Here is a 112,804-nt window from a genome sequence, read left to right as displayed (position 1 = left end):
GTGCGCGAGGCGTACGTCGAGGCACTCGGGCTGGTGGGCAACCCCTCGTCGATCCACACGCACGGGCAGGCGGCGCGCGACCTGCTTGAAACCGGGCGGGAACGGGTAGCGGAATCCCTGGGAGTGGATGCGGTTGAGGTCGTGTTCACCGGGGGCGGCACCGAGGCGGTGAACCTCGCCATCAAGGGAACCTTCTGGTCTCGCAACCTCGGTGGTCGAGTAGCGCCCGACGGGCGCGTGTCGAGACCCCGCATCCTCACCACCCGCGCCGAGCACCACGCCACCCTCGACGCGGTCGACTGGCTGGTGCGGCACGAAGGCGCGATCGTCGACTGGATCGAGGTGGATGCCGTGGGCCGGCTGTCGCTGGAATCTCTCAAGCAGGCGCTCGCCCGGGAGCCGGAGAGCATCGCGCTGGTGACGGCCCTGTGGGCGAACAACGAGGTCGGCACGCTTCAGCCGGTCGCCGACATCGTGCGACTCGCCCATGCTGCGGGAGTGCCCGTGCACCTCGACGCGATCGCCGCCTACGGCTCCGTGCCGATCGACGTGCCCGCGGTCGGGGCCGACCTGGTGTCGGTGTCGGCGCACAAGATCGGCGGGCCCGTCGGCATCGGCGCCCTCGTCGTCGCCCGCACCGCCACGGTCGAGCCGCTCATCCACGGCGGCAACCAGCAGCGCGCCCGCTCCGGCACCCAGGATGCCGCCGGCGCCGCCGCGTTCGGGGTGGCGGCCGGGGTGGTGCATGACACCGCGGCGCTCGCCGCCTTGCGCGACCGCCTCATCGCGGGGCTGGTCGGGCTGCCCGGCGTGGTGTTGCGCGGAGACCCCGACCCGGCCGGACGGCTGCCGGGCAACGTGCACGCGACCTTCGCGGGGTGCGACGGCGACGCGCTGCTCTACCTACTCGACCGCGAAGGCTTCTCGGTGTCGACCGGTTCCGCGTGCCAAGCGGGCGTCGCCGAGGTGTCGCACGTGCTCGCCGCGATGGGGGTGCCGGTCGACGAGGCGCGGGGCGCGCTGCGGTTCACGCTCGGCGCCGACACGACACCCGCGGCGATCGAGGCGCTGCTTGCGACTCTGCCGCGAGTCCTCGACCAAGCCCGCACCGCGTCCGCTCGACGCTGAAGGCTACTGGCGCGCAGCGCGGCGGGCGGCCTGCTCGACGGGATCCGGAATCGGAAGGGCCGCGATGAGGCGCTGCGTGTAGGGATCCTGCGGCGAGCCCAGCACCTGGGAGGTCGGGCCATGTTCGGCGATCTCGCCGCGATGCAGCACGACGACGCGGTGCGCGAGCAAGTCGACCACCGCGAGGTCGTGCGTGATGAACAGGCAGGCGAACCCGAAGCGTTCCTGCAGTTCGGCGAACAGCTCGAGCACCCGGGCCTGCACCGACACGTCGAGCGCACTCGTCGGTTCGTCGGCGATCAGCAGCTTCGGGTCGAGGGCGATGGCCCGAGCCAGGGAGGCCCGCTGTCGTTGTCCGCCGGAGAGTTCGTGGGGAAAGCGGTCGCCGTAGTCGCCGGGCAACTGCACGGCGTCGAGCAACTCGTCCACCTTGCCGCGCGCCGCCGCCGGGTTCGACGCCTCGCCGTGCACGACGAGCGGCTCGGCGATGCAGTCGGCGATCGTCAGCAACGGGTTGAAGCTCGAGGCCGGGTCTTGGAAGACGAACCCGAGTTCGCGGCGCTTGGGCCGGAAGTCGCGCTCTCGTCCGCCGGCGAGTTCGGTGCCGAGCACCTGCAGCGACCCGCCGGTGACCCGGGTGAGGCCGGCGATCGCGCGCCCGATCGTCGTCTTGCCCGATCCCGACTCGCCGACGAGGCCCACCACCTCGCCGGGCCGGATGTCGAAACTCACCGCCGAAACGGCCCGGAACGCCTTGCGGCCCAGGCGCCCGGCGTAGTCGATCGAGAGGTCGAGAGCGACCACGACGGGCACTGCGGCGGCATCCCCCGTGAACGCCCGGTCGACGATTTCAAGCCGCGGCACGGCCGCGAGCAGGCGCTGCGTGTACGGGTCGCGGGGGTGAGCGAACAGCTCCCGAACCGGCGCGGTTTCGACGATTTCGCCCTCGTACATCACCGCGACGCGATCCGCGAGATCGGCGACGACGCCCATGTTGTGGGTGATCAGCACGATCGCGGTGCCGAACTCGTCGCGCAGGGTGCGCAGCAGGTCGAGGATCTCGGCCTGCACCGTGACGTCGAGAGCAGTCGTCGGCTCGTCGGCGACGATCACGGCGGGTCGCAGCGCAAGTGCCATCGCGATGACGATGCGCTGCTTCTGGCCGCCCGAGAACTGGTGCGGGTAATCGTCGACGCGGCGCTCAGGGTCGGGAATGCCGACTCGGCCGAGCACGTCGATCGCCGTCGCGCGGGCGTCGGCCTTCGAGACCTTGCCGTGGGCGCGCAGCCCTTCCGCCAACTGCCAGCCGACCGTATAGACGGGATTGAGCGACGTCGAGGGCTCCTGGAAGATCATCGCCGCGGCGGGGCCGCGGAGGGCCCGCATCCGGTCGGGGGAGAGGCCGACGACATCCGTTCCGGTGAGCAGCACCGCGCCGTCGACGCGCGCCGTCTCGGGAAGCAGCCCTAAGATGCTGCGGCCCGTGACGGTCTTGCCGCTGCCGGATTCGCCGACGATCGCGAGCACCTCACCGGCGCGCACGTCGAGGTCGATGCCGCGGACCGCGGCAACATCGCCGCCGTCGGTTGCGAAGGTGATGTCGAGGTCGCGGATCTCGACCGCGAGCGCGTCCCGCGAACCGGTCATCACGGCACCTCCCCGAGTTCTTCGCGTGCCATCGGGGTCGACTGCGCGGCGGCGTCGGCCGGGGTCGCGGCGGCACGGCGCCGGGCCCGCAGACGCGGGTCGGCGAGGTCGTTGAGGCTCTCGCCGACGAGCGTGATGCCGAGCACGACGAGCACGATCGCGGACCCGGGGAAGACCGACGTCCACCAGATGCCGCTCGTGACGTCGGCGATCGAGCGGTTGAGGTCGTAGCCCCACTCGGCTGCTGCGGTCGGCTCGATCCCGAATCCCAGGAAGCCGAGGGCGGCGAGTGTCAGGATCGCCTCCGAACTGTTGAGCGTGAAGATGAGCGGCAGGGTGCGGGTCGCGTTGCGGAACACGTGACGGAACATGATCCGCGGCGTCGACGCCCCGATGACGAGGGCCGACTCGACGTACGCCTCCGGCTTGATGCGCACCGCCTCGGCGCGGATGACGCGGAAGTACTGCGGGATGAAGACGACCGTGATCGAGACGGCCGCCGCGAACACGCCGCCGAGCAGGCTCGAGCGACCGCCCGAGATGACGATCGCCGCGACGATCGCGAGCAGCAGCGTCGGGAACGCGTAGACGGCATCGGCGATCACGACGAGCACTCGGTCGAGCCAGCCGCCGAGGTAACCCGAGAGCAGGCCGAGCAGGATGCCGACGAAGATCGACAGCAGCACCGCGACGACGATCACCATCAGCGCCGTCTGGCTGCCCCAGATGACGCGTGACAGCACGTCGTAGCCGCCGACGGTCGTTCCCAGCAGGTGCTCGGCGCTCGGCGGCTGCTGCGCGCCGAAGCGTTCACCGTCGACCGACAGCTGGTTGTACCCGAACGGCGCGAGAACGGGGGCGAAGATGGCGGCGAGCACGAAGATCGCGCAGATCACGAGCCCCGCGGTGAGCATGCCGCGCTGGAGGCCGACCGACTGCCGGTACTGGTGCACGATCGGCAGTCGCGCGAACGAGAAGCGGCGATGCGGGGCGGCCATCAGTACCTCACCCGTGGGTCGATGAGCGCCGCGATGATGTCGACGAAGAAGTTGGTGAGCGCGACGATCACGGCGAGCAGTGCAACGATCCCCTGCACCGCGACGAAGTCGCGCGCCGACAGGTAGTGCGCGAGCTGGAAGCCGAGACCCTCCCACTCGAAGGTGGTCTCGGTGAGCACCGCGCCGCCGAGCAGCATCGCGACCTGGAGGCCGATGACGGTGATGATCGGGATGAGCGCCGGCTTGAACGCGTGCTTGCGCACGAGACGCACCTCGCTGATGCCGCGCGAGCGGGCCGCGTCGACGTAGGGCATCGCGAGCGTTCCGATGACGTTGGTGCGCACAAGGCGCAGGAAGACGCCCGCCGTGAGCAGGCCGAGCGCGATGCCGGGCAGGACCGCGTGCGACAGCACGTCGCCGATGACGGCGGGGCTGCCGGTGCGCACGGCGTCGATCAGGTAGATGCCCGTCGGATTGTCGATGCGGCCGAGAGCGAGTTCGACGCGCACCGACGCGCGTCCCGCGACGGGCAGAACGTCGAGGCCGACCGCGAAGATCAGCTTGAGCAGCAGACCCGCGAAGAAGACGGGTGTTGCGTAGCAGAGGATCGCGAAGACCCGCAGCACGGCGTCGCCCCACCGGTCGCGAACGGCGGCCGACAGCATCCCGAGGGGAATGCCGACGACGAGTGCGACGAGTAACGCGTAGATCGCGAGTTCGAGCGTCGCGCCGCCGTAGCGCAGCAGCACATCGGTCACCTGCTGGTTGTCGGTGAGCGTCGTGCCGAAGTTGAGGGTGAACACCTGGCCGAGGTACTCCAGGTACTGCACCATGATCGGCCGGTCGTAGCCAGCCTCGTGGATGCGCTCCGCGAGCTGGTCGGCAGGGAGCCGGCCGCCGAGCGCGGCGGTGATCGGGTCACCGGTGACCCGCATGAACAGGAACACCATCGACACGAGGATGAAGACGGTCGGAAAGATGAGCAGGAAGCGCACGACCAGGTAGCGGCCGAGCGACCCCCCGCCGGAGCGTGCGGAGACGGCGGAAACCGGCGACGCCTCGGTCGTGGTCATAGGTGGAAGCTTCTCATTTTCGGGAAGTCGGGCGGTGCCGCCGGTGGGGGTGGCCCGTCGCTGCGGGCCACCCCCGGGCGGACATCAGGTCAGCGCGTGACCGGAGCCCAACGGAACTTGAACGACGCATCCAGCACGATGCCGTCGATGTCGGTACCCGACACCGCGACCTGCGCACCCTGGAGGTACGGCACGGTCGAGAGCTGCTCGGCCACCGCCGCCTGGATGTCGCCGATGAGCGCCTCCCGCTCGCCGGCGTCGGGAGTGACCGCCTGCTGGAGGATCATCTCGTCGACGGCCGGGTCGGTGAAGTGGTTGCCGAGGAAGTTCTGCGTGAGGAAGAACGGCGACAGGTAGTTGTCGGCGTCGGAGTAGTCCGGGAACCAGCCGAGCTGGTACGCCGGGTAGACGTCGGCGGTGCGGTCTTCGGAGTACTGCACCCACTCGGTCGACTGCAGGTTGACGGCGAACAGCCCGTCGGCCTCCAGCTGGTCTTCGATGAGGGCGTACTCGTCACCCGAGCTCGGGCCGTAGTGGTCGGGGCTGTACTGCAGGTTGAGCTCGACCGGCGTCGTGACTCCCGCGTCGGCGAGGATCTGCGTGGCGTTCTCGACCGAGGGGCCGCCGTCGCCGTCGCCGTAGAGGTCCTTGAGCACCTCGGTAGCACCAGCGAAGCCGTCGGGCACGAAGGAGTACAGCGGCGTGTAGGTGCCCTTGTAGACCTGCTCCGAGATGGCGTCGCGGTCGATGAGCGACGCGACCGCCTGGCGCACGGCGAGCGCCTTGGCCGGGTCGGCCTCCGCGGTCGTCGCGCCGAACGGCTGGGTGTTGAAGTTGAACACGATGTAACGGATCTCGCCACCGGGGCCGTCGTGAACGGTGACATTGTCGTTGCCGCTCAGGTCTTCGACGTCGGTCGCCGACAGGCTGCGATAGGCGACATCGATCTCGCCCTCCTGCACGTCGAGCTTGAGGTTCGACGAGTCGGCGTAGTAGCTGAGGATGACGCCGTCGTTGGCGGGAGCCTCGATGAGGCCGCGGTACTCCGGGTTCGGAGCGAGCTCGACGGTCTGGTTGAAGTCGTAGCTCGTGATGACGTAGGGGCCACCGAACGCGTTCGCGTCGACGATCTCGTTGTCGGGGGTCAGCGCGTCGGCCGAGAACACTTCATCGTCGACGATCGCGCCGGGGAAGCTGGTCAGGATGAACGGGAAGACCTGGTCGTTCTCGCTCTTGAGATGGAAGACGACGGTCGTATCGTCGACGGCTTCGACGCTGTCGAGGTTGTAGAGCAGGCTCGACGCGCCGTTGGGGTCGGCGATCGCGATGTTGCGCTCGAACGAGAAGACGACGTCGTTGGCGTCGAGCACGTTGCCGTTCGCCCAGGTCAGGCCTTCCGGCAGCGTCACGGTGTACTCGTCGGGAGCGGTGAACTCGGCGGTCTCGGCGAGCGACGGCTCGACCTCGGTGCTGTCGAGAGCGGTGTCGACCAGGTAGGGGAAGACGTTGATCTGCAGCGCGAGCGACCCGTTGTCGTAGGAGCCGGCGGGATCGAGCGTTGTGACCTTATCGGTGGTGCCGACGAGGATGATGTTGTCGTCGCCGCCCGGGTCGCCGCCGCTGGCGCAACCGGCGAGCACGAGTGCCGCCGCGATGGGAGCCGCGACGAGGGCGACGCGGGTGCGCGTCTTTCGGAGGGTGTTCATTCCCCTTGCCTCTCTCTGGTGATTCACGAAAAGGAGGGGTCGCTTGTGGCAGCCCCCCAGCCTGTACCCCGTTCGGGGGGTACAGCACCTGTTAGGTCTAACACACCGCTTCGGATTTGTCGTCGTGGAGTGAGCGGATCGTTACCGGCGCGAAACACTCGGCGGCGCACGCGGGCAATCGCTCTCGCAGCCACCACGGGCAACGCCAGCTACCCTGGAGGGCGAAGAGAGGGACGTGCAGTGAAGGTTCTGAGCCTGTGAAGGTTCTCGCGGCGATGAGCGGCGGCGTCGACAGCGCCGTGGCCGCCGCGCGCGCCGTCGACGCGGGGCACGAGGTCGTCGGCGTGCACCTCGCGCTCTCCCGGCAGCGCGGCACCCTGCGCACCGGTAGTCGCGGCTGTTGCACGATCGAAGACGCGATGGATGCCCGCCGCGCGGCGAATCTGCTCGGCATCCCGTTCTACGTGTGGGACTTCTCAGAGCGCTTCGCCGAGGATGTCGTCGAGGACTTCGTCGCCGAGTACAGCGCCGGTCGCACCCCCAACCCGTGCCTGCGCTGCAACGAGAAGATCAAGTTCGCGGCGCTCATGGAGAAGGCCCTCGCCCTCGGCTTCGACGCCGTCGCGACCGGGCACTACGCCGACATCCGCATCGCCCCCGACGGGTCGCGCGAGCTGCACCGAGCCGCGACCTGGGCGAAAGACCAGTCCTACGTGCTCGGCGTGCTGACCGCGTCGCAGCTCGAGCACGCGATGTTCCCGCTCGGCGACACGCCGTCGAAGAATCTCGTGCGCGCCGAGGCCGCCGCCCGCGGGCTCACGGTGGCGCAGAAGCCCGACTCGCACGACATCTGCTTCATCCCCGATGGCGACACCCGCGGCTGGCTGTCGGAGCGGGTCGCCCTTGCGGAGGGAGCCATCCTCGACCGATCGGGCGAGCGCGTCGGCACCCACCCGGGAGCGCTCGCGTTCACCGTCGGGCAGCGGAAGGGTCTCGACATCGGGTTCCCGGCCGCCGACGGCAAGCCGCGCTACGTGCTCGAGGTGCGACCGAAGACCAACGAGGTCGTGGTCGGGCCGCGCGAGGCCCTCGCCATCGGGCAACTGGCGGGCTCCCGGATCAGCTGGGCCGGGATGCCGCCCGCCGACCCCGCGACCGCATTCGACTGCGAGGTGCAGGTGCGGGCGCACGGAGACCCCGTCCCCGCGTCCGCGCGCGTCGCCGACGGCGACCTCGTCGTGACCCTGCGGGAGCCGCTCGATGGCGTCGCCCCGGGGCAGAGCGCCGTCATCTACGTCGGCACCCGGGTGCTCGGTCAGTGCACGATCGACCGCACCGTATCGGCGGTCCCGGCGGGCGTCTGACGGGCGTCGGTCGTCGTTCCTAAGCTGAACCCATGCCCCGCGGATCGCACTCCGACCCTCTCGAGCAATGGCCGCAACGCACGAGCGCCGATCTCGCGGCGGCGAAGGCCGAGGCCGATGACCTGACCGCCCGCATCCTCGAGCTGCGCGAGGCGTACTACGAGCGCGACACCGTGCTGGTCGACGACGCCGACTACGACGCGCTGATGCGCCGTCTCGAGGAGCTCGAGCGGCTGCATCCGGAGTTGCAGAGCCAGGACAGCCCCACGCAGACCGTGGGCGGGTCGGCGGCGAAGCTGTTCGACCCGGTGCGGCACGCCGAGCGGATGCTGAGCCTCGACAACGTGTTCAGCCGCGACGAATTCCTCGCCTGGGCCGCGAAGGTCGAACGCGACTCCGGCCGCCGCGTCGACTACCTGTGCGAGCTGAAGATCGACGGGCTCGCCCTCAACCTGCGGTACGAGAACGGAACGCTCGTCTCGGCCGCGACCCGCGGCGACGGCGTGGTGGGCGAAGACGTCACCGAGAACGTGCGGATGATCGCCTCCATCCCGCGGCGCCTCGAGGGCGAGGGCCATCCGCCGATCGTCGAGGTACGTGGCGAGGTGTTCTTCACCGTCGACGCCTTCGAGCACCTCAACGCCGCCCAGGTCGCCGCCGGCGAGCGGGTGTTCGCCAACCCCCGCAATGCGGCATCCGGCTCTCTTCGGCAGAAGGAGGAGGGCAAACAGGGCGAGGCGCTCGCCCGCATGCGCTCCCGCATCGGGCGGCTGTCGATGCTCGTGCACGGCATCGGCGCGTGGCCCGACCCGCCCGTGGCGGCGCAGTCGCAGGTGTACGAGCTGCTCGCGAGCTGGGGGCTGCCGACCTCCACCCGCTTCGAGGTCACGAAGGATGCCGCGGGCGCCGCCGCCTTCATCGAGCGGTACGGCGAAAACCGCCATTCGGTCGAGCACGAGATCGACGGCGTCGTCGTGAAGGTCGACGAACTCGCGCTGCACGACGAACTCGGCGCCACGAGCCGCGCGCCGCGCTGGGCGATCGCCTACAAGTACCCGCCCGAACAGGTGAACACCAAGCTGCTCGACATCGTCGTGTCGATCGGCCGCACCGGCCGGGCGACGCCGTTCGCCGTCATGCAGAAGGTGCGCGTCGCCGGCTCCGAGGTGCGGCAAGCGACCCTGCACAATCAGGATGTCGTCAAGCTCAAGGGCGTGCTCATCGGCGACACCGTCGTATTGCGCAAGGCGGGCGACGTGATTCCCGAGGTGCTCGGGCCCGTCGTCGAATTGCGCGACGGCTCCGAGCGCGAGTTCGTGATGCCGACGAACTGCCCCGAGTGCGGAACGCCCCTGGCGCCCGCGAAGGAGGGCGACGTCGACCTGCGCTGCCCGAACGCGCGGTCGTGCCCGGCGCAGGTGCGCGGGCGGGTCGAGCACATCGGATCCCGCGGCGCCCTCGACATCGAGGGGCTCGGCGAGATCGGCGCCGTCGCGCTGACGCAGCCCGACATCCCGTCGCCGCCGCCGCTCGTCACCGAGGCCGGCCTGTTCGCCCTCACGATGGATGATCTGCTGCCGATCGAGGTGCGCGTGCGCGACGCCGAGACCGGCATCGTGAAAGTGGATGCCGAGGGTCACCCCGATCTGCGCAGCCCGTTCCGGCGCATCGTCTCAGCCGCCCGCAAAGACCAGCCCGCCGTGACGGGCCCGTCGGCCGCGGCGGAGAAGCTGCTCGATGAACTTCAGAAGGCCACGTCGAAAGAGCTGTGGCGCTTTCTCGTCGCCCTGTCGATCCGCCACGTCGGGCCGGTCGCGGCGCGGGCGCTCGCGGCGTACTTCGGGTCGCTCGACGCGATCCGGGCGGCGACGCGCGACGAACTCGCGGCCGTCGAGGGCGTCGGAGGCATCATCGCCGATGCCGTACTCGAGTGGTTCGAGGTCGACTGGCACGTCGAGATCGTCGAAGCGTGGGCGCGGGCGGGGGTGCCGTGGAGCATCCCCGATCACCCGGGTCCGGGTCTGGCGGGGGGAGGCGACGGCGTGCTCGCCGGGCTGACCGTCGTCGCGACCGGGTCGCTCGAGGGCTACTCGCGCGAGGAGGCGCAGGAGGCGATCCTGCGCGCCGGGGGCAAGGCGGCATCCAGCGTCTCGAAGAAGACCGACTTCGTCGCGGCCGGCCCGGGCGCGGGATCGAAACTGGGCAAAGCCGAAGAGCTCGGGGTGCGCATCATTGACGCGGCGCAGTTCAAGCTGCTCGTCGAGCAGGGCCCGGCGGCACTGCCGCCTCGCGAGCAGAAATCCACGACGTTCGGCGGATAGAACGCTCCGTGCACCGGCTTTCGACCGAGTCCGTCGTCGGGCGGGGTGCGACGGCTCGCCGAGCCTGAGCACGCGATTTCGCCCCTCGCCGGTCGCGACGGTATTCGGGGTACAGGCGCGCTGCAAAGTCGGCCTCAGCGTCGCGTCATAGTCCAGGCCCTTCGCCGTCTCTTCTGGTGAGACACCCATGCGGATGCGGGTCCGCGAGGCGTCGACTGGCGGCGCATCGGGGAATGGGTCCTGATCCCCCACCCCCGGTGCGTCGCTACGCCGCGTCGAGAGGTGTCGCCGAAGAATGGCCCACGGGTCATGAGAGGGGCCGCCGCACGATCTGACAGAACGCGTCAGGGCGCGTTTCGGGGTACACCAGCCACCCCGATCTGCCCGCAGCGCATCGCAACGGATTCCGTCGTCACCACTCGTCTCGCGGGTTCCACGGCTCGCCCCCGTGACCCTCGAATGGGGTGAGAACGTCCCCCTGTGTCCCCAATCCGGGGGACAAAACCGCGGATTTGGGGGCGTTTTGACGCGCCCGCGGGGTCGGCCCCCCATTTGGGTGGCACCTTGACCCTAGAATGCGGGGTGTACGGTGATGTCCTCCTTCGCGAGGTGGGCGCTCCGTGCGCTGGGCGATGGGACAACCCGACGTGCTGGTCGACGTCACGGCTTTTCTGGCTACCCCGGCGATCGCAGCGATCGTTTCCGGGGTCTTCGGCATGTCGTCGTCCGTGGCTCCCGTCACCATCGCGACCGTCTCGGAAGCCCTCGCCCGGCCCGCCGTCACGTCGGTCGCGAACGGCATCCCGCAGCCCTTCGTCGGCCCCGACCCGGTCGGTGGCTCCTCGCTCGAGACCATCGCCCGTCTCGACGGCGTGGGGCTGCTCGACCGGCTCGTCGACCTCACCCCGAGCGACCGCACCGAGTTCGTCGAGCTGTACCCCGAAGTGATCGGCGAGCTCAGTGCGCGCCCGCCCGCCGCACGCGACGTCGCCACCTGGTGGTCCCACACCCCGGCGGTCGCGCGCGAACAACTGGCGAACGACCTGCCCGGTGTCGTCGGCAGCCTCGAAGGAGTGCCGTACGCCCAGCGCGACCTCGCCAACCGCACCTTCCTCGCGCAGACCGAAAGCGGCATCCACGCCCAGCTGGATGCCGGGGTCGGTCGGGCAATGGAAGACGAACTGCGGGCGCGCCTGAACATGCTCGAGGCGGTCGAGGCGTCGCTGATCACCGGGCCGTCAGGCGAGCGGCGCAGCCTCGTTCTGCTCGACGTGACCGGGCAGGGGCGTGCCGTGATCGCGGTCGGCGACCTGAGCAGTGCCGAGTACGTGACGTTCTTCGTGCCGGGCATGTACGTCGGGGTGGCGGAACAACTGGTCGACTGGACCGGCAACGCCGAGACATCGCTCATCGAACAGCAGGAGTGGCTCGAACGCCTCGGAGCGGAGGGCGACGTCGCGACCGTCGCCTGGATCGGCTACCAGACGCCCACCGTCGTGAACATCGCCGGACTCGACCTCGCCTACCAAGGCCGGGATGCTCTCACGGGGTCGGTGCAGGGCCTCGATGCGGTACGCGCCGCCACCGCGCAGGCGCCTGCCGATGGCCCCTACGTGTCGATCGTCGCCCACTCCTACGGTTCGACCGCCGCGATGCTCGCGCTGCAAGAGAACGACATCACCGTCGACGCGCTCGTGCTCGTCGGATCGCCCGGCAGCCCGGCGAAGAGCGTCGACGACCTGAAGGTGGCCGGGGGCAACGTCTGGGTCGCGGCCGCGGCGACCGACCCGGTGCCACGCAGCGGGGTGTTCGGCAGTCAGCCGCTCGACGACGACTTCGGCGCGACGAAGTTCTCGGTGGTGGCCACGACCGACCCGATCACGGGCGAACAGCTCGACGACATCAACGGCCACGTGTACTACTTCTGGCCCGGAACGACGTCGGTGCGCAACACGGCGCTCATCGCGATCGGTCGCGGCGACCTCGCCACGACCGACACCGCGCCGGCGAAGGCGTTCGCGCGATAGGGCCGGCGCAACGGCCCGAGGGGGGTTCGCCCGCCTCGTAGACTTCGGTGGTGTCTGAACGCCGGATAGAGCCTGTCGAAATCATCACCCCCGATGTCGTGTCGCATCTCGCGCATCTCGCCCGCATCGCTTTGACGGATGACGAGATCACCCGGCTCACCGGTGAGCTCGGGCAGATCGTCGACTCGGTCGCGAAGGTCGCCGAGGTGGCGACCGCCGACATACCGGCGACGAGTCACCCGATCCCGCTGGGGATGGTGACGCGGGCGGATGTCGTGGGCGAGACGCTGACCACGGAGCAAGCCTTATCGGGGGCGCCGGCGCATGAGCTCGGGCAATTCAAGGTGTCGAGCATTCTGGGGGAGGAGCAGTGAGCGACGACCTGACCACCGCATCCGCGGCGCGCCTCTCGGAGCTGCTCGCGTCGGGCCAGATCTCGAGCGTCGAGGTCACGCAGGCGCATCTCGACCGGATCGCCGCCGTCGACGGCGACATCCACGCTTTCCTGCACATCAACGTAGCCGCCCTCGAAACGGCCCGTACCGTGGATGCGCAGCGCGCCGCGGGTGACCCGCTGGGTGTGCTCGCCGGCATCCCGGTCGCCATCAAAGACGTGCTGTGCACGCTCGACATGCCCTCCACCGCCGGGTCGAAGATTCTCGAAGGCTGGATTCCGCCCTACGACGCCACGGTGGTGGCGCGGATGCGGGCGGCCGGGCTGGTGCCGCTCGGCAAGACCAACATGGACGAGTTCGCGATGGGCTCCTCGACCGAGCACTCCGCGTATGGCAACACCCACAACCCGTGGGACCTGACGCGTATCCCCGGTGGATCGGGTGGTGGATCGGCGGCGGCGGTGTCGGCGTTCGAGGCGCCGCTCGCTTTGGGCTCCGACACGGGTGGTTCGATCCGGCAGCCGGCGGCGGTGACCGGTTCGGTCGGCATGAAGCCCACGTACGGCGGGGTCTCGCGGTATGGGGCGATCGCGCTGGCGTCGTCGCTCGACCAGGTGGGTCCGGTGACCCGCACCGTGCTGGATGCCGGCCTGCTGCACGACGTCATCGGCGGGCACGACCCGCGCGACTCGACCTCCATTCCGGATGCCTGGCCGTCGTTCGCCGAGGCCGCGCGTGCCGGGCTGCGTGGTGAGGGCCTCAAGGGGCTGCGGGTCGGGGTCGTCGCGGAGTTGTCGCACGAGAGCCAGGGCTTCCAGCCGGGGGTGTTGCAGCGCTTCCGCGAGAGTCTTTCTTTGCTTGAAGCCCAGGGCGCCGAGATCGTCGAGGTGTCGGCGCCTTCGTTCGAGTACGCGATCGCCGCCTATTACCTGATTCTGCCGGCGGAGGCGTCGAGCAACCTCGCCAAGTTCGACTCGGTGCGCTTCGGCCTTCGGGTCGACGTGCCGGGCGGGACGGTCGAGGATGTCATGGCCGCTTCACGCGAGGCAGGTTTCGGTGACGAGGTGAAGCGCCGCATCATCCTCGGCACCTACGCCCTGTCGGCGGGCTACTACGACGCCTACTACGGGTCGGCGCAGAAGGTGCGCACGCTCATCCAGCGCGACTTCGCCGCCGCCTTCGCTCGCTGCGATGTGCTGGCGACCCCGTCGGCGCCGACGACCGCGTTCCCGCTCGGGTCGAAGGTGGATGACCCGCTGGCGATGTACCTCAACGACCTGACGACGATCCCGGCGAACCTCGCCGGCGTGCCCGGCATCTCGATCCCCGCCGGTCTCGCCCCGGAAGACGGGCTGCCGGTCGGCATCCAGTTCATGGCCCCCGCCCGCGAAGACGCCCGCCTCTACACCGTCGGTGCCGCCCTCGAGGCGCTGTTGGAAGAGCAGTGGGGCGGCCCGCTCTTGTCGAAGGCTCCCGCTCTCGCCTAACCCTCGGTGGTCGGTAAGCGCCGCCATCTCGGTGGTCGAGTAGCCGCGCAGCGGCGTGTCGAGACCCCGCCCCGAGTTACTCGACGGCAACGACGGTGCCGTCGGTGATGCGCACCAGTTCATCGAACGTGAGCGGGAACACCGCGTGCGAATGCCCGGCGGCCGCCCAGATCTCGGGGAACGTCTCGAGCAGGGGGTCGACGAGCGTACGCAGCGGCACCGGATGCCCGACGGGCGCAACTCCGCCGATCGCCTGACCAGTCGCGGAGCGCACGACCTCGGGGGTCGCCCGGTCGATCGACGTGACACCGATCCGCGCGGCGAGGGCGACGGTGTCGACGCGGTGGCCGCCCGACGTCATGACGAGGAGCGGCTCGGTGGTTTCGCCGGTGCGGGCGACGAACACCAGCGAGTTGGCGATGGCACCGACTTCGACCCCGAGTGCGGCGGCGGCTTCGGCCGCGGTGCGCGCGCCGTCGGGGATGTGGCGGATGCGGTCGGCTCCGGGCGCCCCGAGTTCGGTCAGGACGGCGCGCACCCGGAGTGCGGCGGCGGGAAGGTCGCTCACCGCTGGCTCCTCGCTGGCGTCGGGATATTCGGGTAGGCGGCCTCGATCAGGGTCTCCGCAGCTGCGCGCGCGTGGGCAGCGGCGGTGGGAGCACCCGCGATCGCGGCGGTGGTTTGGGCGCCTTCGCTGAGCAGCGAGAGCTGGGGCGCGAGCCAATCGGGCGCGCCCGCGTCGGCGACGATGCGCTCGAGGTCCTTCTGCACGCCCAGTTTGTGTGCGCGCACGATCGCTGCAATTTCCGGAGAGGTGGCGCCGACCTCGGCGAAGGTGTTGATGAACGCGCAGCCGCGAAATTCCGGCTCGAGGAACCAGTTGGCGAGAAAGTCGAAGACGGCGAGCATCCGTTCCCGCGGGTTGTCGACTCGCTCGATGACGCGATTGACGCCGGTGACCCACTCGTCATGTCGACGCGCGAGTACTGCGCTCACCAGGGCCTCCTTCGACGGGTAGAGGGAGTAGAGCCGTTTCAGGGAGACGCCGGCGGCGTCGCGCAGTTGATCCATGGTGACCGCCGAGATGCCGCGGGCGTTGAACAGCTCGGCTGCGATCGTCACGACGTGGTCGGCGATGTCGTTCGCCTGGCCAGTCGGGCTCACGGGGGTCGTCGTCATGGAGGACAGCATAGCTTGCATTGAGAACGATCGTTCTCTAAGGTGGGGAAATTGGAGAACGAGCGTTCTCTGGCTCGTCGGGATCGTCCCGTCGAGACTCGACTTGAGGAGCAACACATGGGCTACATCACGGTGGGCGAAGAGAATGGCGACGCCATCCGTCTGCATTACGAAGACCGAGGATCGGGTCAGCCGGTCGTTCTCATCCACGGCTATCCGCTCGACGGACGTTCGTGGGAGAAGCAGGAGGCGGCGCTGCTCGAGGCCGGCTTCCGCGTCGTCACTTACGACCGTCGCGGCTTCGGCCGTTCGAGCGCCCCGTCGACCGGCTACGACTACGACACCTTCGCGGCTGACTTCAACACGGTGCTCGAGACGCTCGACGTGAAGGACGCGATCATCGCGGGCTTCTCGATGGGCTCCGGTGAGGTGACCCGGTACCTCTCCACCTACGGGTCGGCGCGTGTGGCGAAGGCGGCGCTCATCGCGTCGCTGCAGCCGTTCCTCGGCAAGACCGACGACAACCCCGAGGGAGCTGCTCCGCTGGACTTCTTCCAGGGTGTCTCCGACACCGTGAAGAAGGATCGCTATGCCTACTTCACCGAGTTCTTCGAGGCGTTCTTCAACCTCGACGAGTTCCTCGGATCCCGCATCAGCGAAGAGGTCGTGCGCGCCGCGTGGAACACCGCGTCGTCGTCGGCCGCGATCGCGTCCATTGCGGCCCCGCTGACCTGGGCGACCGACTTCCGGGCCGACTTGCCGAAGTTCGACGTGCCGACCCTCGTGTTGCACGGCACGGCCGACCGCATCCTGCCGATCGACGCGACCGCGCGGCTGTCGGCGAAGGCGATCGCGAACGTCACCTACGTCGAGATCGAGGGCGCCCCGCACGGGATGCTGTGGACTCACGCCGACGAGGTCACGGCCGCGCTGCTGGAGTTCGCGCGCGCGTAACCGCCGGTCACAGCGCTGGTCACAACGCCAGTGACAATGACGGTGAAGGATGCCGAGGCCCCCGACGGGTCTCGGCATCCTCGCGTTTGGCTGGCTTGCTTGCCGGGCTGCCCGCGAGCAGCGCCCGCACGTGGGTGCGGATGTCTTGCACGTACTCATCGACGGCGGCGCCTATCTTCGGAGTCTCGCGGCGGCTCGAGATCGGGCCGGCATCGGGATGGGGCGTTGTGCGGGGTCGACGGTTCGGGGCGGGATGGCGACGAATCCGTGGACCGGGTCGCGGTCGATCGCCCAGCCGTTGTCGTGGACGAGCATGTGATGGTGTCGGCAGAGCAGGACGCCGTCGCGCGTGTCGGTCGGCCCGCCTTCTTTCCACGGGATCCGGTGATGAGCTTCGCACCAGGAGGCGGGGCGGTCGCATTCGGTGAAGCGGCATCCTCCGTCGCGGGCGGCTAGCGCGTCGCGCTGCTTGGCGGTGAACAGGCGCTTGGTGGTGCCGAGGCGGAGGGGTTCGCCGTCGTCGGTGAAGTGGATGGGCACGATGCCGGTGTCGCAGATGTGTCGGTCGGCGATTTCGAGGGGGACGCCGTCGGGGTGGTTGCCGAGGAAGGCGGCTCCGGTGCGTTCGCGCAGGTCGCGGTCGGTGACCAGCACCCGCACGGCGTATCGCTTGGCGCCGAGCAGCTTGTTGGGGTCGGTTTCGGTGGCGATGCGGAGCAGGTCGACGAAGGTGTCGAGGGCGATCTGGCCGAGGGTGCGTTCGTCGTTGACGATCTTCTTGGCCCGTTCCTTCGACTCGGAATCCACGAACCGCGGTCCGCCGCGGCGGGGTGAGGTGGCGGCGTCGTAGGCGGCCCAGTAGGGCTCCGCGGACTCCGGGTCAAGCAGCGCATCGATGTGGGTCATCCCGTCGGAGCGGCGCCTCATGTACCAGTACCGCTTGTCGCGCATCGCGCGATGACGATCGCGCACATTCTCGGCATCCAGTTCGTCACGCAACTCGCGAGCGCGGGCGGCGAGCTTCTCGACCGACATCGTCGGAGCCAAGCGGGCGAGCTCCTGGGCGGCATCGGCGAGATCATCCGCCGCGACATTCTCGGTCGGGGCGCCGAGCCCGTTCTTGATGACGTCGGCTTTCACCACCGACACCTCACCCGAGGCGACACCGGCGCCGACCGCGGCGAGCCAGGGGTCGGCATCCACGGTGAGCAGTTGCCCGACCCGCACCAGCGTCTGTGATTCGCGCTTCGAGACCCCCGACACCTGCTCGACGAGCTTCTCGGGAGTGCCGGCGCCGAGGCGTTGCGCGAGCCCGCCGAAGCCGTCCTCCCGACGGGAACGATGCTTCACCTCCGCCGCGAACACCCCGAGCGACGCCTCGACGAGCCGTCGCAACTCACCCAGCTCGCGCGCGCCAGTGAGCAGCGCGGCGTCGTCGAGCACACTCGGGTCGGCGCCTAGCCAGGTGACGGCGGGAGCGGAAGGGGACATACCTCCATTGAAACAAGGTTCGAACGTATGTACTAGATAGACGAACTTGTCTCGGGATAAGTCGCGCCAACTGAGCCTGTGGAGGACTCAATGCGTCACCAACCCCATGCGCGTGAAGTCAGGTGCCACGCCTGACAGGTGGCGCATAGGTAGCTTCGGCGCTCCTGCCGGCGCGGTTTGCCGGCGCGCCGAATCTGTGCGAGGGCGGCTTTTGCCGCCCATCGGGAGGGGTAGGACTTCTTGGTACACATAGTCGCTCCTTCCGTAAGGGAAGGTGCGCGCGGTCTCGATGGACTCGCCGTCACCGGAGTGCGGAGCTGAAGTTCGCACCGCCGAGCGTCTCAAAGGACGTTGGTCTCCGCGCCGCCCAGGCTACGCCGGCATCCGGAATCCGACCACCCGCCAGGCAAATACGATGGGGTCATGGCGAAGGCTGATCTGATGGACTACGACAAGGCGCTCGAGCTGTTCGAGCCGGTGATCGGCCTCGAGATTCACGTCGAACTCAGCACGAAGACGAAGATGTTCTCCGACGCGCCGAACCCGGCGAACAGCGACAACCATGACGTCGAGCCGAACACGCTGATCACCCCGGTCGACCTCGGGCTTCCCGGAGCCCTCCCCGTGGTGAACGCGAAGGCGGTCGAGTACGCCATCTCGCTGGGTCTGGCGCTCGGCTGCGAGATCGCGCTCGTCTCCCGGTTCGCGCGCAAGAACTACTTCTACCCCGACCTGGCGAAGAACTACCAGATCAGCCAGTACGACGAGCCGATCGCGTTCGAGGGCACCGTCGAGGTGGAGTTGGAAGACGGCAGCACCGTCGACATCCCGATCGAGCGGGCGCACATGGAAGAGGATGCCGGCAAGCTCACCCACCTCGGGGGCGCGACCGGTCGCATCCATGGGGCTGAGGCAAGCCTGGTCGACTACAACCGCGCCGGCGTTCCGCTGGTGGAGATCGTGACGAAGCCGATCTTCGTGCCCGAGGGCGTGGGGGCTCCCGAGGTGGCGAAGGCCTACGTCTCGACGGTGCGCGACATCGTGCGGGGCCTCGGCATCTCGGAGGCGCGCATGGAGCGCGGCAACCTCCGCGTCGACGCCAACGTCTCGCTGCGCCCGCGGGGTGCGTCGAAGCTGGGGACGCGCACCGAGACGAAGAACGTCAACTCGATGCGCTCGGTGGAGCGTGCGGTGCGGCACGAGATCCAGCGGCAGGCCGCCATCCTCGCCGCCGGCGGCACCATCCAGCAGGAGACCCGCCACTGGCACGAAGACAAGGGCACCACCTCGCCCGGCCGGGTGAAGTCGGATGCCGACGACTACCGGTACTTCCCCGAGCCCGACCTGCTGCCGATCGAGCCGTCTGCTGCCTTGGTGTCACGCTTGCGTTCTGAGTTGCCCGAAGCGCCCGCGGTGCGGCGTCGGCGGTTGCGTGAGACGTGGGGGTTCACGGAGCTCGAGTTTCGGGATGTCGCCAACGCCGGTCTGCTCGTCGAGATCGAAGAGACGGTGGCTGCGGGTGCTGCGCCCGCGCAGGCTCGCAAGTGGTGGACGGGTGAGATCGCGCGGCTCGCGAACGCTGCTGCGGTGGACGCTTCTACGTTGGTGTCACCGCTGCACGTGTCGGAGCTCATCGCTTTGGTGGAGTCCGGTGAGCTGACGGATCGGCTGGCCCGCCAGGTGCTCGAAGGCGTGATCGCGGGGGAGGGGCGTCCGTCGGAGGTCGTCGCCGCACGTCGACTCGCCGTGGTGTCGGATGACGGGGCACTGTTGGCAGCGATCGATGCGGCGCTTGCGCAGCAGCCCGATGTGCTGGAGAAGCTGCGGGACGGGAAAGTCCAGGCCGCCGGCGCGATCATCGGCGCCGTGATGAAGGCGATGGGCGGGTCCGCGGATGCTGCCCGTGTTCGGGAACTCGTGCTGGAGCGGGCTCAGGGCTGAGCCTCTCTTGTTGGCAGCTTGCCACCCTTGCAGCGGGATTAGATGAAGGCGTGAACGCCGAGTTGTCTACCGATGCATACCGCAGGTTCGAGGTCTACCTCGGCACAGCGAAGGCCGATGAAGCCGCGGCAGAGGTGCGCTCCGGTGTCATGCCGATCGACGAGGCCGAGGCGTGGAGCGAGTCTGTAGAGCCTCGTTCGAGAAGTCACGCCACCGCCCAGACATAAAGCCAGAGGATTGGCAAGCCTTCGAGGAAGGCTGGCGCCCAGAAGGCTGGTAGTTCACAGGCGCGGTTCGCGTGTGGAAACTGCATCCGGACGGGTGCGCCTTTGGCCCCTGGCCCGCGCACGGGCTGCCGAATCGCGGATGGATATCGGTCAAGGTCTCAAAGTGGCTAGCAGGTCCCGAACGGTGGAAGTTGAGTCTTCGCGATCCCGATCTCGGAACGCCTTGCGCAAGCGAGCGCGGTAGACGGTTGGAATCGATTCGTACTCGGGGGCTCGAATCCTTTTGAGGTATTGAGCGCTGACACGGAAGTGCCCGTTCGCCATCTTGACCGAGTAGGCCTCGATAAATGCAGACGCAATCTCCGAAATCAGGTAGCCCCCCAGAACCTCGAGGTCCCAAGTCGCGCTGAGTATGAAGTAGCAACTGTGGAGTGGCCAGTATCCCTCGGTGTCTCTAACCGGTTCGATACGGGTTTCGATGTCGGCGACAACGAGCTTCTCACGTGCGTAGTCGCCCCGGCGCGGCTTGTCGATGGTGCGCCACCATTGCTCTCGGCCCTGCGCTATGGAACGACCTTTGAGTATGGACTGATGTGACTCGAAGTACGAGCGCATAAGTGGGTACTCGTCGAGGTGGACCAGGCCGTCGGTTCCCCAAGGGTCAACGAAGTAGCGGGACTGCCATGACACCCGACCATCTTTTAGGTCCGAGGGCCCGACTACCTTGCGAAGGCGATCGGGTTCGACGTCCACAATCGAGTCGACGATGTAGACCGCGTCTGCACCGGTGGCGATCCCCACACCGAACTCAACTCCCGTTTCTCCGAGCCGCGGGAAGCGGGATTCGAGATCAGCGATCATTGCGAGGCGTTCGGGTGGCCCGGAGGGCCAGCTCTCTGAAGGCTTGAGCGGGGATTCCAATCGAGCGGCGCTGAAGGCTTCGCTCTTGATCGGCACGGCTTTGGGATCGCGAAACCAGGTCACCAGGTCCTGTGAGGCGGCCTCGCCAAAGCTCGGACTCGCCGTGACCATGGCGGTCCGGTTCGCGCGTTGCTTCCCAAAGACTGTTATCGCCGGGTAGGCAGCGACCTTAGAGTCAAACACATCGGACTGGTGGACTTCGGCGATGAGATCGACTGACGTTTCGGAGAGGACCTTGCGGCGGAGGGCACCACCGTACGCGTTGTGCATCCATCTGTCGGCGCAGATGAAACACAACCGACCGTCGGCTTCGAGCAAGTCCAGGGCTGCTTCGTAGAACCCGATATAGAGGTCGGCCCTACCCTTCATAGTCGGCCAGCGCGCTCGGTAGGCCGAGTAGGTCTGAGTATCGATGTCTTCCATTCGGGCGTAGGGCGGATTGCCAACTACCCATTTCGCCCGGGGCGGTCGGTCCAGCAGCAAGAAGTCGTCCTCGATAACCCAGGCAGACGACAACCGGTGGGCGGTCTCGATGGTTGCACCGTGACCGAGGAGAACGCTTTCGACCCGCTCGCGTGCGAGCGCTATCGCGCGTCCATCGATATCGAAAGCGCGCACGCAGTCGGTCAGAAGGTCGAGCGGCACATTTGCGCGCCGAGCGGCCCGCGCCAGCCGCTCTACAATCTCCGCAAGAAAGGCACCGTCACCGCAACCGGCATCGACGATCGTCGACACTTCGATCCGAGCGTCGGTTGTATAGCCTGCGAGATCGAGCATGAGGCGGACAACCCACGTCTGGGTGTAGACCGCGCTACGGGAGCGGTCACCCGCGATCCTAGGCACTGGTTGTAGCACTCTTGAGTTGTCTCAAACGGTCTTGGATTCGCGCAGCGGCCTCGACCGATTCCTCGTGCTCCCAGACGACAATTACTTCCCAGCCACGCTCGTTGAAATCAGCCTCCATGCGACGGTCGCGCTCCTGGTTTCGCCTGAGCTTCTCCGCCCAACGCTCTGCATTCGCCTTCGGCCAGCTTTGATGAATCGGGCACACGTGCCAGTAACACCCCCGCACCTCGACGACGAGCTTGAGACCAATGAACACGATGTCTGAGCGCCACCTGAGATCCGAGAACGGTCGTACCTGGAGCCGGTATCGAATCCCGAGGTCGCTTAGTGCGCGCCGAAGACGTATCTCCGGAGTTGTGTTCTGTTGCCTCGTTCGCTGCATACGGGCTCGGACAGACTTGTTGCTAGCCCACGATGCGCCACCGCTCACGTGTTGTCTCATAGCGGCGAGATGGCTCTCAAGGTCGCTCATGAGTCGTGTTGGCAACTCGATCCCTGACTCCTCGATTCGAGACAAGAATCCAAGCGTCGCCCGATACGACAGAGGCGCGGCTGCCCCGTGATCGATCACGTCGTTCAGGTCCTTTTTAGCGCTGCAGATCGGCCACCTTGATGCACCTGAGGGCAGAATAGTCCCGCTCTCGCCAAACGCGGCATCAGGCCAAGTGGACCGTCGCTGGCTTGAGGGCGCTACCGGTTCGCCATCGACGGCGCGCTCCGACAGCCTCGCACCAATCCATTCGGCCACCCCGACCGTGATCGCATTGCCGACCAGTTTCCAACGCGCGCTAGTGGTTTCGTCCTTGTCCGCGGCTGACGTCCACCCGCGATCCAGGCCCTGGAGCTCTTCAGCGTCTTCGATCGTCGGCAACACGATTCGGCGCCCCACCTTCTCGGCCGGAAGCCAGACGGCTGGGGCAGAAGGCAGCCCGAGCGTCGATCCTCCTTTGAGGGTGGGAGTAGCTCCGCTGACCAGCCCCACGCCTCGCCGACCTTCGGTCCAATAGAAGCCAGATGCTTTCGGGTTGGCTGCGACATCACTTGAGCTCGGGAACAGATCTGGCACGTCCTGGCTCAGCAGGACGCGGGCCGGATCCTCGGCGAGCGCCGCTAGGATGACAACCCGATTGCGGCGTTGCGCGACCCCGAACGCCCGGGAATCGAGCACTCGATAAGCCCATCGGTAATGGAGCCTTTCGAGGTTTTCGATGATGTACCGGATGCCGGCCCCCTGCTGGAGCCGAAGTAGGTTCGGGACATTCTCGATCAGGATCCACGCTGGCGCAGTCTGTGCGGCGATCCGGAAGACATGTTCCACAAGGCCGGACTGCGGACCGAAGATACCAGTCTGAGTGCCAGCGTGCGAAAGATCCACACACGGGAAGCCCGCGCTCAGGAGGTCGTACTCTATTTGGGGGGTGTAGGTCCGGACGTCGTCCGCGACGTGGACGCCGGGGAAGCGGTGCGCGAGGACACGACGAGCAGGTGCCCACGACTCGCACATCTCGACGACCGAATGTCCGGCTCGCTCAAGGCCGAGGTCGCCGCCGCCAATCCCGCTAAAGAGGCTTACGACGCGCAGGCTCCGGGCGGAATCTTTGGAGTCGGGCGTCACCGCCTTCACTCTACCCGGCGCGAGCCCGCGCTGCAGCGGGCTCGGGAACGTTGTCTACTCTGTCGGCTCGGTATCGAGGACCGCGTCCTGGCCGTCGCCCAAGTTGGCCTCGTCGCTGGCCTCCGGGACGGCCTCTTCATCGACTGCATTTCGATTGATCCCCAGGTGCGTCAGGTCGTCTGCAACGCTTGAGTCTTGTCGCCCGAGTAGTTCGGTCGGTCGAAGCATTTTTACCACCGTGGGTGCTCCGTAGAGGGAAGTGATCAGCGCGAGCGCAAGACCGGTGAGGGTGCTGACAGGAAGCGGAAACGCCGGGTGCTTGTCGAGTGTGGCTCGATGCGCGCGGACTCGCTCGACATCGACAGCCTCATCTCCGCTCGGCCATACGACTTCGCAGTTGCGTTCGGGGTGAGGAGAGTGAATGAGGCAATCGCTGCCCTGGCGCCAACCGGTAACGGCTTGTGCGTGCGCGTAAGGATGCGCAGCGTCCTCGTCCTCCTCTTGCTCGAACCGCCACCCCTCCACGTCGATCGAACCTTCACCAGGCCGCTCGCGGAACAACGCAACGTAGAAGATTGCATCCTTGACGTACCCGTCAGAGCGCTTGTCGAGACGAGCCGTCAGGACTGGGATTACTTCTTTTTGCTTGTGAAGCGGTGCGCCGATGAGCCACCAGTCTTCATCCTGCATCGAAATTGGCAGTGGCCACTCGGGGAGGGTGTATAGAAGCTGGTCGCGTCCTACCGGCTGGAAAATCTGGCTGAGTGTCCTTGAGAGTGGTGTGGGCTCGCCATCGGGGATGCTCTTCTCCGCCCACTCGGCAAGGACCGCCCACATTGATCGGACGTCGTCTGGCCCGAAGGCGTAGGTCATCGTTCAAACAGCCGATGGCGCGGAGAGTACTCGACGTCGTCGATCTTGCGCACGTAGCGAGTCGCGTAGTTGCCCTCAAGGTCTGTCCGGAAGCCCTTTGCATCCTCAAGTCGCTCAAAAGAAGATGTGTCCTCACAGAAGACAAGGTCGTCCGGCGTGACCCTATCCCCAGGACCGGGCTTGCTGAGTTGGTCGACGTTCCAAACGTTTCGTCCCAGTAGGCGCGAAGCGTCGGCATTGAACGCCTGTTGCTCGATCGGCACCTCTTCGCCAAACCAAACCCCGGTCGCCGCGTTAAGTGCAACTGGATTTGCGCGTTCGTTTTGCAGCCAGGGACGATTTGCAAGAAGGTGAGGCAGGTCGATCAGGACGTTCTGAACGGGCAGTGCCACACGATCTAGCCACCGCCGCAGACCGTAGACGGCGGTAGTCAAGGCGATCTGTTCGGAGGCTGGACTTTCCTTGGGTTGAATCCCTATGCCGAAGTTCGGCGAATTCTCGACGTCGGCCAGTGTCATCTCGGAAAGTGATGGGAGCCGGGGGTTGAGTGCCTCGATCTGGCGGAGAGAAAGCTGGTTAAGGCTCTTCGGCGACATTCCGATTAGCTCGGTCACAGGCGTGTCGAGGTTGAGCGCTTGACCTAACACAGCGCCGACTTGCGCCGGAACATGACCAAGCCGAGGCCAATGTGACGGTCGGTAACCGCCCTCCAACTCTCCGAACCACAGCCCGGAGCTCGCTATGTCGTCGTGGGTGATATAGAGGTCGGCGAAGCCAGTTGTCCACTTGCGCATGGTCAGGTCGAAGGTCCGATTTCGCCACTCCTCGTTCACCACGACGCACGCACGGACGCGGGAATGCCCGCGCGCAAGGCGGACGACGTCGGACCCGATCTCGCCAGCGAGATAGCGGGTCACGATCTCCTGTTCCCTTTGATCGCCGCTAGCCGAACCGGGCGTGGGCGTGAGGTCGGAGTCGACGATGAAGATATCGGCCGAGTCGATCTCGGCGGCGGCATCTTCGAGCTGCGGAGCTTGGCCTGCACGAGCATCGACCGCCCGCTGAATTAGCGCGCGACGCGCCAGGCCGAAGTCCGAAGGCTTAAGCTCCATCGCGGTACCGGAGACACCGCGCGAAGCAAAGACGTCGCGAATACGCTCGCCCCACCGAGCGACTCGATCGGCGTCGTCGTCGGCTATCACCACTTTGATGCTTGCTGGCGCCTCAGTCATCGTTCTCCCAACTAATCCGCAACGAAGTCGACCAACCTTCATCTGGGTCCTCGAAAGCGATCTTGCAGTTCATCTCGTCTGTGATCATCTTGACGATCGTCAGGCCTAGACCAGAGCCGCCCAGCCCGAGGGCTTCTGCCCTTCGCGATCTTTGATCACCGCGCTCAAAAGGCTGGAAAAGTCGGGCCGACCTTTTGATATCGACTCCGCCATATCCATTGTCTTGGAAGCGCAAGGAAGATCGAGATGAGTTCCGCTCGCCGTCGACCTTGACCAGTGCTGGACGGCTGTCGATCGTCGCGCGGAAAGCGTTCGTCAGGACGTTCTGAACGACGGCGGACCAGGCGGTGAACGTGCCGGCCGGAAGGATGAGGTCAGGGGGGATGTTCGTGAAGTCGACCTTTGCGGTCCTGGCCAGCACCGAAACGGTTTCCACAACGTCCTCGACGACGTCGCGCGCTCCGTACCGCCCGACCGTGGTCCGGCTCTCCTCCTCTAGAAGCGGCCTGAAAAGGCGACGAATTCGCTCAGAACGGGCACCCCATCGACTGAGCTCCTCAGAGATGTTCGAGAGCTGACCGTCTGGGTCGCCGTTCTGTGCTGCGATCAACTTGAGACGACGCGCAAGTTCCTCGAGATTGCCGCGTTGCGCCGATATCTCATGCTCGTACGCCAGTGAAGTCATCCCCGCAGTCGCTAGCGATCCGAGAAGCGAAGCATAGACGCGCGCCTCTTCGGCCCGTTGCTTGAACTCCCTTGAGACGTCCACCAAGGCGTCTTGGACTGTGGCGTACGCCTCAGGTGGAATCTGCTCGCGGACTGCCTGAATCGCGGCAGCCGCTTGAGTCAGTTGCTTGGTGGCTACACGCGGGTTCTTCGGCCTATTCAAGGCCCGGAGCGCCCTGGAACGCGACCTTGCCAACGCGTAGAGGTCGATGCCCAGGCGGACGGTCCGAGTCAACTGGTCGAATGCGACGCTCTCAGCCAGGCGATCGCGAGTGATCTGAATCGCCAACGCGTCTGAGGGCTTGCGATCATTCAGCCTTGCCTGCCTCTGCTCGTGGGAGGTCGATATGTTGACGGCACCGAACACGCGCTTGTTGGATGGCAAGTCTTGCATTGCGTTCCGGACTTGAAGGAAGTCGGGCAGGAGCCTGCTTCGCGACAGGCGTCGCGCGTGGTCGAGTTCGAGCCTCAACCAGTCGGTATCGGGACCGTAGTAGGGCAGGCGAAAGCCGTTGTCGTAGATATGCACGCCGCCGAAATCGGATAGATATTCTCGTGCGACCTTGACGAGGATTCCCTGAGGTTGCCTGTTGACTAGGTCGAAAATTCGAATCTCAAAGTCGAAACCGTCGATTTGACAGCTCGGGATATCGACGACAAAATGCTGCCGTTCGATGCCGACTTCGACAGAGATCAGCGCGGAGCGTCTCGGTCCGGTCGGCAGTGCTTCAGAGATAGCGGGCGAGTCGTCGGAATCCGCTTCGACCGCATCATCAGCAGGGATCTCACCCGCTTCGTCTTCGGCCGCCTTCGGCTTGGTCAGCTCGAACCGCTCAGCGAGGGCCGGAACCGCTTCGTCTGTAGCCAACAAACGGCCTCTGACAATTGCGTTCGCGTTGTCGAGCAGCGCAGTCATCTGACGGTCGAAGGTCTGTTGTATGTCCGCGCGCGGGGTGATCAGCTCGACGTTGAAGCGATGAGCGTCGTCCTTCTCAACCTCGAACGGGGGCTTCAGCGCCCAAATTTGACGTGCGAGCCCCTCGAACTCGTTCGGGCCCCAGTCGGCGACGAGCCCACTCATCACGATCGTTGTCCCGTGGAGAGAGCCATCCGGAAACTTCGGCTCTCCTTGCCCAATGCGAAGCTCTACTTTGACATCAGTGAGGTCCTTCTCCTTGAGCGCGTTTGGCCAATGTATCCGTGCTTCGATCGCTTGCCTCAAGCCCTTGTCAGTCGGCCCCGAGGCTGCATCCACCAGGGCTCGACTGGTCAGTCTCAGATCTCGCGCGAGCAACTGCGCGGCGAGCCTACCCACGCCCTTCGATCCGGTGAGACTCCGATGTAGATTCGGGCTCACGTGATCGTCAGCTTTTTCCGGCGTCCCGATCCTCATCCAGCGCTTGATGAAGTCGGCCTTGCTCATGCCGTGGCCGTTGTCGGAGACGATGATGCGATCGCCGTCGAAGGCGATGACGACATCCCGGGCGTCGGCGTCGAAAGAGTTCTTGATTAGTTCTGCGAGCGCGATGTCCGGGCGCCCGACGAGTCGTTCACCCAGCTCCTGGAGCAACTTGGCGTCAACAGTAAAGGTTTCGGTGTCTGGCTCAATTTCCTTCTGAGTGGGCACTGACCGTCTCCGTACCTTGCTGGCGACTCTCGATGAACCGTCGAGCCGTTCGTTCACAAACGTAGCGGCCACCGCGGGCTGTCGTTGCTGCCAACACGTCGAAACACTCGTGCTGTTGCCGATGGCCGCACGTCAGCGCGGGTCTCAGGCTTCAGCGAGATGGCAGGATAGCGCCGAGGAGCCCTATGGCCGACGAGCAAGCGTCAGACGAGAAGGCGCGGCGGGCGCCCTTTGGAGCGCGAGAGTTCCGGCTCATCGAGGACGCGAGCTCAGCGGGAGGGTTCCCTGCGGTGCGCAGCCCGAGCCAATCTCCGCTGATCTATTTCGACTCTTGGGTATGGGTCCAGCTAGCGCAGGCTAGGCGGTCACCCGCGCATCCGTTGCGCGAGGTCGAAAAGAAGCTGCGCCTCAACGCCGCTGCGGGCGAAATACAGATCGCGCTCACGTCGGGAAACTATTTGGAGCTCTGGAACCGACGAGACTCTCGCTCGCGACAACACGTCGGGCGCGAGATGGCAGAGTTGTCTGGGTATGTGACTCTACGGGCCGTTCACGAAGTCCTCGAGGAAGAACTTGCGCGCGTGACCGAAGCTTGGCGCAAGCTAGGCCCGCGCCTGCCAGCCATGCAAATCGCACGCGAGTGGATAGTCGGCTCCGGGGCCAGGCATGCCTTCGCGTCGCCGACGGGCAGGTACCGCTTTGTGTCCAAAATCGCCACGAACTCGTCGCCAGAGGGCGAAGAGGTTCCCATGCCAGATGAATGGGTCGCCGCGAGCGCAGCCATGAGTCGCGAGATGTTCGAGTGGGTCAATCTGATCGGCCTCGACAACAACTACGACGTGCCCGGGGTGGACTACCGACCCGAGCATCGGCTCGGAGACGAGTGGGTGGCTTCGCAGGAAGAAGTCAGGGCTATGGTCGACTTCATCGGCTCGGATGATTCGCTGATGTATCGGCTGATAATCGGACGGCGGCTCGCCAATCTGTTCGAACAGTTCCCTCACGCACTTCCGACGAATCGCGAACTCGCTTCTTGGTTCAGAGGCCCAGCGGACGGAATCGGCTTCATCGGATCAATGCCGGTTCAACAGGTAATGGTCGAGTTGACGTATGCCGCCCACCGTAACGCTCGCTATCGCTTCAAGCAGCACGATCGAACAGACATCCTCGAGCTCTCACTGACTCTTCCGTACTGTGACGTCGTCGTTCCTGACGCCAATTGGGCACATCATGCCATGGCGACTCGCCTCGCAGAGTCCTTCGGCACGAAGGTGCTCAAGGATCGGGAGAGCCTCATCGGCTGGGTCGCCACTCTGTAGCCAGCGACCACTCGTCGGTCTGTCGCCCGCGAAGTTCGTTCTGTAGGACGTTCGGCATCGGTGCGTCGCCTACGAGACGGCAGGGGTTGGGAGCATGGCGGCGGAGAGATCGGGACTGGTGCAGGGATAGGTGACACCTGATCTGTGGTGCTGAGGCGCTGCGGGAGAGGATGTCATCATGCCCAAGCCTTATCCGCGTGAGTTCCGTGAGGACGTGGTCGCGGTCGCTCGTCAGCGGGATCCTGGGGTCCCGTTGCGGCAGATCGCGGACGACTTCGGGATCAGTGAGACGTGTCTGCAGAACTGGCTCCGCAAGGCCGATATCGAGTCCGGCGCCCGGCCGGGGACGACCTCGGCGGAGTCGGCCGAGACCCGGGAGTTGAAGAAGCGGCTGCGTTTGCTGGAGCAAGAGAACGAGGTGCTCCGGCGGGCTGCGGCGTATCTGTCGCAGGCGAACCTGAAGCTCGGTGGTTCCCCAAAATGATCTACCCGCTCGTCCGCGAGCTGGCCGCGACCGGTGCCCCGATCCGGGTGCCGGTCGCGGTGGCGTGCCGGGTGCTGAAACTCCACCGCCAGAAGTACTACGCCTGGCTCAACCAGCCGGTCACGGAGGCGGAGTGGGAGCAGGCGCATCGGATGAACGCCCTCATCGACGCCCATCGCGACGACCCGGAGTTCGGGTATCGGCTGCTGCGCGACGAGGCCGAGGACGCCGGCTGGACGATGTGCCGCCGCACCGCCTGGTCCCTCGCCGCGCAGGCGGGTCTGGTGTCGGCAACGCAGCGCCGTCGACGCGGGAAGGGGAAGAAGCCCGGTCCGCCAGTGTTCGACGACCTCGTTTTGCGGGACTTCACCGCAGATGCGCCGAACCGGTTGTGGCTCACGGACATCACCGAGCACCGCACCGGCGAGGGCAAGCTCTACCTCTGCGCGGTCAAGGACGTGTTCTCGAACCGGATCGTCGGCTACTCGATCTCCGACCGGATGAAAGCCCGTCTGGCCGTCAACGCGCTCGAGCACGCCGTCGCCCGCCGGGGCGACGTCGCCGGCTGCATCGTCCACGCTGACAGGGGATCCCAATTCCGCTCCAGGAAGCAGGCTCGCGCGCTGCACCGCCACGACCTGGTCGGATCGATGGGTCGGGTCGGCGCCGCCGGCGACAACGCCGCCATGGAGAGCTTCTTCGCGCTGCTGCAGAAGAACGTCCTCAACCGCCGCATCTGGACCACCCGGCAGGAGCTGCGGATCGCGATCGTCACCTGGATCGAGCGGACCTACCACCGCCGCCGACGTCAGGACAGACTCGGCGGCTTGACCCCGATCGAGTACGAGACCATCATGAACACCAACCTGGCACTCGCGGCCTAAACCGAAACTGTCACCCTTCGCTGCACCAGTCCCATCCCGAACTCCATCGATGTCGACCAGGCGCGACTCTTTAGGCTGAGGTGAATGTGGACTCGACGTACGGCGCGGCTGAGGTTCAGTGTCGGGCGCCTCCTGCACAATTGCAAAGGTGAAACGTACGGCGAGTACCCCAACTGACACGCCGGCACTTCGCAAGGCACGGGGGGCTTTCTTCACCCCACCGGCGATCGCACAGTTCATCACATCCTGGGCTGTGCGAGGCATGAACGACCGGGTGCTCGAGCCTTCCGCGGGTGACGCTGCTTTCCTAGTGCCTGCCGTCCTGAGACTTCGAGATCTGGCCTTCGAGGTGGGCGAGGTGTCGACGCCGACGGTCTACGGTGTCGAGATCCATGCATTGTCAGCATCGGAAGGCTCGAGGCGCATCGTCGAAGCCGGTGGCAAGCCGTCGCTCACTGTCCGCGACTTCTTCGATTTTGATACCCCCGAGCGCTTCGATGCGGTCGTCGGCAATCCACCGTTCATCCGCTATCAGGACTTTAGCGGGGAGGCTCGAGGCAAGGCCCGCGCTGCCGCGCTTCGAGCCGGTGTTGAGATCAACGGGCTCGCGTCGAGCTGGGCCGCCTTCGTTGTCCACGCGACTACGTTCTTGGCGCCCGGTGGGCGACTCGGTTTCGTGCTGCCCGCAGAGCTGTTGAGCGTGAACTACGCCGGACCTATCCGGAAGTTCCTGTTCGACAGCTTCGCGTCGGTCGATCTCGTGCTGTTCACAGAGAGGGTCTTCCCGGAGGCGGAAGCCGATGTCGTTCTCCTGCTTGCGGATGGCTATGGACTCGGCCCCACCGACCACGCGCAGATCAAACAAGCGCAGAACGCCGAGTCGCTCGCGACTATGTCGGCAGCGCTTCGGTGGTCGCCGTCCGACCCCGCGTCCAAGTGGACGCCGTCGCTCCTCGATGCCGAGACGTTGGAGCTGTATTCAGCGCTCCTTCACGACGGCCACTTCACGGAGATGAAGAACTGGGGGTCGACGACCCTTGGCGCCGTCACCGGCAACAACGGCTACTTCGCCCTGAGCGCCCAGAACGTACGCGAGATGAAGCTCGAGCAGTCCGACGTCACCCCGCTTTCCCCTCCGGGCAGTCGTCACCTTCGTGGCCTGAGCTACGGCTCGCCCGAGTGGAAGAGTCACCTCGAAGGCGGTGCTCGCGGTTGGTTGTTCAGGCCCACGGCTGCTCCATCACGTGCGGCACTGCGGTACATCCACACGGGCGAGCGTGACGGAGTCGATCAGGCGTTCAAGTGCCGTGTGCGGTCACCATGGTGGCGCGTGCCGCTGGTGCCAAAGGCCGACCTCTTCCTGACCTATATGAACGCGGATTCGGTTCGCATCAGTGCCAACACGGCGGGTGTCCGACACCTCAACTCGGTGCATGGAATCACTCTCGCTCCCGACTACCGACGGGTCGGCAAGTCACTGCTTGCGATGGGTTCCCTCAGCGCGATGACGCTGCTCGGTGCCGAGATGATGGGTCGTGCCTACGGTGGCGGTCTGTTGAAGATCGAGCCGCGCGAAGCCGACATGTTGCCCATGCCATCTCTCGACCTTCTGAAGCGCTCGGAGTCGAAGCTCAAGGAGATCGCGCCCGAAGTGCGCATGCTTCTCGAGATCGGAGACCTCATCGGAGCGTCGACGACTGTTGACCGCGTGCTCTTCGCGGGGATCGAAGGTGCCGGTAGCGAAACTAGTGCCGCTCGCTTGCGAGAGGCCCGCGCGAAGTATCTCGCGCGGCGAGTCGCTCGTTCGAGCTACCGAATGCCAGCATCCTCAGTGGCTCACTAGGGTCGACTCGACGAAGGGCGCTTTCATGGCGAGCAAGGACGACAGTTTCAGCGCGTTCGACGGCCTGCTTGCCGCGGCCGCGACCGACTCACCTTGGGCGCACGCTGCGACTGGTGCGCCGCAATACGTGCCCGACTACACGCTTCTCGAGCTGCTGTTGAGCATCCCCACCGCCGGAGGATCAGTCGTCGAAAGCGGACGGTTCGCGAACGGCGTGGATGCGTGGATCGCGCACGAACTTCGCCGTGCCGGGTTCGAGACCGATGAGGTCTGGCCGCGCCCTACCCGTCCGCGCATCCTCCCCCGCGACATCTCGATGCTCTTGTCGCGACTTCCCGCAGCGCTCGCCGCGCAGGTACGAGAGCGCGTCGTAGCGATGCCGTCGGTTGCGCCTAGCGACGCACGCGTCCTCGGGCGTGCGTACGACAAACAAGTCGACGTGGCGATCGCTCGATGGGATCGTGGTCCCGAGCTACTGATCAGTACCAAGACGATGGTCTCTGCCTTCGGGAAAAACCTCGGCAACCGTTTCGAGGAAGCCTACGGAGATGCTGGGAACCTGCGGTCCCGCTACCCGCTGGCCGCCGTCGGATACTTCTTCGTGCAGAGATCGACGATCCTGCAATCAGAACCTGGAGCGTTCGAGCGGACCAAAGACATGATGCGGAAGCTCCGCGAACTCGACGGGACTAATGGCTACACGACGACCGGGTTGGCTCTCGTCAGCTGGGACGACGATGATCTTGCAGGCGGGGTCACGGTCGAACTCGATGCGGTTCCCGAAGACATCGGCCCGGCACAGTTCTTCGCTCGGATGATCGAACGGGTCGTTGAAGTCACGCCGGTGGTGCATCACGTCGAGGTCAGATCTCGGCTGGAGGGTCGTGAGGTCCCGGTCGAGATTACTGACGTTGCTGAGGCGGTCGTCGCTGACGAGGAAGTCGACGCGGAAACGCTCGGTTCGTAGCAGGGACGGGGACTGCGGGGCCGAGTCGCCAGGCGACCCGACCCGACAACTCAGCCCATCTCGACGCAGTGCCCGCACTTGGGGCGGCCGCCAGTCCCCGAGCGCCGGTTGGCCGCTGGGATCTGCTGACCGCTGGGGCAGTCGTTGTGGTCGTGATAAACATCCGGGTCAGACGGGTGGATCGAGTAGTACGGGGAGACTTTCATTGGGGGACTCCTTTGCTCGCCGATCGGGGGATCGGCACATCTCCACTGTCCCCCGGGCCGCCGACATCCGTGGCGACCACGCCGCCACCATGACAAGGCGGGGCCTGTCGAAATCTACGCGGGGTTGACGGTCGTGCCCGCTAGCGTGCTCGTGTGGCCTTCGACGATGTGACCCCGGCTGATCTGGCGAGAGAACTCGGGATCGACGCCAAACGCATCCGCGTGTTCCTGCGGGCGACCTACGGCAAGCTCAACCGTTCCGTCGAGAGCCGGTGGAAGCTGACGCCCGACCAGGGGGCGTCAGTGCGACGACACTTCGCCCGTGCTTCGTGAGCGATCGAACCACCTCTGACGAGACTATTTGCTCGATCTCCGCGACGAAGTTGTCGGTTCATCGGGCCTGCGGCAGCGGAGGTTCGATCGATGCGGCGTTCGCCGCCGATCCAGACGCAGTTGAGCAGCCGATCACGCGCACGAGCGAGCTTCCGTCATGATGGGCGCGTGGAACAGAAGGACCGGAGAAGAGCCCAGAAAGTGCTCCGGGTACTCACCACGCAATTGGCCGCTCGGCGACCGCGCCTCGAAAACTTCGACTCGCAGGAATACCCGGACTTCGCGGTCGTCATCGACAGCGTTCCACACAATGGCCGTGTGATGCCTGGTTCGCGCTTGCTGGCCTCGCCCGAAGGTTCCGGTTGGGGCTTCTGGCGTGTCGGTTTGGACGGCGAAAGCGGTGAACCTGCGAAGATCGAGCGGCAGAACGCCCCCGCTTACCCGGATCGCGCCGTCGCGCAGTACCTCCTCCGACTCTGCCTCGAGGACCTCGCCGACGAGATGAACATGATCAAGTCGTTCATGGAGGCAAAGGGAATTGGGTTCGAGAGCCTTCCTCCTCTGACAAGCCAGGCGTACAACGACGCTTTCACTGTCAGCCTGCTTGTCGCATCGACGATCGACCGCCACTACGGGTAGCGCGGTCACGCCATGATGGCTCGTAGACCTCACTCTCGACTCAGGTGAGGGCAACACAGGGGTCAGGATTCGTGGCCAGCCATGGGTGGTCAGGGGCGAGCGTCTCGTCCGCCCCACCCGGAGGAAGCCGTCGCCAGACGACTTCGATCTCAACACGTCGAGGATTAGTTCACCCGGAGAAAGTCCGACGTCATCACGTTGCCGACAGTCACGGCCACCTCGCCGACGGGCATCACCTGACGAGAGCCTTCAGCGCAGTCCGTTTCCGTGCGCGGGGTCACGTCTTCATGCCGCCACCACTCCAACCCAAAGTCCGTCCCGCGCGCGGGTCATCGCCACATACAACTCCCGCCGTTCCATTTCGACCCGCTCCCCGGCATCCTGACCGTTCTCGGGAACAGCCGGCCCCACCAACCGAGCCGGGGTGTGGGCGACGAGCACGTGCTTGAACTCCAACCCCTTCGCGCGCTTGATCGTGCCGACCTTCATCGCCGCGGCGACGCGGCCGTCGTACTTCGCCAAGTCGACCACCGGCACCCCCGCAGCACCGAGCAACCTGACCACCGATGACACGTCGCGGGTGCGCATCGCGAGCACCGCGACATCCCCGGGGTGCACTCCGGGCGTCGCGAGCAACTCCCGCACCCGGGCGACCAGCGTCGCATCGTGTGCCGCCACCGAGGCGAATCGCGCTACCACCGATCACGAGCCCCCTTCTGGTTGCTTCCGAATGCGCCTCTCGCCCACTACCTTCATGCTCAGCGGAACCCGATCCGTGCTGAGTGACAGGGCAAGCAGATGACGACGACTACTCCTGCAACCGAACCCGCGACCGCGCTCGCCAGGTTCAAGGTCTTCGCCGCGACCGCTCTCTTGGTCGCGGCAGCAACGGGTGCCGCCCAGTTCGTCGCAATCTCGCTCTTCGGAATGGCCGATTTCGTGCGGCTCGAAGCCGGTACTGGTCCGGGCCTGCTCGCGCTCGTATCAGGTCTCGTAATGGCCGCAAGAGTGAAGGACTGGGATGGCTGGCGGAGGTGGATCTGGCTGCCCATCGTCATCGCGGTTACAGCGGTCTTCATCTTGAACGGCGTCGTGTCTCAGTCCATCGCTGCCGAAAAGGCCGCCGAGCAGGAGCAGCTTCAAGTCTGCGCTGACCTCGAAACGCAGCTCAATGCGAAGGCAGCCGAGATTCAACGGCTCGAATCGCCGCCGCCCGTTCCCACCGACCCCAACGCCCCGTCGTGGGAGACCACCGACACCTCCGGCGTGACGTGGGCAAACCCTGAACTCGACCAGGCCAGGATCGTGTACGGCAACCTCTTGGACAGCTACGAGCGAACCTGCTGAACGCTCCGGGATTCGAGCACCCCAATCACGAGGTCGAAGAGCCGATTGATGTTCCAGTCGGTGTCGGCAAGGTCAACGGTCGTCGTGCTCGCGGTGATCGCCTGAATCGCTGGGATGCTCGGATAGGACGAATCGATGGGGTAGCCAATCCCGATAGGGGCGAAGGTATGGCCCTCGCCGTCCGAGTCCTCGGTCACGGTAAACTGCCCGTACGCCGGTTCGAGCGCCTGGTGCGGGTTGGAAGCGAAGACGAGGCCGTTTGCGTCCGCGAGGGTCCTAAGCGTCGGAACGAGCGCATCATCAACGAGCACCTGAAGGTAGGCGCGCTGCCGTCCCCATTGGTCGTCCCGTCCTGGCTGAGAGCCGAAGGTGATGGCGCCCAGTTCGTTGATGCGGATGAGCTTGTCCTGGATCTCGCTGCTCTCCTCGTTCAGTGCTGCGGCATGCCAAGGGGTCATGGGTTCCTCGCCCGAGACGAAACGAATCATCGCGTGCTGAAGGTCAGCGAAGGTGCGCACCTCGTTCCAAACGTTCCCTTGCTGTGAGAAGTAGTCCTCGGCCTGCTCGTCGAGTTCGTCGTTCCACACCCGGTGCTGCTCGGGGCGCAACTCAGAAGAGAGCAAGAACACGCCATCGTCGTCGAGCGGAACACCCTTCTCGATCATCCACGCCAACGTCTTGGGAGTGGACTCATCGACCCTCAGGCGAACGGGATCGGTGGACTCGCTCATGACGGTGAGGGTACTGCCCGCCGCCGACCTCACACGAGGGCTCCGTTGACCTCCACCGATTCCCTAACTTCGGTCGTGCCCGCTACCGTGCTGGTGTGACCTCCGACGACGTGACTCCGGCGGACTTGGCGAAAGAACTCGGAATCGATGCGAAGCGCATCCGTGCGTTCTTGCGAGCGACCTACGGCAAGCTCAATCGATCGGTCGAGACCCGGTGGAAGCTGACGCCCGACCAAGCAAGCAAGGTGCGACGACACTTCGCCCGTGCGTCGTGAGCGATCGAACGACTTCTGAGGACCTTGACCGACGGTGGGATCGTGCGCAGGCGCGTCGAGGCTGCCTGGTGACGAATATCAACCTAGATCCCGCGAAGAGGGGTTCTCGAGGAGACGCCTAGATCGCCGTCGGCGGATACCGGGTACGCGACGACCTCTGCGAGCCGATACCTTTGCCAGCCATCACCGCCTGGAGCATCCCACTGCAGACTGCGACCCACGCGATTGAGTCGCTTGTGCTCCTCGGCGGTCACCCAGCACTTGACCACGAGCAGATCGAAGATCGAAAGGAGGTGCTCAGGCGATGTCGCCGGCCCGCCCGCGATGGGCGCGGGGTCGCTGTTGGATCGGGGATCAGATTGTCGTGGGTCGACGATCTCGATCAGAACCCGTTTCATGGGCAGAACATGCTCGATCTCTCGATGAGCGGGTGGGAGAAGCATCGCGTCACGGGTAGCGAATGGCACCGAGGCGGACTCCAGCCCGCGGGTCATCTGCCGCAGGCGGCTCGGATATCCGAGGGATCCCTTTGACCAAAGCCGACCACCGGCTGCGAGGAACGGACGCACCTCGGCCTCGATGAAGTCGTATGCCGTCGTGGCGATGCTCAGCCGACGAGCATCGACGTTGAGTTCGGGGCTCATGGAGCCAATACTCCGACCCAGAGCCCGTCCCGTGCGCGGGTCATCGCCACGTACAGCTCGCGCCGCTCCATCTCGACCCGCTCCCCGGCATCCTGACCGTTCTCGGGAACAGCCGCCGGACCCACCAACCGCGCCGGGGTGTGGGCGACGAGCACGTGCTTGAACTCGAGCCCTTTCGCGCGCTTGATCGTGCCGACTTTCACCGCCGCGGCGACGCGGCCGTCGTACTTCGCCAAGTCGACCACCGGCACCTCCGCAGCTCCGAGCAACTTGACCACCGACGACACCTCCCACCTGTGCATCGCGAGCACCGCGACATCCCCGGGGTGCACTCCGGGCGTCGCGAGCAGCTCTCGCACCCGGGCGACGAGTGCGGCGTCGTGTGCCGCCACCGTCGGGAACCGTGCGATCGCCGGAGCCGCCCCTTCGCGCAGAACTTCAGCGGCATCCATTCGGCCTCGCAGTCCGCTTTCGATGTCGACGAAGCCGGAGTCGCCGACCAGCGATGCGGCGAACGTGGCGATCTCGCGGGTGTTGCGGTAGTTGCGGGTCATGACGACGCCGCGGCCGGCGATCGAGATGCCGAGTTCGCCGAGGGTGTAGCCGCCGGGGTAGATCGACTGCTGGCCGTCGCCGATGAGGTTGAAGGCGTCCGGTTCGTCGCCGACGAGGCGGTGCAGCAGGCGGATCATCGCCGCCGACAGGTCTTGGGCTTCGTCGATGACGACGGCGCGGTAGGCGGAAGATCCGGGGGTGACGGTGGCTTCGGCGTGCAGGATGACGTCGGCGAAATCCCACACGTCGGCGGCGCGCAGTTCGGTCTCGTACGCGAGATAGAGGCGCCACACGGCGGCGCGCTGGGGGAGGGTGAGCCGGCGTTCGCGGCCGAATCGGCTGCAGTTCTCGTACTCCTCGAGGGAGGCGAGGCCGCGGCCCTTGATCACGGATGCGATCTCGTCTTGCCAGTAACGCTGATCGCGGTCGATCGCGCCGACCTCGCCAGGGGCGCCGTGGCGTCGCCACACGGTGTTCCAGATCTGGTCGGCGGCAACGGAATCGAGTTTGACGGTGATGCCGTGCGCCCGCAGCAGGCTTCTCGCGAACGCATGGATGCTGATGAAGTCGACGCGCTCGGAGGCCTCGGGGGCGAGTCGCCGGAACAGCGTTCTCAGCACCTCGGGCAGCGTGCGCACGTAGGTGGTGACCAGCACCCGCCCCGGATGCAGCCGCGCGATGTGGGCGGCGCGGTGCAGTCCGACGACGGTCTTGCCGGTGCCGGCGGCTCCGCGGATGCGACTGGGGCCGTTGAACGAGCGGCGCACCACCCGGATCTGGTCGGGATGCAGGAACGCCATCCACGACTCGATCGGTTCGGCGGCGAGGCCCGCGTACGCGGCATCCTGCACCTCGTCGACGGTGAGGAGGGCGGGTTCCTCGGGCTGTGGCTCGGGTGCGGGGGCGACGGCCGGGGGAGCGCTCACCACGACGGATGCCGGGGTCGCGCTCGCGGCGTAGGGCGGGCACGCTTCGGTGAGGGCGCGCAAGACCCGCTCGACCTCGACCTCGGACAGGCGGCGGCCGGCGCTGAGGATGCGTTCCACGACAGCGGGTTCGCTCATGAGCTCGACGCCGCTCACCGTCGCTTTCAGGTCGCGGCGGTTGGTGAACACCGCGAGCGTGCGAACCTGGCCGGGGGCGAGGTGGATGTCCTCGAGGATGTCGGCGATCGTGTCGCCGAGAGAGATGAGCCCGTCGAAGCGGTCGGTGACGTCGTCGTCACCCTGGAACACCCGGGTGCCTTCGCCGGTGCGCTGGATGCGCACATCGCGCCACGACTTGGCGTCGACGATGAACACCCCGGAAGGGCCGACGACGAGAAAGTCGACCTGGGCCTTGCGGCTGCCGGGCCACTGGCGGTCGGCGAGTACGTGATAGCCGTGGTTGCGCAGCGGCGCGAGGGTCTTCTCGAGGCGGCGTTCGCTCGCGGCGGCGGCGTGGTAGTTCGCCACCATCTGCTCGTGGACGGCCGCCTGGCGGCGCAACTCGTCTGCGAGACCCTGCGCGGCATCCGCCTGCAGTGTCGCCGATGATCCCCCGGCCATGATCCCCCGATCGTGCGTGAACCTCAGTTTGGTGCCCACGAGGTGCTTGCGGCAGCGCCTGTTCAGGGGTCAGGCGTGGAGAACCTCAGCCCGCGTCAGGGTCCCGCCGTACACTCGAGGCATGGCACCGGAGGTCGCAGAGGTCTTGGAGACCGTCAAGGCGATGACGCACGCACAGCGCGCTGACGTCGCTTATCAGGTGCTCCTAACGCTCGATGAGGGATCGGCCGAGGACCCGGCTGAGGTCGAAGCCGCGTGGCGCGCCGAGGTCGGACGCCGCGTCGATGACTACCTCGGCGGCAACAAGAACGTCGTCAACGTTGAGGAATCGCACGCGAAGATCCGCGCCGAGTTGGCGGCGACTTCCGAGTGACGCTGTCGCGCGATGAGCGCGCCGAGGCTCACGAGGAACTCCTGCAGCAGGCGCGCTTCTATGAGCGCGAACACGTCGGCCTGGGTCTGGACTTCCTCGAAGCCGTCGATGCTGCGATCGAGGCGATCGTCGGATTTCCTGACGCTTGGCGCCCCTACCCGGGATGGGATCGCCAGCCGGTCCTGCGGGTCAAGCAGGTGCAGGGCTTCCCCGTCGGCATCGTCTACTTCGTGGGCGGTGACCGAATCGTCGTCCTCGCCTACGCACACCACCAGCGGGATGCCGCCTACTGGCGCGCTCGTTTCGGGAATCCGGTGGCACGCGACTGGGCGGATGACGAGACGATGTCGGCGGAGGAAACCCTCCGTCGATTCGAAGCGCTCAACCCTGAGCCCACGAGAGGGCCTCGCAAGGGCCAACACCTCTTCGTTCCCGTGACGACCGACTCAGACGCAGACTCGACGCCGGAGGGCGACGTCAGGGCCGACTAGAGCGGTGCGATCAAAGAAGCTCACTCGCCACTTCGTTGGCCGCGGTGCGGTTGGGACCGTCGAACGCTCTCGCCATCGACGGAACGGCGTCAGGGTGAACGCCGAACTGCTCCACGGCGATGCGTCCCCAGTCGCGGGTGCCGACCTCGACATCCGCGACGATTCTGGCCGCCCGCGTCTGCGAAAGCCCGAAGGCCCCCGCGCTGGCAACCAGGTCGCGGATGTCACGGTCGACGGGGTCTGCGCCGGGTGAGATCGGTGTCGCCTCGATCGCGCCGGTCACGCGCTGCGGATTGACGTCGAACACCGGCGACAGTCGCCAACCACCCGACTGACGAAGAACCCCGTGGTTCTTCATGTGGTCGTCGACGTTGTTCACGAGCAGCGACAGGGTGACTCGTCGGAACAGGTCTTCAAGGTCTGCGGACGGGGCAGCGCTCCGACGAGCCAGGTGATCGGCCAGGGTCGCGTAGTCGACGACCTCGTTGGCTGCACGCAGTACGAGGCTTTCGGCGCTCAGGTAACCGATGCGCCGACCGTCCGCAGTTCGATCGAAACGCTCGAGCAGCAGCATCGAGCGCCCCTCGGTCAGGCGTACGTGCTCGAACTTCGGCGTGGCAATCCCAACGTGCCGGGCGAGGTGGAGGCATGTCGCCTCCCACGCCTCGACGTCGCCTCGGTCTTCGGGGTGGGGGAACTTCGCGAGCGCCAAGCGACCGTCGTTGCGTCGGATCGTAGCTTTGGGTCGTGCACCCCCCGCGGACGTTCCGGCAGCCAGCAATCGACGCAGGTCGTCTTCGTCTTCGCGGCTCTCGGCAAAGCGTTCGGCTGCCGCGAGCAGGTCAGGAAGTTCGATCTCACCCGCGACGGCGTCTGCCGGCTGTGAAAGGTAGGCGGAGCTGCCTAGCTCGGTGAAGCGGAGCGCTCCCAGCCGCGTCAGGTCGTTGGCGCCGATCAGCAATCCGAAGTCGTCGAGCGGGGTGCGCGAGCGGGAACCGTCGGATCGGTGCGCGGCTTGGATGATTCGCCTACCCCAGCTGTCGGGCATCGCGTCTGCGAAGGCTCCGAGGGTGGTTCGGTTCATCATCGTGGTGGTGACCCCCCGTTGCATGGGGAGGTCCGGCGAAAGCTCGTACGCGGCCGCGTTGGTCAGGTAGCCGAGGTCGTACTCGAAGCCGAGCGCGCGTCGCTGAAAGCCAGGAGCGGTGAGGTTGGTGGCCTCGCCCACCAGAACCTCGTCACCCGACGGCAATTGCACGTGCACCGACACGCGTTCGATCGGGGTAGCCATGGATGCCTACCGACGGGCGCTGACTCGTTGGGGCAGCATCCGCTCGGCATTCAATCGGCCGAGGTCGCTGTTGAGCGGGTCTGTCGACTGGATCACTGCTGCCGCAATTCCGAGGGCGCTGAGCACAGACATGAGGCTCTCACTGCGCACACTCTCACCGTTCTCGATGGCGCGCAGGGTTGTGCGTGTGATGCCGGCACGTTCGGCTGCGATCTCGGAAGTCCACCCGACTAGCTTTCGCCAGCGGCGGATGTTCTGCCCGAGCGCGCCAAGATCGCGTTCGGTCAGAACGGATGAACGCGTGGACATGATCGTTGCTCCTATGGATAGAAACTTGCTCATTAATGGAGGCAATGCGCAGTATTCTAGCCATAAGATCTGGAAGATCGCCAGGATCAAGATCAAGATCAAGATCAAGCTCAAGATCAAGATCAAGATGGCGCGGGTGAAGTCGGATGCCGACGACTACCGGTACTTCCCCGAGCCCGACCTGCTGCCGATCGAGCCGCCCGCTGAGCTGGTCGCTTCGTTGCGTGCTGCGCTGCCCGAGGCACCCGCGGTGCGGCGTCGGCGGTTGCGTGAGACGTGGGGGTTCACGGAGCTCGAGTTCCGGGATGTCGCCAACGCCGGTCTGCTCGTCGAGATCGAAGAGACGGTCGGCTTCGGCGCCGCGCCGGCTCAGGCTCGCAAGTGGTGGACAGGTGAGATCGCGCGGCTCGCGAACGCCGCGGGTGTGGATGCCGCGTCGCTCGTGTCACCGCTGCACGTGTCGGAGCTCATCGCTTTGGTGGAGTCCGGGGAGCTGACCGACCGGCTGGCTCGCCAGGTGCTCGAAGGCGTGATCGCGGGGGAGGGGCGCCCGGCGGAGGTTGTCGCAGCTCGTGGTCGGTCGAGTTGCGAGACATCCCAAGAGTTCACGATTGCATGGCGAAGAAGTTCAAGATACAGATGACTCGGTGTCGCGAGTTCATACTCGGCCAGGTCGCGAGTCGCTTCGGCGACCTGCCCGGACGTCGGGCGAACGACTTTTGCCGACGCGTCGCCGCTAGCCACCATGAAGACATAGTCGACGCTCGCGACAGGAAGCCCGGTCAACTCCCGTGCGGTGGTGTAGCGGCGTGATCTTCGAGGCGACGCTCAGGCGCTGAGCGCGAGGTTGGGGTCGGTCACCTCCTCGGGGTTGGTGGCGATGAGCCTGATTCGGGATTTGGGGAGGATGTCGAGGCCGAAGTAGCGGCATCCTTCGGCCCATTCGTCGGTTTGTTCGGCGAGAACCGCACCGACGAGTTGGATGATTGCGTCGCGGCTGAGACGGCTGCATCCGGATCTCCGGCCGCTCCGCCCGTCAGCGGAGGTGGGACGCTGGCCAACCCGTCTCGATGAACCGGTCGATCGGCAGCGTCGCGGCGCCGAGGGCGACGGCTTCCTGACCGAGGGTGCTGCGTTCGACGACGACCTCGTCCGCGGGCTGTTCGAGCGAAAAGCGCCGCACCGCCGCTCCGAGCTCGGGCAGCAGCTCTTCGGCGATTCGGTCGCCGAACCATCCGCCGACGATGATCTTCTGCGGGTCGTAGAGGTTGACGAGATTCGACAGGGCGAGGCCGAGGTGCGTGACGAGGTTCTCGATCGCGGCGCGCGCGGTGGCCTCCCCGGCACGCGAGGCGTCGAACAAGGCCTCGACTCCCTCGGCGTTGCGACTCACCCATTCGTGGTCGGCGCCGAGCCAGCGTTCCAGGACGGCGGATGCGCCGACGAAGGTCTCGACGCAGCCGCGTGAGCCGCACCGGCAGCGGATGCCGTCGAGGCTGATCTTGGTGTGGCCCCACTCGCCGGCGCTGCTCGAGGAACCGCGGTAAAGCCGGCCGTTGGTGATGATGCCGGCTCCGGCTCCGTCGCCGATGATGACGACGACGGCGTGTTCGACGCCGCGCGCCGACCCGTACCAGGACTCCGCCTGCGTCGTGGTCTTCGCACCGTTGTCGATATACACGGGGAACCCGAGTCGCTCCGACAGGCCCGTGAAGACGACGCGGTCCCACCCGATCACTTGGGCATGAACCACCGATTCTCGGCCGTCGGGTGCTTGCGCGGGGTGTTCGACGATCCCGGGAACGCCGAGACCGAGGCCGAGCACAGCCCGTCGCTCGCAACCGAGCTCCTTGAGAAGCTCGTCGACGTGAGCCACCACGACATCCATGACGTGCGCGGGCTCGACGTGGCGTCCGGCGAAGTCCGACCGTCGAGAGCCGAGCCGGTTGAGGGTGAGATCGAAGGCTTCCACCCGGGTCGCCGATTCGCCGACATCCGCACCGAACACGATCGCGGCATCCGGGTCGAGGCCGAGCAGGGCGCTGCGCCGACCGCCTTCAGAATCGAGGAAGCCGCCCTCGCGCACGCTGCCTTCGTTGATCAGTTCCGCGATGACGTTGTTGACGGTCGCGGTGGACAGTCCGGTCGCGCTGGTCACCGAACCGCGCGAGGTCTCTCCGCTCAGCAGGAGGTGGCGCACGACGAGGGCGCGATTGGTTTTGCGAACGTCGCGGACGGACGCCTTCTTGGCCATTCGCCGTCTCCTTCGTCTGCGTGCCGGGCTCCCGCCTGAATCGGCGCCCTCACAGTCTGGCGTAGGTGGCGGACTTGCAATTGCCAGAACTTAGAATAATGTCTAGCATAAGTCGACGCGGCGATCCCTTCGCCCGGTGACACCCCATCCACCCCTGCAAGACTGAACTGCTCAACGAGGAGAAGAACATGACTAACCATCTCGCCGGTCGGCGACTGGCGGCCGTCGCGGTCGTCGGAACGCTGGCCATCGCAACGCTCGGCGCGTGCGCTCCGGGCTCCGCTTCGGACGCCGTGACGATCCGCGTTCTCGCGGTCGAAGGCCCCGAGACCGACGCACTCGCCGCCGAGGCTGCGAACTTCGCCGCCGAGTCCGGCATCGAGGTCGAGGTCGACAAGGTCGCTCGCGACGTCTGGGGTCAGCGCAAGGTCGCCGAACTCGCTCAGGACGCGGGAACCTACGACGTCGTCTTCCTCGGCGGCGGTGACGACGCCGTGTGGATGCTCGAGAACGCGCACGTGCAAGACCTCACGTCGTACCTCGGCGAGGATGTCATCGCCGATGTCGTGAACAACGAACTGTTCACGACCTCGGACGGCGCCTTCGTCGGTGCCCCGCAGTACTACAACTTCCCGGTGACGTACTACCGGGCCGACCTGTTCGGCGACCCCGAGGAGCAGGCCGCCTTCGAGGCGCGGTACGGTCACGAGCTCGCGGCCCCGACCACGTTCGACGAACTCGTCGAGGTCGCGACCTTCTTCAACCGCCCCGACGAGGGCCTCTACGGCACCTGCCTCGGGGGCGTGAACTGGTCGGTCTTCCTCGACGACACGTACTTCGTCTACGGGCAGGGCGCCAACTTCGGTGACCTGGAGACCGGCGAGCTCACGCTCGACACGCCGGAGCACGTCAAGGCGTTCGAGTACATCTCGGCGCTCACCTCGCTGCAGGCTCCGGGCTGGGAGGCGCTGAGCTTCTTCGACTGCGACAACCAGATGAAGGCCGGCTCCGTCGCGATCTACCAGAACTGGCTCTACGCCTGGAACCTGCTCTCGGCCGAGATGGGCGACCAGATCGCGATCGCTCCGCCGGCCGGCGTCTCGACCCACCTCGGGGCGATGCTCGCCACCATCCCGGAGGCCGCACCGAACCCCGACGCCGCCGGTGAGTTCATCGCCTGGATGCTCACCGACGAGTTCCAGCTCGCGCAGGTCGGGCTGACCGGCAACCTGCCGGTGCTCCAGTCGCAACAGGACTCGGATGCCTTCGCCGAGGCGCTGCCCGAGCTGGAGATGCTCAAGTCGGTGGCCTCCGAGCTGAGCTACCTGCACACGACGTGGTCGGGCGAGCTGGGCTCCGGAGTTTCGGAAGCCATCGCCAAGGTCACCTCGGGTGAGCTCACTCCTGCCGAGGCCGCGAGCTGGCTGCAGAACGAGAAGTTCGCCGGGCGCAAGGCCGTCGAGTGACGATTGGCTCCACCATCCGCCGCGGGGAGGGCTCCCCCTCCCCGCGGCGGTACCCCCGCCGACGGGCAGCGGACCGGGGGCACGTGTTCTCCCGCCGCAACCGGGTCGGGCTCGCGTTCACGGTGCCGACGCTGCTGTTCGTCGTGGCCGTGATGGCGTACCCGCTCGTGTATCTCGGCTACCTCTCGTTCCACACCTACCGCCCCCTGAGCTCGAACGAGGTCGTCCCCGCGGGGTTCTCGAACTTCGTCGCCCTCGTCACCGACTCCACGGTGACCAGCTCGCTGCTCGTCACCCTCCAGTTCACGGTCGCATCCGTGCTCATCGAGATCGTGATCGGAACCGTGTGTGCCGTGCTACTGGCCAACGTCATGCTCGGGGCGCGCAGCCGCGCCGGCCGGGTCTACGCCCGCGTGCTCGGGTCGGCCTACATCATCCCGTTCGCGGTTCCGGCGATCGCCGGCGCGTACGCGTGGCGGATGCTGCTGGACACCCAGTTCGGTCCCGTCAACGCCGCGCTCGGCTCGCGCACCCCGTGGCTCGTCGACTTCCCGCTGCTGTCGATCATCGCGATCGACGCCTGGAAGATGACGCCGTTCGTGCTCTTCGTACTGCTGGCCGCGGTGATGTCGATCGAACCGACCCAGTACGAGGCGGCCGCGATCGACGGCGCCGGATCGCTGCGGCAGTTCTTCTCGATCACCATCCCGTCGATCCTGCCGGTGCTCGTCATCACCGCCGCGTTCCGCGCCGTCGACGCGTTCACGAAAGTCTTCGACACCGTCTTCGCGACGACCGCCGGCGGCCCTGGCGACGAGACGCGGGTGCTGCCCCTGCTGATCTGGCGCACCGCGTTCACCCACCTCGACTTCGGGTCGGCCTCCGCGCAAGCAGTGCTGGCTCTCGCGATCTCGCTCATCTTCGGCGCCGCGCTGCTGATCTCCCAGCGGAGGGTCGCGCGATGAGCGTCTCCTATCAGGCGCGTAAGCGCCGGGTCGTCACCGGATCGGCGGTCGCGCTCACGGTCGCCGGGGTGCTCATGCTCGTTCCGATGGCCTGGATGGCCTACACGTCGTTCAAGCTCGACGCCGACATCTTCACGACCGACCCGCTCCGCGCGCCCGAGGCGTTCTCGGTGGAGCACTACGTCAACCTCGTGACCCGCTTCAACTTCGACACGTCGTTCGTCAACTCGGTGGTCATCGCGCTCGCCACCGTCGTGCTGAGCGTCGTGCTCGGGGGGCTCGCGGCCTACGGCTTCGCCCGCTACCCGTGGCGCGGCAGCCGCATCGCGCTCGCATTCCTCATGCTCGCCCGCATGGTGACTCCGGCAGCCCTCGTCGTGCCGCTCTACATCGTCATGCAGTCGCTGGGATTGCTGAACTCGGTGACGAGCGTCATCGTCGGCGTCACGGTGCTCAACCTGCCGTTCGTCGTGTGGATCCTCATCCCGTTCTTCGAGTCGGTGCCGAAAGAGGTCGAGGAGGCGGCGGAACTCGACGGGCTGTCGCCGTTCGCGGTGTTCCGGCGCATCGTGCTGCCGCTCGCCCGACCCGGGGTGATGACGGCGGTGCTGTTCAGCTTCCTCGCCGGATGGACCGACCTGCTGTTCCCGATGACCTTCATCACCGACTCCGACGTCATGCCGCTGACGTCGGGGATGCTCGCGATGCAGACGGGTTACAAGATCTACTGGGGCGAGCTCATGGCCGGGGGCATCGTGCTGACGCTGCCCGCCGTCATCCTCTGTTTCGCGCTCCAGCGCTATCTGCTGCGCGGCCTGCGCGCCGGTTATTGACTCGGCGCGAGCCGGACAAGGAGAGAGTACGAATGACTGCACGCGAGCGCATCCGCTGGGGGAGCGCCACGGCCGCCTACCAGATCGAGGGGGCGACGGATGGCGATGGTCGCGTCGCGAGCATCTGGGACGAGTTCACCGCCCGCCCCGGCACGATCGCGCGCGGCGACACCGCCGCCGTCGCGTGCCGAGCCTACGACGACCCCGAGCCGATGCTCGCCGCGATCGCCTGGCTCGGCGTCGAGACCTACCGGCTCTCGATCGCCTGGTGCCGCGTGATCACCGGCCCCGAGGGTGACGTCAATCCCGCCGGCGTCGCCTACTACCGCCGCGTGCTCGGGGAACTCCGGGTGCGCGGGGTGAAGCCGGTCGTGACCCTGTACCACTGGGACCTTCCCCAGTGGCTGCAGGACCGCGGCGGGTGGGCCGACCCGGGCGTCATCGACGCGTTCGTGCACTTCACCGAGATCGCGGCCCGCGAGTTCGGCGACCTCGTCTCCGACTGGATCACGATCAACGAGCCCTTCTGCGCCGCCTTCCACGGCCACCTCAGCGGACTGCACGCCCCCGGCATCCGACACGAGCCGACCGCCCTGCGTGCCGCGCTCATGCAGCTCGTCGCCCACGGTGCCGCCGTGCGGGCTCTCCGCGCGGCCGACCCCGAGGCGCGGATCGGCCTCGCGATCAACCTCTCCGACCTGGAAGCCGCGTCCTCCTCTCCGGAAGACGTCGCGGCCACCCGGCGAGCGGATCTCGTCGAGAACCGGCTGTTCCTCGAGCCGATCCTCACCGGACGCCTCCCGGACGACACCGCCGCCCACTTCGGGGAGCCGGCGCTCGCCGCCGCGCTCGACGGGATCGACATCGCGTCGGCGGCCGTGCCGATCGACTTCATCGGCATCAACTATTACGAGCACAACGTGATCCGCGCCGCCGAGCACGGGAACGACCCGATCGTGCGCGGCATCGAGAAGCTGCCCGTGCCGGAGCCGCGCAGCGCCAACGGCGTCGCGGTGCGTCCAGACGGCTTCGTGCGCGTGCTCTCCCGCGTGTCCGCGCTCGCCCCGGACCTGCCGATCTGGGTGACCGAGAACGGCATCGGGCTGTGGGACTACCTCAGCCCCGACGGGCGCTGCAACGACGTCGAGCGGGTCGCGTTCATCGACCGCTACCTCGACGCCCTCGAGGATGCCGTCGAGCGCGGCGTGCGTGTCGAGGCGTACTACTTTTGGTCGCTCATGGACAACTTCGAGTGGTCCCACGGATTCCAGCTGCGGTACGGGCTGTTTTACACCGACTACCCGAGCGGTCACCTCACTCCGAAGGCGAGCGCCGAACGCTACCGTGAGCGCATCTCACGCGCCGCCGCCTCGCCGGTTCGGGAGCGGCAGGCGGGCTGACGGAAGCCCCTCGTGCTACAGCCCTAGAAGGCGGGGGCGCTCGCGACGACGAACACGAAGACGAGAAGCAACCGCACGATGATTCCGACCACCGCGAGTGTCTGTGCCCTGCGCTGCACGGGTCGCCGAGTGCGTCGATACACCCAGCCGATTGCGGCACCGACGAGCAACCCGCCGAGGTGCGCGTCCCACGCGATCCCGCTCGCGACGAAGCCGAGCGCGACGTTGATGCCGAGCAAGATCAGCAACTGCGTCACGTTGACCCTGATTGCGCGCGCAGCGTCAGATAGGCCCCGAGCAGCCTGAAGATCGCGCCGAGGCGCCGAGCGCCGAGTTCGGCTGGAGGAATCCCCCGGTGGACACGATGCTGGCGCCGTCGGTGGCGATCGCGAGGGCGTACAGCGAGAGCACGCCCATCGACCCGCCGAGCGCCGCCGCGAAGTACAGCGCGAGGAAGCGCGCCTTCCCCCAGCCGCCACGGTTCCACTCCGACGACCGTCGGGTTGAGCACCCAGGCCGAGGTGAGCGCCCCGCCGCTGAGCCCCTGCCACGCGTAGGCGACGACGACGAGCGCCATCAGCGTGTAGGTCACTAACCCCGAGCGGAGCGGTCGCAGTGCCCGCGCCCCCCAGCCGTGGCGTGCGGGCGGCAGCGCCTGTTCAAGGGCAGGTGCATTCTGCTCGGAGTGTTAGGCTGTGACCTTACGCTTGGAGGAAGACCATGACCGCCTTGATCCGCGATGCGAGGCACCGTCGCGCCGTCGGTGTGCGCGAACTCGCGCGGCGATGCGGCGTCGCCGCCCCTACTGTCGTCGACTGGGAACGCTCGGAAGCGGCCGGAACGATTCAGGTCGAAACTCTTCACCGGGCACTGGCTGCGATGGGGGAGCGGCTCTCGGTGCGGTCACGCGCTCAGACGATCGCGTTCGAGCGGCTTGAGCGGCGTGAACAGCGTCTTGGGCTTGAACTGCATCGCTCGATCGCGACCAAGCTCGTCACAGACCCGGAAGTCGTTCTCGAGTCGGCGCGGTCACAGCTCGGCTCGATGCGGACCGGTCTCAGAGGCGGCGCTCTCGAGTGGCTCGATCAGTGGGCGCAGCTCATCGAGGATCGGGATGTCGGCGGGCTGGTCGTCGTCATGCTGGGCACGACTCAGCACGACATCGACATGCGAAGCGTCTCGCCGTTCACCGGGCTGTTGTCGTCCGAAGAGCGGGAAGAAGTTCTCGCGCGGGCGTTGGCGGTGGTCTCGTGAAGCGCCGACAACTTGAAGAGGCGATTCTGCGCGCCTGCGAGATCGTGGGCCAGAACCGCGTGATCGTCGTCGGTTCGCAGGCGATCCTCGCGACCTGGCCCGAGGAAGAACTGCCACCGGCTGCGACGATGTCTGCCGAGGCGGACATCGCACCCGAGCACGACATCGCCGACCACCTCTCCAACAAGCTGTGGGTGCTGGCCGGACAGGACTCCGAGTGGGCGAACGACCGCGACTTCTACATCGACGCCGTGTCGGCGAACACGGCGGTGCTGCCCGACCGCTGGCGCGAACGTGCCGTCGAGATCGAGGTGACTGAGCATCCTGGGTTCTTCGGTATCTGCCCGGAGGCGCACGACCTCTGCGCGTCAAAGATGGCCCGCAACGAAGAAAAGGATCGGGAGTTCGTGGCGGCCCTCGTCGACGCCGGTCTCATCGACCCGCGACTCCTGCGGAATCGTCTCGACGAGATCTCCGACCCGCGTGTCGAACCCGCCCGTAAGCGCGTCGCTCGTCAGTTCGTGATCGGTCTCGCGCGTCGTTAGCACGGGGCTCGAGGGCTCGGGTCCTGTCGGGACGCAGTCGTACACTGTCGGCGTGACCCCGAGGCTGACTGAGTACATCGAGGCGGGCAAGACCCTCGATGCCGACGAGCGCGAAATTGCCGCGCTTGCGCTTCAGCGGATGGGGGAGTCGGAGCAGGCCGACATCGTTGCCGCCTGGGATGAGGCGATCGACCGGCGCCATGACGAACTGACCAGTGGCACCGTGCAGCCGGTCAGCGGCCGGCAAACGATCGCCCTCGCACGGGCGCGGGCGGCCAACCGGCGTACGTGACCCATGGAACGTGACTGGGCAGACGACGAGACGCTGACGGCGAAGGAGACCATTCGCCGCTTCGAATCGCTGAATCCCGAGCCCACTCGTGGACCGCGAGCCGGTCAGTACATCTTCGCGAAGGTCGGCCCTCATGGGGTCCTGCCGCGGATCGACCGGATCACCGTCGACCTGGAGGTCATGAACGGGCGTCCCACCGTGCGCGGGATGCGCATCCGTGCTACCGATGTGCTTTCGCTACTTGCTGCAGGCGCGACGCACGCCGACATCCTGGCCGAGTATCCCTACCTCGAAGAAGAAGACATCATCGCGTGCCTCGAGTACGCCGCCGCCATTTCTTGACAGCAAAACGGTGTGGCCCCCTCGCACCCGCACGAGGAGGCCACACCGCGCCCAGCAGACGTCAGTACGAGGAGTACACGGTCACCTCGTCGATCGTCCACCACTGCGGCGCACTGCCGGTTTGGGTGATGCGCAGGTAGCGGGCCGTCGTCGGGGTCACCGAGACCGGGCGCTTCCAGCCGTAGGCGATCCCCGTGGCGAGGGTCGTCCAGGTGGTGCCGTTGGTCGACGCTTCGAGCGTGAAGCCGCGCGGGTAGTCCCACGTGTTGCCCGAGGGGGTCTGCACGGTGACCATCGCCACTGTGCGGTTCGATCCCATGTCGATGCGGTACCACTCTCCGCCGGCCATCGCTGCGCCGTTCGCCCAGCTACCGCCGCCGACGCCGTCGATCCCGCCCGCGGTCGACGTGCCGCCCGCGGTACTCGACGCGGTCGCCGTCCAGCCCGAGTGGCTGATCGCCACCGGGTTGTAGGTCGACAGCCCACCTGCGTACTTCGAGAGCGTCGCGACGAATCGGGCGTTCTGTGTGAAGTTGGCGGTGCCGAACTGGCCGAGTTTCGAGATGTACGTCGCCGAGTCGTCGGAGTTGATAACGGGGATCGGCTTCTGGTTGTCGTAGTACATGCCCCAGTACGCAAAGCCGTCGGATGCCGTGCCACGCACCTTGTAGGTCCATGCCGACCACGACACGTTCGACGCGTTCAAACCGGCCATGAACCGCGACCAGACGTCGTCGTTGTAGTAGAGCGAGTACTCGCCGTAGAGGATCGGCACGCCCGGGTTCGACAGCTTCGCCGCGAGACCGTTCAGCTCGTTGGTGACGAGCTGGTTCTGCGACGTCCAGTTCTTCGAGTTGGGCATGTCGTACGGGTGGTACTCGTAGACGACGTTCGTCCAGCCGTACGTCGACGGGTGGGCGATCGCGCTCACGCTGAAGAACGCGCCGAAGAAGATCGTGTGATCGGGGTCGATCGCCCGAACCGCGTCGTAGAGCCGGTCGTAGTAGTTGCTCTTCTGCGTGACGTCGTCCGCATCCTCGCCGTAGTCGATGAGGGGCTCGTTGATGAGGTCGTAGCCGGCGACGGCCGGTTCGCCCTCGTACCGCGTGGCGATCTCTTCCCAGATGTCGACGACCCAGTCCTGGTAGGTCGAGCTGCCCCAGAACCCGTTGGGGTTCGGGCCGATGCGACCGCAGCTGCCCCACGGGCATCCGCCGCCGGGCACGGTGTGCAGGTCGATGAGCGTGTAGATGCCGCGCTCGCTCAACTCGTCGATGACCCAGTCGATCTTCTCCCAGGGGTTCGACTTCCATGAGCCGTCGAGGTTGAGGAACGTGTTCCAGCCGATCGGCACGCGCACGAAGTTGAATCCCGCGGCGTCGAGGTTGTCGAGGTCGGTCTCGGTGAGCCAGGTGTCCTGGTGGGCGTCGATGATGGTCTGCGCTCCACCCGTGCCGAAGCGGTCGGCCATCGTCAACTGCAACGAGTAGTCGTCGTTGTAGAGACCGGCGGTCAGTTCGCCGATCGACCACCACGATCCCGAGGATCCGGTCTGCGTGAGCCGGAAGTACCGGGCCGCCTGCGCGACGAACCCGATGGTGGTCGCCTTGAACGTGCCGACTCCCGTCGCCACGGTGGTCCACGTCGAGCCGTTCTTCGACAGCTGCAGCGTGTAGCCGCGCGCGTAGTCGGTCTCGTCGGAGGTGTTCTTGGCGGTGTCGATCGTGACGTTGTTGAGGGTCACGAGCGCGCCCATGTCGGCCTGGATGTACTGGCCGTTGGTCTGAGCAGCTCCCGTGGTCCAACGCGTCGACACGGTGCCGTCGACCATGTTGGCCGGGCTCGCGCCCACGGAGGCACTCATCGCCCACCCGCCGCGGTCGAGCGCTGTTCCGCTCGAGATCGCGACTTCGGCGATCGACCACCATTGGCTCGACGTTCCGTTCGAGGCGATCCGCAGGTAGCGCCCGTTCTTGGTGCCCTGGAAGTCGGCCTGGATGACGCGGTTCGTGCCGAAGCCGCTCGCCACCTGCGTGTAGGTGACGTTGTCCCACGACACGTAGACGTCCCAGATGCGCGGGTAGTCGTTCGCCGTCGCCGAGCCGGCGTCGAGCAGCACTTTGTCCATGTCGACGTTGCGACCGAGGTCGATCGTGAACGTCTGACCCGGAGCCTGCGCGGTGCCGCTCTGCCACACCGTCGAGACGTTGCCGTCGAGCGCATTCGCTGCCGTCGTCCCCCCGGCGGTCGCAAACGCCGTGGCGGTGTGCGTGCCGTTGTGCAGAACGGGGTCGTTGAAGAGGTTGAGCTCACCGACCGACCACAGCGCGGCGGCGGATGCCGTCTGCCGCACGCGAACGTAGCTCGCGACCTGGGGGGAGAACTTGACGTTCGTCACACCGTCGGTGCCGGGTTGGGTCGCGACGCTCACCCACGTGGAGCCGTTGCTCGAGACCTCGATGTCGACGGTGCGCGGGTACTGCCCGGCGTTGGCGGTGTTGTCCATCGCCAGCCGGTTGAACACCGTCGCGGCGCCGAGTGAGATCTGCAGCCACTCCGAGCCGGTCTGGTTGGAGTTGGTCGTCCACCGCGAGGTGCCGGACCCGTTGATCGCGTTGCCGGCGGTGCCGGCGGAGGCCGTGGCCGACCACCCGGTGCGGTCGACGGCGTACTCGCCGAGGGGCGACATCCAGTCTTCCTGGGTGAGCCAGCCGCCGACGTTGGTGCCGCGCAGGTTGATGGTGCTGCCGGTGCCGGAGTTCAGCTTCAGCACGTTGCCGCTGGCTTTGATGAAGTCGGCGGCCCCCAATGCGGCGTTGGCCGCCATCGGCGGTGTCAGCGCCACGGCCATGAGTGTTGCGGTGAGCAGAGCCCCCGCGAACGTCTTCCCTTTCATGATCCTCCTCGATCACACCCCGGCGGAGCACGCCGGGGACGGTTGACTGCGATGGTGCGGGTGGGCGCGGGCAACGAGTGCCCGCGCCAGTCAGTCTGGCACCGCGACCCGGCTTTGTCTACGACTTGAAGTAAGTAGTGGCTTAAGCCGATTTCGGCACGTCGCCCGGGCGCGGACGCGCGTCGCGCACGAGCGTCTCAAGGGGCATGATGGCGGCGCCGACCGCAACGGTGTCGCCGCCGAAGGTCGAGGCGACGAACTCCAGCTGCTCGCCGGCGCGAGTGAGCGCGTTGGCCTTGGTGGCGTCGGCGATGCGGGCGGCGTGCTGCTCCATGAGGCGAACTCCCACCCATCCGCCGATGACGACGCGCTGCGGGTTGGTGAGGTTCACGAGGCTGCCGAGGGCGACGCCGAGGGAGTGGATGACGTCATCCAGCACCCCCGTCGCGGCCGGGTCGCCCTTGTCGACGGCGTCGAGCAGCGAGCCGAGCGCACCCCATCCGCTGCCTTCGAAGGAGGCTCCCGTCGCCCGCCAGGCGTTGAGGATCGCGTCGGCGCCGACGTAGGCCTCGACGCAGCCTCGATTGCCGCACCGGCACACCTGCCCGTAGCGCTCGATCTTGGTGTGGCCCCACTCCGCAGCGGTGCTCATCGAGCCGTGCTGAAGCCGGCCGTCGGCGATGATGCCGAGGCCGACGCCCCGGCCAAGGAGCGCGACGAGGGCGTGCTCCACACCGCGGGCAGCGCCGAACCAGAGTTCGGCCATCGCCTGGGTCTTCGCGCCGTTCTCGGCCGACACCGGGCCGTCGAAGTGGATGAGGTCGCCGACAGCGACCGGAGGCCAGCCGAGGCTCTGCGCGTAGAGAGTCTGCGACCCGTCGGCCGCCGTCTCGACGACGCCGGGCAGGCCGAGGCCGACGCCCGCGAGGGCTGGCCAGGCGGCGGGGTTGCGTTCCCGCAACGCCTCGAGCGCGTCGTCGAGGTCGTGCGCGATCGTCTCGGGAGTCTCGTCGTCGCGCCCGCCGCGGAACTCCCGGTCGACGCGGGTCATCTTCAGGTCGAAGAGCTCGACGGCGACGCCGCGCTCGCCGACGTCGGCGCCGATCAGGTAGGCGCCCTCGGGACGCGGCTCGACGACGGTGATCGGGCGACCGCCGCGCGACGCGATCGAGCCCGTTTCGTGCACGAGCCCTTCGGCGACGAGGTCGCCCACGATGTTGGTCGCCGACGCCAGCGAGAGCCCGCACTCGCGGGCGAGGTCGCCCCGGCTGGTGCGGCCGGATTGCAGCACGTGGGTGAGCACGAGGGCGCGGTTGCGTTGCCGCAGGGAGGTGACGTTCGCCGATTCGGGCGCGGGGCCGCCGGTGCGTCCCGATCTCACGTCGACCATGGACCCGAAGATATCAACCACCCGGACTCCCGAGTTCGAGGTGAGTCACGGTGACCGCGTGTTCGGCGACGAGGCGGATGCCGCGCGATGATCGCTCGACCCGCACCCCGTCGAGTTCGCCGCCCGGCCCGAACGCGCGCACGGCCGCCGCTTCGGCATCCTCTATCTCGAACTCGAGCCAGTCGCCGGGCGCCAGGTCGACGACGAGTCGTTCCTCAGGTAGGTAGGTACGCCCGTCGGACTGCTCGAACGGGTTGGCCGGGTTGGCGCCCGGAGTCGCGAACCGGATGCCGGTCGCGTCGTCGGCGCGGATGCCCGCGATCGGGGTCCCGGCGGCGACCGAGTACGACGCGGAGGCCCCGCGGAAGCCGAAGCCCCACGCCGGGATGACGCGCGGCCGCACCCCCGTGATCGCCGCGACGACATCCTCGCGCCACTCGCAGTTCTCGATGCGCATGGCCTCGAGCAGATCATCGAGGATACGTGCGGCATCCTCGGGCGCCGCCCCGTCGATCGCGGCGATGATTCGATCCCAGCCCTCAGGCGCGTTGATCGACGCCGGCGAGGTGCGGGTGTCGACCTTCTTCCACGGCCAGAAGTTCCAGCCAATCCCCTCGGCCTCGTACAGCCGGAACGCGGTGTACAGCCACTCGAGGGTGTTCTCGCCGCCTTCGCCCATGTAGATCGGCAACCCGAGCCGGTCGCGGGCCTCGAGGAACGGCGCGATGCTCGCCCGGTCGGGGCTCGACCAGTACTTGTGGAACTGCAGCGCCGAGTTGTCGTCCCACACCTCGGTGAAGATCGACCAGTTCGTGGCCCAGTGGCTGCCCTCGTACATGATGAGGTGGTCGGCATCCACGGCGCGGATCTCGCGCGTCAGGTCGCGGTAGAGCTCCGCGAGTTCGCCGGCGAACCGGTGCTGCCACTCGTTGGGCAGCGGCTCGTTGAGCAGGTCGTAGCCGAGCACCGTCGTGTCACCGGCATATCGGGATGCTAGCTCGCGCCACAGGGTGAGCGTGTTGCGGCGGTGATGCTCGTCGAGGAACAGGTCGGGCTTGCCGAGCGAGTCGTCGATGTTGGTGCCGGTCTGGCCGCCGGGGGCGCCGTGCAGGTCGAGCAGCACCCAGATCCGATGTGTTCGGCACCACCCGATGAGCCGGTCGACCAGCGCGAGCCCGCTCTCGATCATCGAGCCGTTCTCGTTCTGGATGACGCGCGCGTTGATCGGCAGGCGCACGTGATCGAAGCCGCTCTCGGCGATGCGCACGATGTCCGCCTCGGTGATGAAGGCATCCTGGAATCGCACCCAGAACTCGCTCGCCGCAGCAGGGCCGACCAGTCGCTCGACGAGCGCCTCGATCTCGCGGGGCGACTCGGCGCCCGGGCCGAACCGCCACATGTAGCCCTCGGGCAGCAGCCAGTTGCCGAGGCCGACGCCGCGCAGCAGCAGGTCGCGCCCCGATCCGTCGACCAGCCGACCCTCCTGGGCGCGCACGAACCCGTCGAAGGATGCCGGACGGCGCGGGAAAGCAGGGGTGGTCACGAGAAGCTCCTGTAAGAGAAGGGTCATTTGAGCCCGGACAGCGCGAAGCCCTGAACGACGTAGCGCTGGAAGACGACGAAGACGAGCAGCACCGGCACGACCATGACCGACGCGGCCGCCATCTGCAGCGCGGGGTCGACGGCGAGCTGCTGGTTGAGCAGCGAGAGCCCGACCGAGAGGGTGTACAGGTTCTGGTCGCTCGCGATGATGAGCGGCCAGAGGAACGAGTTCCAGCCGGTGATGAAGGCGAGCACCGCCTGCACGGCGAGGATCGGCTTCGACATTGGCAGCACGATCTGGAAGAAGGTGCGCACCTCGCCCGCCCCGTCGACGCGGGCGGCCTCGAGCACCTCGTCGGGGATCGTCGACATGAACTGCCGGAACAGGAACACCCCGAATCCGCTCACGAGCGTCGGCAGCGCGATGCCGACGAGGGTGTTGGTGAGCTTCATCCCGTTGAGGATGAGGTACGTCGGAATCATCGTGACCTGCACGGGGATCATGAGGGTCGCGAGCACGAGGAAGAACAGCGCCCCCTTGCCGCGGAACCGGAACTTCGCGAATCCGTAGCCCGCCATGGCCATGAACAGCAGCCCGAAGCCGCCGATCAGCACCACGATCACGGTGTTGCCGAGATACCGACCGAAGTCGAGCTCGGTGAAGAGCCGCAAGTAGTTGTCGAAGGTCGGCTCGACCGGAAGCAGGGTCGGGGGAAAGTCGATCGCCTCGCGCTGCGGCTTGAACGAGCCCGCGACCATCCAGAGCAGCGGGAACGCCGCCGCGAGGGCGCCGACGAACAGCACGAGCCCGATCGAGAGCGAGACGGCACGACGCCGCTGCGCCTCGGGCGGCAGGGGCCGGCGGGAGCGTCGGTCAGCCATCGAGATCCCGCCTCCTCAGCCGCAACTGCACGACCGTGATGACCGCGATGATCGCGAACAGCACGAGCGATCCCGCACTCGCGTAGCCGAATTGGTTGAGCCGGAAGCCCTCCTTGTAGATGAAGATCGATATCGACGTCGTGGCGCCGAGCGGGCCGCCGTCGGTGAGGACGAACGGTTCGTCGAAGAACTGCAGCCACGCGATCGTCGTGGTGACGGTCACGAAGAAGATCGCAAATCCGAGCAGCGGCAGCACGATCGACCGGGTCGTGCGCCACGTGCTCGCGCCGTCGAGAGCCGCGGCCTCGCGATACTCGTGCGGGATGCCCTGCAGCGCCGCGAGGAAGATGATGATGTTGAGCCCCGTGCCGCGCCAGATCGCGACGAGCGCGACCGAGAACTTCGCGAGCACCGGGTCGGAGAGCCACTGCACCTGCGGGATGCCGACCAGGGAGAGCAGGTAGTTGAAGAGCCCGAACTGGGTGTTGTAGAGGTAACCCCAGACAAGCGAGATCGCGACGATGCCGGTGACCGCCGGCACGAAGTAGAAGGAGCGCAGTGCCCGCGCGAAGCGACCCCCGCTGCGCTCGAGCAGCAGCGCGATGCCGAGCGAGAGCACCACGATCGCGGGAACGCCGACGACGACGAACAGCCCGGTGTTGCCGAGCGCGCGCCAGAAGTCGGGGTCGTTCGCGAGGGCGACGTAGTTGTCGACACCGATGAAGTCGACGTTGCCCCAGTTGGCGAGCCCCGAGATGTTCATGTCGGTGAGGCTCACGGCGGCGGCGACCGCGATGGGCAGGATGCCGAAGGCGAGCAGCAGAACGATGGCCGGCGACACGTACACGTAGGGAATGACGGATGCGCGTCGCATGCGGTCCTCCGTTTCGTGTCGGCTATGGGTGAGGAAGGGGTGGTGGGGGGCGCGCGAGCGCGCCCCGCACCGGCGGGTCAACCGATCGACACGCCTTCGGTCTTGCTGAACAGCTCCGCGAGCGTCGCGTCGCGGTCGGCACCGGTCAGCACGATCGTGTTGAGCGCGGTGAGCAGGTCGGATCCGGTCGCGCCGTCCCAGTTGGGAACGAGCGGCAGCACCTTCGAGTCCGCGAGCTGCTGCGAGTAGACCGCGACGAGCGGGTCACTCTGCAGGCTCGAGTCTTCGAGTGCGGCCGAGACGGCCGGCAGTTCGCCGTTGATGTCGAACCACGACAGCTGGGCTTCGACGCTCGACAGGTACTCGAGCAGGTCCAGCGAGCCGTTCACCTGGTCGGTGTTGTGCCAGACGCCCATGTTCGAGCCCGCGAACAGCGACGTCTTCTCGTCGGCGCCGGGCACCATCGTGACGTTCCACTTGCCCTCGAGCTCGGGGGCGGCATCCGCGATCGACCGGGCGAGGTAGGGGCCGCTCACCAACATCGGGGTGACGCCGGAGATGAATCCCTGCGTCTGGTCGAAGTCGGAGTTGGTCGGCACGCTGCCGTCGGCGTAGAGACCCGTGTACAGGTCGACCGCCTCGGCGAACTCGGGGGTGTCGAAGTCGACGTTGCCGTCGGCATCGATGATGTCGCCCCCGAAGTCCCACGTCATGATGACGGGAAGCGGGCTGTCCCACTGCGGGATGTAGTAGCCGTACTGTCCGTCTCCGCGAGCGGCGAGAACGGCGGCGTCTTCACGCAGCTCGTCCCACGACGCCGGCGGGGCGTCGATGCCGTTCTCTTCGAGGATGTCGGACCGGTAGAACAGCACGCGGGTGTCGCTCACCCACGGCACGCTCACCGTCTCGCCGCCCACCTGGGTGGCCTCGGCCACGCCGTCGGGGAAGTTCTCGGCCGCGAGGCCCGGGTAGTCGGCGAGGTGGTCGTCGAGGGGCAGCAGGGCGCCGGCGTCGGCGAACGTGCGCAGCTTCGACAGTCCGATCTGCAGCAGGTCAGGCCCGGAACCGGAGGCGACGGCGGTCGTCAGTCGCTCGTCGATCGCGTCCCACGGGATCGCGACCACCTCGACCTCGATCCCGGTCTCTTCCGTGAACGGCGCGACGAGCTGTTCGAAGTTGGCGCCCGAGTCGCCCATGATCCAGACGGTCAGCGGGCCGTCGGCGTCGCCTTCTCCGCTGGGGGTCGAACAAGCCGCGAGGCTTGCCGCGATTCCCACGACCGCGAAAGCGGCGAGGGTGCGCGTGAAGGTCCTCTTCATCGAGATTCCTCTCATTCCTGTGATTGGGATTGTGGTGCACGGAAGCGGCGCTCCCGATGTTTCAGGCCGAACGTGTCGCCACGCTCGCCTGGGCTCGGTGCTCGAGGATCGCCTGCCGGTACCAGTGGGCGCTCAGCTTGGGGATGCGCTCCTGCGTGCGGTAGTCGACGTAGACGAGTCCGAATCTCTTGCCGTAGCCCTCTGCCCACTCGAAGTTGTCGAGGAACGACCAGGCGTAGTACCCCTGCAGATCGACACCCGACCGGATCGCGGCCGCGGCCGCGTCGAGGTAACCGCGCAGGTAGGCGACGCGCTCGTGGTCGGCGACCACGCCATCCGGGTCGACGTAGTCGTCGAAGCTGGCGCCGCTCTCGGTGACGTAGATCGGTAGCGGGGTGAACTCGCGCGCGACCCGCTCAAGCACCGTGCGGAAGGCGTCAGGCGTGACCGACCAGCCGAAGGATGTCGTGGCCGGCTCGGCGGCCGTCTCGACGAGATCCAGAGGCCCATCGCCGTCGGCGTGGCGCACGACGACGCGCTGGTAGTGGTTGATGCCGGCGAAGTCGACGGGTGCGCCGATGACGGCGAGATCTCCGCGGCGAACGACCGCGGCGAGCGCCGGCAGCGCGGCGTGTACGGCGGGGGAGTAGTCGCCCAGGTACACGGGGTCGAGGAACACCCGGTTGCTCGCGGCGTCGAGGCGCTCGACGGCCGCGAGATCGGCGGCAGAGTCGGACGCGGGCACCAGGTCGGTCACGATGTTGGTGATGCCGACCCGTGCGAGCGGGTGGGCGGCCCTGATGCGCGCGAGGGCGAGCCCGTGGGCGAGGTTGAGGTGGTGCGCGGCCGCGACGGCGGCATCCCAGTCGCGACGACCGGGCGCGTGCGCGCCGTACCCGTAGCCCAGGAACGAGCTGCACCACGGCTCGTTGAGCGTTACCCAGTCGTCGGCGAGGTCGCCGAGGGTGCGCACGGTGAGGTCGGCGTAGTCGGCGAACCGGTCGGCGGTGGCGCGCACGGGCCAGCCACCGGCATCCTCGAGTGGTTGCGGCAGATCCCAGTGGTACAGCGTCACCAGCGGGCGGATGCCACGGTCGCGCAGCCCGGAAAGCAGCGTGCGGTAGAACGCGACAGCTTCGGGGTTGAGCGCGCCTTCGCCGCGTGGCTGAAGCCGCGACCACGAGAGCGAGAGGCGGTAATCGGTGACGCCGAGATCGGCGAGCAGGTCGAGGTCGGCAGCCCAGCGGTGATAGTGGTCGCAGGCGACGTCACCCGTGTCGCCATGGAGAGTCAGCCCCGGGGTGTGCGCGAAGGTGTCCCAGATGCTCCGCCCGCGTCCGCCCTCGGTCGCCCCACCCTCGATCTGATACGCGGCGGTGGCGAGACCCCACCGGAAGTGCGACGGGAAGGCGTCCGAGTCGGACAGCAGGGGTTCCGCAGCGAGGCGGGCGGCAAGCGTCATCGGTTGTCTTCTTCGAGCTCGGGTACGACGTGGAGACTTTCGTCACGTCATACTATAAGCCCGCAGAAAAGTACGCAACTCTGCTCACCTGCCGGGGGCACCCGGCTCCGACCGCTACTTCGAGAGCAATTCTTCGAGCCGGTCGAGGGCACCCGTCCAGCCCATCTCGTGGTCGGCGACAGAATCCTCCGACAACCCGGACTCGACGACATCCAGAATCGTGCCATCACCGTCAGGGGTGAAAGTGAGGTCGATCCGGCTCGCCTCCGAGGCGCCGTCGCCGGTGAGGCGGCTGTCCCAGCCCAGGCGGGTGATCGGGTCGACGACCGTGTAGGTGCCCTCTTCGATGTAGAGGTCGCCCTCGGGCTCGGGGCCGAAGGTCATGCGGTAGCCGCCGCCGACGCGCACGTCCACGGTGGCGTTGCCGACGATCCAGTCGGGCAGCGGCGAGTACCAGGTGCGCAGGATGCTCTCGGTGGTCCAGGCGGCCCACACGGCATCCGGAGCTGCGTCGTAGCGTCGAATCATGCGACCGCCGCGGCGGCTTCGTCGAGAACCCGGTCGAAGTTGCGGATGTCGTGCGCGAATCGCCCGAGGAACAGCCCGTCGACCGCGGGGCCGAGGGAGTGCAGGAGGCCGGGACCGGCGGAGCCGCCGTAGAGGATCGGGCGCTGCTCGCGATCCCCGAGGTGTTCCCGGAGCGCGGTCGCGACCTCGCTGACGTACCCCGGATCGGCGGGGTGGTCGGCTCCGATGGCCCAGACGGGTTCGTAGGCGATGAGCGCGGGGGCAGCGGGCTCGAGCGTCCGCGTGAGCTGGTCGAGGCAGACGCGGGCGGCGTCCGCCGGGGTTCCGCGTTCCGGTTCGCCCACGCAGATGAGCGGCGTCAGGCCCCACAGGGTGGCAGCCTCGGTCTTGCGGGCGATGACCGCGTCGGTTTCCCCCTGGTCGCGCCGGCGCTCCGCGTGGCCGAGTTCGACCATCGACACACCCATCTCGGCGAGCAGCTCGGCCGTGGTCTCGCCGGTGTGCGCCCCGGTGGGCCAGACGGAGCAGTCCTGGGCGCAGACGACGATCGGGGTGTTGCGGGAGAGGCGCACCGCCGTTTCGAGCAGGGGAGTGCTGGGCGCGAGGAAGACCTCGACGCTCCCGTCGCGTACGGCCGGCGAAGCTGCGGCCAGTTCGATCGCCGCTTCAAGCCACGAGATCGAGGCGCGATATCCGAAGTAGGCCTTGAGGCTCACCCCGATCCGCAGGGTTCTCACCGCGGTCGCGGGGATGCCGCCGCGTTGAGGCGCCGCGCGGCGATCGCCACCGCGAGGTCGAACGCGTGCTCGGTGGCCCCGAGGTTCGCGATGCCCTGCCCCACAATGTCGAACGCCGTCCCGTGCGCGGGGGTGGCGATGGTGATCGGCAGCCCGCCTTGCACGGTGACGCCGCGGTCGAACCCGATCAGTTTCATTGCGATCTGCCCCTGGTCGTGGTACATCGTCACGATGCCGTCGAACTCGTGACGCTTGGCGGCGAAGATCGTGTCGGAGGGGAAGGGCCCGTGGGCGTCGACCCCGGCCGACACGGCGGCGGCGACCCCGGGAGCGATCTCGTCGATCTCCTCGCGTCCGAAGTTGCCGTTCTCGCCGCCGTGCGGGTTGAGCGCGCACACGCCGATGCGCGGACGCTCGATGCCCGAACCTTTCAGCACCTCGTTGAGCAACACGATGATCGACGTGACCGATTCGCTCGTGATGAGTGGTGCCACCTCGGAGAGGGCGATGTGCGAGGTCACGCGCGCCGTGACCAGACCTTCGAGGATGTTGAGCTCCGACGTCGGCCCGTCGTAGCCGAGTTCGTGGGCGAACCACCGCAACTCGTCTTCGTGGTCCATTCCGGCGAGCTTCAGGCTGGTCTTGTTGAGCGGAGTGAAGAGGATGGCGTCGATCTCGTCGGCGCGTGCCATCGCGAGCGCGCGGTGCAGCTGGTGCATGACGCGGGCGCCGGCGGCCGCGCTCACCACGCGCGGGGGGATCGGCTCCGCCGGGTACGACCCGTCGTCGAGCAGCAGCGCTCGGACCGGTGCGGGTTCGGCGCTGACGAGCGGGGTCACCCCGGCGATCGTCGCGGCGTCGGCTAGCTCTGACGAGTCGGCGAGCACGACGACGTCGGCGTTGTCGAATGTCGCCGGGCGGGCCAGCAGGCGCGCCGCGAGTTCGGGGCCGACGCCGGCCGGGTCGCCGAGGGCGACCGCGATCCGCGGGCGTCGTTCGGTGTGCGAGGTCATCGTCCGGAGCTCCGTTCGCCGTCGGTTTCGTAGGCGGCGATCGCCGCCACCTTGCTGCCCGAGGGTGATGTCGGGTCGAAACGATAGTCGAGCCACTCGCGGACCAGGCGGCGTGCGAGCTCGATCCCGATGACGCGCTGCCCCATTGTGAGCACCTGGGCATCGTTGCTGAGCACGGCCCGCTCGACCGAGAAGCTGTCGTGGGCGGTCACCGCGCGAATGCCGGGAACCTTGTTCGCCGCGATCGCGACGCCCAGTCCGGTGCCGCAGACGAGCAGGGCCCGGTCGGCGTCACCGGCGGCGACCATCCGCGCCGCGGCGACGGCCACGTGCGGGTAGTCGGTGTGCGACGCAGCGTCGACGCCGACATCCACGACGCTCGCGACCCGCGCGTCGCCGAGCAGGTCCGCTTTGAGGCGTTCCTTGTAGTCGAAGCCGGCGTCATCGCTTCCGATGACGATCCGGAGTGGGGTGTTCATCTGGTCGTCCGATCGTGGGGTGGTCATGGCTGGGGGGTGTCCTGAGTCGCCGTGCTGCGGTCGCCCCGCCGCGCGATCTGCGCCCGAACCCGACCCACGACCCACGGGCCGAGCGCCATGACGAAGGCGAAGGCGAGAACGCCGACGGCGATCGGGCTCTGGAACAGCACCGCGAAGCTTCCCTCGCCGATCGCCGAGGTCTGCACCATCGTCTTCTCGAGCAGAGGACCGAGCACGATCCCGAGCACGAACGGCGCAAGTGGCAGGCTCAGCTCCTTGAAGGCGAAGCCCACGAGCCCGAACACGAGCACCAGCCACACGCTGAACATGTTGTTGCTGATGGCGTAGGCCCCGACGAAGCTCGTCAGAAGGATGAGCGGATACAGGTAGCCGTAGGGGATGCGCAGCATCTGTGCGAACACCGGGGCGAGCGGCAGGTTGAGCACGAGCAGCAGCACGTTGCCGATGAAGAACGACACCAGAAGGCCCCACACGAGTGCGGGCTGGGTGTCGAAGAGCAGCGGGCCGGGCTGAAGACCGTAGATGGTGAACGCGCCGAGCAGCACGGCCGTCGTCGCGCCGCCCGGGATGCCGAGGGCGAGAGTCGGGATGAAGTTGGCGTTCGCCGCGGCGTTGTTCGCGCTCTCGGGTGAGGCGACGCCCTCGATCATCCCGGTGCCGAACTGCTTGCCGCGGGGCGAGACGCGCTTCTCGATGCCGTAGGCGAGGAACGACGCGAGCGTCGAACCGGCGCCCGGGAGGATTCCGAGGAGGAACCCGATGCCGCTTCCGCGGAGGATCGGCCCGGTGCTGCGTTTGAGCTCCGACCTGGTGAGGAGCAGATCCTTGAATCGCGCGCGGATCGGTGCCGCGGCGCCCACCCGGATCTGGTGGAGCACCTCGCCGACCGCGAACAGTCCGATCATCACCTCGACGAACGGGATGCCGCCGAGCAAGTTGATGTTGCCGAAGGTGAAGCGCGCGTCGCTGAACCCGGTGGCCACGCCGACCGTCGAGATCAGGATGCCGAGGGCCGCCATCAGCAGACCGCGCACGAACGACCCGCCGCCGAAGGTGATGACGATCACCACTCCGAGGATCATGATCGCGAGGTTCTCGACGGGCCCGAATTGGATCGCGATGTCGGCGAAGGCCGGCGCGAACAGCATGAGCAGGAACAGCGAGATCAGCGCCGCGACGAACGACCCGATCGCGCTGATCGACAGCGCGGCCCCTGCCCGGCCGTTTCGCGCCATCCGGTAGCCGTCGAGGGTGGTGATGACACTCGACGCCTCGCCGGGCGTCGAGATGAGCACCGAGGTGATCGTGCCCCCGTATTGGGCGCCGTAGTAGATGCCGGCGAGCATGATGAGCGCGGTGACGGGTTCGAGGGTGAGGGTGAGGGGGATGAGGATCGCCACACCGGTCGTGCTGCCGAGGCCCGGCAGCAGCCCGATGACGGTGCCGACGAGCACTCCGACGAAGCACCAGAGGAGGTTCTCGGGAGTGAACGCGGTCTGGAAGCCGAGGATCAGATTGTCGAACACGTGCGTTCCTAGATTCCGAGAATGCTGACGGGGAGGGGGACTCGCAGGAAGACTCCGAAGATCAGGTAGGCGGCCACGAGCGCGGTTCCACTCACCAGGAGACTGGGCAGGAGCTTGCGCCGTTCGACGAAGAACGAGCAGCCGACCAGGACGATCGCGAACGCCGGGAGGAAGCCGATGATCGGCACGAGAAGCAAGGCCACCATGACGATCCCGAGAACTGCGAACAGCATCCGGGTTCGCTGACGCCCACTGCGACCGAAGATGTCGAGGTCGTCGACGACGGCGTCATCGGTCGCATCGGGTTCGGCGGGCGGGATCTCGTCCGCGAGCACGGCGGCGTCGGCCGAAGCCGACCGCCGCCGCGCCCGCAGGCGGAACACGACGTCGATCCCGCCGCAGACGGCGACGACGGAGGCGGTGAGGGTCGGCAGGAAGCCGGGCCCTACCCGCCCGTCGTCACCGAAGACTCCGTAGGTCGCCCCGACGATCGCCGCCGCGACACCCACCAAGGTGAGGATCGATGTGGCGACGAGCCCGAGCCGCCAAGGAGTCGTGGCGTTCACTAGCCGATGACGCTCTCGAGCGCGGCGCTGTTGCTGGCGAGGTAGTCGGCGAAGTCGTCACCGTATAGCGCGTTGGCCTGCATCAGGTTGTCGGCGAGGTAAGCCTCGTACTCGTCGGTCTGAGCGAACTCCTCGGCCGCGGCGATCCAGTAGGCCTTGGCCTCGTCGCTGATCCCACCGGGGGCGATGAAGCCGCGGAACTGGGCGTACGCGACATCGATGCCCTGCTCCTTCGCGGTCGGGATGTCAGCGAGAGCCTCGAAGTCGTACCGGGTCTCGGCGACGGCGCACAACGCACGCAGCTCACCGGCCTCGATCTGCCCCAGCACCTCGCTCGGGTTGAGCGATCCCACGTCGACCGAGCCGCCGAGCAGTCCCGCGACGACCTCGCCGCCGCCCTCGAATGGCACCCGATCGAACGCGACACCCTGGTCCTGCTCGATCAGGGTGAACACGATCTGGTCGAGGCTCGTGGCACCCGAGACAGCGGCGACCACCCGTCCCGACTCGGCCGCATCCACGACGTCGGTGCACGACTCGTAGGGCGAGCCGGCGGCGACGACGATGAGCGTGAAGTCGTCGCCGAGCTTCATGATGGGCGTGAAGCTCGTGTAGTCGAACTCGACGTCCTGCGTGAGCGGAAGGGCGAGCAACGCCGTCTCGGACGCGAGCAGGAAGTTGTCCTTCCCCTCCTGCGACAGGAAGTAGCTGTAACCGACCGCTCCTGACCCGCCTTCGCGGTTCTCGGTGGAGATGTTCAGTCCCGTGATCGACTCGAGCGCAGCCGCGATGGCGCGACCCGAAGTGTCGCTTCCGCCTCCCGCGCTGAAAGGCACCACCATCCGCACGTCGCCGGTCGGGGTGAACTCTTCGGCGGTACCGTCGTCGGCCGCCGGAGCCGTGCAGCCTATGAGCGCGGTGATCGACAGCCCGGCTAGCGCCGCGATCAGAACCTTCTTGCTATGTGACTTCATCGTCGTTTTCCTCTCTCAATGGGGGATGTTTCTTGCGGACCACGTCCGCCCCACGGGTGCACGTCACGACGCGTACCCGAAGCCTTCTCTCTCAGCTCGCCGATGCCAACTCCTCGGCGATCGTCGTGATCACCCGGGCGAGGGACTCGGCCCCCGCGTCGACGTGGCCGATGCTGCGCACGACGTGCGCTCGGGCGCGCCCGACCTGGGGCCGCAGCTGAGCCGTACCGGAGGCGGCCGTCCGCGCCTGGGTGGCGGCCGCAGCCCAGGCGTCGCGCGAGCTCGCTCCCCTCGCGCCGGCCGCTGCGAGCTCAGCCGCGAACGGCGCGGCCGCATCCACGAGGGTCTTGTCGCCGAGCTGAGCGCCGCCCAGCCGCACCACGGCATCCACGGCGGCCTGAGCTGCCCGGCCGGCAGCGGCGACGTCGACCCGGGTTTCGCGGGCGAGCGAGGAGGCGGCGGCAGTGAGGGCGATCCCCCAGAGTGCGCCGGAGGTGCCGCCAGCCCGCTCGGCCCACGCGTCACCGGCTTCGGTGAGCAGGGCCACCAGGCCGCCCCCGTGGTTGGCGACCCGTTCGGCGGCGGTGGCGGCTGCGGCCGCGCCCCGCGACATCCCGATTCCGTGGTCGCCGTCGCCGGCGAGCGCGTCGAGGGCGCCGAGCTCCGCTTCGTCGCGTTCGAGCATGTCGGCGACCGCACATGCGATCGCGGCGACCTGCACGACGGTGGCGCGAGAGACGTTCGGTTCGGGGGCGGCGAGAACGGGCAACGCGATCTCGGGATGCTCGCTCGTGGTCTCGTCGGGCGCGGCGACCGCGATCTTGCGGTACGCGGGGGAGAGCGCCGGGGCGGCCCAGAGCGCTTCTAGCTGCGGATCGAGCCAGGTGACCGTGAGCGAGAGACCGTTCATGTCGAGGCTGGTGACGAACTCGCCGACCTCGGGCGCGACGACCTCGAGACCGGCGGCCGTGACTTCGTCGAGCACGTACCCGAAGATCACGAACAGCTCTTCGTACTTGAGCGAGCCGAGGCCGTTGAGCACGATCGCCACCCGGGATGGCGGCTGGGCGGGCGCTTCGGCGACGATGCGCGAGACCAGGAGTGCGGCGAGGGCTTCCGGGGTCGGCACATCGACCTCGTCGAGCCCGGGCTCGCCGTGGATCCCGAGCCCGATCGCCATCCGTCCAGCGGGCACGTCGAAGAGCGGAGCCGTCGCGCCAGGAAGGGTACAGCCCGAGAACGCCACCCCGAGGGTTCGGGTTCGCTCGTTCGCACGGCGCGCGATCCTCTCCACCTCGTCGAGGTTCGCGCCGCTCTCCGCGGCCGCTCCCGCCAGCTTGAAGACGACGAGATCGCCGGCGATGCCACGACGACGCTCCCGCGTTGAGGCATCCGCGCTCGCGATGTCGTCGGTCACCCGCACGGTGCGCGTGTCGATCCCGACCGCACGCAGGCGCTCCTCGGCCTGCCCGAAGTTGAGTGCGTCGCCCATGTAGTTGCCGTAGACGAGCAGCACCCCGCCTCCGCGCTGCGCGGCCTGCGCGACCCGGAACACCTGGCCTGCCGATGGCGAGGCGAAGATGTTGCCGCACGCGGCACCCGCCGCGAGTCCGGATCCGACGACGCCGGCGAAGCCCGGGTAGTGTCCGGATCCGCCGCCGACCACGAGGGCGACTCGGCCATCGGGCAGGGCCCTGCGGCGCACGACTCCTCCGTCGACGATCCGGACGAGGTCCGTGTTGGCTGCGGCGAAACCGCGCAGCATCTCGTCGGCGAAGGATGCCGCAACGGTGCGAGTGCTCGTCACGATCGCTCCGTCAGCCCGATGGGGGCGGCAGCCGTCGAGCGGTCCGCCGCGATCAGCAGGGACCGCAGGTAGTCGCGGTTCCGCGCGCTCACGCCAAGGCTGTCGCCGCCGTAGTGCTCGCAGGTGAAGATCCCCGGGTATCCGGATTCGGCGGCGAGACGGGTGGCGTCACGGTAGTTGATGATGCCCGACTCGAGCGACGACGGAGAGGTCGTGATCTGCCCGCTCGCCGGGTCTTCGTCGCGCAGGTAGTTCTTGACGTGCCAGTAGTTGGCATACGGCAGCGTCGCGCGCAGCAGGTCATCCCAGCGCTCCACCGGGCGGTGCAGTCGGATCAGGTTGCCGAGGTCGGGGTTGAGGCCGACGGTGTCGAGCCCGATCTCCTCAATCAGCCGGACCGCGCTCGCGCTCGTCCCCAGGTAGGTGTCTTCGTAAAGTTCCAGCGAGACCGCGACGCCGACCCCGGCGGCGTGGATGCCGAGGTCGCGGAAGCCGCGCACGGCGGCCGCCCACACCTCGTCGTCGTCGGGATCCACGGACCCCTGTTCGGCCCAGAACCAGAGAGCGGAGCGCTGGGCGGGGAGCAGGGGGCGGTGCAGCCCGAGGCAGATCACTCCCGCGCCGAGCTCAGCGGCGGCATCGATCGCGCGGTGCGAGTATGCGAGGTTCGCCGCCCCGTCCACGGGATCGATGATGCTCGAGCGTGCGACGGTGACGGCGGGGACGGCGAGTCCGGAAGAGCGAGCGCTGTGAAGCAGATCGCGTCGGCGCTCGACTGACAGGTCGGCGAAGCGCAGCCAGTTGTCGTGGATCTCGATGGCGTCGAAACCGATTGCTGCGAATTCGTCGAAGACGCGCACCCAGTCGTCGGGGGAGGCGTCCAACATGCGCACGCCGGCCGGCGTCGCGAGGGGCGCTTGGACCATGCCGGCCGCAATCGACCGCGCCGCCAGACTGCTCGTCATGTCACCTCTTCGTGAGAACGCGGGCCTCAGCCCGGCGTAGATCCTGTTGCCTATAGGATCCACGATCAGGCCCGACCTGTCAAATTCCCTGCTGAATCGAAGCGGTGGCGTGATCACGCACGGTGTTGCTCAGACGCGGGATCCACGTCGCCCTGGCGCTGGCGCTGGCGAGTCGGTCGGACGTTAGCGCCGCGCCTGGCGGTCCTGGCGCGCGCGCGTCTTCACAGAGCTGATGTGCGCCGCCATCGCCCGCTGAGCCGCTTCGGCATCGCTCGCTTCGATGGCAGTGAGAATCGACGTGTGTTCGGCGATCGCGGCATCCGCGTCGGTGACCCCCAGACCTCCGAACAGCCGGAACCGTTGGACGTGCCCGCCGAGCGCCCGGTAGGCCGAGAGCAGGAACTCGTTGTCGGCGTGTTCGGCGATGATGTTGTGGAAGCGTTCGTCGGCCGCCCAGTACTCTCGGATCTCCGTGAAACTCGGCCCGCGGGGGCTCTCGGCCAGTTCATCGATGGTCACCGCGAGTTTGGAGATGACGCCGGATGTCATGCGGTTGGTCGCGAGGCGCGCGTTGACTGGCTCGATAACGCCCCGCGCATCCATCAGGTCATCGATCTCGCGGGCTGTGAAGAGAGGCGCTACGCGATACCCCTTGAGCGCAGCACGGGTCACGAGACCCGTGGACTCGAGTCGCGCGAGCGCCTCCCGGATCGGGGTCGGCGAAACCTCGAGCGCTCGGGCGAGTCCGTCGATGTTGAGCTGCTCACCTGGCTCCGGCGCACCCTCCATGAGACGGGCGAGAAGGATGTCGTACACACTGTCGGCCAGCGAGGTGCGGGTCGGCCGCCGATTCCCCGGTGGCGACGCCCCTGCTGGATCCATGCGGGTAGCTTCCCATGGGCCGATGCTTCGGCGAATTCCGTCGGCACACGACTGTTCCGCGAGACCGGGCTCGGCGATCGTGTCGGTGTCCTTTCGAGGTGGCGGGTCGCCGCCGGCTTCGGGGCCGAAGGTGAAGCGGTAGCCGCCGCCGACGCGGGCACCCACGGTGGGGTTGCCGACGATCCATTCGAAAAGCGGTGAGTAACAGAGGCGCAGAATTCTCTTCGGTCGAGCGGGCGATCACTCTTGCGGGACTGCAGCTGTCAGATCCGCACCGGGCCCATAACCGTCACCTAGGAGAGGACGAGATTGCCGTCGGCGGATATCGGGTACGCGACGACCCCAGCGAGCCGATACCTTTCCCAGCCATCCCCGCCCGGAGCATCCCCTACCCCAGCTATCGGGCATCGCGTCTGCGAAGGCTCCGAGGGTGGTTCGGTTCATCATCGTGGTGGTGATGCCCCGCTGCAGGGGAAGGTCGGGCGACAGCTCGTACGCTGCCGGGTTGGTCAGGTAGCCGAGGTCGTACTCGAATCCGAGCGCGCGTTGCTGAAAGCCGGGAGCGGTGAGGTTGGTGGCCTCGCCCGCCAGAACGTCTTCGCCCGACGGCAATTGCACGTGTACCGACACGCGTTCGATCGGGGTAGCCATGATGCCTACCGACGCGCGCTGACTCGTTTGGGCAGCATCCGCTCGGCGTTCAATCGGCCGAGGTCGCTGTTGAGCGGGTCGGTCGCCTGGACGACCGTTCCCGCAATTCCCAGCGCGCTGAGAACCGACATGAGACTCTCGCTGCGCACGCTCTCACCGTTCTCGATGGCGCGCAGGGTGGTGCGCGTGATGCCGGCACGTTCGGCCGCGATCTCGGCAGTCCACCCGAGCAGCTTTCGCCAGCGACGTACGTTCTGTCCGAGCGCGCCGAGGTCGCGTTCGGTGAGAACGGATGAACGCGTCGACATGATCGTTGCTCCTATGGCTAGAAATCTAATCATTGAGAGCGATAATGAGCAGTATTCTAGCCATAGTGCAACAAACGGTGCCATCGGTGTCAGGATGCCGACGACTACCGGCCTGCGGCGTTGGTGTCACGCTTGCGTTCTGAGTTGCCCGAGGCGCTGCGCCGGCTCAGGCTCGCAAGTGGTGGACGGGCGAGCTTCGCTGAGGCACGCCCTACTTCGTGACGGGTGAGCCCTGCTTGTCCGACTGCCAGGGCCAACGCCCCGAGATCTCCAGCTCGAGCACGAGACTCAGCACGGTGCGCACGAGCACGATGAGCGCGAGCACGGCGACGCCCTGCAGGCTCGGGTCGACCGCCACGGTGCGCACGATGTCGCCTGCAATGAGCACCTCGAGGCCGAGCAGGATGCCTTTGCCGAGCCGGCGTCGCAACTGGACGAAGACATCGTCGTGACGGCGCATCAGGTCGATGGCGGCCCGGATGAAGGCGATCGCGACGCCGACCACGAGTACCGCCACGCCGAGGGCTTCGAGCACCGTCGTCACCACTTGCGCGCCCGCCCGGAACGTCGTCTCTTCGAACATCTCGGGCATCCCCCTGATCACTTGCGGTCGAACCCTGGCCTGCTGTCATCGTAGGCAGGGCCGGCGAGGGAAGTCGACCGCGCGGGCCGCCCTCGACCTATGCCGTGACGAAGGCTTCCAGCCGCTCGTCAAGAATCGTGCTTCATGAACGAGGGGAGCGCCATCGGATGCCGCGCCGCCGGGTCGCTCACGCTCGCCGGTCCGCGGCGCGACTGCTCGACGATGGCTCGGCGGGTTGGGTCGGCTAGGGCCGCGATGCTCGGTCCAGCGTTGCCGAATGGTACAGGCCACCCCTTTGGGCGCCGCTACTCGACCAGCGGGAGGGCCGCGGGTCAGGTCGTGACGTAGGCCAGATGAACCGTGGCGCCCTTGCAGGCGTCCTGATTCCAGGGTTGGTCGACGAAACCGATGGATGCCCCCGAGAAGTTCACCGACCCGAAGGGGGAGGATCACCCACTCTGAGTTTCTGCGAAAGGGCCCCATTCGGGGCCCACCATCGAGCTACTCAACCCACGCAGTGGCTCAGGCGGGGGGCCAGACTCCGATAATGAGGGCCATCACCAGCACGGTGACGAGCTCGTGCGCCGAGTTGAGCAGGGTGAGCCCGGGCGGGCGGCCGTCGAACTGGTCGTGGGTGATGAACCGGGCGGCGGTGAAACCGGCCCAGAGGATCGCAGCCGTCAGCAGCGTGTTGACCAGGAAGGATCCGCCGTAGAAGTCGAACGAGATCCAGGCGGCACCGGCGAGCACCCACGCGGTGATGAAACTCACGATGAGGGTGATGACGATCGGGCGGATGGCATCTTTGCTGTTGCCCGACGGGGTGACGCCCGACATCTTCATCCAGTGGTTGCCGAACACCTTCGGCGTGTACCAGATGGTGCCGACGATCATGCTCGACAGGGTGGCGAGCAGCACGGCGATGTAGTTGATGGCGGGAACGGTCATTTCGGCTCCTCAGGATGGGGACTCGGCGCTGAGTCGGTCAGAGCCTAGCGCCGAGCCCCACATGCCGTGTTATCCCGTGATGTCCCGCCTCCGCAGGGCCACCGCGGACACCGCGACCAGCAGCGCCGCGAGGCCCCAGAGCAGGCCGAGTCCGGCCCAGTCCGCCCCGTCGAGGAGCGGGTTGTTCTCATACGCCCACGCGTACGGCGACACCGCGCGCAACGGTTCGGCATCCTCGCTCTGGTTCGCGATCGCGTTGAACACGTAACCCAGCACAGCGACGCCGGCACCCGCGGCGGTGGCGATGCTGCGCCGCCCGGTGAGGGCGCCGACCGCGAGCGCGAACGCCGCGGAGAGCATGGTCAGTCCGACCAGGGCAGCGGATGCCGCCACGACGTGCGCCGGTTCGATTCCGAGCTCCGACGGTTCGTTGAGCGCGATCACGATCAGCGTCGCGACCCCGCCCAGCCAGATCAGCTTCACCAGTACGGCCAGGGCCGACTCGAGCGCGTACTGCGTTCGGCTCACTCCGTGGGCGAGATTGAGCTCGAGCTTGCCCGACTCCTCTGCGCCGGCGATCGCCGCCGAGCCCCACGAGATCGCCGCGATGGTGAGCAGCAGGAACCCGATGAGCCCGAAGAAGGTGCCCTGCGCGTAGCCCGCGCCGGTGCCGATCTGTTCGTAGCCGAGCGTCTTCACCATCTCTTCGGGCAGGTTGGCGATCATCTCCTCCATCTCGGCGCCGCCGAGGCTCGGGAACAGCGGGAGGTACATGAACAGCACCCCGATGACGCCGATCGTCCAGCCGATGAGCGAACGCCACGAGTCGGCGAGGGCGCGACGAAACACCGGCAGTGGCTTACGCATTCTGACCTCCGTACAGGCTCAACACGGATTCCTCGAGGTCGGGCTCTTCGACCGCGAGGTCGACCACCCGGTGCCGGGCGATCTCTTTCACGACCGCGTCGATGTCGCCGTTCACGGTCGCCGTGACGCGAACGACCTCGCCGACCGTGCGCACGTCGACCTCGTTCAGGTGGGTGAGCTTGCCGAGCGCGGTGCGCACGGCATCCTCGGTGGTGTCGGCGAGGCCCGCGCGCACCCGGCGGATGCTGGCGAGCCGCAGTGACTCGACGGCGCCTTCGGCGACGACGCGTCCCTGGCTGAGCACCGCGACGACATCCGCGGTCTGCTGGATCTCGCTCAGCACGTGCGACGACAGCAGCACGGTCTGCCCGTTGTCGCGGGCCTCCCGCACCATCGTCATGAACTCGCGCTGCACGAGCGGGTCGAGCCCACTCGTCGGCTCGTCGAGCACGAGCAGTTCGGGGGAGTGCATGAACGCCTGCACGAGCCCGAGCTTCTGCTTGTTGCCCTTCGAGAGCTGGCGCACCTGGCGGCTCAGGTCGAGCCCGAGCCGTTCGGCGAGCGCGTCGATCGCTCCCGGAGCCACCGGCCCCGAGATGTCGGCGAAGTGGTTGAGCAGCGCCCGACCCTTCACGCGACCCTCGAGCCGCAGCTCGCCGGGCACGAAGCCGATGCGACGGCGCAGGGCGGGGCCTGCGGTACGCGGGTCTTCGCCGAGCACGCGGGCGTGCCCGCCCGTGGGACGGATGATGTCGAGCAGCATCCTCAAGGTCGTGGTCTTGCCGGCGCCGTTCGGGCCGATGAGGCCGAAGACGGTGCCGGGTTCGATCGTGAGGTCGAGCCCGTGCAGGGCGGTGTGCGAGCCGTAGCGTTTGCTCAGCTCGGTAGTACGGATGGCAGGGGGCATTCCCCGTGCTCCTTTCAACAATGGGTGGAAGAGAACGATCAGGATGCCGGCGCGGCAGGCGGGTCGGGATCCTGATGCGGGTCGTTGTCGCCCTTGCCCGAGCTCGGCCCGCTGGTGCGGTCGAGCGCCTCGCGGGCGGCGACGAGGAAGCGGTCGTCGGTGTAGAGGCCGTGGGTGTACAGGTCGAGAATGGGCAGGGTCGAGCGGCGGATGACGTCGACAGTCATGCCGTCGGCGCCCATCCGGCGCCCGATCTGTCGTCCGAGGATGACGGGCACGATGCCGTAGGTCGTGAGGTAGAGCGCCGTCACCTCGAGGTCGGGGGTCTCGCGCATGATTCCCGCCGCCACCTGGCCGCGGATCATCTGGGTCGTGCTCTCGACGAGCAGGTCGAAGAGTCTGTCGGCGCCGGGGCCGTCGTCGGTGAGCATCCGCGCCAGGTAGTCGAGTTGCGGGCGGAACTGGTCGACGTCGGCGAGCCACTTCTGCATCGTGGCGGCGCTGTCGGCGACGATACCGAGTTCGTCGTTGTGGCCCATGACGGCGTCGACGATGAACTCGTCGCACGCGGCGCGCAGCTCGTCTTTCGACCCGAAGTGGTGCAGCACCAAGGCGGGGCTCACCCCGGCGGCCGTCGCGACCGCCCGCACGCTCGTCGCCGCGAATCCGTCGCGCCCGAACAGCACGATCGCCGCGTCGCGGATGCGCGCGCGGGTCGTGAGGTCGTCGGAGGCGATTGAACGCACGTTCAGTATGCTAAACGATTGTTCAGTGCGGTGGCAAGGGGGTCGCCGATGGGGCGCTCGTTACGAAGATTTTCGTTGTGTTGCGTCACACTTCGACCACGTTCGTCACGCCCGGGGTGCGCCTGCGCTCGGGTGCCTAGCGTCGTTGACATGACCCTTCTCGACACCGTTTCCGTTCCCACCTCGACCGCCGACGAGCGCGCCGACCGCCTGACCGCCGCGGGTGCCGCGTGGAGTGACCGCATCGCCGCCGACACCGCTTCGGCGTACCTGACGTACACCGTGCACGGCGCCGGCCGCGGTGCCGTCGCGACCGCGATCCGGGCCGGCAAGCACGAGTTCGTCATCGACGAGCCCGCCGCCCTCGCCGGTGACGACGTCGCCGCGAGCCCGGTCGAGTACGCCCTCGCGGCCCTCATCTCCTGCCAGGTCGTCGTCTACCGCCTCTACGCGCAGGCGCTCGGCATCCAGGTCGACGACATCGACATCAAGGCGGAAGGCGACCTGGATGCGCGCCGCCTGTTCGGCATCGACGAGTCGGTGCGCGCCGGCTTCGGAGCGGTGCGCCTCAACATCGCGATCAGCGGCCCAGAGTCGGCCGAGCGCTACGACGAGCTGCGTCAGGCCGTCGACGCCCACTGCCCCGTGCTCGACCTCTTCGAAAACGCCACGCCGGTCACGACCGTCGTCACGAAGGCCTAACGCGAGCGGCGCAGGGCGGCGGCGAGGCCGTCCTGCGCGCCGCGGGTCGGCGCGATGGCGACGAGTCCGCGGTAGGGCTGCACGAGCTTCTCGGAGTCGACCCGGCCGGCGCGGGCGGTCACAGTGCACCGATTGGATCGCGGCCCCGAGCTGGAAGCGGCCCAGCGGCATCCGAACGACACGTGCGGGCGCCCGGGACTGAGCCAGGTCAGCAGCACCGCGAGTCCCCACGCTTCGGGTTCCGACTCCAGAATCTGCTTGGCGAGACGCTGCTCGGGGCTCCCCTGGGAAACTCGTTCACCGCGATGCTGGCCGTTCCCGGCCCGACACTTCTCGCGCCGCTCGGCCTGATGGCGGTGATGGCTGTCATTCGCGACCGTCGTCATCGCGCTCTTCGTGCCCCTTGCCGCGACCCTGTATCTCACCGTGTCGGGCGCGTGGACCTTCGTGGAGCGCACCCTCCTGCGACGCCGCGCCGCGCGCGCGGTGACCTAACTCTGGGAATCGCGGCTGTTCATCGGTGTCTGGTCGACGAACGGTCGGATTTCCGAGAGTTGGGTCGGTGGCTCAGGCGTGCTGCCGCTCGTGTACGCCCTCGGCGACCTCTTCGACGAGCTTCCGGCAGAACGCCGGGAGGTCGTCGGGGGTGCGGCTCGACACCAGACCGTTGTCGACGCACACCTCCTCGTCGACCCAGGTCGCGCCGGCGTTCACCAGGTCGGTGCGCAGGCTCGGGTAGCTGGTGAGGGTGCGACCGTCGACGACATCCGCATCGGTCATGATCCACGCGCCGTGGCAGATGACCGCGACCGGCTTCTTCTGCTCGAAGAAGCCGCGCACGAAGTCGACCGCGTCGTCGTCCATCCGAAGGTGGTCGGCGTTCACGACCCCGCCCGGCAGCACGAGCGCGTCGAAGCTCTCCGCCTGGGAGTCGGCGACGAGCCGGTCGACCGCCTGCTGGTGGCCCTTCTTGCCGAGGAGGCCGCCCGACTTCGGCGACACGAGCACGGGGGTGCCACCGGCTTCGCGCACGGCCTTCCACGGTTCGGTCAGCTCCGAATCCTCGAAACCGTCGGTGAGCAGGAACGCGACGGTCTTTCCATCGACGTTCTTCGTCATGGTTCGTCCTTTCGTCACCTCCACGCTAAGAACCATCCCGCCCAGGTGAACCGGGTTGACAGACCCCGGGTAGCCTGGGAGTCGACGACGAGGGGCCCGACATGGAACGACCACTCGCCGCCCGCTGGGCCGCGACCGTAGGGAACAGGTGGGTTGTCGCCGTCCCCGCGGTCGCCGTTGTCGCCCTCGTTCTCACCTGGGACCGGCAACTCGAGGTCGTCGCGGTTGTTCTGACCGGGGTGCTGCTGATCGGCGCCGTCCTCGCCGCCGTGCATCACGCCGAGGTGGTCGCCCACCGGGTGGGAGAGCCGTTCGGCTCCCTCATCCTCGCGGTCTCGGTCACGGTCATCGAGGTGGCGCTCATCATCACGCTCATGGTGGGCGGTAAGGGCACCGAGACGCTCGCTCGTGACACCGCGTTTGCCGCGGTGATGATCACCCTCAACGGCATCGTCGGCATTTCGCTGTTGCTCGGCGGTCTGCGCCACGGGCTCCCACGCTTCAACGCAGAGGGGGCGGGCGCGGCGCTCGCCGTCGTCGTCACCCTGGTGACCCTCACCCTCGTGTTGCCCAGTTTCACCATCTCCGAGCCGGGCGACCGCTTCTCGGAGGTGCAACTCGCGTTCGTCGCGATTGTCTCTCTGCTGCTCTACGCCGGATTCGTCGCCACCCAGACCCGCGGCCACCGCGACTTCTTCCTTCCGGTCGGCTTCGATGGCAAGACGATCCGGCAGCCCGCTGATGATGCCGACGGCGACGGCCACGCCGACCCGCCGTCGAACCGCGCGACCGCCGTGAGCGGTGCCCTGCTGCTTCTCTCACTCGTCGCCGTCGTCGGACTCGCGAAAGCCGTCTCACCGGCCATCGAGGCAGGAGTGTCGGCGGCCGGCATCCCGCACGCGTTCGTCGGCATCGTGATCGCCAGCCTCGTGCTGCTGCCCGAGGGTCTCGCGGCGTCGAAGGCGGCTCTGCGCAATCGGATGCAAACGAGCCTCAACCTCGGCATCGGCTCGGCGATCGCGTCGATCGGGCTCACCATTCCGGCGATCGCCGTCGCCTCGATCTGGCTACCGGGGCCGCTGACCCTGGGGTTGGGCGACGTTCAGTTGGTGTTGTTCGGCATCACGGTCGTCGTATCGATCCTGACGATCGTGCCGGGGCGTGCGACCCGGCTCGCCGGGGTCGTGCATCTCGTACTGCTGCTCGCGTTCGTGTTCCTCGCGATCTCGCCGTAGCGGCGGCGTTACCCGGCCGGTCAGCCGAACAGGCGACGTTCGAGCTGCTCGATCGGGTCGTACCAGCCTTGCTCGAGGATCCACGCCTGGGCGAGCTTGTCGAGCCCGAGGATGACGGCGATACCGACGAGCACGAGCAACCCCCCGACGATGCGGCGGAGCCAGCCGTCGGGTCGGTTCAGCCAGCCCAGCTTTCGCGCGAGCGCCGACCCGAGCAGCGCGACGAGAAGCAGGGTCGCGGCGAGTCCGACGGCGTAGGCGACGATGTAGACGAGTCCCTCTCCGAGCGACACGGGCAGCACGGTGGCGACGATGAGCGCGTAGGTGGGCGAGCAACCCGAGAAGGTCGGGCCGAGCGCCGCGCCCAGCAGGATATCGCCGCCGATCCCGCCGCGCCGCGACGAGCGGTCGAGGGCGACGCCCGCGCGGTTCTGGATGCCGGTGGCGAGCATCAGGCGTTCCCAGAGCGACGGGAAGACGAGGGTGAGCCCCAAGGCGATGAGGATGACGCCCGCGATGATCTGCCACACCAGTTGCGGCACTCCGAGCAGGGCTGTCGTCGCCTTGAGCAGCAGCGTGAACGCGACCACCGAGATCGCGAGGGATGCCGAGATGACGAGTGGCCGGTACCACTGTCGCGCGGCGACCGTGCCGTCAGCCGACGTGCGGGCGATCGAGCCGCCGATGATCACCGGCAGCAGCGGCAGCACGCAGGGAGCCGCGACAGTGAGCACGCCCGCGACGAACGAGACGATCGTGAGGCCGAGCATTCCGGCCTACAGCATCGCGGCGACGACGGCGTCGAGGTGCGGGTCGTCGTACGCGACGTGCTTCTGCAACTCGGTGCCGTCGGCATCCACTTCGACGAATGTCGTCTGCAAGGTGACGCCGTACTGCTGCCGCAGGTCTTGCCGGCTGTCGTAGTCGACCTTGATGATCGTCAGCCCGTCGGGAACGCCCTGCGCGAGGATGTCGCTCTCGACCGACCGGCACTGCGGGCACCACGGCGCGTGGAAGAACAGCAGCACCCGGCCCTCGGCCCGGGCGATCGCGTCGTCGCTGTAGTCGACATAAGCACCTGCCGTGCTGCTCGGAGCGGACTCTTCTGGAGTGGATTCCTCGGGCGCGGGGGTCTCTTCTGCGGCGGGGGGACCAGACGTCGGAACCGCCTGTCCGTGTCCCGACACTATCGGCGAGGGCGGATCCGGGCGGCGCGACGAAGCGCCCTGTCACCACCCTGTAAGCACCTCGCTCGAGTGCTCAGGGCTCGCGGAACGGGTCGCTCGCCGACGGCGGAGAGCTGGATGCCGCCGCCTTCGCCCGCCGGGGAGCTCGCTGGGTGGGCTGGGCGTCGTTCGGCGGATCCGGCGGAGCGGCCGGGGCGTCCGCCGCGGACTTCGTGCTCGTCGCCGTCGTTCCGGCCCGGCGCGACGGCTTGCGTGCGGGGGCGGCATCCGCGGGTGCCTCGGCCGCCTGCTCCCGCAGCCGCATGAACCGCTGTTGCCCGGCCTCGCGGATCTCGACCTGCTCGTCGTTGGCGCGCACGAAATCCATGAAGCTGCGGAAGCCGAGCGACTTCTCGTTGAACGACGGGTTGAGCCGCTTGATCTGCGACTTCACCGTCGAGGCGTTGAGCCAGTCGTCGTCGTCCTGCTTGCCGCGCGCGAGATCGAGGGCGCGCACGAGCAGCCGGGATGCCGTGGCCGGCGTGAGCGCGACCGGCAGGGAGGTGTCGTCGCCGGACGCGGCGGTCTCCGGCGCCGGAGTCTTCGCCGCAACGGCGGCATCGTCGCGCTGCAGCTCGTCGTACGACTCGAACTCGTCGAGGGCCGCGACGAGTGCGGGGCTCGTCGACCCGGTGACGCCGATGCCGATGACGACCCGGCCGAGTCGCTTGCAGCGCTGCGCGAGCGGGATGTAGTCGGAATCGCCGGCGACGATCACGACGTGGGTGATGTCGGGCAGCCGGAACATGTCGTCGATCACGTCGACGGCGAGGCGGATGTCTGCCCCGTTCTTCGTGCTCGACGCGGGGAAGAGCTGGGTGAGGTCGATCGCGCGGTCGACGAGTTGGCGCTTGTAGGCGGCGTTCGCGGGCACCGACCAGTCGGCGTAGGCGCGGCTCAGGGCGACGGTGCCGAACGACGACGCGTAGTCGAGGATCGCGCCGAAGTCGACGCGGGCCTGCTCGAGTTTGGGCACCGACTTTCCGTCGTTGCGGCGGGCTTCGTCTTTGCGCCACGAGTCACGGCCGTGCAGCTGGTCGTAGCGGGAGATCACCACGTTGTCGAAGTCGATGTAGACGGCGACGCGGGACTCCGTCGATTCCCCGGTCTCGGCCATGGTTCGACCCTAGCTCGCGTCGACCCACAGAGAACCCATAGGAACGAGGGGTCGAATACCAGGGTGACGTCCGCTCTGACCCGCCCCGACGGCTCCCCGGTTCGGGCTCTCGTCGTGGACGACGAAGAGATGCTCGCCGACATGCTCCGCATGGCGTTGCGGTCGGAAGGGTGGGACACCCGGGTCGCCCACGACGGCCAGACCGCGCTGAAGCTCGCGCGCGAGACCCCGCCCGATGTCGTCGTGCTCGACATCATGATGCCCGGCCTCGACGGGCTCAGCGTTCTGCGTCGGCTGCGCGAGGCGGGCAACGACTGTCCGGTACTGCTGCTCACCGCCAAGGATGCGGTCGAGGATCGCGTCGCCGGGCTCACCGCGGGCGGCGACGACTACGTCACCAAGCCGTTCAGCCTCGAAGAGGTGATGGCGCGACTCCGGGGGCTGGTGCGGCGCTCGATGCGCGCGGCGGGCGACGAGGGCCCGATCGTGCGGGTGGGTGACCTCACCCTCGACGAGGAGAGCTACGAGGTGGAGCGCGCGGGGCATCCGATCCAGCTCACCCCGACCGAGTTCGAGCTGTTGCGCTTTCTCATGCGCAACCCCAAGCGCGTACTGAGCCGCGAGCAGATTCTCGACCGGGTCTGGAGCTATGACTTCGGCGGCCGGGCGGCAGTCGTCGAGCTGTACATCTCCTACCTGCGCAAGAAACTGGATGCCCACGGACCGGGCATGATCCACACGGTGCGCGGGGTCGGCTACTCGATCCGCCCGGCCACGCCGTGAAACGTTGGTCGCTCCAGACCCGCCTCGTCGTCGGCATCGTCGGGCTGCTCGCCGTTCTCGCCGTGGCGATCGGCGTCGTCACCGTGGCCGCGTCGCGTGAGCAGTTCGTCGACCGCCTCGACCGCCTCCTGATCGCGGCTTCCGATCGCTCGAGCGCGGCGGTGGATTCCGGCACTCCGGGGCCAGGGTCGATTATCGGCATCCTGCCGGGTCAGGGCGCCGGCGCGGTCGGCATGGTCATCGTCGGTGACCTCTTCTATGCGGGCTACATCGACACCGACGGCTCGGAGCGCAGGCTCGACGCCGATCAGCTGTCCCGGCTGGAGAGGGTGCCCGACGACCGGCAGCCGATGACGGTGCATCTCGGCGACCTCGGCAGCTATCGCGTCGTGTCGACCCTGCTCTCCGACGGGCGCATCGTCGTGAACGGGCTGTCGCTCGCGGAGGCGGATGCGGTGACCTCGAGCCTCATCTACACGATCGCCGCAGTGAGTCTCGCGGCGATCGCCCTCGCCCTTGCCCTGGGCGTCATCGTCGTGCGGGTCGCGTTGCGGCCGCTCGCGCGCGTCGTCGACACGGCATCCCGCGTCTCCGAGCTGCCGCTCGAAGCCGGCGAGGTGTCGATGCCCGATCGCGTTCCCGTCGAAGCGCCCGACACCGAGGTCGGCCGGGTGGGCACGGCCCTCAACCGTCTGCTCGGCAAGGTCGAGACCTCGCTGGCGGCCCGCCACGAGAGCGAACAGAAGCTGCGCCGATTCGTCGCGGATGCCTCACACGAGTTGCGCACGCCCCTTGCGTCGATTCGCGGGTACGCCGAGCTGGGGCAGCGCACCGGACGGTTGCCGGTCGACACGGCACGTTCGCTCGAGCGGATCGAATCGGAATCGGTGCGCATGTCGAACCTGGTCGAGGAGATGCTGTTGCTCGCGAGGCTCGATGCCGGTCGTGACCGACGCGACGACCCGATCGCGCTCGGCGCTCTCCTCGTCGAGGCCGTCGCCGATGCCCACGTCGCCGGACCCGACCACGTGTGGCATCTCGAACTGCCGCCCGACGACATCGAGGTGCGGGGCGACGCCGACCAGCTGCGACAGGCGGTCGGCAACCTGTTGACGAACGCGCGCCTGCACACCCCCCCTGCAACGGTCGTGACGGCGACCCTCGCGGGCGGCGATCATGGCGCGGTCATCTCCGTCGCCGACAACGGACCCGGAATCGACCCCGCGCTGCAACCCCGGCTGTTCGAACGTTTCACCCGCGGTGACGACTCGCGTTCGCGGGCGGCGGGAAGCACCGGTCTCGGACTCTCGATCGTCGCGGCGATCGCGGCGGCGCACGGGGGCGGTGTGACGGTCGCCAGCAGGCCGGGGGCAACGGTCTTCCGCATCGAGCTACCCGACGGCACCCCGTCGAGCTAGCCGCCGAGTTCCCGGCGTCGGGTGCGGGCGATGTCGAGTGCGGCCCTGGCCTTTTCATGAGCACGGCCGGCAGTGTCTCGCTGCCGCTCGAGCGCTTCGGCCTCGCGTTCGGCGGCGGCGAGGGCTCGCCGGGCCCCGCGCAACCGCGCTTCGAGGTCGCCGAACTCGTCGGCCGCCTCGGCGGCATCCTGCTCTGCTCGCGCGACCGCGGCATCCGCCCGGGTGCGCGCGCGACGTAGCTCGGCGTCGCTGTCGTCGATCGCGCGGGGCCGAGGTCGCTCGGGAGCGCGCTTCTGCGCCGCGCGGGAACCGGACTCGGGCACGGCGACAGCCTCGGCGAGGTCGACCGGCTCGAAGCCGATCGTCTGGAGGGGTCGCAGCAGCCGCCCGCTGCGGATGGCGTCGGCGGCTTCCGGGTCGGCGAGGCCCGCATCGAGCGTCGCAGCGACGGCGTCCACGACGCCCGGTGGCACCTTCTGCCCGGCCTCGAGCGCGAGCTGGGTGCCCTCGCGCGCCAGCGCCGTCACGAGAGCGCGCCGTTCCTTCGCGAGCCGGGTGATCTCACCGCGGTCGAGCGCCGCTTGCGCGGCTCGCAGCTCGCTGCCGAGAGCGAGCAGGTCGTCGACCTCGGCGCGCCGGGCTCGGACGAGCAGATTGATCACCCACGCGGCCGGAGCGGGCTTGCGCAGTTCCTTCACTCGTGCGGCGAATGGCTTGTCGCCGGCGAGTTCCTTCCCCCGTGCGGTGCGGTGCGCGATGAAGTCGGCGGGCGGCACGCCGTAGAGGTCGTCCGCGATGTCGGCCAGCCGATCCTCCATGTCGGCCAGTCAAGCACCCGAGCGGCCTAACCTGGGACGATGACGACGGGTCGGGTGATCGTGGTGGGCAGCATCAACCTCGACTTGCTCTACCGCGTGCCCCATCTGCCACGGCCGGGGGAGACCCTGCTGGGCGCCGAGCTGGTGCGGCTGTCGGGCGGCAAGGGCGGCAACCAGGCGCATGCCGCCGCGAAGGTCGCCCCGGCCGAGGTGAGCGTCGCGATGGTCGGCTGCGTGGGTGACGACGATGCGGCGACGATGCTGCGTGGCGACCTGGCGGCGGCGGGGGTCGACGTGTCGGCGGTGCGCAGCGTGGCGGGCCCGTCGGGCACCGCGCTCATCGCCGTCGACGAGCGCGGTGAGAACACCATCGTCGTGATTCCGGGAGCGAACGCCACGTGGCCCTCGGCGGCGGCCACCTCGATCGATCTGCGGCCAGGTGACGTCGTCGTGCTGCAGCTCGAAGTGCCGTTCGCCGTGGTCGAGGCGACGGTGGCGGGCGCGACAGCCGCCGGGGCACGGGTTGCGCTCAATGCGGCTCCCCTCGATCGGCGTGTCCTTCCCCTGCTCGAGCACGTCGACGCGCTCATCGTGAATGAGATCGAGGCCAGAGAGCTGTTCGGCTTCGACGTGGCGCTCGGAGCGGATGACGTGGCCGGGACCGCGGCTGATCTCGACACCGCGCTCGTGGTCACACTCGGTGCACGCGGTGTGCTGTTCGCGCCAGCCCGCGGAGCGGCGATGACTCTGCCGGCGTTCGCCGTCGACGCGATCGACACGGTCGGCGCGGGCGACGCTTTCATCGGCGGATTCGCGGCCGCCTGGGCGGCCGGGGGGAGCCTCGAGACCGCCGTGAGGTGGGGCGCCGCGGCCGGTGCGTTGACCGCCACGGTGTCGGGCGCCCGGCATCCCGATCTCACTCCAGCGGCCGTGCAAGCGCTCGCCGGATCGCTCGGGTAGACCCCCCGGTCTGTGAGTCCCCGCGTCGGGGGACGGATTTTTCAACTCACAGATTTACGTGCCACACTCTCCTCTAGCCGTTCTCACGATCTGATGCGTGGGTCGGTGAGGTGCCCGCCGCCGCATTCCCTGATCCGCCGCGGCGGGCACCGATTTCTCCCGGCACACGCCCGCGCCGACGGGGCGTGACCGATCAGGCGACGCCCACCCACAGCCCGTCGCGGGCGCGGGTCATGCCGACGAAGAGTTCGCGGCGCTGCAGAAGAGCTCGCTCAGCCGACGCGTCGTCGTGGGCGGCCGATTCGCTCTGCACCAGGTAGGGCGGCGTGCGCACGACGAGGACTTCCGCGAACTCGAGACCCTTGGCCCGTTTGATGGTTCCGACCTTCACGGCATCCTTGGGCGTTCCGTCGTAGGCCGCGAGGTCGACGGTGGGGATGCCGGCCTCGGCGAGGGCCTCGGCGGCCTCCGCCGCGTGCCACGAGTAGAGCGCGAGCACCCCGATATCGCCCAGCCGCACGCCGCGACCCGACTCTTCGGCGTCGGCGACGATCCGCCGCACCCGTTCGACGAGCGAGCGGTCGTGCACAGCCCGCGAGGGGAACACCGTGTACACCGGGCGGGCGCCGCGGCGCGGGGTCTCGGCGGCATCCGCCGTCATTGTCGCACCTTCGATGTCGGTCTGCTGATCGCCCCGCACCAGCAACCCCGCGAACTCCGCGATCTCTGTCGTGTTGCGGTAGTTGGTGGTGAGCACGACTGAGCGGCCGGAGATCGACACACCCGCTTCGGCGAGCGTCGAGCCCCCGGGGTAGATCGTCTGCTGGCCGTCGCCGACCAGGTTGAAGCCGTCGGGAACGTCGCCGACGAGCGAGTGCAACATGCGGATCATGACGGGGGAGAGGTCTTGCACCTCATCGACGATGACCGCCCGGTACCTCGTCACGGGCTGTTCGCGCAGCGACGCGTCGGCCTCCAGGATCAGATCGTGCCAGTCGGCGATGCCCCGACGACGCAGCGCGTTCTCGTAGGCCACGAACAGCTCCCATACCGCGGCGCGCTGCTCGACGCTGAGGGGGCGACGGCGGCCGTGGCGGGGCAGGCCCGCGTACTGCTCGAAGCGCGTGAGCCCGCGGCCCTTGAGCACCGCCGACACCTCCTCGTACCAGTAGCGGGCAGCGGGATCGATCGCGCCGAGCGGCCCGTCGAGGCCGTGCCGCCGCCACACCTCGTCGAAGACCCGCGAGGCCAGTTCGGCGTCGACATCGATCTGGGAGCCCCGGGCCGCGAGTAACTCGGCGGCGAAGCCGTGCACGCTGCGGAACTCGACGCGGCCGACGACATCGGGTGCGAGCCGGCGCAACAGCGACTCGAGCACGAGCGGAAGCGTGCGCACGAAGGTCGTGACGAGCACCCGACCGCCGGTGATCCGCGCGAGGTACGCGGCGCGATGCAGCGCGACGACGGTCTTGCCGGTGCCGGCAGCACCGCGGATGCGGGACGGACCGCTGAACGAGCGACGCACGAGGCGGGCCTGTTCCGGATCGAGGAACGCCATCCACTCTTCGATGGGTGCTCGCGCGTAGCCGTCGAGAAGCGCGGCCTGGATCTCGTCGGCGCTCGGCGAGTCGGATGCGGTGAGCGGCTCCACGGAATCAGGAACGGACGCGACGGGGATCGTCAACGGTCCGGTGGTCACCGGTGGGAAGAGGTGCTCCAACAGGTCGCGCACAGCGGCCACACGACGCGGCGAGAGCCGCTGGCCGCGGCGGGCGATCTCGCTCACCGCGGCGGCGTCGCCGAGCAACGTCACCCCGAAGAGTTCGGTGCGGGGCACTGCCAGCCCGGTGAAGGCCATGACGGCGTGCACCTCGCCCGGGGCCAGCCCGATCTCGGCCAGCTCGCCCTGCGTGATCGTGAGCAGGTCGGCGAGACGTTCGACCTCGGGCGTCACGTCGTCGGTGCCGCGCCAGACCCGGCCGTCGGCGATCGTCACCTCACGCCAGGATTTCGCGTCGACCAGCACGACGCCGCCCGGCCCGACCAGTACCAGGTCGACGTTTCCGCGCATCGAACCGGGGCGCCGGCGATCGGCGAGCAGGGTGTACCCGAGTGGCTCGAGCTCGATCAGGGTGCGGGCGAGCCGCTTCTCGCTGTGGGCGGCCGCCCCGAAGCTGCGGGCCATCTGGCGCGCGATCCCGGCGCGACGGGCGTGTTCATCCGCCAACTCGCGTTGCCGTGCGGCCTCCCGCGCGGCGCTATCTCCCGCAGCCAACGATTCCCCCCGGAATCTTCAGGCGCCGAATGCCCCTCTAGCTCTGCGGCGCCTGCACTCAGTGTGCGGCAGCGAGGAATCCCCCGGTATCGCGTCTTCGGGGGTCAGCGCGACTTCACGACCAACCGGGGACGACTTCCGCGAGCACGACCGGCAACCAGAACAGACCGAGCGATCCGACGACGCCGCCGTAGATGGCGTCGTCCACGCTGTTCGACTCGATGACACCGACGACGGCGACGACGATCCACGCCACGAGCGGCGCGGCCGCCGCGACGAGGGCGAGGACCCGAGCGAGGATGCCGACCCGGTTACGGGGGCGCGGTGCCGGGTCGGTCATGAGCAGGAGAGTAGCGCCTCAACCGGCCCCGGATAGTCTCGCTGGGTGGCAACTCCTCACCTTTCTGCCGAGCCCGGTGACTTCGCGCCCGTCGTGCTGATGCCCGGCGACCCGCGTCGCGCGCGGCGCATCGCCGACGAGCTGTTCGACGACGCCCGCCCGGTGACCGAGGTACGCGGCATCCTCGGCTTCACCGGGACACATGAGGGTCACGCGATCTCGGTGCTCGCCTCCGGGATGGGCGGACCGTCGATCGCGATCTACGCGACCGAACTCGCGCGTTTCTACGGGGTGCGTCGCATCGTGCGGGTCGGGACTGCCGGCGGGCTGCAGGCCGATCTGGCCCTCGGATCTGTCGTCGCGGCCTCGGCGGCGCATACCGATTCCGCCATGACGTCGCGCTGGGTTCCCGGAGTCTCGCTCTCCGTAGCCCCGTCGTTCGCGCTACTGGCGGCCGCGGTGGCAGCGGCGACCCGGGATGCCGTGGCACTGCGGGTCGGGCCGGTGTTCTCCAGCGACACCTTCTATGCCGATGACTCCGGCGTGACCGAGAAACTCGGTGCTCTCGGCACCCTCGCGGTCGAGATGGAGGCGGCGACGCTCTACGCGGTCGGAGCTCGGGAGGGCGTCGAGACGCTCGCGCTGGTCACCATCACCGACGATCTCACCAGCGGGGCGCACCTGTCATCGGACGAGCGCGAGACCGGATTCGGCGTCGCCGCCCGCCTCGCCATCGCGGCGGGGCTCGCGGCATGACCGCGATCGACTGGACGGCGTTCACCGCCCCGGTGACGGCACCGCGACGCGACTCCGACCCGAACATCCTGGGCGCGATCTTCCGCAACGGCAGCAGCCGCGCCGCCTCCCGCACCTGCTGCTCGACTCCCTGCAGAACAACATGTTCGGCTTGACCGGGGTCGCCGGGCTGTTCGCGCGCGACCAGGTGCTGTCGCTCGAGGGTGACTTCGACCGGTACTTCACGCCGTACTGCCCGAAGCAGTACGAGCGCGACGCCCTCTCCGTGTTCACGCCCGACCTGATGGCGCTCTGCATCGACGAGGCCGCCCCGTTCGACATCGAGATCGGTTTCCGGTCGCGGTGATCGTCGCACTCGCCGTCGTTCTCGCCGGGCCGCTGTGGTTCGGCGTCACCATGTTCGTGGTGGCAGCCGTATCCGTGGCCGTCGGCGGGTAGCGTCGACGGGTGACCACTTCACGCATCGACACCCTCGTCATCCTCGGCGCGGGGGGTGACCTCGCCTCGCGGCTGCTCTTGCCCGGCCTGGCATCGCTGCTCGCGTCGAGCCGCGGTAGCAACATCCAGCTCATCGGAGTCGACCGGGATCCACTGACCGCCGCCGCCTGGGGGCGTCGGATCGGCACGGCCTTCGCCGGCGTCGAATCCCAACTCTCCGACCGGGTGCGTGACTCGTCGCTGTACCTGCAGGCCGACGTCACCGACGCGGAGGCTCTGGCCCGGGTCTTCGCGGCCGCGAAGGGTCGCATCGCCCTGTACTTCGCCCTGCCCCCCGCAGTGACCGTGCTCGCCTGCCGCACCCTCGCGACGATGCCGATTCCCGACGGCACCGTGCTCGCCGTCGAGAAGCCCTTCGGTACCGACTTCGAGTCCGCCCGCGCGCTCAACCGGCTGCTGCAGACCCTCGTGCCCGAGGAACAGGTGTTCCGGGTCGATCACTTCCTCGGCAAGTCGACCGTCATCAACCTGCTCGGCCTGCGCTTCGCGAACCGCATCTTCGAGCCGCTGCTCTCGGCGCAGAACGTCGCGCACGTCGAGATCAACTTCGAAGAGGAGCTCGCCCTCGAGGGCCGCGCCGGCTACTACGACAGGGCAGGCGCCCTGGTCGACATGATCCAGAGCCACCTATTGCTCGTGCTCGCCCTCGCCACGATGGAACCGCCGGCGACGGTCGCCTCCGAAGACCTGCGGGGCTCGATGGCTCAAGTGTTGCGGGCCACCCGCGCGTGGAAGAAGGACGGCACCGAGAGCCGACGGGCGCGCTACACGGCGGGCAAGATCGGTCGGCGCAAGCTGCCCGCGTACACCAACGAAGCCGGGGTCGACCGCGTCCGAGGCACCGAGACGCTCGCCGAGATGACGGTCGCGGTCGACAACTGGCGGTGGGCCGGCGTGCCCTTCGTGCTGCGATCCGGCAAGGCGATCGGCGAGCCGCGGCAGGAGATCGTGTTCACCTTCCGGGACGTGCCGCACCTGCCCACCGGATTCCACGGGCCGAGCCGCCAGGCGCAGCTGCGCATCGGCCTCCAACCCGCCACGATGTCGCTCGACCTCGTCACCAACGGCCGCGACGACCCGTTCGACCTGGAGTGCGACACGCTGGATGCCGAGTTCGGCCCGAGCGAACTCAGCGCCTACGGCGAGGTGCTCGCCGAACTGCTCGACGGCGACCCGACCCTGTCGGTGCGCGGCGACATCGCCGAAGAGTGCTGGCGCATCGTCGAGCCGGTGCTCGCCGCCTGGCGCGCCGACCGCGTTCCCCTCGACGCCTACCCGGCGGGATCCCGCGGCCCGCGCAGCTGGCACTGACGCCAGGCTGCCCGTCACCTGCGCTCAGGCAACTGGATGACAGTGAACAGGGTGCCGAGCGGATCGGTTGCGTGCACGATGCGACCGTACGGCGTGTCGACGGGGTGGTCGAGGAGCGCGCCGCCGAGCTCGCGGATGCGCGCTGCGCTCGCGTCGGCGTCCGCGACGGCGAAGTACGGCATCCACGCCGACTCGTCGTCGAGGTCGTCGTCGGTCGCATCGTAGATGCCGACGCATGCGGCGCCGGGTTCGCCGTGCACCACCATGCGGAACTCGTCGGAGTCGCCCATCGACACCGGCTGCCAACCCGCGACGGAGCGATAAAACGGCACCGCGGCCGGGAAGTCGAGGGTGTGCAGCTCGAACCAGGTGGGCGCTCCTGGGGCGTTCTCGGCCTCGAACCCCGGATGCGTTCCCGGCTGCCAGAATCCGATCCGAGCCCCGCCGGGGTCGGTCGCGATCACCAGAACTCCGAGGTCGCCGGCCGGTGATGGCCCCCTCTCGACCCGACCGCCGTTCGCGACGACCGCAGCGGCCGCGGCCCCGGCATCCGGCACTTTGAGGTAGACGATCCACCCGTCGTCGGGCATCGGCACGAGCCGGGCGACGAAGTCGCGCTTGAGGCGCAGTGTTGCCGCACCGTCGAGCGAGTCGGGCGGATCGGCTTTCCAGCCGAGCAGGCCGCCGTAGAAGGCGAGCGAGCGCTCCGGGTCGCTGGATGCCAGCTCGAGCCAGATCGGCTCGCCCACGATCCGATCGACGGCGGCGCTCATCGCTTCAGTCTGCGCGATGCTCGCCTCCTTGTGAACCAGGTCAGCCGGCCGAGAACCGCCGCAGATACTCCCGGGTCGCCGCCTCTCGGGGGTTCGCGAACAACTCGCGCGCCGGACCCTGCTCGACGATGACGCCGCCGTCGAGAAAGAGCACGCGGTGTGCGACATCGCGGGCGAACGCCATCTCGTGGGTCGCCATCAGGATGGTCGTGCCTTCCGCTGCGAGTTCGCGTACGAGTTCGAGCACGTCGCCGACGAGCAGCGGGTCGAGAGCCGAGGTGATCTCGTCGAGCAGCAGCACCTCCGGATCGGTGTGCAGGGCGCGCACGATCGCGGCGCGTTGTTGTTGCCCGCCGGAGAGGCGGTCGGGATGCTCCCGCGCTTTCGCCGCAAGGCCGATGCGGTCGAGCAGTTCGATGCCGCGCGCCTCGGCTTCGGCCCGCGGCATCCCGTGCACCTTGCGGGCGGCGAGGGTCACGTTGTCGAGCACCGAGAGGTGCGGGAACAGGTTGAAGTGCTGGAACACCACCCCGAAACGGGCGCGCACCCGGTCGACGTCGACGCGCGGGTCGCTGATGTCGTCGCCGCGCAGCAGGATGCGGCCGTCGTCGATCGGTTCGAGCAGGTTGATCGTGCGCAGCAGCGTCGACTTGCCCGACCCCGACGGGCCGATGAGCGCGACGACCTCGTGATCGGCGAGTTCGAGATCGATCCCCCGCAGCACCGCGGCGGCGCCGAAGGACTTGCGCAGTCCCTCGACCTGCAGAACGGGCGCGCTCACACGATCGCCCCCATCTGTTCGCGCGTGCGCAGCCGCGCGGTGATCCAGTCGGTGAACCGGATCGTCGGGATCGCCAGCAGCACGAACAGCACGGCCGCGACGATGTAGGGCGTGAACTCGGCGAACTTCGCCGTCTCGATCTGCGCGGCGCGCACGGCGTCGACGGCCCCGAGGATCGACACCAGGCCGACATCCTTCTGCATCGCCACGAAGTCGTTCATGAGCGGCGGGGCCTGGCGGCGGATCGCCTGCGGCAGCACCACGAGCCGCAGCGTCTGTCCGTGACTCAGGCCGAGGGCGCGCGCCCCCATCCACTGCGACGGGTGCACGCCGTCGATCCCCGCACGGATCACCTCGGAGACGTACGCCGAATAGGTGATGACGAGCGCGACGGTGCCGAGCACCAGTTTGTCGATGCGAAGGTCGAGGAGTCCGGGGATGCCGAACCCGACGAGGTACAGCACGATGATGAGCGGGATGCCGCGGAAGACATCCGTATAGGCGGTTGCGAGCGCGCGCAGCGGGAAGAAAACCGCGCCGCGGAGGGTGCGCAGGAACGCGAGCAGGGTGCCGAACAGCGCGACGCCGACGACGGCGAACGCCAGGATCTGCAGGTTGACAAGAAACCCCGCGGCGACGCGCGGCAGGGCCGCCATCGCGGTCTCGGGGTCGAAGAAGCTCTCCTGCACCCGCGCCCAGCCGGGGGTGTTGACGACGAACACCCAGACCAGCACCGCGAACACGACGGTGCTTGCCGCGCCGATGAGGATCGACCGGGTCGACTGCCGACGACGGAAGGCCCGCCGATCGAGCTCGATCGAGCTCGGAGGCGGGCCTTCCGGGTAACGGGTCACCGTATGAAGTTACTGGAGCCGAACTACTGCAGCTCGGGCACTCCCTGGTCGGCGCCGAGCCATTCGTCGATCAGGGCCTCGAGCGTGCCGTTCTCACGCAGGGCCTCGATCGCCGCCGACACCGCGTCGGTGAGCGGGCTGTCTTTCGCGAGCAGCACGCCCCACTCGTCGGTCGCGCCCTCGATCTCGGGCAGCGAGCCGACGATCAGGCCACCGTCGAGTTCGACGCCGGTGATGTAGAACGCGGTCGGCACGTCCACGACGATCGCGTCGACCTGGCCGCTCTCGAGCGCGAGCTTCGCGTCGTCGTTGTTGTTGAACACCTGCGCGCCGGCGGTGGGCTGGATGACCTGCTCGACCGCAGCCAGGCTCGTCGTGCCGGTGGCGGCGCCGATCAACAGCCCCTGCAGATCGGCGATCGAGGTGGCATCGGCGGCGGCCGAGCCTTCGATCGTGATGACCGCCTGGTCGGCCGCGTAGTAGGGCGACGAGAAGTCGACAGACTCTTCGCGCTCCGGTGTGATCGTGTACTGCTGGATGTTGAAGTCGAACGACTTCGGGCCGGGGGCGATGGCCTCGTCGAAGCCGGTGCGCACCCAGACGACATCTTCGTCGGCGAAGCCGAGCTCCTCGGCGATCGCGTACGCGACGGCGGCTTCGAAGCCTTCGCCCGACTCGGGGGCGTCGTCGATCACGTACGGGTAGTAGGCGGGCTCGCCGGTGGCGATCGTGAGCTTGCCGTCGGTGACGTAGTCGCCTCCGGCGCCGGGCTCGGCAGCGGTCTGGCAGCCGGCGAGGCCGAGGCCGAGGGCGAGCACGCCGGCGGCGGCCGCCAATCGGGTGAGGGTGCGGGACATGGGGCCTCCAAAAGGGAAAGGTGCTGGGTCACCATTCTGCCGCCGCGCCGCCACGCGCGGCGCGACGTGTCGATTCGTGACGCGGCTACGCTGTTCGAGTGCTGGCGATCGTGCGGAGTCCGATCCTCCTCTGGGCCGGCTTCGTGGTCGCCCACCTGTGGCTCGGGATGCTCGCCCTCTACGCGCCGGGGCAGCCGATCGGCGACGTGACAACCGTCTACAAGTTCTGGATCGTCGACTACGCCTTCGAAGGCTACGGGTGGGTGGGCATCGACACGGTGTGGGTCTATCCGATCCTGGCGATCGTGCCGATGATCGCCGCCGCGGCGCTCGGCCCCGACCTCTACGCCAGCACCTGGCTGAGCCTCGTGATGCTGGCGAACGCGATCGTGTTCGCCGTCATCCTGACCATGGGCCGCCGATTCGGGGTCTCGCACGCCGGCTGGTGGTGGCTCGGCTTTCTCGTCGCGCTCGGCCCCGTCGCGCTCGGCCGCATCGACTCGATCACGGTGCCGCTCGCGCTGCTCGGAATGCTGCTGGTCGTCACGCGCCCCATGCTCGGCGGGGTGCTGCTGACCATCGCCGCCTGGACCAAGGCGTGGCCGGCGGCGCTGGTCGCCGCCGCCATCATCACTCTCCGCGACCGCGGCCGCGTCGTCGTCGGCGCCGCCGCGACGACGGCGATCGTGTTGGTCGTGACGCTGGCGCTGGGGGCGGGAGCGAACGTCTTCAGTTTCATCACCCAGCAGACCGGGCGGGGGCTGCAGATCGAGTCGGTGATCGCGACTCCGTGGATGTGGGACGCCACCCTCGGCGCGGGGCACAGTCGCGTCTACTACGACACGGCGATTCTCACCTTCCAGCTGCGCGGCGACGGGGTGCAGGGCGTGGCAGCCGTCGCGACTCCGCTCCTCGCCCTCGCCGCGTTGTTGCTGCTCGCACTCGGGGTGCTCGCCACTCGACGGGGGCGCACGACCGGGGAGGTGCTGCCGCCCCTGGTTCTGGCACTCACCCTTGCGATGATCATCTTCAACAAGGTGGGCTCGCCGCAGTTCGCCACCTGGCTCGCCGTGCCGATCGTGTTCGGGTTGCTGACCGCCGCCTCAGGCGCCGGGCGCTCCTTCCGGGTGCCGGCCGTGTTCGGCGTCGGCATCGCCGCGCTCACTCAGTCGTTCTACCCGTACCTGTATCACGAGCTGCTCGGCGTGCCGAAGCTCGCGATGGTGGTCATGCTCACCGGCCGCAATCTGCTGTACGTCGTCCTGTTCGTCTGGGCTGTTGTCGCTCTCATCGCGGTCGCCCGCCGGCCGTCGGCGAACGCCCTCGGCGACGTCGACGTCTCGGCGTTAGATTGGATGCACGCTCGACGCTGAGCCGCACAGCTCTCGATCGATCGGCCTCGCATGACCTCTCTGACCCCGGCGCGGGTGCGCCTGGCGCTCCTCGCCCTCGCGCTCGGCGGCTTCGGCATCGGGGCGGCCGAGTTCGCGGCCATGGGCGTGCTGCCCGAAATCGCCCGGGATCTACTGCCCGACCTCGCGCTCAGCGATCCTGAAGAGGCGATCGCACGCGCCGGCATCCTCATCTCCGCGTACGCCGCAGGGGTCGTCGTCGGCGCTCCGACCATCGCCGTGGTCGCCGCCCGTCTTCCCCGCAAGGGCCTGTTGATCGCGCTGGTCGTGGCGTTCACGGTCGGCAGCTTCGCCTCCGCCCTTGCGCCGACGTTCGAACTCGTCGTCGCGGCACGGTTCCTCGCGGCGTTGCCGCACGGCGCGTACTTCGGAATCGCCTCCCTCGTCGCCGCGTCTCTGATGGGGCCGGGCAAACGCGGGCAGGGTATCGCCCTCGTACTCTCGGGCCTCACGATCGCCAACGTCATCGGCGTTCCCGCGATCACCTTCCTCGGGCAGAACGCCGGATGGCGTGCTTCGTACATCGCCGTGGCGGTGATCTTCGCGCTGACGATGATCGCGATCATGCTCGTCGTGCCGAGGCAGCCTGGTGACCCGCAGGCGACGGCACGGCGTGAACTCGGGGGATTCTCGCGGCCCGCGGTCTGGCTCGCACTGCTCACCGGCGCGCTCGGATTCGGCGGGCTCTTCGCCGTCTACACCTACGTCGCGCCGCTCGCCACCGAGGTGACGATGCTGCCCGCCGCCGTCGTGCCGATCGCCCTCGTCGCGGTGGGCCTCGGTATGACCCTCGGAAACCTCTACGGCGGCCGGCTCGCCGACTGCGGAGCGTTGCGTGCCATCTTCATCTGCTTCGGACTGCTCGTCGCCGCCCTTCTCGGGCTGGCCCTCACCGCGTCGACGATCCCGGGCCTGTTCGCCGGGCTGTTCGCGGTCGGCTTCGCGGCCGCGGCGATCTCGCCCGCCATCCAGACGCGGCTGATGGATGTCGCCGGCGACTCTCAGACACTCGCGGCAGCCGCCAACCATTCGGCGCTCAACATCGGCAACAGCCTGGGGGCACTGCTCGGCGGTGCCGTGATCGCGGCCGGATTCGGCTACGTCGCGCCCACCTGGGTGGGGCTCGCGCTGTGCCTGCCCGGCATCCTGCTCGCCGTTCTCGGCGGCCTCGTCACGCGGTCAGAACGAGCCGGTCGGGTTGTCCTGAATGAGGATGCCGTCCTGGATCGCGCGCTTTCGTAGCGCCACCTTGGTGCCGACATCGATGCCCGCGACCCGATACTTCTCGCGGATGCGCTTGAGGTAGCTCTTCGCGGTCTCCTCAGAGATGCCGAGCTGGTAGGCGACGGCCTTGACCGGTTCGCCACCGCCGTAGAGGGCCATGACCCGGCGTTCCTGTGCCGACAACTTCGGGGCACCGCCGATATCGGCGGCGTTGATCGCGAGGTCGAGCTCGGCCGAGATGAAGCTCTCGCCCTTCGCCGCCGCGCGAATCGCCTCGATGATCATGTCGACCGGCTCGCTCTTCACCAGATACCCGAGCGCGCCCGCGCCCAGCGCCTCGCGCACCACGTTGGGCTCCGAGTAGGTGCTCATCAGCACCGTGCGCACGCCCGTCGTCTTGAGGGTCGAGATCTTGAGGGCGACCGGCAGGTTGTCTTTCAGATCGAGGTCGAGCAGCACCACATCCACCGGGAACTCGGGGTGGGTCAGCAGCTCGGGCCAGGTCGGAACGGCGGCCACGACGTCGATGTCGTCGGCGGTGCTGCGGATCCATTCGGTGAGTGCGCCGAGAATCATGCGGTGATCGTCGACCAACGCGACGCGGATGAGGGCGGCCACGGGTGTTCCTTCCGTTGGGGTGCTCACTGGTCGGCCGGGTTGTCGACGATGCACTCGATGTCGACCCGCAGACTGGCGTCCTGTGTGGAGTCAGAGTAGCGCCCGATGCGGCCGATCGCGTCCCAGACACCCGAGTCGACCCGGTTTCGGGGAACACCGGTCGAGGTGATCGTGATGGGAACGGCGATCTTGTGGGCGGGAACCTCGGTCGTGCCGGGAACGACCGGCCCGATCTGGATGTTGACGGTGCGGGCCGTTCCGCGTCGCCGCGGGTTCGCCGCCGAGGGCACATCGGCGACCAGCAGCCAGGCCGCCGAGAGCAGCCCGTCGCGCTGGGTCGGATCGAGCAAACCGGCGAGGCTCGACTTGTCGGAGAGCGTCACCGACTTGCCGAGCTGTTCCGACTCGCTGATCGCGTGGTACAGCCAGGTCTCCCGGCGGCCCTCGATGAGGTGCAGCCGCAACTCTGTCGCCAGCTGGGCTGCCACCGAGGCGTTCTTCGGGGTGAGCGGCAGGTTGGTCTTCTTGTTGGCGACGGCATCCAGAAGCTCTTCCGCCGCCAGATCGAGACGCGCGAGCTCTTCGGAGGCGAGCATGCCGACCGCGAACCGCGGCGCCGAGACGGTGCTCTGCACGAGCACCCGATCGAGTTCCACCTGCACCATGCGACGGAAGCCCTCGACGATGACGACACCGATGATCGGCGGCAGTACCGACCCGGCGATCGCGGTGATCTGCGTGGCGATCCAGCCTGCATCGCCGAACGCTCCGACGGGCGCATCGAAGAACATCACCGCGACCAGGGCGACTCCGACGATGCCCGCCGCGGCGAGGATCTCGGCCGACCCGCGCAGGGCGACGAGCACGAGCAGCGCCATCCCGGCGGTGACGGCCGCGGTCGCGTACCCGCCGATGTCGCGCAGCTCCCAGATCGCGATCACGTCGAGCGCGAAGGCGATCGCGAGGCCCGCCAGGAACAGCCCGAACATCCAGTCCGGCAGCCGGTCGCCACTCACCCGCGACATCACGATCGCTCCGATGAGCACCGCGGCGAGCACGATCCAGGCGGCGAGCGCGGCGAGCGGTTCGGGGTAGACCTCCCATTGCGAGGCGAACCAGATGAGTCCGTAGACGGCGCGCAGGCCGACGACGATGACGGCGCCGAGGCCGAGGAAGGCCGTGCCCAGGCTCGCGCGGTGGGCGTTCGCCGCGCGACTGAACCGCCGCGCCGTGCTGGTGACCGCGCGGCGGGCGTTGCCGACGACGACGCCGAGGGTGTTCTCCTCGGGGCGGGAGAAGTTGATGGTGTCGTGCTTGCTCATCCGCGCGGCACCTCCAGCGCGACGGTCGTGCCCGACCCGGGCGCTGAGAACAGGCGCGCGTTGCCGCCGACCTCGCGCAGGCGTGCGACAACCGATTCGGCGAAGCCGAGCTTCGCCTCATCGATATCCGCGATGTCGAAGCCGACTCCGGCGTCGGTCACCAGCGCGCGCACCATCTTGTCGTCGTCGGTGATGGTCACGTGGGCCTCGGTCACACCCGAATGCCGTCGCACGTTCTCGAGGCACTCGGCGAGCGCGAGCAGGAAGGCATCCAGAACCTCGCTCGGCAGCAGCACCTGTCCCGTGCCGTGCCACGACACCTTGAGCCCCATGCGCCCGAAGCGTTGCTTGACCGACTCGAGGGTCGTGCCGAGCACGATCTCGTCGGGCTGCAGGATCGGGATCGTGCCGGTCTCCGTCGCCCCCACCGGACCCTGTCCGAGTCGCAACTGGCGCAGCAGCCGCGCGTCGTCGGCGGCCTGCTGGCGCAGGGCATCGGGTTTGACCCCGACACCGGAGTGCGCGAGCAACGTGAGGGTCGCCAGAACCGTGTCGTGCAACAGTCGGGCACCTTGCCGGCGTTGGGCCTCGAGCTCGCTCGCCTGACGTTCGGCACGATGCGCGCGGCCGATGCTCGCGATGCGCTTGGCTACCTGCGGCACGCCCGCACTGATCCACACGGCGATGAGCGTTGCCAGGCCCCATCCGACCAGCACCGTGCCGCCGCTGCGCAGAGCCTGGGCAGGCATCTCGATCTCGGCGGCGACGACGACTGCCACCGCACTCAGCGCCCCGACGACCAACAGCGCGATCCGTGGAACGCTCGTGGTGAGGACGAGCGCGAGGGCGGCGAGCCCGGCGCCGGCGACATGGATGATGGCGAGCGACGCCGAGGGGGTCGGCGCGGGGGCGACCGAGCCGATCGTCGCGACGATACCCGTGCCCGCGACCAGAGCCACGACCGGCCACCAGATCGATCGACTGAAGCCCACCGCGACGAGGGCGGCGACGAGGATGAGGTAGAGCGGGGTGCCGATCAGAACCGCTTGGAAGGGCACGGATCCGGGGAGTGCGAAGCCCACCGCAGAGACCGCGGTGAAACTCAGGCCGTAGACGCGGGCGCTGCGCTGGAGGAGCCGGTCGCGCTCCCTGCTGATGAGGTCCATGCTGACGGCAATGGTGGCACAAGGTGACACGCGAATGGGGGGTGCCACGCGGCTATGTCGGGAGCCCGCAATATGCCGCGAAGAACGCGTAGAAGTCGGCTCGCTGGGCGTCGGCGACCGGCATCAACCAGCGTTCGGCGCTCGACGTCGCCGTCGTGACGTAGAGCGGGATGATGGTGCCGATCTTGTCTTCCAGCAGCGCGTGCGGGTCGCAGCGGTTGGGCACGAAGGCGATTCGCACCTCACGTGGCCCGTCGGCGTCGATCGAGATCCCGAGGTCGAGAAGGTCGCTCGCCTGCCCGCCGGCAGTGGGTTTGAGCAGGGTGGTGCCTCCGACCTGGTCGATGGTGACGACCCCGGGGGCGCCGGTCGGGTCGACGTCGATGACCAGGATGGCGGGGGCGACCCCGTCGGGCAGAATCACCTCGCGTGGTGTGAGGGTCGCGATCTGGGCGATGTCGTCGGCCAGACACGCCTCGCGGTGCAGGCGGGGGAGCAACTCGAACGGATCCTCGACCTCGATCTCGGCGACGCCGGTGCGCCCGGCGATGACGAACTCGATCACGACGCTCGGCTCGGTCTCGGCGTCGCAGTGCACCTCGGGGAGGGGCGCTCGCAGGTCGAGGGCGAGGCCGGCGGGCACGGTCGCCGAGTCGTTGGGCCAGACGGTGTCGGCGACGAAGTCGGGGCTCTGCAGCCGAGCCCCGACGACCTGCAGAGGTTGGTCGGTGCCGTTGCGCACCTGGATCGCGATCCGGCCCACCGTGATGTCGGTGCGCGGCTGGTAGACCATCACGGTCACCTCCGCCGGGAGGATCGGGGCAGCCGGTGAGCACCCCGCCATCAGCCCGCCGACGAGCACCCCCGCGACCACCGCGGCGAGTGCTCGGAGCCCTGTCATTGGGCGAGCAGCCTGCCGATTTCGGCACCGACCACCGCGTCTTCGATCAGGAACGCGTCGTGACCGAACGGCGACGAGATGACGACCGGAACATCGCCGTCGATGTTGCCCGGCAGATGCTGGGCGATGATCTCCTGCCCGGCCACCGGGAACAGCCGATCCGAGTCGATGCCGAGCACGAGCGCCTTCGCGGTGACGCCGGCGAGCGCGGCCGCCACCCCGCCGCGGTCGCGACCGACATCGTGAGAGTCCATGGCATCCGTCAGCACCAGGTAGCTGTTGGCGTCGAAGCGCCGGGTGAACTTGTTGCCGTGAAAGTCGAGGTAGCTCTCCACCGCGAACCGGCCGCCCCCGCCGAGCGGGCTGATGCCGCTCTGCCAGGAGCGCTCGAACCGGTCGTTGAGCTCGGTCGGGGAGCGGTAGTTGAGCAGGGCCATCCGTCGGGCCAGTGCGAGGCCGCGATGCGGCCCCTCGCCCTCCTCGGCGTCGTAGTACTCGCCGCCGTGGAACGCCGGGTCCATGCGGATCGCCTCGGCCTGTACCGAGTTCAGCGCGATCTCGTCGGCGCTCGACAGCGGGGGAGCGGCGAGCACCGCGATGCGTTCGACCCGCTCCGCGTGGCCGATGCCCCATTCGAGCACCTGCATTCCGCCCATCGAGCCGCCGACGACGAGCGCCCAGCGGTCGATGCCGAGCAGGTCGGTGAGCGCCGCCTGCGCGGCCACCTGGTCGCGGATCGTCAGGTAGGGGAAACGCGGCCCCCATTCGGAACCGTCGGGCGCGAGCGACGCCGGCCCGGTCGACCCCTGGCAGCCGCCGAGCATGTTGGGCGCGACGACGAAGTACTTCGTCGTGTCGAGCACCTTGCCCGGGCCGACGAGTCCCGACCACCACCCGGCCGTGGGATGACCCGGGCCGGCCGGGCCGACGAGGTGACTGTCGCCGGTGAGTGCGTGGCATACGAGGATCGCGTTCGACCCGTCGGGCTTCAGTTCACCCCAGGTCTCGTAGGCGATCGTCACGTTCGGAATCGCGCCGCCGCGTTCGAGCGCGAGGTCGCCGATGCCGGCGAAACGCCGGTCACCCGGATCGTCGCCGACGCGCCACGCGCCCGTCGCGGGTGGCTTGCCCGCGACGCGGCGTCGCTGTGACTCCGTCACGAACGCCGACGGCGCGGCGTCCTCGGGAGTCTGCCAGTCCATCGCCGCTCATTCTTCCGCAGTCGACGACGTGTTACGCGCCCCCACACCTTCCGGCCATAGAGGGTTCTCCGCCGTTACAGACCCCCGCGCGCCGGGTTCCCCAGCGTCACAGAGGGTTCTATGACGAAGAAGGAGGTCGAGTCAGGCGTTCGCGTTGGCGGCGCTCACCTTGCGGGCGGCGGCGAAACCGGCCTCGAGGTCGGCGGTGATGTCGTCGATGTTCTCCAAGCCGACGGAGAGGCGCACCAGGCCGGGGGTGACCCCGGTCGTGAGCTGCTGCTCGGGGGTGAGCTGGGAGTGCGTCGTCGACGCCGGGTGGATGATGAGCGACCGCACGTCGCCGATGTTCGCCAGGTGGCTGAACAGCGTGACGCTCTCGACCAGCGCGCGGCCGGCATCCACCCCACCCTTGAGTTCGAACGACAGCACCGCGCCGACGCCGAGGGGGGCGTACTTCTTGGCGGTCTCGAACCACGGGCTCGACGGCAGGCCCGAGTAGTTCACCGACGCTACGTCGGGGTGCGCCTCGAGCCACTCGGCGACCGCCTGCGCGTTCGCGACGTGCCGCTCGATGCGCAACGAGAGCGTCTCGACGCCCTGGATGAGCGTGAACGCACTGTCGGGCGAGATCGCGGCGCCGGTGTCGCGCAACAGCTGCACACGTGCCTTGATGACGTAGGCGATGCCGTCGCCGAGCACTGTCGTGTACGACGCTCCGTGGTACGACGGGTCGGGCTCGGTGAGTCCGGGAAACTTGTCGACGTGCTGCGACCAGGGGAAGCGGCCGCCGTCGACGATGACGCCCGCGATCACGGTGCCGTGGCCGCCGAGGAACTTCGTGGCGGAGTGCACGACGATGTCGGCCCCGAACTCGAACGGGCGGATGAGGTACGGCGTCGCAATCGTGTTGTCGACGATGAGCGGCACGTCGGCCCGATGCGCGACCTCGGCGACCAGCTCGATATCGAGGATGTTGATGCGCGGGTTGCCGATCGTCTCGGCGAACAGCAGCTTCGTGTTGGGCCGGATCGCGGCCTTCCACTCTTCGGCGTCATCCTGGTTCTCGACGAACGTCACATCGATGCCGAGGCGCGCGAACGTGTACTTGAAGAGGTTGTAGGTACCGCCGTAGATCGACGACGACGAGACGATGTGATCGCCCGCGCCGGCGATGTTGAGCACCGCGTAGGTGATGGCGGCGGAGCCGGATGCCACCGCGAGAGCCGCCGTGCCGCCTTCGAGCGCGGCGATGCGCTCTTCGATGACGGCCTGGGTGGGGTTGTTGATGCGCGTGTAGATGTTGCCGAACTCGGCGAGCGCGAACAGGTTCTTCGCGTGGTCGGAGCTGTTGAAGACGTACGACGTGGTCTTGTAGATCGGCGTCGCGCGAGCGTTGGTCACCGGGTCGGGGGCGGAACCGGAGTGGATCTGCTTGGTCTCGAACTTCCAGTCCGACATGGGGGCTCCTTGGATTGTGCGGACCGAGGGTTCACCTCGGACGGATGCGAGCCTAGGTTCCCACGACCCCGACATGCCAGAACGACTGCAACGCGGCGTAACCGGGCATCAGGTCCGAGACGGCGAGGTCTCCCGTCGCGCGCCCACGGCATCCGTGCGGGACTCCCCACGGAGGTCGTCCGTGACGCGGAACAACCAGCGCGGCTTCGGCTCGACCAGCGGACGGAACACTCTCCGCACGAAGGGGCTGGCGAGCACGATCGCGATCGCGGTCGAGGCGAAGATCATCGTGAGCAGCCAGGTCGCCGAGGAATGGTCGTCGCGCAGAACGCCCGACTCACGTAGCGGGTAAAGCACGAAACTGTGCAACAGGTAGACGTACATCGTCGCGAGGCCGAAGGCGCTGAAGAACGTCTCGCGCCGGGGGATGAGCGCGAAGAACGCGGCGCTCAGCACGACGGCGAGCACGATAAGGCCCAGGCGCAGCAAACCCGCCCACCACACCGGCTCGCCGAGGCCGAGATAGGAGTCGTCGTAGAAGAACCAGAAGCGCAGGTCGAACGCGCGGAAGGTCTGCACGTTGAGCGCGGCGACGGCGAGCCACGCGCCGAACACCCCGGCCGCGAGGGCGCGCCAGCCCCAGATCGCCGCTCCGAGGTCGCGCCAGCGGTCGACGATGTTCCATTGGCGCAGCATCCAGCCGAGCACGAAGAACGGCAGGATGCCGATGGCCCGCGACAGCGAGAAGGTCGAGTTGACGTTGGCGAGATATCCGACGCCGACGCTGAGCAGCACTGCCCAGGCGAGCGGCCAGCGCAACAACACGAGGTACGGCAGCACGAGCCGGAAGATCGCGAGCGCCAACAGGAACCACAGCGTCCACGACGGCTCCGTCGGATTGAACACCGGGCGGCCCTCGACGAGGAACTGCACGAGACTCCAGATCGTCTCGAAAATCACGTACGGGAGCACGAAATCGGTGAGGATGCGCCGCAGCTGTCGCGTGTTGGGCGGCGAGGCCTTCGAGAAGTACCCGCTGATGATCGCGAACGCCGGCATGTGGAACGCGTAGATGAACAGGTACAGCGTCAGCGCGTTGTCGGAGTCGAGGGTCTGCCGCTGGATCGCGTGACCCATCACGACGAGCACGACGCACCCGAATCGCGCGTTGTCCCACAGCGGAATGCGGTCGCCCCTCATCTCATTCACCCTACGGTGGAAACATGACGAGACGTGTGGTCGTGACGGGAGCGAGTTCCGGCATCGGGGAGGCGACGGCCCGGCTGTTCGCCGCACGCGGCTGGGAGGTCGTCGGAATCGCCCGCCGCGCCGACCGGCTCGCCGCGCTCGCCGCGGGCACCGGCATCCGCACGATCGTCGCCGACCTCACGGTCGCGGCCGACGTGGCGCGCGTGCGCGACGAGGTGCGCGCGCTCGGTCCGTTGCATGCGCTCGTCAACAACGCCGGGGGAGCATTCGGGATGGCGAGTGTCGAGCACGGCGATCCCGCGGACTGGCGCGCGATGTTCGAGATCAATGTGGTCGCGGTGAAGAGCCTGATCGCGGCGCTGCTGCCCGCGCTGCGCGACGGCGCCCGGGATGCCGGCCACGCCGACATCCTCACCGTCACCTCGATCGCCGCGCACCTGGCGTACGAGGGTGGCGCGGGGTATAACGCGTCGAAGGCGGGAGCGCACATGCTCACGGCGGTGTTGCGGCTCGAGCTCGCGGGCGAGCCGATCCGGGTGATCGAGGTCGCGCCGGGCATGGTGAAGACCGACGAGTTCTCGCTCGTGCGCTTCGGCGGCGACCGGCAGAAGGCGGATGCCGTTTACGACAACGTCGAGGCTCCGTTGGTCGCCGACGACATCGCGGAGGCGATCGTGCACGCGATCGAGCTGCCCGGCCACGTCAACCTCGACCTGGTGACGATCAAGCCCGTCGCGCAGGCCGCCCCGCACAAGGTGATCCGCGGGGCGCTCACACCGAAGGGTTGACCGCCTCCTCGTCGACGTCGACGGGATCGGCGAACGCGAGCTTGGGCACGAAGAACAGCAACACCGTTGCGACCACGGCGGATGCCCCGCACACGATCCAGACGGTGTAGTAGCCGGTGAGGCTCGCGGCGGTTCCGACGCCCGCCGTGACGCCGACTGCGAGGGCGATGCCGAAGGTCGCCGAGGCGAAGGCACCGCCGATCGTTTTCGTCGTGTTGGTGAGGCCCGCCGCGATGCCGGTCTGCCCGCGGGGGGCTGCGGCGGCCGCGGCAGCGGGGAGGGCGGCGACGAGGGCTCCCGACCCGATGCCGGCGACGCTGATGCCGGCGAGCACCTGGGCGAGGTCGTCGTGGAACGGGATGAGGGCGAAGTAGCCGACCGCGACGAGGGCGGTCGCGACGATGAGGGCGATCCTCGGGGTGAGGCGCCGAGCGAAGATCGCGAACAGGGCGGCACCGAGGATGAGCGAGATCAGGTAGATGCCGATCACGACCGAGCGCATCCCGGAGCTCAGGCCCAACCCGAATCCGGCGACCGCAGGATCGGTGCCGGCGAACGTCGACAGAGGCACTTGCGCGCCAAGCACGCTGATGCCGAACAGGCCGGCGGTGATCTGTACCGGCCACATCGTCGGCTGCGCCAGCATCCGCAGGTCGATCGCCGGGTCGTCTTTGCCGAGCACCCATCGCCCGAACGGCACGAACGCGAGCAGGCCCGCCGCCATCACCACCCACACCCACCAGGTCTCGGGACCGTTGATGCGCAGGAAAGTGAGCGACGACGTGGTGAGCAGCAGCGCGAAGGTGAGCAGAACGAAGCCGACGAGGTCGAGCGACCGGCCGACGCCCCGCTCCGACTCGGGCACGCCGAACAGGATCGCGAAGAACGCCGCGGTGACGATGATCGCCGGCACCGCGAGGGTGAGCGCCACGTCGCCCCCGACGGCCGTGAAGATCGCGCCGCCGCCGAGTGCGCCGGCGATCGCGCCCGCCTCGAGGGCGATCACCAGCAGGCCGGCGGCGCGCCGGGTCTGCGAAACCCCGGTCTTGCTGCGCCGGCCCTTGTCGAAGATGAGCGCGATCTCGAGCGGCAGCCACACGGAGTAGAAGCCCTGCAGCGCCCAAGCGATGAGGAATGTGGTGAAGTCGCCGGCGACGACGAGCCACCAGGATGCCGCGGCCGTGAGCGCGGTCGAGACCAGCAGCATCCGCTTGTGCCCGAACATGTCGCCGAGTTTCGCGAGGATCGGCACAGCGATCGCCGAGAGCAGCAGCTGCGCCGCCTCGAACCAGTTGAAGTCGGCGTCGGTGATGCCGAGGTGCCGCACCAGGTCGCTGATCAACGGGATGTAGTAGCCCTGCAGAATTCCGCTCGTGATCTCGAGCAGGAACAGGAAGCCGACGAGGGCGAAGGTGATCTGCGCCACCGAGTACGGCCGAGCGGTCATGACGGAACACTAGTGCCGCACGGCGCGTGGATAGGCTCGGACCGTGACCGACGAGCGCGCGATCGTGAGCACACCGAAGCCGCTCGCCGAACTGGTCGACCCCGGATGGGCGGTCGCGCTCGAACCCGTTGCGGGCCGCATCGCGGCGATGGGCGACTTCCTGCGGGCCGAGGTGGCAGCCGCCCGCCGCTATCTTCCCGAGGGGCCCAACGTGCTGCGGGCTTTCACGGCGCCGTTCGACCGTACGCGGGTGCTCATCGTCGGCCAGGACCCGTACCCGACGCCCGGTCATCCCATCGGACTGTCGTTCGCGGTCGACCGTCACGTGCGACCGATCCCCCGCAGCCTCGCGAACATCTACAAGGAGCTGCACGACGACCTCGGGATTCCGCCCGCGCCGCACGGCGACCTGAGCGGCTGGGCGGATCAGGGGGTGCTGTTGCTCAACCGCGTGCTCACGGTGCAGGCGGGCAACTCCGGCTCGCACCGGGGCAAGGGCTGGGAGGAGGTGACGCAGACCGCGATCGAGGCGCTCATCGCTCGCGGAACGCCGCTCATCGCGATCCTCTGGGGTCGGGATGCCGGCACCTTGCGTCCGCTGCTCGGCGACACCCCGGTCATCGCGTCGGCGCACCCGAGCCCGCTGTCGGCATCCAGCGGCTTCTTCGGGTCGAAACCGTTCAGCCGCGCCAACGACCTGCTCACTGCCGCGGGAGCCGATCCGATCGACTGGCGCCTGCCCGACTGACGCCGTCTTCACCGACCGTTCACGCGTCGGTGAAGACCTCTTCGATCGTCAGGTCGAACAACCGCGCGAGGCGGAACGCGACGGGCAGGCTCGGGTCGAACTTGCCCGTCTCGATCGCGTTGATGGTCTGCCGCGAGACCCCGATCCGGTGCGCCACGTCGGCTTGGGTCCAGGCGCGCTCGGCCCGTAGGTCGGGGATGCGGTTCTTCACCGGTAGCGGATCTTGCCGACGACGACCGCGAGCACGAAGACCACTCCCGGGGCGGCGAGGAGCACGCCGATGTCGATCGTGACGAGTCCTGCGGCGTTCGCCACGACGTAGGCGAATCCGGTGACCCAGGCGACGCCGAGGGTCACGGCGAGCGCATCCAGCATGATCTTGCGGTCCAACTCGTCGGCCCGACTCAGATAACGCGTGAACGCCACGATCACCCCGACACCGACGAGGAGGTTGACCACGACCGCGACCCAGCTCCAGGTCGACTCCCCAGCCCAGAGCAGTTCCGGCCCGAACTGGGCGAGGGCGAGCGTCGCCAGCCAGGCGAGGGTCCAGACGGCGAGGGCCGCCGTCGCGCGGATCGATTCGCGGTAGTTCGGGGCCGCGTCGGTGGCGTCCATGGAGTCTCCTTCGTGCTCGACGTGTCAAGTTCACTTGACTCTAGGATGCGCGGGCGACCGTGTCAAGGTCACTTGACACCTGGAGGGTTCGAGGGCGCCCACATAAGCTCGCCCCATGCTGGAGGAGGAGTACAACCCGCGGCGGAAGCTCCCGCCCCACCTCAAGCCGAAGCCGCCGGAAGAACCCGCCTTCGCGTTCGAGATCCGGGATGCGACGAGCCGCGACATCCCGCACATGCGCGAGATCTACAACCACTACGTCGCCAACTCGACGGTGACGTTCGACGAAGACCCGCTCACGCTCAAAGAGATGCGGGCGAAGTTCGCCAAGGTGCAGGAGCTGCACTACCCGTGGCTCGTGGCGGTGAGCCCGCGCGGCGTCATCCTCGGCTACGCCTATGTGATCCCGTGGAAGCCGAAGGCGGCCTACCGGTTCACCGTCGAGAACTCCATCTACCTCGGCCCGGCATCGACCGGCAAGGGCCTCGGCACGGCGCTCATGGCCGAGCTGCTGCCCCGCGCGAAGGCGGCCGGCGTCAAAGAGGTCGTCGCCGTCATCGCCGACAAGGGGGCGGATGCCTCGCTCGCGATCCACCGGAACTTCGGGTTCACCGAGATCGGCCACATGGGCAAAGTCGGGTTCAAGTTCGGCCGGTGGCTCGGCACTTATCTCCTGCAAAAGAGCCTCAAGTGACCGGCGTCTCGGTGACCCCGCCCGTGACGCAGCTGCGCCTCGTGCTGGAAACCGACGACCTCGAGGCTGCGCTCGCGCTCTATCGCGACGTGCTCGGCCTGCGTGAGCGCGAGGCCCACGACGGGCCCGGGGGAGCGCGCGTCGTGATCCTCGAGGTGCCCACGGCTACGCTCGAACTCGCCAACCCCGCGCAGATCGCCTACATCGACGAGGTCGAGGTGGGTCGGCCCGCCGCGCACAGCTACCCGCTCACGGTTCGCATCGCGTTCGAGGTGCCCGACGCCGCAGCGGCCGCGCACCGGCTGTCGGCTGGGGGAGCGCACGTCGTGGCGACCCCGGTCGAGACCCCGTGGCGGTCGCTCAACGCTCGCTTCGAGGCGCCGGGCGGCATGCAGATCACGGTGTTCGAGGAACTCGGCCCGGCGTGAGCGGCCCGGGTTCGCTCACTCGCCCGACGGCGCGGTAGCGCCGCGCGAGTTCGTCGGCGGTGCTACGGGCCCCGCCGACAGCGTTTGCCCAACGGCTGGTCGCCGTGACCCCCGCGGTTCAGCGCTCGACGTAGACCTGACCGGTCACCTCGTCGAGGAGTTCGGTCGCGTGCTGAAACCGGTCTTCGCCACCGACCGCCTCGATCACCGAGATCCAGCTCTCCGTGCGGATGGCGTGCAACTCGGCGGGCGCGCTGACGTCGTCGCCGATGCGTGCGTAGGTGAGCGTGCCGTCGACCTGCGATTCGACGAGCCCACTCTCGATGAGGGCGCTGACGATGTCGGAGTGGGTGCTCGGGGTGATCGGTGCCACCGACGCGATGACCGTCGACGCCGGCACCGCTTCATCGCCCCAGACGCACGTGATGCCGCCGACCCGTTCTTCAGGAGTGGGATCGTCGAAATAGTTCTCGCCGTAGACGCCGCCCGGGCCGCCGAGTAGGTCGAGCCCGGCGGCTGCGAAATCTGCGGCGGTTTCTGCGGTGATGATCTCGACACAGTCGTCGGGCATCGCGAACTCCGGTCGCCCGGGTTGCGGTGTTTCCGTCTCGATCGTCGTGGGTTCGGTCGAGGGCGCCGGCGTGTCGTCGCCTTCGGCGGGTTGCGGGGCGCAGCCGGCGAGGAGCATGACGACGACTCCCACAGCGCCCACCGTGTGCACTCGCATCCCTGACCTCCCCGTGTGGGAATGTATCACCCGCTTCGCCTCAGTTTCGCGGGGTCGCTCGTCGCAGGATGAGGTAGGCGGCCAGCCCGGCGATCAACGAGACGACAAGACTCAGGGCGTACGAGCCCGTGAATCCGGCGGCGCCGAAGAACTCGCCGACCCCCGCCCATGAGTCGGTGACCGTGATCAGGGCGACCGCGGCCATGATCGCGATCGACAACAGAGAGAAGAACAGGATGAGGCCGCGCGCCTTCCAGCGCACGTACATCGATCCGAAGGCGCTCCCCGCGGCGAAGAAGAACAGGAACAGGGCGAAGACATGGAACAGGCGCAGCCACCACGGCTCATCGACGCCGAAGTAGATGCTGTTGAACATCGCCCCGCCGACGCCCCAGCCGCCGGTCCAGGTCTCGATCGCGGCCAGCGCGATGTACGCGACGGCGTAGAACGCCGCCAGCGCGACGAACGTGAGACCGCTGCCGAGGAGGAAGTCGCGGCGGGTGGAGCTGAAGCCGAGGGCGAACGAGAAGGTCAGGTTCATGGCCATGATCGCGACCACCATCATGTAGACGAAGATCCACAGCGTGGCGCCGCTGTACTGGAACCCCGCCGACACGTCGGCGACGCTCTGCGGGTCGGCGGGAGCGGCGGTGCGGATGATCCACCAGATCATCCAGTTCACCGCGAAGATCAGCCCGAGCACGATCACGGGTGTCCCGAGGATCGTGAACGGGTTCGCCAGGTGCAGTCTGACGACGTTGCCGACGCGGCGGGTGAGGGGTCGCGGCGCGGCGACGGTCGGGAGGGTGGTGGCGCTCATTGGTGTGCCTCCTCGGCGAAATCGGTGGGACGCCCCGTGGTGAGGCGAACGATGAGTTGTTGCAGCGAGACGGGTCCGAGTTCGAGCCCTGCAGCTCTCGCTGCGGTACGTTCTTCGGCGCTCAACCCCGCGACGGTGAGCGACACCAGTCCGCCGATTCCGTCGCGGTGGAGCACCGTGCGCGCGCCTACGAAGCTCTCGACGGCTTCACGACCGCCGACGACCGTGGTCGCCGAACCCTGGAGTTCGTCGGCCGGGCTGTCGACGAGCAGCTGCCCGTCGTCGATCACGAGCACGTGCTCCAGCAGGTCGCTCACTTCGTCGATCAGGTGGGTCGACAGCACGACGGTGCGCGGATGTTCGGCGTAGTCAGCGAGCAACCGGTCGTAGAACAGCTGCCGAGCGACTGCGTCGAGTCCGAGGTAAGGCTCGTCGAAGAAGGTGAGGGGGGCGCGGGAGGCGAGGCCGACGATGACCCCGACGGCCGAGAACTGCCCGCGCGAGAGCTTCTTCATCTTGCGATCGAGCGGCACGCGGAAGTCGCCGCCCACGCGGTCGGCGAACCCCTGGTCCCAGCGCGGAAAGAAGCGCGGAGCCATCCGCAGCACGTGCTTGACCTTGAAGTCGTCGGGGTACTTCTGGCTCTCTTTGATGAAGCAGACGCGCTCGAGCACGCGGGCGTTCTCGACAGGGGTCTCGCCGAAGACACGGATGTCGCCGTGCGTCGCGAACTCCTGGCCGGTGAGGAGCGACATCAGCGTCGTCTTGCCGGCGCCGTTGCGGCCGAGGAGGCCGTAGATCTTGCCCTCCTCGATCCGGAACGAGACGCCGTCGACGGCGGTCACGGATCCGAAGCGCTTGGTGACGTCGTGAACCTCGACGATCGTGGTCATGATTTCTTCGACTCCTGGGTCGTTTCGTGGATCAGCCGCACGAGCTGCTCCGGGTCGATGCCGAGCTTCTGAGCTTCGGCCAGTAGGGGCGCGATGTATTGGCCACGAAAGCGTTCGCGACGCTCGCTGACGAGGCGGGCGCGGGCGCCCGAGGCGACGAACATGCCGATTCCCCTTTTCTTGTAGAGGATGCCGGCATCGACGAGCAGTCCGACGCCTTTGCCGGCGGTGGCCGGGTTGATGCGCAGGAAGGCGGCGAACTCATTGGTCGAGGGCACCTGGGTCTCTTCGGGCAGGGCGCCGGCGAGGATGTCGTTCTCGATCTGCTCGGCGATCTGCTGAAAGATCGGGCGACTCTCGTCCACGGCGCCTCCTCCCACTTACTTGGTTACTTACTTGAGTGACGAACCAACCAGGTATGCTGGCGAATGTCAAGTCGTCCGTAGGCTCGTGGCGTGTTCGAACTGCATCACCTCACCGCCGGCGAACAGCTCGACTGGCTGCGGCGTGGCGAGGTTGTGTCGCGCGAACTCGTCGACCACTACCTCGAGCGCATCGCCCGGCTCGATGACGGCCTCGGCGCCTTCGTGACGGTGACGGCCGAACAGGCGAGGGCACGCGCCACCGCCCTCAGCGGCCTCTCGCCGGCGCTGCCGCTGTGGGGGCTGCCCTTCGCGGACAAAGACCTGGTCGCCCGGGCCGGTGTGCCGACCCGCTACGGATCGCGCGCCTTCGCCGACAACGTGCCCACGGCATCCGACGATCTCGCGGTCGCGCTCGACGCGGCCGGTGGCGTGAGCCTCGGCAAGACCTCGGCGTCGGAATTCGGCAACTCCAGTTACACCGAACCGCTCGCCGGCCCGATCGCGCGCAACCCCTACAACACCACTCTCGGCGCGGGCGGGTCGAGCGGTGGGGCCGCGGTCGCCGTGGCGGCCGGGCTTCTGCCGTTCGCCCCTGGGTCCGATGGGGGCGGGTCGATCCGCATCCCCGCCGCCGCGACGGGGCTCGTCGGGCTCAAGCCGTCGCGCGGACGGGTGCCGGCGATGCCCGGCTTCGCCCACCT

The 112,804-nt window shown here is 67.9% G+C and carries 113 protein-coding genes and 2 pseudogenes (1 of these 115 cut by a window edge); 43 read left to right on the top strand and 72 right to left on the bottom strand.

The annotated features are described in order from the left end of the window. Window positions 1–1,128: the 3' portion of a cysteine desulfurase family protein gene (locus WBL06_RS07360; RefSeq protein ID WP_424455336.1), read on the top strand. The gene continues 48 nt to the left of window position 1, outside the view; 1,128 of the gene's 1,176 nt are visible here — the last part of the coding sequence; its start codon lies off the left edge, out of view; the stop codon is at window positions 1,126–1,128. Between the two features lie 3 nt (window positions 1,129–1,131). On the opposite strand, the gene WBL06_RS07355 is transcribed toward WBL06_RS07360, so the two are convergent. From WBL06_RS07355 to WBL06_RS07340, 4 genes are all read right to left on the bottom strand, one after another. Further along, entirely contained in the window at window positions 1,132–2,775 is a 1,644-nt protein-coding gene (locus tag WBL06_RS07355) for an ABC transporter ATP-binding protein (RefSeq protein WP_424455335.1), read from the bottom strand. Continuing rightward, window positions 2,775–3,773, bottom strand: a complete 999-nt coding sequence (locus WBL06_RS07350; protein WP_424455334.1) for an ABC transporter permease — start codon at window positions 3,771–3,773, stop codon at window positions 2,775–2,777. Before WBL06_RS07350 ends, WBL06_RS07355 begins: the two co-directional genes overlap by 1 nt. Further along, window positions 3,773–4,846 (bottom strand): ABC transporter permease, encoded by a 1,074-nt coding sequence (locus tag WBL06_RS07345; protein ID WP_424455333.1) that lies wholly within the window; start codon window positions 4,844–4,846, stop codon window positions 3,773–3,775. Before WBL06_RS07345 ends, WBL06_RS07350 begins: the two co-directional genes overlap by 1 nt. 89 nt (window positions 4,847–4,935) lie before the next feature. Further along, complete coding sequence (locus tag WBL06_RS07340; protein WP_424455332.1) at window positions 4,936–6,552, bottom strand: ABC transporter substrate-binding protein; 1,617 nt, start codon at window positions 6,550–6,552, stop codon at window positions 4,936–4,938. A 257-nt stretch (window positions 6,553–6,809) separates the two neighbouring features. Between WBL06_RS07340 and mnmA the strand changes: the two genes are divergently transcribed. From mnmA to gatA, 5 genes are all read left to right on the top strand, one after another. Further along, window positions 6,810–7,916: a tRNA 2-thiouridine(34) synthase MnmA gene (gene mnmA, locus WBL06_RS07335; RefSeq protein ID WP_424455331.1), complete on the top strand. Its 1,107-nt coding sequence runs from the start codon at window positions 6,810–6,812 to the stop codon at window positions 7,914–7,916. 32 nt (window positions 7,917–7,948) lie between these two features. Beyond that, complete coding sequence (gene ligA, locus WBL06_RS07330; RefSeq protein ID WP_424455330.1) at window positions 7,949–10,237, top strand: NAD-dependent DNA ligase LigA; 2,289 nt, start codon at window positions 7,949–7,951, stop codon at window positions 10,235–10,237. 632 nt (window positions 10,238–10,869) lie between these two features. After that, window positions 10,870–12,264 (top strand): alpha/beta hydrolase, encoded by a 1,395-nt coding sequence (locus tag WBL06_RS07325; protein ID WP_424455329.1) that lies wholly within the window; start codon window positions 10,870–10,872, stop codon window positions 12,262–12,264. 50 nt (window positions 12,265–12,314) lie between these two features. Further along, a complete protein-coding gene (gene gatC / locus WBL06_RS07320; RefSeq protein WP_424455328.1) occupies window positions 12,315–12,638 on the top strand; it encodes an Asp-tRNA(Asn)/Glu-tRNA(Gln) amidotransferase subunit GatC in 324 nt (107 codons plus the stop codon). Next, window positions 12,635–14,146: an Asp-tRNA(Asn)/Glu-tRNA(Gln) amidotransferase subunit GatA gene (gatA, locus tag WBL06_RS07315; RefSeq protein WP_424455327.1), complete on the top strand. Its 1,512-nt coding sequence runs from the start codon at window positions 12,635–12,637 to the stop codon at window positions 14,144–14,146. Before gatC ends, gatA begins: the two co-directional genes overlap by 4 nt. 76 nt (window positions 14,147–14,222) lie before the next feature. Here gatA and WBL06_RS07310 read toward each other — a convergent pair whose 3' ends face one another. Both WBL06_RS07310 and WBL06_RS07305 read right to left on the bottom strand, forming a co-directional pair. Continuing rightward, window positions 14,223–14,714, bottom strand: coding sequence for a YbaK/EbsC family protein (locus WBL06_RS07310; RefSeq protein ID WP_424455326.1), 492 nt, complete (start codon window positions 14,712–14,714; stop codon window positions 14,223–14,225). Then, entirely contained in the window at window positions 14,711–15,325 is a 615-nt protein-coding gene (locus WBL06_RS07305) for a TetR/AcrR family transcriptional regulator (protein ID WP_424455325.1), read from the bottom strand. The genes WBL06_RS07310 and WBL06_RS07305 overlap by 4 nt, the downstream gene beginning before the upstream one ends. A gap of 117 nt (window positions 15,326–15,442) precedes the next feature. Between WBL06_RS07305 and WBL06_RS07300 the strand changes: the two genes are divergently transcribed. Further along, window positions 15,443–16,279, top strand: a complete 837-nt coding sequence (locus tag WBL06_RS07300; RefSeq protein WP_424455324.1) for an alpha/beta fold hydrolase — start codon at window positions 15,443–15,445, stop codon at window positions 16,277–16,279. A gap of 171 nt (window positions 16,280–16,450) precedes the next feature. On the opposite strand, the gene WBL06_RS07295 is transcribed toward WBL06_RS07300, so the two are convergent. After that, on the bottom strand, window positions 16,451–17,770 hold the full coding sequence (locus WBL06_RS07295; protein WP_424455323.1) for a DUF222 domain-containing protein: 1,320 nt from the start codon (window positions 17,768–17,770) through the stop codon (window positions 16,451–16,453). A gap of 423 nt (window positions 17,771–18,193) precedes the next feature. Between WBL06_RS07295 and gatB the strand changes: the two genes are divergently transcribed. Continuing rightward, window positions 18,194–19,711 carry an Asp-tRNA(Asn)/Glu-tRNA(Gln) amidotransferase subunit GatB gene (gene gatB, locus WBL06_RS07290; RefSeq protein WP_424455322.1) on the top strand — a complete coding sequence of 506 codons (1,518 nt, stop codon included), beginning with the start codon at window positions 18,194–18,196 and terminating at the stop codon, window positions 19,709–19,711. Between the two features lie 377 nt (window positions 19,712–20,088). On the opposite strand, the gene WBL06_RS07285 is transcribed toward gatB, so the two are convergent. From WBL06_RS07285 to WBL06_RS07265, 5 genes are read right to left on the bottom strand one after another with little or no spacing between them, the layout of a single operon-like run. Further along, window positions 20,089–21,702, bottom strand: a complete 1,614-nt coding sequence (locus tag WBL06_RS07285) for an Eco57I restriction-modification methylase domain-containing protein (protein WP_424455321.1) — start codon at window positions 21,700–21,702, stop codon at window positions 20,089–20,091. Next, window positions 21,695–23,320 carry a DNA mismatch endonuclease Vsr gene (vsr, locus tag WBL06_RS07280; RefSeq protein WP_424455320.1) on the bottom strand — a complete coding sequence of 542 codons (1,626 nt, stop codon included), beginning with the start codon at window positions 23,318–23,320 and terminating at the stop codon, window positions 21,695–21,697. Before vsr ends, WBL06_RS07285 begins: the two co-directional genes overlap by 8 nt. A 54-nt stretch (window positions 23,321–23,374) precedes the next feature. Further along, the gene (locus tag WBL06_RS07275; protein WP_424455319.1) at window positions 23,375–24,193 is read right to left on the bottom strand and encodes a hypothetical protein; all 819 of its coding nucleotides are present in this window, start codon (window positions 24,191–24,193) and stop codon (window positions 23,375–23,377) included. After that, the gene (locus WBL06_RS07270) at window positions 24,190–25,425 is read right to left on the bottom strand and encodes a hypothetical protein (protein WP_424455318.1); all 1,236 of its coding nucleotides are present in this window, start codon (window positions 25,423–25,425) and stop codon (window positions 24,190–24,192) included. The genes WBL06_RS07275 and WBL06_RS07270 overlap by 4 nt, the downstream gene beginning before the upstream one ends. Further along, window positions 25,418–27,778: an ATP-binding protein gene (locus WBL06_RS07265; RefSeq protein ID WP_424455317.1), complete on the bottom strand. Its 2,361-nt coding sequence runs from the start codon at window positions 27,776–27,778 to the stop codon at window positions 25,418–25,420. Before WBL06_RS07265 ends, WBL06_RS07270 begins: the two co-directional genes overlap by 8 nt. A gap of 185 nt (window positions 27,779–27,963) precedes the next feature. Between WBL06_RS07265 and WBL06_RS07260 the strand changes: the two genes are divergently transcribed. The 6 genes from WBL06_RS07260 (at window position 27,964) to WBL06_RS07235 (ending at window position 34,453) form a co-directional block, all read left to right on the top strand. Further along, on the top strand, window positions 27,964–29,097 hold the full coding sequence (locus WBL06_RS07260) for a hypothetical protein (protein WP_424455316.1): 1,134 nt from the start codon (window positions 27,964–27,966) through the stop codon (window positions 29,095–29,097). 178 nt (window positions 29,098–29,275) lie between these two features. Further along, window positions 29,276–30,465, top strand: a protein-coding gene (locus WBL06_RS07255; RefSeq protein ID WP_424455315.1) for an IS3 family transposase whose coding sequence is annotated in 2 segments (ribosomal slippage) — window positions 29,276–29,542 and window positions 29,545–30,465 — 1,188 coding nt in all. Because the reading frame shifts where the segments join, the coding sequence is not laid out codon by codon here. 118 nt (window positions 30,466–30,583) lie between these two features. Further along, complete coding sequence (locus WBL06_RS07250) at window positions 30,584–32,308, top strand: N-6 DNA methylase (RefSeq protein WP_424455314.1); 1,725 nt, start codon at window positions 30,584–30,586, stop codon at window positions 32,306–32,308. A 439-nt stretch (window positions 32,309–32,747) separates the two neighbouring features. After that, complete coding sequence (locus tag WBL06_RS07245) at window positions 32,748–33,275, top strand: hypothetical protein (protein WP_424455313.1); 528 nt, start codon at window positions 32,748–32,750, stop codon at window positions 33,273–33,275. 359 nt (window positions 33,276–33,634) lie between these two features. After that, window positions 33,635–33,814 carry a hypothetical protein gene (locus WBL06_RS07240; RefSeq protein ID WP_424455312.1) on the top strand — a complete coding sequence of 60 codons (180 nt, stop codon included), beginning with the start codon at window positions 33,635–33,637 and terminating at the stop codon, window positions 33,812–33,814. 168 nt (window positions 33,815–33,982) lie between these two features. Then, window positions 33,983–34,453 (top strand): hypothetical protein, encoded by a 471-nt coding sequence (locus tag WBL06_RS07235; protein WP_424455311.1) that lies wholly within the window; start codon window positions 33,983–33,985, stop codon window positions 34,451–34,453. A 285-nt stretch (window positions 34,454–34,738) separates the two neighbouring features. Here WBL06_RS07235 and WBL06_RS07230 read toward each other — a convergent pair whose 3' ends face one another. Next, window positions 34,739–35,131: a 3'-5' exonuclease gene (locus WBL06_RS07230; protein ID WP_424455310.1), complete on the bottom strand. Its 393-nt coding sequence runs from the start codon at window positions 35,129–35,131 to the stop codon at window positions 34,739–34,741. 120 nt (window positions 35,132–35,251) lie between these two features. Between WBL06_RS07230 and WBL06_RS07225 the strand changes: the two genes are divergently transcribed. Then, window positions 35,252–35,800: a hypothetical protein gene (locus WBL06_RS07225; RefSeq protein ID WP_424455309.1), complete on the top strand. Its 549-nt coding sequence runs from the start codon at window positions 35,252–35,254 to the stop codon at window positions 35,798–35,800. Here WBL06_RS07225 and WBL06_RS07220 read toward each other — a convergent pair. Then, window positions 35,782–36,531 carry a DUF6919 domain-containing protein gene (locus WBL06_RS07220; RefSeq protein ID WP_424455308.1) on the bottom strand — a complete coding sequence of 250 codons (750 nt, stop codon included), beginning with the start codon at window positions 36,529–36,531 and terminating at the stop codon, window positions 35,782–35,784. The two genes, WBL06_RS07225 and WBL06_RS07220, sit on opposite strands and share 19 nt — an antisense overlap. A gap of 95 nt (window positions 36,532–36,626) precedes the next feature. Here WBL06_RS07220 and WBL06_RS07215 point away from each other — a divergent pair, with 95 nt between their 5' ends. Beyond that, window positions 36,627–36,806, top strand: coding sequence for a hypothetical protein (locus WBL06_RS07215; RefSeq protein ID WP_424455307.1), 180 nt, complete (start codon window positions 36,627–36,629; stop codon window positions 36,804–36,806). 83 nt (window positions 36,807–36,889) lie between these two features. On the opposite strand, the gene WBL06_RS07210 is transcribed toward WBL06_RS07215, so the two are convergent. Together WBL06_RS07210 and WBL06_RS07205 are read right to left on the bottom strand one after the other, a co-directional pair. Beyond that, a complete protein-coding gene (locus tag WBL06_RS07210) occupies window positions 36,890–37,450 on the bottom strand; it encodes a hypothetical protein (RefSeq protein WP_424455306.1) in 561 nt (186 codons plus the stop codon). Further along, complete coding sequence (locus WBL06_RS07205; protein ID WP_424455305.1) at window positions 37,447–39,552, bottom strand: UvrD-helicase domain-containing protein; 2,106 nt, start codon at window positions 39,550–39,552, stop codon at window positions 37,447–37,449. Before WBL06_RS07205 ends, WBL06_RS07210 begins: the two co-directional genes overlap by 4 nt. Window positions 39,553–39,673: 121 nt before the next feature. Between WBL06_RS07205 and WBL06_RS07200 the strand changes: the two genes are divergently transcribed. Both WBL06_RS07200 and WBL06_RS07195 read left to right on the top strand, forming a co-directional pair. Further along, window positions 39,674–39,925 carry an addiction module protein gene (locus WBL06_RS07200; protein WP_424455304.1) on the top strand — a complete coding sequence of 84 codons (252 nt, stop codon included), beginning with the start codon at window positions 39,674–39,676 and terminating at the stop codon, window positions 39,923–39,925. Beyond that, complete coding sequence (locus WBL06_RS07195; protein ID WP_424455303.1) at window positions 39,922–40,416, top strand: type II toxin-antitoxin system RelE/ParE family toxin; 495 nt, start codon at window positions 39,922–39,924, stop codon at window positions 40,414–40,416. The genes WBL06_RS07200 and WBL06_RS07195 overlap by 4 nt, the downstream gene beginning before the upstream one ends. Before the next feature lie 10 nt (window positions 40,417–40,426). Here WBL06_RS07195 and WBL06_RS07190 read toward each other — a convergent pair whose 3' ends face one another. Beyond that, window positions 40,427–41,707, bottom strand: coding sequence for a type II toxin-antitoxin system HipA family toxin (locus WBL06_RS07190; protein WP_424455302.1), 1,281 nt, complete (start codon window positions 41,705–41,707; stop codon window positions 40,427–40,429). A gap of 6 nt (window positions 41,708–41,713) precedes the next feature. After that, window positions 41,714–42,016: a helix-turn-helix domain-containing protein gene (locus WBL06_RS07185; RefSeq protein ID WP_424455301.1), complete on the bottom strand. Its 303-nt coding sequence runs from the start codon at window positions 42,014–42,016 to the stop codon at window positions 41,714–41,716. A 133-nt stretch (window positions 42,017–42,149) separates the two neighbouring features. On the opposite strand from WBL06_RS07185, the pseudogene WBL06_RS07180 reads away from it, so the two are divergent. Beyond that, window positions 42,150–42,593, top strand: a pseudogene (locus WBL06_RS07180) (Asp-tRNA(Asn)/Glu-tRNA(Gln) amidotransferase subunit GatB); the annotation flags it as partial. 251 nt (window positions 42,594–42,844) lie between these two features. On the opposite strand, the pseudogene WBL06_RS07175 reads toward WBL06_RS07180, so the two are convergent. Continuing rightward, a pseudogene (locus WBL06_RS07175) lies at window positions 42,845–43,012 on the bottom strand (IS256 family transposase); the annotation flags it as partial. A gap of 40 nt (window positions 43,013–43,052) precedes the next feature. Next, on the bottom strand, window positions 43,053–44,270 hold the full coding sequence (locus WBL06_RS07170; RefSeq protein WP_424455300.1) for an ROK family protein: 1,218 nt from the start codon (window positions 44,268–44,270) through the stop codon (window positions 43,053–43,055). 188 nt (window positions 44,271–44,458) lie between these two features. On the opposite strand from WBL06_RS07170, the gene WBL06_RS07165 reads away from it, so the two are divergent. From WBL06_RS07165 to WBL06_RS07150, 4 genes are all read left to right on the top strand, one after another. Further along, window positions 44,459–45,736 (top strand): ABC transporter substrate-binding protein, encoded by a 1,278-nt coding sequence (locus tag WBL06_RS07165; protein WP_424455299.1) that lies wholly within the window; start codon window positions 44,459–44,461, stop codon window positions 45,734–45,736. An 83-nt stretch (window positions 45,737–45,819) separates the two neighbouring features. Next, complete coding sequence (locus tag WBL06_RS07160; RefSeq protein ID WP_424455298.1) at window positions 45,820–46,701, top strand: carbohydrate ABC transporter permease; 882 nt, start codon at window positions 45,820–45,822, stop codon at window positions 46,699–46,701. Further along, on the top strand, window positions 46,698–47,534 hold the full coding sequence (locus WBL06_RS07155) for a carbohydrate ABC transporter permease (protein ID WP_424455297.1): 837 nt from the start codon (window positions 46,698–46,700) through the stop codon (window positions 47,532–47,534). Before WBL06_RS07160 ends, WBL06_RS07155 begins: the two co-directional genes overlap by 4 nt. Before the next feature lie 32 nt (window positions 47,535–47,566). Further along, window positions 47,567–48,934, top strand: coding sequence for a glycoside hydrolase family 1 protein (locus WBL06_RS07150; protein ID WP_424455296.1), 1,368 nt, complete (start codon window positions 47,567–47,569; stop codon window positions 48,932–48,934). Between the two features lie 23 nt (window positions 48,935–48,957). Here WBL06_RS07150 and WBL06_RS07145 read toward each other — a convergent pair whose 3' ends face one another. After that, window positions 48,958–49,191 (bottom strand): rhomboid family intramembrane serine protease, encoded by a 234-nt coding sequence (locus WBL06_RS07145; RefSeq protein WP_424455295.1) that lies wholly within the window; start codon window positions 49,189–49,191, stop codon window positions 48,958–48,960. After that, window positions 49,188–49,526 carry a hypothetical protein gene (locus WBL06_RS07140; protein ID WP_424455294.1) on the bottom strand — a complete coding sequence of 113 codons (339 nt, stop codon included), beginning with the start codon at window positions 49,524–49,526 and terminating at the stop codon, window positions 49,188–49,190. Before WBL06_RS07140 ends, WBL06_RS07145 begins: the two co-directional genes overlap by 4 nt. 128 nt (window positions 49,527–49,654) lie before the next feature. On the opposite strand from WBL06_RS07140, the gene WBL06_RS07135 reads away from it, so the two are divergent. The 4 genes from WBL06_RS07135 to WBL06_RS07120 are packed head-to-tail and all read left to right on the top strand — an operon-like array spanning window position 49,655 to window position 51,367. Further along, window positions 49,655–50,188: a hypothetical protein gene (locus WBL06_RS07135; protein ID WP_424455293.1), complete on the top strand. Its 534-nt coding sequence runs from the start codon at window positions 49,655–49,657 to the stop codon at window positions 50,186–50,188. Next, a complete protein-coding gene (locus tag WBL06_RS07130) occupies window positions 50,185–50,733 on the top strand; it encodes a DUF6036 family nucleotidyltransferase (RefSeq protein ID WP_424455292.1) in 549 nt (182 codons plus the stop codon). Before WBL06_RS07135 ends, WBL06_RS07130 begins: the two co-directional genes overlap by 4 nt. 52 nt (window positions 50,734–50,785) lie before the next feature. Continuing rightward, window positions 50,786–51,025 (top strand): hypothetical protein, encoded by a 240-nt coding sequence (locus WBL06_RS07125; protein ID WP_424455291.1) that lies wholly within the window; start codon window positions 50,786–50,788, stop codon window positions 51,023–51,025. Window positions 51,026–51,028: 3 nt separating this feature from the next. After that, on the top strand, window positions 51,029–51,367 hold the full coding sequence (locus WBL06_RS07120; protein WP_424455290.1) for a DUF433 domain-containing protein: 339 nt from the start codon (window positions 51,029–51,031) through the stop codon (window positions 51,365–51,367). 61 nt (window positions 51,368–51,428) lie between these two features. On the opposite strand, the gene WBL06_RS07115 is transcribed toward WBL06_RS07120, so the two are convergent. The 24 genes from WBL06_RS07115 to WBL06_RS07000 form a co-directional block, all read right to left on the bottom strand. Further along, entirely contained in the window at window positions 51,429–54,263 is a 2,835-nt protein-coding gene (locus WBL06_RS07115) for a discoidin domain-containing protein (RefSeq protein WP_424455289.1), read from the bottom strand. Window positions 54,264–54,405: 142 nt separating this feature from the next. After that, window positions 54,406–55,653, bottom strand: a complete 1,248-nt coding sequence (locus WBL06_RS07110) for an ROK family transcriptional regulator (protein ID WP_424455288.1) — start codon at window positions 55,651–55,653, stop codon at window positions 54,406–54,408. Window positions 55,654–55,666: 13 nt separating this feature from the next. Continuing rightward, window positions 55,667–57,196, bottom strand: a complete 1,530-nt coding sequence (locus tag WBL06_RS07105) for a glycoside hydrolase family 5 protein (protein WP_424455287.1) — start codon at window positions 57,194–57,196, stop codon at window positions 55,667–55,669. A 23-nt stretch (window positions 57,197–57,219) separates the two neighbouring features. Next, on the bottom strand, window positions 57,220–58,077 hold the full coding sequence (locus WBL06_RS07100) for a carbohydrate ABC transporter permease (RefSeq protein ID WP_424455286.1): 858 nt from the start codon (window positions 58,075–58,077) through the stop codon (window positions 57,220–57,222). Further along, window positions 58,070–58,951, bottom strand: a complete 882-nt coding sequence (locus WBL06_RS07095) for a carbohydrate ABC transporter permease (RefSeq protein WP_424455285.1) — start codon at window positions 58,949–58,951, stop codon at window positions 58,070–58,072. The genes WBL06_RS07100 and WBL06_RS07095 overlap by 8 nt, the downstream gene beginning before the upstream one ends. A 77-nt stretch (window positions 58,952–59,028) precedes the next feature. Beyond that, complete coding sequence (locus tag WBL06_RS07090) at window positions 59,029–60,270, bottom strand: extracellular solute-binding protein (RefSeq protein WP_424455284.1); 1,242 nt, start codon at window positions 60,268–60,270, stop codon at window positions 59,029–59,031. Window positions 60,271–60,331: 61 nt separating this feature from the next. Continuing rightward, window positions 60,332–61,732, bottom strand: a complete 1,401-nt coding sequence (locus WBL06_RS07085; RefSeq protein ID WP_424455283.1) for a GH1 family beta-glucosidase — start codon at window positions 61,730–61,732, stop codon at window positions 60,332–60,334. 114 nt (window positions 61,733–61,846) lie between these two features. Beyond that, window positions 61,847–62,260, bottom strand: a complete 414-nt coding sequence (locus WBL06_RS07080) for an SRPBCC family protein (RefSeq protein ID WP_424455282.1) — start codon at window positions 62,258–62,260, stop codon at window positions 61,847–61,849. Beyond that, window positions 62,257–62,997, bottom strand: a complete 741-nt coding sequence (locus WBL06_RS07075) for a triose-phosphate isomerase family protein (protein ID WP_424455281.1) — start codon at window positions 62,995–62,997, stop codon at window positions 62,257–62,259. Before WBL06_RS07075 ends, WBL06_RS07080 begins: the two co-directional genes overlap by 4 nt. Beyond that, on the bottom strand, window positions 62,994–64,010 hold the full coding sequence (locus WBL06_RS07070) for a 4-hydroxythreonine-4-phosphate dehydrogenase PdxA (RefSeq protein ID WP_424455280.1): 1,017 nt from the start codon (window positions 64,008–64,010) through the stop codon (window positions 62,994–62,996). Before WBL06_RS07070 ends, WBL06_RS07075 begins: the two co-directional genes overlap by 4 nt. Further along, complete coding sequence (locus WBL06_RS07065; protein WP_424455279.1) at window positions 64,007–64,489, bottom strand: ribose-5-phosphate isomerase; 483 nt, start codon at window positions 64,487–64,489, stop codon at window positions 64,007–64,009. The genes WBL06_RS07070 and WBL06_RS07065 overlap by 4 nt, the downstream gene beginning before the upstream one ends. A gap of 23 nt (window positions 64,490–64,512) precedes the next feature. After that, a complete protein-coding gene (locus WBL06_RS07060; protein WP_424455278.1) occupies window positions 64,513–66,036 on the bottom strand; it encodes a tripartite tricarboxylate transporter permease in 1,524 nt (507 codons plus the stop codon). Between the two features lie 8 nt (window positions 66,037–66,044). Then, window positions 66,045–66,602 carry a tripartite tricarboxylate transporter TctB family protein gene (locus tag WBL06_RS07055; RefSeq protein ID WP_424455277.1) on the bottom strand — a complete coding sequence of 186 codons (558 nt, stop codon included), beginning with the start codon at window positions 66,600–66,602 and terminating at the stop codon, window positions 66,045–66,047. After that, the gene (locus tag WBL06_RS07050) at window positions 66,602–67,576 is read right to left on the bottom strand and encodes a tripartite tricarboxylate transporter substrate binding protein (RefSeq protein ID WP_424455276.1); all 975 of its coding nucleotides are present in this window, start codon (window positions 67,574–67,576) and stop codon (window positions 66,602–66,604) included. The genes WBL06_RS07055 and WBL06_RS07050 overlap by 1 nt, the downstream gene beginning before the upstream one ends. A 91-nt stretch (window positions 67,577–67,667) precedes the next feature. Next, entirely contained in the window at window positions 67,668–69,383 is a 1,716-nt protein-coding gene (locus tag WBL06_RS07045) for a dihydroxyacetone kinase family protein (protein WP_424455275.1), read from the bottom strand. After that, window positions 69,380–70,348: a sugar phosphate isomerase/epimerase family protein gene (locus WBL06_RS07040; RefSeq protein WP_424455274.1), complete on the bottom strand. Its 969-nt coding sequence runs from the start codon at window positions 70,346–70,348 to the stop codon at window positions 69,380–69,382. The genes WBL06_RS07045 and WBL06_RS07040 overlap by 4 nt, the downstream gene beginning before the upstream one ends. A 183-nt stretch (window positions 70,349–70,531) precedes the next feature. Further along, window positions 70,532–71,395 carry a GntR family transcriptional regulator gene (locus WBL06_RS07035; RefSeq protein ID WP_424455273.1) on the bottom strand — a complete coding sequence of 288 codons (864 nt, stop codon included), beginning with the start codon at window positions 71,393–71,395 and terminating at the stop codon, window positions 70,532–70,534. Window positions 71,396–71,470: 75 nt separating this feature from the next. Then, window positions 71,471–71,881 (bottom strand): hypothetical protein, encoded by a 411-nt coding sequence (locus tag WBL06_RS07030; protein WP_424455272.1) that lies wholly within the window; start codon window positions 71,879–71,881, stop codon window positions 71,471–71,473. Window positions 71,882–71,886: 5 nt separating this feature from the next. Beyond that, complete coding sequence (locus WBL06_RS07025; RefSeq protein WP_424455271.1) at window positions 71,887–72,189, bottom strand: helix-turn-helix domain-containing protein; 303 nt, start codon at window positions 72,187–72,189, stop codon at window positions 71,887–71,889. Window positions 72,190–72,400: 211 nt separating this feature from the next. Continuing rightward, window positions 72,401–72,781 carry a DUF1622 domain-containing protein gene (locus WBL06_RS07020; RefSeq protein WP_424455270.1) on the bottom strand — a complete coding sequence of 127 codons (381 nt, stop codon included), beginning with the start codon at window positions 72,779–72,781 and terminating at the stop codon, window positions 72,401–72,403. Between the two features lie 513 nt (window positions 72,782–73,294). Then, the gene (locus WBL06_RS07015; protein ID WP_424455269.1) at window positions 73,295–73,720 is read right to left on the bottom strand and encodes a DUF1761 domain-containing protein; all 426 of its coding nucleotides are present in this window, start codon (window positions 73,718–73,720) and stop codon (window positions 73,295–73,297) included. Window positions 73,721–73,789: 69 nt separating this feature from the next. Continuing rightward, the gene (locus tag WBL06_RS07010; RefSeq protein WP_424455268.1) at window positions 73,790–74,587 is read right to left on the bottom strand and encodes an ABC transporter permease subunit; all 798 of its coding nucleotides are present in this window, start codon (window positions 74,585–74,587) and stop codon (window positions 73,790–73,792) included. Beyond that, window positions 74,580–75,494, bottom strand: a complete 915-nt coding sequence (locus WBL06_RS07005) for an ABC transporter ATP-binding protein (RefSeq protein ID WP_424455267.1) — start codon at window positions 75,492–75,494, stop codon at window positions 74,580–74,582. Before WBL06_RS07005 ends, WBL06_RS07010 begins: the two co-directional genes overlap by 8 nt. Window positions 75,495–75,532: 38 nt before the next feature. After that, window positions 75,533–76,240 (bottom strand): TetR/AcrR family transcriptional regulator, encoded by a 708-nt coding sequence (locus tag WBL06_RS07000; RefSeq protein WP_424455266.1) that lies wholly within the window; start codon window positions 76,238–76,240, stop codon window positions 75,533–75,535. A gap of 150 nt (window positions 76,241–76,390) precedes the next feature. Here WBL06_RS07000 and WBL06_RS06995 point away from each other — a divergent pair, with 150 nt between their 5' ends. Then, window positions 76,391–76,942: an OsmC family protein gene (locus WBL06_RS06995; RefSeq protein WP_424455265.1), complete on the top strand. Its 552-nt coding sequence runs from the start codon at window positions 76,391–76,393 to the stop codon at window positions 76,940–76,942. Here WBL06_RS06995 and WBL06_RS06990 read toward each other — a convergent pair. Together WBL06_RS06990 and WBL06_RS06985 are read right to left on the bottom strand one after the other, a co-directional pair. After that, window positions 76,939–77,064: a hypothetical protein gene (locus tag WBL06_RS06990; RefSeq protein WP_424455264.1), complete on the bottom strand. Its 126-nt coding sequence runs from the start codon at window positions 77,062–77,064 to the stop codon at window positions 76,939–76,941. The genes WBL06_RS06995 and WBL06_RS06990 overlap by 4 nt on opposite strands. Window positions 77,065–77,509: 445 nt before the next feature. Continuing rightward, window positions 77,510–78,061 carry a type 1 glutamine amidotransferase domain-containing protein gene (locus tag WBL06_RS06985; RefSeq protein WP_424455263.1) on the bottom strand — a complete coding sequence of 184 codons (552 nt, stop codon included), beginning with the start codon at window positions 78,059–78,061 and terminating at the stop codon, window positions 77,510–77,512. A gap of 101 nt (window positions 78,062–78,162) precedes the next feature. On the opposite strand from WBL06_RS06985, the gene WBL06_RS06980 reads away from it, so the two are divergent. Then, complete coding sequence (locus WBL06_RS06980; RefSeq protein ID WP_424455262.1) at window positions 78,163–79,296, top strand: calcium:proton antiporter; 1,134 nt, start codon at window positions 78,163–78,165, stop codon at window positions 79,294–79,296. Window positions 79,297–79,316: 20 nt separating this feature from the next. Here WBL06_RS06980 and WBL06_RS06975 read toward each other — a convergent pair whose 3' ends face one another. From WBL06_RS06975 to WBL06_RS06965, 3 genes are all read right to left on the bottom strand, one after another. Further along, entirely contained in the window at window positions 79,317–80,066 is a 750-nt protein-coding gene (locus WBL06_RS06975) for a cytochrome c biogenesis CcdA family protein (RefSeq protein WP_424455261.1), read from the bottom strand. A 6-nt stretch (window positions 80,067–80,072) separates the two neighbouring features. After that, complete coding sequence (locus WBL06_RS06970; protein ID WP_424455260.1) at window positions 80,073–80,483, bottom strand: thioredoxin family protein; 411 nt, start codon at window positions 80,481–80,483, stop codon at window positions 80,073–80,075. Window positions 80,484–80,556: 73 nt separating this feature from the next. Then, a complete protein-coding gene (locus tag WBL06_RS06965) occupies window positions 80,557–81,639 on the bottom strand; it encodes an NYN domain-containing protein (RefSeq protein WP_424455259.1) in 1,083 nt (360 codons plus the stop codon). Window positions 81,640–81,702: 63 nt separating this feature from the next. On the opposite strand from WBL06_RS06965, the gene WBL06_RS06960 reads away from it, so the two are divergent. Both WBL06_RS06960 and WBL06_RS06955 read left to right on the top strand, forming a co-directional pair. Next, window positions 81,703–82,422: a response regulator transcription factor gene (locus tag WBL06_RS06960; RefSeq protein WP_424455258.1), complete on the top strand. Its 720-nt coding sequence runs from the start codon at window positions 81,703–81,705 to the stop codon at window positions 82,420–82,422. Beyond that, the gene (locus WBL06_RS06955) at window positions 82,419–83,840 is read left to right on the top strand and encodes a sensor histidine kinase (protein ID WP_424455257.1); all 1,422 of its coding nucleotides are present in this window, start codon (window positions 82,419–82,421) and stop codon (window positions 83,838–83,840) included. Before WBL06_RS06960 ends, WBL06_RS06955 begins: the two co-directional genes overlap by 4 nt. Here WBL06_RS06955 and WBL06_RS06950 read toward each other — a convergent pair. Continuing rightward, a complete protein-coding gene (locus tag WBL06_RS06950; protein ID WP_424455256.1) occupies window positions 83,837–84,658 on the bottom strand; it encodes a hypothetical protein in 822 nt (273 codons plus the stop codon). The genes WBL06_RS06955 and WBL06_RS06950 overlap by 4 nt on opposite strands. A gap of 39 nt (window positions 84,659–84,697) precedes the next feature. Here WBL06_RS06950 and WBL06_RS06945 point away from each other — a divergent pair, with 39 nt between their 5' ends. Next, window positions 84,698–85,618, top strand: a complete 921-nt coding sequence (locus WBL06_RS06945) for a ribokinase (protein WP_424455255.1) — start codon at window positions 84,698–84,700, stop codon at window positions 85,616–85,618. A gap of 193 nt (window positions 85,619–85,811) precedes the next feature. Here the strand turns inward: WBL06_RS06945 and WBL06_RS06940 are convergent, their stop codons facing one another. Both WBL06_RS06940 and WBL06_RS06935 read right to left on the bottom strand, forming a co-directional pair. Beyond that, entirely contained in the window at window positions 85,812–87,893 is a 2,082-nt protein-coding gene (locus tag WBL06_RS06940; protein WP_424455254.1) for a UvrD-helicase domain-containing protein, read from the bottom strand. A 115-nt stretch (window positions 87,894–88,008) separates the two neighbouring features. Further along, window positions 88,009–88,233, bottom strand: coding sequence for a hypothetical protein (locus tag WBL06_RS06935; protein ID WP_424455253.1), 225 nt, complete (start codon window positions 88,231–88,233; stop codon window positions 88,009–88,011). A gap of 45 nt (window positions 88,234–88,278) precedes the next feature. Here WBL06_RS06935 and WBL06_RS06930 point away from each other — a divergent pair, with 45 nt between their 5' ends. The 4 genes from WBL06_RS06930 to WBL06_RS06915 all read left to right on the top strand — a co-directional run bounded on the left by WBL06_RS06930 (window position 88,279) and on the right by WBL06_RS06915 (window position 90,798). Further along, on the top strand, window positions 88,279–88,989 hold the full coding sequence (locus WBL06_RS06930) for a DeoD-type purine-nucleoside phosphorylase (RefSeq protein ID WP_424455252.1): 711 nt from the start codon (window positions 88,279–88,281) through the stop codon (window positions 88,987–88,989). Further along, window positions 88,986–89,144: a hypothetical protein gene (locus WBL06_RS06925; RefSeq protein ID WP_424455251.1), complete on the top strand. Its 159-nt coding sequence runs from the start codon at window positions 88,986–88,988 to the stop codon at window positions 89,142–89,144. Before WBL06_RS06930 ends, WBL06_RS06925 begins: the two co-directional genes overlap by 4 nt. Continuing rightward, window positions 89,141–89,335: a hypothetical protein gene (locus WBL06_RS06920; RefSeq protein WP_424455250.1), complete on the top strand. Its 195-nt coding sequence runs from the start codon at window positions 89,141–89,143 to the stop codon at window positions 89,333–89,335. The genes WBL06_RS06925 and WBL06_RS06920 overlap by 4 nt, the downstream gene beginning before the upstream one ends. Window positions 89,336–89,436: 101 nt before the next feature. Continuing rightward, a complete protein-coding gene (locus WBL06_RS06915; protein ID WP_424455249.1) occupies window positions 89,437–90,798 on the top strand; it encodes a glucose-6-phosphate dehydrogenase in 1,362 nt (453 codons plus the stop codon). A gap of 14 nt (window positions 90,799–90,812) precedes the next feature. On the opposite strand, the gene WBL06_RS06910 is transcribed toward WBL06_RS06915, so the two are convergent. From WBL06_RS06910 to WBL06_RS06895, 4 genes are read right to left on the bottom strand one after another with little or no spacing between them, the layout of a single operon-like run. Next, the gene (locus WBL06_RS06910) at window positions 90,813–91,571 is read right to left on the bottom strand and encodes a VOC family protein (protein WP_424455248.1); all 759 of its coding nucleotides are present in this window, start codon (window positions 91,569–91,571) and stop codon (window positions 90,813–90,815) included. Between the two features lie 40 nt (window positions 91,572–91,611). Continuing rightward, window positions 91,612–92,352 (bottom strand): amino acid ABC transporter ATP-binding protein, encoded by a 741-nt coding sequence (locus tag WBL06_RS06905; protein ID WP_424455247.1) that lies wholly within the window; start codon window positions 92,350–92,352, stop codon window positions 91,612–91,614. Beyond that, the gene (locus WBL06_RS06900; RefSeq protein ID WP_424455246.1) at window positions 92,349–93,206 is read right to left on the bottom strand and encodes an amino acid ABC transporter permease; all 858 of its coding nucleotides are present in this window, start codon (window positions 93,204–93,206) and stop codon (window positions 92,349–92,351) included. The genes WBL06_RS06905 and WBL06_RS06900 overlap by 4 nt, the downstream gene beginning before the upstream one ends. A gap of 23 nt (window positions 93,207–93,229) precedes the next feature. Further along, a complete protein-coding gene (locus WBL06_RS06895; RefSeq protein WP_424455245.1) occupies window positions 93,230–94,063 on the bottom strand; it encodes an ABC transporter substrate-binding protein in 834 nt (277 codons plus the stop codon). A 98-nt stretch (window positions 94,064–94,161) separates the two neighbouring features. Between WBL06_RS06895 and WBL06_RS06890 the strand changes: the two genes are divergently transcribed. Together WBL06_RS06890 and WBL06_RS06885 are read left to right on the top strand one after the other, a co-directional pair. Further along, complete coding sequence (locus WBL06_RS06890; protein WP_424455244.1) at window positions 94,162–95,436, top strand: glycosyltransferase 87 family protein; 1,275 nt, start codon at window positions 94,162–94,164, stop codon at window positions 95,434–95,436. A 30-nt stretch (window positions 95,437–95,466) separates the two neighbouring features. Continuing rightward, the gene (locus tag WBL06_RS06885; RefSeq protein WP_424455243.1) at window positions 95,467–96,717 is read left to right on the top strand and encodes an MFS transporter; all 1,251 of its coding nucleotides are present in this window, start codon (window positions 95,467–95,469) and stop codon (window positions 96,715–96,717) included. Here the strand turns inward: WBL06_RS06885 and WBL06_RS06880 are convergent. From WBL06_RS06880 to WBL06_RS06850, 7 genes are all read right to left on the bottom strand, one after another. After that, entirely contained in the window at window positions 96,655–97,317 is a 663-nt protein-coding gene (locus tag WBL06_RS06880; RefSeq protein ID WP_424455242.1) for a response regulator, read from the bottom strand. The two genes, WBL06_RS06885 and WBL06_RS06880, sit on opposite strands and share 63 nt — an antisense overlap. A 23-nt stretch (window positions 97,318–97,340) precedes the next feature. Then, a complete protein-coding gene (locus WBL06_RS06875; protein WP_424455241.1) occupies window positions 97,341–98,639 on the bottom strand; it encodes a hypothetical protein in 1,299 nt (432 codons plus the stop codon). Then, window positions 98,636–99,805 (bottom strand): sensor histidine kinase, encoded by a 1,170-nt coding sequence (locus WBL06_RS06870; protein WP_424455240.1) that lies wholly within the window; start codon window positions 99,803–99,805, stop codon window positions 98,636–98,638. Before WBL06_RS06870 ends, WBL06_RS06875 begins: the two co-directional genes overlap by 4 nt. 52 nt (window positions 99,806–99,857) lie before the next feature. Continuing rightward, window positions 99,858–100,706: a hypothetical protein gene (locus tag WBL06_RS06865; RefSeq protein ID WP_424455239.1), complete on the bottom strand. Its 849-nt coding sequence runs from the start codon at window positions 100,704–100,706 to the stop codon at window positions 99,858–99,860. Next, a complete protein-coding gene (gene metX, locus WBL06_RS06860) occupies window positions 100,703–101,908 on the bottom strand; it encodes a homoserine O-acetyltransferase MetX (RefSeq protein ID WP_424455238.1) in 1,206 nt (401 codons plus the stop codon). Before metX ends, WBL06_RS06865 begins: the two co-directional genes overlap by 4 nt. 141 nt (window positions 101,909–102,049) lie before the next feature. Then, window positions 102,050–103,366 carry a bifunctional o-acetylhomoserine/o-acetylserine sulfhydrylase gene (locus WBL06_RS06855; RefSeq protein WP_424455237.1) on the bottom strand — a complete coding sequence of 439 codons (1,317 nt, stop codon included), beginning with the start codon at window positions 103,364–103,366 and terminating at the stop codon, window positions 102,050–102,052. 108 nt (window positions 103,367–103,474) lie between these two features. Beyond that, a complete protein-coding gene (locus tag WBL06_RS06850; RefSeq protein WP_424455236.1) occupies window positions 103,475–104,566 on the bottom strand; it encodes an acyltransferase family protein in 1,092 nt (363 codons plus the stop codon). Window positions 104,567–104,589: 23 nt separating this feature from the next. Here WBL06_RS06850 and WBL06_RS06845 point away from each other — a divergent pair, with 23 nt between their 5' ends. Continuing rightward, the gene (locus WBL06_RS06845) at window positions 104,590–105,363 is read left to right on the top strand and encodes an SDR family oxidoreductase (protein WP_424455235.1); all 774 of its coding nucleotides are present in this window, start codon (window positions 104,590–104,592) and stop codon (window positions 105,361–105,363) included. Here the strand turns inward: WBL06_RS06845 and WBL06_RS06840 are convergent. Continuing rightward, on the bottom strand, window positions 105,347–106,810 hold the full coding sequence (locus tag WBL06_RS06840; protein WP_424455234.1) for an MFS transporter: 1,464 nt from the start codon (window positions 106,808–106,810) through the stop codon (window positions 105,347–105,349). The genes WBL06_RS06845 and WBL06_RS06840 overlap by 17 nt on opposite strands. 43 nt (window positions 106,811–106,853) lie before the next feature. Here WBL06_RS06840 and WBL06_RS06835 point away from each other — a divergent pair, with 43 nt between their 5' ends. After that, a complete protein-coding gene (locus tag WBL06_RS06835; protein WP_424455233.1) occupies window positions 106,854–107,558 on the top strand; it encodes a uracil-DNA glycosylase in 705 nt (234 codons plus the stop codon). A 19-nt stretch (window positions 107,559–107,577) separates the two neighbouring features. Here the strand turns inward: WBL06_RS06835 and WBL06_RS06830 are convergent, their stop codons facing one another. Beyond that, complete coding sequence (locus WBL06_RS06830) at window positions 107,578–107,769, bottom strand: helix-turn-helix transcriptional regulator (protein WP_424455232.1); 192 nt, start codon at window positions 107,767–107,769, stop codon at window positions 107,578–107,580. Further along, entirely contained in the window at window positions 107,766–108,176 is a 411-nt protein-coding gene (locus WBL06_RS06825) for a hypothetical protein (protein ID WP_424455231.1), read from the bottom strand. The genes WBL06_RS06830 and WBL06_RS06825 overlap by 4 nt, the downstream gene beginning before the upstream one ends. Window positions 108,177–108,291: 115 nt before the next feature. Between WBL06_RS06825 and WBL06_RS06820 the strand changes: the two genes are divergently transcribed. Together WBL06_RS06820 and WBL06_RS06815 are read left to right on the top strand one after the other, a co-directional pair. Further along, window positions 108,292–108,870 (top strand): N-acetyltransferase family protein, encoded by a 579-nt coding sequence (locus WBL06_RS06820; RefSeq protein WP_424455230.1) that lies wholly within the window; start codon window positions 108,292–108,294, stop codon window positions 108,868–108,870. Further along, window positions 108,867–109,298, top strand: coding sequence for a VOC family protein (locus tag WBL06_RS06815; protein ID WP_424455229.1), 432 nt, complete (start codon window positions 108,867–108,869; stop codon window positions 109,296–109,298). Before WBL06_RS06820 ends, WBL06_RS06815 begins: the two co-directional genes overlap by 4 nt. Window positions 109,299–109,416: 118 nt before the next feature. On the opposite strand, the gene WBL06_RS06810 is transcribed toward WBL06_RS06815, so the two are convergent. From WBL06_RS06810 to WBL06_RS06795, 4 genes are read right to left on the bottom strand one after another with little or no spacing between them, the layout of a single operon-like run. Then, a complete protein-coding gene (locus WBL06_RS06810) occupies window positions 109,417–110,025 on the bottom strand; it encodes a hypothetical protein (protein ID WP_424455228.1) in 609 nt (202 codons plus the stop codon). A gap of 40 nt (window positions 110,026–110,065) precedes the next feature. Further along, window positions 110,066–110,845, bottom strand: a complete 780-nt coding sequence (locus WBL06_RS06805; RefSeq protein WP_424455227.1) for a hypothetical protein — start codon at window positions 110,843–110,845, stop codon at window positions 110,066–110,068. Beyond that, window positions 110,842–111,738: an ABC transporter ATP-binding protein gene (locus WBL06_RS06800; protein WP_424455226.1), complete on the bottom strand. Its 897-nt coding sequence runs from the start codon at window positions 111,736–111,738 to the stop codon at window positions 110,842–110,844. The genes WBL06_RS06805 and WBL06_RS06800 overlap by 4 nt, the downstream gene beginning before the upstream one ends. Beyond that, a complete protein-coding gene (locus tag WBL06_RS06795; protein WP_424455225.1) occupies window positions 111,735–112,103 on the bottom strand; it encodes a GntR family transcriptional regulator in 369 nt (122 codons plus the stop codon). Before WBL06_RS06795 ends, WBL06_RS06800 begins: the two co-directional genes overlap by 4 nt. A gap of 90 nt (window positions 112,104–112,193) precedes the next feature. On the opposite strand from WBL06_RS06795, the gene WBL06_RS06790 reads away from it, so the two are divergent. Beyond that, on the top strand, window positions 112,194–112,804 hold a 611-nt coding region (locus tag WBL06_RS06790; protein ID WP_424455224.1), incomplete at its 3' end, for an amidase family protein.

It is taken from the genome of Pseudolysinimonas sp. (assembly GCF_049651805.1).
Taxonomy (GTDB): domain Bacteria; phylum Actinomycetota; class Actinomycetes; order Actinomycetales; family Microbacteriaceae; genus Pseudolysinimonas_A.
This window is presented reverse-complemented; position numbering and strand designations above follow the sequence as displayed.

Excerpts from the sequence above, each read along its gene's own strand:
- WBL06_RS07355 (WP_424455335.1), bottom strand. The coding sequence starts at position 2,775 with ATGACCGGTTCGCGGGACGCGCTCGCGGTCGAGATCCGCGACCTCGAC.
- WBL06_RS07350 (WP_424455334.1), bottom strand. The coding sequence starts at position 3,773 with ATGGCCGCCCCGCATCGCCGCTTCTCGTTCGCGCGACTGCCGATCGTG.
- WBL06_RS07345 (WP_424455333.1), bottom strand. The coding sequence starts at position 4,846 with ATGACCACGACCGAGGCGTCGCCGGTTTCCGCCGTCTCCGCACGCTCC.
- WBL06_RS07340 (WP_424455332.1), bottom strand. The coding sequence starts at position 6,552 with ATGAACACCCTCCGAAAGACGCGCACCCGCGTCGCCCTCGTCGCGGCT.
- ligA (WP_424455330.1), top strand. The coding sequence starts at position 7,949 with ATGCCCCGCGGATCGCACTCCGACCCTCTCGAGCAATGGCCGCAACGC.
- WBL06_RS07325 (WP_424455329.1), top strand. The coding sequence starts at position 10,870 with ATGGGACAACCCGACGTGCTGGTCGACGTCACGGCTTTTCTGGCTACC.
- WBL06_RS07305 (WP_424455325.1), bottom strand. The coding sequence starts at position 15,325 with ATGACGACGACCCCCGTGAGCCCGACTGGCCAGGCGAACGACATCGCC.
- WBL06_RS07300 (WP_424455324.1), top strand. The coding sequence starts at position 15,443 with ATGGGCTACATCACGGTGGGCGAAGAGAATGGCGACGCCATCCGTCTG.
- WBL06_RS07295 (WP_424455323.1), bottom strand. The coding sequence starts at position 17,770 with ATGTCCCCTTCCGCTCCCGCCGTCACCTGGCTAGGCGCCGACCCGAGT.
- gatB (WP_424455322.1), top strand. The coding sequence starts at position 18,194 with ATGGCGAAGGCTGATCTGATGGACTACGACAAGGCGCTCGAGCTGTTC.
- WBL06_RS07275 (WP_424455319.1), bottom strand. The coding sequence starts at position 24,193 with ATGACCTACGCCTTCGGGCCAGACGACGTCCGATCAATGTGGGCGGTC.
- WBL06_RS07270 (WP_424455318.1), bottom strand. The coding sequence starts at position 25,425 with ATGACTGAGGCGCCAGCAAGCATCAAAGTGGTGATAGCCGACGACGAC.
- WBL06_RS07260 (WP_424455316.1), top strand. The coding sequence starts at position 27,964 with ATGGCCGACGAGCAAGCGTCAGACGAGAAGGCGCGGCGGGCGCCCTTT.
- WBL06_RS07225 (WP_424455309.1), top strand. The coding sequence starts at position 35,252 with ATGACGACGACTACTCCTGCAACCGAACCCGCGACCGCGCTCGCCAGG.
- WBL06_RS07220 (WP_424455308.1), bottom strand. The coding sequence starts at position 36,531 with ATGAGCGAGTCCACCGATCCCGTTCGCCTGAGGGTCGATGAGTCCACT.
- WBL06_RS07210 (WP_424455306.1), bottom strand. The coding sequence starts at position 37,450 with ATGAGCCCCGAACTCAACGTCGATGCTCGTCGGCTGAGCATCGCCACG.
- WBL06_RS07205 (WP_424455305.1), bottom strand. The coding sequence starts at position 39,552 with ATGGCCGGGGGATCATCGGCGACACTGCAGGCGGATGCCGCGCAGGGT.
- WBL06_RS07200 (WP_424455304.1), top strand. The coding sequence starts at position 39,674 with ATGGCACCGGAGGTCGCAGAGGTCTTGGAGACCGTCAAGGCGATGACG.
- WBL06_RS07190 (WP_424455302.1), bottom strand. The coding sequence starts at position 41,707 with ATGGCTACCCCGATCGAACGCGTGTCGGTGCACGTGCAATTGCCGTCG.
- WBL06_RS07185 (WP_424455301.1), bottom strand. The coding sequence starts at position 42,016 with ATGTCCACGCGTTCATCCGTTCTGACCGAACGCGATCTTGGCGCGCTC.
- WBL06_RS07170 (WP_424455300.1), bottom strand. The coding sequence starts at position 44,270 with ATGGCCAAGAAGGCGTCCGTCCGCGACGTTCGCAAAACCAATCGCGCC.
- WBL06_RS07165 (WP_424455299.1), top strand. The coding sequence starts at position 44,459 with ATGACTAACCATCTCGCCGGTCGGCGACTGGCGGCCGTCGCGGTCGTC.
- WBL06_RS07155 (WP_424455297.1), top strand. The coding sequence starts at position 46,698 with ATGAGCGTCTCCTATCAGGCGCGTAAGCGCCGGGTCGTCACCGGATCG.
- WBL06_RS07150 (WP_424455296.1), top strand. The coding sequence starts at position 47,567 with ATGACTGCACGCGAGCGCATCCGCTGGGGGAGCGCCACGGCCGCCTAC.
- WBL06_RS07135 (WP_424455293.1), top strand. The coding sequence starts at position 49,655 with ATGACCGCCTTGATCCGCGATGCGAGGCACCGTCGCGCCGTCGGTGTG.
- WBL06_RS07120 (WP_424455290.1), top strand. The coding sequence starts at position 51,029 with ATGGAACGTGACTGGGCAGACGACGAGACGCTGACGGCGAAGGAGACC.
- WBL06_RS07115 (WP_424455289.1), bottom strand. The coding sequence starts at position 54,263 with ATGAAAGGGAAGACGTTCGCGGGGGCTCTGCTCACCGCAACACTCATG.
- WBL06_RS07110 (WP_424455288.1), bottom strand. The coding sequence starts at position 55,653 with ATGGTCGACGTGAGATCGGGACGCACCGGCGGCCCCGCGCCCGAATCG.
- WBL06_RS07100 (WP_424455286.1), bottom strand. The coding sequence starts at position 58,077 with ATGGCTGACCGACGCTCCCGCCGGCCCCTGCCGCCCGAGGCGCAGCGG.
- WBL06_RS07095 (WP_424455285.1), bottom strand. The coding sequence starts at position 58,951 with ATGCGACGCGCATCCGTCATTCCCTACGTGTACGTGTCGCCGGCCATC.
- WBL06_RS07090 (WP_424455284.1), bottom strand. The coding sequence starts at position 60,270 with ATGAAGAGGACCTTCACGCGCACCCTCGCCGCTTTCGCGGTCGTGGGA.
- WBL06_RS07085 (WP_424455283.1), bottom strand. The coding sequence starts at position 61,732 with ATGACGCTTGCCGCCCGCCTCGCTGCGGAACCCCTGCTGTCCGACTCG.
- WBL06_RS07080 (WP_424455282.1), bottom strand. The coding sequence starts at position 62,260 with ATGATTCGACGCTACGACGCAGCTCCGGATGCCGTGTGGGCCGCCTGG.
- WBL06_RS07070 (WP_424455280.1), bottom strand. The coding sequence starts at position 64,010 with ATGACCTCGCACACCGAACGACGCCCGCGGATCGCGGTCGCCCTCGGC.
- WBL06_RS07065 (WP_424455279.1), bottom strand. The coding sequence starts at position 64,489 with ATGAACACCCCACTCCGGATCGTCATCGGAAGCGATGACGCCGGCTTC.
- WBL06_RS07050 (WP_424455276.1), bottom strand. The coding sequence starts at position 67,576 with ATGAAGTCACATAGCAAGAAGGTTCTGATCGCGGCGCTAGCCGGGCTG.
- WBL06_RS07040 (WP_424455274.1), bottom strand. The coding sequence starts at position 70,348 with ATGACGAGCAGTCTGGCGGCGCGGTCGATTGCGGCCGGCATGGTCCAA.
- WBL06_RS07030 (WP_424455272.1), bottom strand. The coding sequence starts at position 71,881 with ATGGCTACCCCGATCGAACGCGTGTCGGTACACGTGCAATTGCCGTCG.
- WBL06_RS07025 (WP_424455271.1), bottom strand. The coding sequence starts at position 72,189 with ATGTCGACGCGTTCATCCGTTCTCACCGAACGCGACCTCGGCGCGCTC.
- WBL06_RS07020 (WP_424455270.1), bottom strand. The coding sequence starts at position 72,781 with ATGCCCGAGATGTTCGAAGAGACGACGTTCCGGGCGGGCGCGCAAGTG.
- WBL06_RS07015 (WP_424455269.1), bottom strand. The coding sequence starts at position 73,720 with ATGACCGTTCCCGCCATCAACTACATCGCCGTGCTGCTCGCCACCCTG.
- WBL06_RS07010 (WP_424455268.1), bottom strand. The coding sequence starts at position 74,587 with ATGCGTAAGCCACTGCCGGTGTTTCGTCGCGCCCTCGCCGACTCGTGG.
- WBL06_RS07005 (WP_424455267.1), bottom strand. The coding sequence starts at position 75,494 with ATGCCCCCTGCCATCCGTACTACCGAGCTGAGCAAACGCTACGGCTCG.
- WBL06_RS06995 (WP_424455265.1), top strand. The coding sequence starts at position 76,391 with ATGACCCTTCTCGACACCGTTTCCGTTCCCACCTCGACCGCCGACGAG.
- WBL06_RS06985 (WP_424455263.1), bottom strand. The coding sequence starts at position 78,061 with ATGACGAAGAACGTCGATGGAAAGACCGTCGCGTTCCTGCTCACCGAC.
- WBL06_RS06980 (WP_424455262.1), top strand. The coding sequence starts at position 78,163 with ATGGAACGACCACTCGCCGCCCGCTGGGCCGCGACCGTAGGGAACAGG.
- WBL06_RS06975 (WP_424455261.1), bottom strand. The coding sequence starts at position 80,066 with ATGCTCGGCCTCACGATCGTCTCGTTCGTCGCGGGCGTGCTCACTGTC.
- WBL06_RS06965 (WP_424455259.1), bottom strand. The coding sequence starts at position 81,639 with ATGGCCGAGACCGGGGAATCGACGGAGTCCCGCGTCGCCGTCTACATC.
- WBL06_RS06950 (WP_424455256.1), bottom strand. The coding sequence starts at position 84,658 with ATGGAGGATCGGCTGGCCGACATCGCGGACGACCTCTACGGCGTGCCG.
- WBL06_RS06945 (WP_424455255.1), top strand. The coding sequence starts at position 84,698 with ATGACGACGGGTCGGGTGATCGTGGTGGGCAGCATCAACCTCGACTTG.
- WBL06_RS06935 (WP_424455253.1), bottom strand. The coding sequence starts at position 88,233 with ATGACCGACCCGGCACCGCGCCCCCGTAACCGGGTCGGCATCCTCGCT.
- WBL06_RS06925 (WP_424455251.1), top strand. The coding sequence starts at position 88,986 with ATGACCGCGATCGACTGGACGGCGTTCACCGCCCCGGTGACGGCACCG.
- WBL06_RS06910 (WP_424455248.1), bottom strand. The coding sequence starts at position 91,571 with ATGAGCGCCGCCGTCGATCGGATCGTGGGCGAGCCGATCTGGCTCGAG.
- WBL06_RS06895 (WP_424455245.1), bottom strand. The coding sequence starts at position 94,063 with ATGTCCCGCACCCTCACCCGATTGGCGGCCGCCGCCGGCGTGCTCGCC.
- WBL06_RS06885 (WP_424455243.1), top strand. The coding sequence starts at position 95,467 with ATGACCTCTCTGACCCCGGCGCGGGTGCGCCTGGCGCTCCTCGCCCTC.
- WBL06_RS06875 (WP_424455241.1), bottom strand. The coding sequence starts at position 98,639 with ATGAGCAAGCACGACACCATCAACTTCTCCCGCCCCGAGGAGAACACC.
- WBL06_RS06870 (WP_424455240.1), bottom strand. The coding sequence starts at position 99,805 with ATGGACCTCATCAGCAGGGAGCGCGACCGGCTCCTCCAGCGCAGCGCC.
- WBL06_RS06865 (WP_424455239.1), bottom strand. The coding sequence starts at position 100,706 with ATGACAGGGCTCCGAGCACTCGCCGCGGTGGTCGCGGGGGTGCTCGTC.
- metX (WP_424455238.1), bottom strand. The coding sequence starts at position 101,908 with ATGGACTGGCAGACTCCCGAGGACGCCGCGCCGTCGGCGTTCGTGACG.
- WBL06_RS06855 (WP_424455237.1), bottom strand. The coding sequence starts at position 103,366 with ATGTCGGACTGGAAGTTCGAGACCAAGCAGATCCACTCCGGTTCCGCC.
- WBL06_RS06850 (WP_424455236.1), bottom strand. The coding sequence starts at position 104,566 with ATGAGGGGCGACCGCATTCCGCTGTGGGACAACGCGCGATTCGGGTGC.
- WBL06_RS06845 (WP_424455235.1), top strand. The coding sequence starts at position 104,590 with ATGACGAGACGTGTGGTCGTGACGGGAGCGAGTTCCGGCATCGGGGAG.
- WBL06_RS06840 (WP_424455234.1), bottom strand. The coding sequence starts at position 106,810 with ATGACCGCTCGGCCGTACTCGGTGGCGCAGATCACCTTCGCCCTCGTC.
- WBL06_RS06825 (WP_424455231.1), bottom strand. The coding sequence starts at position 108,176 with ATGGACGCCACCGACGCGGCCCCGAACTACCGCGAATCGATCCGCGCG.
- WBL06_RS06820 (WP_424455230.1), top strand. The coding sequence starts at position 108,292 with ATGCTGGAGGAGGAGTACAACCCGCGGCGGAAGCTCCCGCCCCACCTC.
- WBL06_RS06810 (WP_424455228.1), bottom strand. The coding sequence starts at position 110,025 with ATGCGAGTGCACACGGTGGGCGCTGTGGGAGTCGTCGTCATGCTCCTC.
- WBL06_RS06805 (WP_424455227.1), bottom strand. The coding sequence starts at position 110,845 with ATGAGCGCCACCACCCTCCCGACCGTCGCCGCGCCGCGACCCCTCACC.
- WBL06_RS06800 (WP_424455226.1), bottom strand. The coding sequence starts at position 111,738 with ATGACCACGATCGTCGAGGTTCACGACGTCACCAAGCGCTTCGGATCC.